The sequence below is a fragment of the Geomonas propionica genome, assembly GCF_016458235.1.
In the GTDB taxonomy this organism is placed as follows: Bacteria; Desulfobacterota; Desulfuromonadia; order Geobacterales; family Geobacteraceae; genus Geomonas; species Geomonas propionica.
Genome location: NZ_JAEMHK010000001.1, coordinates 56977 through 169541 on the forward strand (window position 1 = coordinate 56977; position 112565 = coordinate 169541).

The 112565-nt window shown below is 61.8% G+C and carries 106 protein-coding genes and 4 tRNA genes (1 of these 110 running past the window's edge); 48 read left to right on the forward strand and 62 right to left on the reverse strand.

What is annotated here, in order from left to right; genetic code table 11:
- The 7 genes from JFN90_RS00265 to JFN90_RS00295 form a co-directional block, all read right to left on the reverse strand.
- On the reverse strand, positions 1 to 1789 hold the 5' portion of the coding sequence (locus tag JFN90_RS00265) for an alpha-1,4-glucan--maltose-1-phosphate maltosyltransferase (protein ID WP_199393103.1). It extends 191 nt beyond the left edge of the window; 1789 of the gene's 1980 nt are visible here — the first part of the coding sequence; it begins with the start codon at positions 1787 to 1789; its stop codon lies beyond the left edge, outside the window.
- A gap of 64 nt (positions 1790 to 1853) precedes the next feature.
- Positions 1854 to 4808, reverse strand: a complete 2955-nt coding sequence (locus JFN90_RS00270) for a malto-oligosyltrehalose synthase (RefSeq protein ID WP_199393104.1) — start codon at positions 4806 to 4808, stop codon at positions 1854 to 1856.
- A 13-nt stretch (positions 4809 to 4821) separates the two neighbouring features.
- Positions 4822 to 7266, reverse strand: coding sequence for a DUF3536 domain-containing protein (locus JFN90_RS00275; RefSeq protein ID WP_199393105.1), 2445 nt, complete (start codon positions 7264 to 7266; stop codon positions 4822 to 4824).
- On the reverse strand, positions 7253 to 9148 hold the full coding sequence (gene treZ, locus JFN90_RS00280) for a malto-oligosyltrehalose trehalohydrolase (RefSeq protein WP_199393106.1): 1896 nt from the start codon (positions 9146 to 9148) through the stop codon (positions 7253 to 7255). The genes JFN90_RS00275 and treZ overlap by 14 nt, the downstream gene beginning before the upstream one ends.
- Positions 9149 to 9507: 359 nt before the next feature.
- Complete coding sequence (locus JFN90_RS00285; RefSeq protein ID WP_199393107.1) at positions 9508 to 9948, reverse strand: ferritin-like domain-containing protein; 441 nt, start codon at positions 9946 to 9948, stop codon at positions 9508 to 9510.
- A 106-nt stretch (positions 9949 to 10054) separates the two neighbouring features.
- The gene (locus JFN90_RS00290; protein WP_199393108.1) at positions 10055 to 10222 is read right to left on the reverse strand and encodes a hypothetical protein; all 168 of its coding nucleotides are present in this window, start codon (positions 10220 to 10222) and stop codon (positions 10055 to 10057) included.
- 25 nt (positions 10223 to 10247) lie between these two features.
- On the reverse strand, positions 10248 to 10427 hold the full coding sequence (locus JFN90_RS00295) for a YlxR family protein (RefSeq protein ID WP_199393109.1): 180 nt from the start codon (positions 10425 to 10427) through the stop codon (positions 10248 to 10250).
- 153 nt (positions 10428 to 10580) lie between these two features.
- On the opposite strand from JFN90_RS00295, the gene ligD reads away from it, so the two are divergent.
- Together ligD and JFN90_RS00305 are read left to right on the forward strand one after the other, a co-directional pair.
- Complete coding sequence (gene ligD, locus JFN90_RS00300) at positions 10581 to 13250, forward strand: DNA ligase D (protein WP_199393110.1); 2670 nt, start codon at positions 10581 to 10583, stop codon at positions 13248 to 13250.
- 118 nt (positions 13251 to 13368) lie between these two features.
- Positions 13369 to 13545: a DUF1328 family protein gene (locus tag JFN90_RS00305; protein WP_183344353.1), complete on the forward strand. Its 177-nt coding sequence runs from the start codon at positions 13369 to 13371 to the stop codon at positions 13543 to 13545.
- 63 nt (positions 13546 to 13608) lie between these two features.
- Here JFN90_RS00305 and JFN90_RS00310 read toward each other — a convergent pair whose 3' ends face one another.
- Positions 13609 to 14421: an ADP-polyphosphate phosphotransferase gene (locus JFN90_RS00310; protein ID WP_199393111.1), complete on the reverse strand. Its 813-nt coding sequence runs from the start codon at positions 14419 to 14421 to the stop codon at positions 13609 to 13611.
- Between the two features lie 266 nt (positions 14422 to 14687).
- On the opposite strand from JFN90_RS00310, the gene JFN90_RS00315 reads away from it, so the two are divergent.
- The 6 genes from JFN90_RS00315 to JFN90_RS00340 all read left to right on the forward strand — a co-directional run bounded on the left by JFN90_RS00315 (position 14688) and on the right by JFN90_RS00340 (position 19900).
- On the forward strand, positions 14688 to 17276 hold the full coding sequence (locus JFN90_RS00315; RefSeq protein WP_199393112.1) for a cbb3-type cytochrome c oxidase subunit I: 2589 nt from the start codon (positions 14688 to 14690) through the stop codon (positions 17274 to 17276).
- A complete protein-coding gene (locus JFN90_RS00320) occupies positions 17273 to 18262 on the forward strand; it encodes a cbb3-type cytochrome c oxidase subunit II (protein ID WP_199393113.1) in 990 nt (329 codons plus the stop codon). The genes JFN90_RS00315 and JFN90_RS00320 overlap by 4 nt, the downstream gene beginning before the upstream one ends.
- Before the next feature lie 192 nt (positions 18263 to 18454).
- Positions 18455 to 18712 carry a cbb3-type cytochrome oxidase assembly protein CcoS gene (gene ccoS, locus JFN90_RS00325; protein WP_199393114.1) on the forward strand — a complete coding sequence of 86 codons (258 nt, stop codon included), beginning with the start codon at positions 18455 to 18457 and terminating at the stop codon, positions 18710 to 18712.
- A gap of 114 nt (positions 18713 to 18826) precedes the next feature.
- Positions 18827 to 19108, forward strand: a complete 282-nt coding sequence (locus JFN90_RS00330) for a hypothetical protein (protein ID WP_236018782.1) — start codon at positions 18827 to 18829, stop codon at positions 19106 to 19108.
- Between the two features lie 7 nt (positions 19109 to 19115).
- Positions 19116 to 19403, forward strand: coding sequence for a hypothetical protein (locus JFN90_RS00335; protein ID WP_199393115.1), 288 nt, complete (start codon positions 19116 to 19118; stop codon positions 19401 to 19403).
- The gene (locus JFN90_RS00340) at positions 19400 to 19900 is read left to right on the forward strand and encodes a c-type cytochrome (protein WP_199393116.1); all 501 of its coding nucleotides are present in this window, start codon (positions 19400 to 19402) and stop codon (positions 19898 to 19900) included. The genes JFN90_RS00335 and JFN90_RS00340 overlap by 4 nt, the downstream gene beginning before the upstream one ends.
- A 5-nt stretch (positions 19901 to 19905) precedes the next feature.
- Here JFN90_RS00340 and JFN90_RS00345 read toward each other — a convergent pair whose 3' ends face one another.
- The 6 genes from JFN90_RS00345 to JFN90_RS00370 form a co-directional block, all read right to left on the reverse strand.
- Positions 19906 to 22155 carry a GspE/PulE family protein gene (locus JFN90_RS00345; protein ID WP_199393117.1) on the reverse strand — a complete coding sequence of 750 codons (2250 nt, stop codon included), beginning with the start codon at positions 22153 to 22155 and terminating at the stop codon, positions 19906 to 19908.
- 21 nt (positions 22156 to 22176) lie between these two features.
- Positions 22177 to 24351 (reverse strand): putative bifunctional diguanylate cyclase/phosphodiesterase, encoded by a 2175-nt coding sequence (locus JFN90_RS00350; protein WP_199393118.1) that lies wholly within the window; start codon positions 24349 to 24351, stop codon positions 22177 to 22179.
- Position 24352: 1 nt separating this feature from the next.
- Positions 24353 to 24919 (reverse strand): YfiR family protein, encoded by a 567-nt coding sequence (locus JFN90_RS00355; protein WP_236018784.1) that lies wholly within the window; start codon positions 24917 to 24919, stop codon positions 24353 to 24355.
- Positions 24920 to 24932: 13 nt separating this feature from the next.
- A complete protein-coding gene (locus JFN90_RS00360) occupies positions 24933 to 26987 on the reverse strand; it encodes a TonB-dependent receptor plug domain-containing protein (RefSeq protein ID WP_199393119.1) in 2055 nt (684 codons plus the stop codon).
- A 502-nt stretch (positions 26988 to 27489) separates the two neighbouring features.
- Positions 27490 to 28872 carry a sensor histidine kinase gene (locus tag JFN90_RS00365; protein ID WP_199393120.1) on the reverse strand — a complete coding sequence of 461 codons (1383 nt, stop codon included), beginning with the start codon at positions 28870 to 28872 and terminating at the stop codon, positions 27490 to 27492.
- Positions 28869 to 29567 carry a response regulator gene (locus JFN90_RS00370; RefSeq protein ID WP_199393121.1) on the reverse strand — a complete coding sequence of 233 codons (699 nt, stop codon included), beginning with the start codon at positions 29565 to 29567 and terminating at the stop codon, positions 28869 to 28871. Before JFN90_RS00370 ends, JFN90_RS00365 begins: the two co-directional genes overlap by 4 nt.
- 187 nt (positions 29568 to 29754) lie before the next feature.
- On the opposite strand from JFN90_RS00370, the gene JFN90_RS00375 reads away from it, so the two are divergent.
- On the forward strand, positions 29755 to 30162 hold the full coding sequence (locus JFN90_RS00375; RefSeq protein ID WP_199393122.1) for a hypothetical protein: 408 nt from the start codon (positions 29755 to 29757) through the stop codon (positions 30160 to 30162).
- A gap of 307 nt (positions 30163 to 30469) precedes the next feature.
- On the opposite strand, the gene JFN90_RS00380 is transcribed toward JFN90_RS00375, so the two are convergent.
- On the reverse strand, positions 30470 to 32767 hold the full coding sequence (locus JFN90_RS00380; protein ID WP_236018786.1) for a multicopper oxidase family protein: 2298 nt from the start codon (positions 32765 to 32767) through the stop codon (positions 30470 to 30472).
- A 341-nt stretch (positions 32768 to 33108) separates the two neighbouring features.
- Positions 33109 to 33468 carry a hypothetical protein gene (locus tag JFN90_RS00385; protein ID WP_199393124.1) on the reverse strand — a complete coding sequence of 120 codons (360 nt, stop codon included), beginning with the start codon at positions 33466 to 33468 and terminating at the stop codon, positions 33109 to 33111.
- A gap of 390 nt (positions 33469 to 33858) precedes the next feature.
- On the opposite strand from JFN90_RS00385, the gene fabG reads away from it, so the two are divergent.
- The 21 genes from fabG to JFN90_RS00490 all read left to right on the forward strand — a co-directional run bounded on the left by fabG (position 33859) and on the right by JFN90_RS00490 (position 54140).
- A complete protein-coding gene (fabG, locus tag JFN90_RS00390; protein ID WP_199393125.1) occupies positions 33859 to 34587 on the forward strand; it encodes a 3-oxoacyl-ACP reductase FabG in 729 nt (242 codons plus the stop codon).
- A gap of 33 nt (positions 34588 to 34620) precedes the next feature.
- Positions 34621 to 35841: a beta-ketoacyl-[acyl-carrier-protein] synthase family protein gene (locus JFN90_RS22465; protein ID WP_199393126.1), complete on the forward strand. Its 1221-nt coding sequence runs from the start codon at positions 34621 to 34623 to the stop codon at positions 35839 to 35841.
- Positions 35838 to 37322: a phytoene desaturase family protein gene (locus JFN90_RS00400; RefSeq protein WP_199393127.1), complete on the forward strand. Its 1485-nt coding sequence runs from the start codon at positions 35838 to 35840 to the stop codon at positions 37320 to 37322. Before JFN90_RS22465 ends, JFN90_RS00400 begins: the two co-directional genes overlap by 4 nt.
- A complete protein-coding gene (locus JFN90_RS00405) occupies positions 37313 to 38542 on the forward strand; it encodes a beta-ketoacyl-[acyl-carrier-protein] synthase family protein (protein WP_199393128.1) in 1230 nt (409 codons plus the stop codon). Before JFN90_RS00400 ends, JFN90_RS00405 begins: the two co-directional genes overlap by 10 nt.
- Before the next feature lies 1 nt (position 38543).
- The gene (locus JFN90_RS00410; protein WP_199393129.1) at positions 38544 to 38807 is read left to right on the forward strand and encodes an acyl carrier protein; all 264 of its coding nucleotides are present in this window, start codon (positions 38544 to 38546) and stop codon (positions 38805 to 38807) included.
- Positions 38808 to 39620, forward strand: coding sequence for a lysophospholipid acyltransferase family protein (locus JFN90_RS00415; protein WP_199393130.1), 813 nt, complete (start codon positions 38808 to 38810; stop codon positions 39618 to 39620).
- On the forward strand, positions 39617 to 40930 hold the full coding sequence (locus JFN90_RS00420; protein ID WP_199393131.1) for a phenylacetate--CoA ligase family protein: 1314 nt from the start codon (positions 39617 to 39619) through the stop codon (positions 40928 to 40930). Before JFN90_RS00415 ends, JFN90_RS00420 begins: the two co-directional genes overlap by 4 nt.
- A gap of 33 nt (positions 40931 to 40963) precedes the next feature.
- Positions 40964 to 42559: an HAL/PAL/TAL family ammonia-lyase gene (locus tag JFN90_RS00425; protein WP_199393132.1), complete on the forward strand. Its 1596-nt coding sequence runs from the start codon at positions 40964 to 40966 to the stop codon at positions 42557 to 42559.
- A gap of 2 nt (positions 42560 to 42561) precedes the next feature.
- Positions 42562 to 43029, forward strand: a complete 468-nt coding sequence (locus JFN90_RS00430) for a hypothetical protein (RefSeq protein WP_199393133.1) — start codon at positions 42562 to 42564, stop codon at positions 43027 to 43029.
- On the forward strand, positions 43026 to 43640 hold the full coding sequence (locus JFN90_RS00435) for a LolA family protein (protein ID WP_199393134.1): 615 nt from the start codon (positions 43026 to 43028) through the stop codon (positions 43638 to 43640). Before JFN90_RS00430 ends, JFN90_RS00435 begins: the two co-directional genes overlap by 4 nt.
- On the forward strand, positions 43641 to 46016 hold the full coding sequence (locus tag JFN90_RS00440) for an MMPL family transporter (RefSeq protein WP_199393135.1): 2376 nt from the start codon (positions 43641 to 43643) through the stop codon (positions 46014 to 46016).
- Entirely contained in the window at positions 46013 to 46690 is a 678-nt protein-coding gene (locus JFN90_RS00445) for a DUF3261 domain-containing protein (protein WP_199393136.1), read from the forward strand. The genes JFN90_RS00440 and JFN90_RS00445 overlap by 4 nt, the downstream gene beginning before the upstream one ends.
- Positions 46683 to 47066, forward strand: coding sequence for a hypothetical protein (locus tag JFN90_RS00450; protein ID WP_199393137.1), 384 nt, complete (start codon positions 46683 to 46685; stop codon positions 47064 to 47066). The genes JFN90_RS00445 and JFN90_RS00450 overlap by 8 nt, the downstream gene beginning before the upstream one ends.
- The gene (locus JFN90_RS00455) at positions 47063 to 47524 is read left to right on the forward strand and encodes an acyl-CoA thioesterase (protein WP_199393138.1); all 462 of its coding nucleotides are present in this window, start codon (positions 47063 to 47065) and stop codon (positions 47522 to 47524) included. Before JFN90_RS00450 ends, JFN90_RS00455 begins: the two co-directional genes overlap by 4 nt.
- The gene (locus JFN90_RS00460; protein WP_199393139.1) at positions 47521 to 48648 is read left to right on the forward strand and encodes a beta-ketoacyl-[acyl-carrier-protein] synthase family protein; all 1128 of its coding nucleotides are present in this window, start codon (positions 47521 to 47523) and stop codon (positions 48646 to 48648) included. The genes JFN90_RS00455 and JFN90_RS00460 overlap by 4 nt, the downstream gene beginning before the upstream one ends.
- Positions 48645 to 49394, forward strand: coding sequence for a beta-ketoacyl synthase N-terminal-like domain-containing protein (locus JFN90_RS00465; RefSeq protein ID WP_199393140.1), 750 nt, complete (start codon positions 48645 to 48647; stop codon positions 49392 to 49394). Before JFN90_RS00460 ends, JFN90_RS00465 begins: the two co-directional genes overlap by 4 nt.
- Positions 49388 to 50860 (forward strand): B12-binding domain-containing radical SAM protein, encoded by a 1473-nt coding sequence (locus JFN90_RS00470; RefSeq protein WP_199393141.1) that lies wholly within the window; start codon positions 49388 to 49390, stop codon positions 50858 to 50860. Before JFN90_RS00465 ends, JFN90_RS00470 begins: the two co-directional genes overlap by 7 nt.
- Before the next feature lie 25 nt (positions 50861 to 50885).
- Positions 50886 to 51140, forward strand: a complete 255-nt coding sequence (locus JFN90_RS00475) for a phosphopantetheine-binding protein (protein WP_199393142.1) — start codon at positions 50886 to 50888, stop codon at positions 51138 to 51140.
- The gene (locus JFN90_RS00480; protein WP_199393143.1) at positions 51137 to 52318 is read left to right on the forward strand and encodes a beta-ketoacyl-[acyl-carrier-protein] synthase family protein; all 1182 of its coding nucleotides are present in this window, start codon (positions 51137 to 51139) and stop codon (positions 52316 to 52318) included. The genes JFN90_RS00475 and JFN90_RS00480 overlap by 4 nt, the downstream gene beginning before the upstream one ends.
- Entirely contained in the window at positions 52318 to 53388 is a 1071-nt protein-coding gene (locus tag JFN90_RS00485; RefSeq protein WP_199393144.1) for a beta-ketoacyl synthase N-terminal-like domain-containing protein, read from the forward strand. Before JFN90_RS00480 ends, JFN90_RS00485 begins: the two co-directional genes overlap by 1 nt.
- A 62-nt stretch (positions 53389 to 53450) precedes the next feature.
- Complete coding sequence (locus tag JFN90_RS00490) at positions 53451 to 54140, forward strand: acyloxyacyl hydrolase (protein WP_199393145.1); 690 nt, start codon at positions 53451 to 53453, stop codon at positions 54138 to 54140.
- 241 nt (positions 54141 to 54381) lie between these two features.
- Here the strand turns inward: JFN90_RS00490 and JFN90_RS00495 are convergent, their stop codons facing one another.
- The 4 genes from JFN90_RS00495 to JFN90_RS00510 all read right to left on the reverse strand — a co-directional run bounded on the left by JFN90_RS00495 (position 54382) and on the right by JFN90_RS00510 (position 59107).
- The gene (locus JFN90_RS00495; protein WP_199393146.1) at positions 54382 to 55572 is read right to left on the reverse strand and encodes a DUF2062 domain-containing protein; all 1191 of its coding nucleotides are present in this window, start codon (positions 55570 to 55572) and stop codon (positions 54382 to 54384) included.
- Entirely contained in the window at positions 55569 to 57050 is a 1482-nt protein-coding gene (locus JFN90_RS00500; RefSeq protein ID WP_199393147.1) for a polysaccharide deacetylase family protein, read from the reverse strand. Before JFN90_RS00500 ends, JFN90_RS00495 begins: the two co-directional genes overlap by 4 nt.
- A gap of 76 nt (positions 57051 to 57126) precedes the next feature.
- Positions 57127 to 58038 carry an alpha/beta hydrolase gene (locus JFN90_RS00505; protein WP_199393148.1) on the reverse strand — a complete coding sequence of 304 codons (912 nt, stop codon included), beginning with the start codon at positions 58036 to 58038 and terminating at the stop codon, positions 57127 to 57129.
- Positions 58039 to 58168: 130 nt separating this feature from the next.
- Positions 58169 to 59107: an LpxL/LpxP family acyltransferase gene (locus tag JFN90_RS00510; RefSeq protein ID WP_199393149.1), complete on the reverse strand. Its 939-nt coding sequence runs from the start codon at positions 59105 to 59107 to the stop codon at positions 58169 to 58171.
- 246 nt (positions 59108 to 59353) lie between these two features.
- Between JFN90_RS00510 and JFN90_RS00515 the strand changes: the two genes are divergently transcribed.
- Both JFN90_RS00515 and JFN90_RS00520 read left to right on the forward strand, forming a co-directional pair.
- Positions 59354 to 59806, forward strand: coding sequence for an ankyrin repeat domain-containing protein (locus JFN90_RS00515; RefSeq protein WP_199393150.1), 453 nt, complete (start codon positions 59354 to 59356; stop codon positions 59804 to 59806).
- 94 nt (positions 59807 to 59900) lie between these two features.
- Complete coding sequence (locus JFN90_RS00520; RefSeq protein WP_199393151.1) at positions 59901 to 60542, forward strand: hypothetical protein; 642 nt, start codon at positions 59901 to 59903, stop codon at positions 60540 to 60542.
- A 179-nt stretch (positions 60543 to 60721) separates the two neighbouring features.
- Here the strand turns inward: JFN90_RS00520 and JFN90_RS00525 are convergent.
- From JFN90_RS00525 to serS, 6 genes are all read right to left on the reverse strand, one after another.
- A tRNA-Arg gene (locus JFN90_RS00525) sits at positions 60722 to 60798 on the reverse strand.
- Positions 60799 to 60847: 49 nt separating this feature from the next.
- Positions 60848 to 60924: transfer RNA gene (locus JFN90_RS00530), tRNA-Arg, on the reverse strand.
- An 8-nt stretch (positions 60925 to 60932) separates the two neighbouring features.
- Complete coding sequence (locus JFN90_RS00535; protein ID WP_199393152.1) at positions 60933 to 61406, reverse strand: DUF2155 domain-containing protein; 474 nt, start codon at positions 61404 to 61406, stop codon at positions 60933 to 60935.
- Positions 61407 to 61454: 48 nt separating this feature from the next.
- Positions 61455 to 61547 (reverse strand) — tRNA-Ser (locus tag JFN90_RS00540).
- Positions 61548 to 61595: 48 nt separating this feature from the next.
- A tRNA-Ser gene (locus JFN90_RS00545) sits at positions 61596 to 61681 on the reverse strand.
- A gap of 5 nt (positions 61682 to 61686) precedes the next feature.
- Positions 61687 to 62955, reverse strand: coding sequence for a serine--tRNA ligase (gene serS / locus JFN90_RS00550; protein ID WP_199393153.1), 1269 nt, complete (start codon positions 62953 to 62955; stop codon positions 61687 to 61689).
- A gap of 119 nt (positions 62956 to 63074) precedes the next feature.
- Between serS and thpR the strand changes: the two genes are divergently transcribed.
- Positions 63075 to 63611, forward strand: a complete 537-nt coding sequence (thpR, locus tag JFN90_RS00555; RefSeq protein WP_199393154.1) for an RNA 2',3'-cyclic phosphodiesterase — start codon at positions 63075 to 63077, stop codon at positions 63609 to 63611.
- 183 nt (positions 63612 to 63794) lie between these two features.
- Here the strand turns inward: thpR and JFN90_RS00560 are convergent, their stop codons facing one another.
- The 4 genes from JFN90_RS00560 to JFN90_RS00575 form a co-directional block, all read right to left on the reverse strand.
- Positions 63795 to 64613, reverse strand: coding sequence for a flagellin N-terminal helical domain-containing protein (locus tag JFN90_RS00560; protein ID WP_199393155.1), 819 nt, complete (start codon positions 64611 to 64613; stop codon positions 63795 to 63797).
- A gap of 395 nt (positions 64614 to 65008) precedes the next feature.
- Positions 65009 to 65713 carry a response regulator gene (locus JFN90_RS00565; RefSeq protein WP_199393156.1) on the reverse strand — a complete coding sequence of 235 codons (705 nt, stop codon included), beginning with the start codon at positions 65711 to 65713 and terminating at the stop codon, positions 65009 to 65011.
- Positions 65703 to 67274, reverse strand: coding sequence for a DUF4118 domain-containing protein (locus tag JFN90_RS00570; RefSeq protein ID WP_199393157.1), 1572 nt, complete (start codon positions 67272 to 67274; stop codon positions 65703 to 65705). Before JFN90_RS00570 ends, JFN90_RS00565 begins: the two co-directional genes overlap by 11 nt.
- Before the next feature lie 76 nt (positions 67275 to 67350).
- Positions 67351 to 69333: an APC family permease gene (locus tag JFN90_RS00575; RefSeq protein ID WP_199393158.1), complete on the reverse strand. Its 1983-nt coding sequence runs from the start codon at positions 69331 to 69333 to the stop codon at positions 67351 to 67353.
- 222 nt (positions 69334 to 69555) lie between these two features.
- Here JFN90_RS00575 and JFN90_RS00580 point away from each other — a divergent pair, with 222 nt between their 5' ends.
- A complete protein-coding gene (locus JFN90_RS00580) occupies positions 69556 to 69759 on the forward strand; it encodes a hypothetical protein (RefSeq protein ID WP_199393159.1) in 204 nt (67 codons plus the stop codon).
- A 340-nt stretch (positions 69760 to 70099) separates the two neighbouring features.
- On the opposite strand, the gene JFN90_RS00585 is transcribed toward JFN90_RS00580, so the two are convergent.
- The 3 genes from JFN90_RS00585 to JFN90_RS00595 all read right to left on the reverse strand — a co-directional run bounded on the left by JFN90_RS00585 (position 70100) and on the right by JFN90_RS00595 (position 72447).
- Positions 70100 to 71662: an SIR2 family protein gene (locus JFN90_RS00585; RefSeq protein WP_199393160.1), complete on the reverse strand. Its 1563-nt coding sequence runs from the start codon at positions 71660 to 71662 to the stop codon at positions 70100 to 70102.
- Positions 71663 to 71782: 120 nt separating this feature from the next.
- Complete coding sequence (locus JFN90_RS00590) at positions 71783 to 71977, reverse strand: helix-turn-helix transcriptional regulator (RefSeq protein WP_199393161.1); 195 nt, start codon at positions 71975 to 71977, stop codon at positions 71783 to 71785.
- The gene (locus tag JFN90_RS00595) at positions 71971 to 72447 is read right to left on the reverse strand and encodes a DUF6011 domain-containing protein (protein ID WP_199393162.1); all 477 of its coding nucleotides are present in this window, start codon (positions 72445 to 72447) and stop codon (positions 71971 to 71973) included. The genes JFN90_RS00590 and JFN90_RS00595 overlap by 7 nt, the downstream gene beginning before the upstream one ends.
- A 397-nt stretch (positions 72448 to 72844) precedes the next feature.
- Here JFN90_RS00595 and JFN90_RS00600 point away from each other — a divergent pair, with 397 nt between their 5' ends.
- Positions 72845 to 73075, forward strand: coding sequence for a hypothetical protein (locus tag JFN90_RS00600; protein ID WP_199393163.1), 231 nt, complete (start codon positions 72845 to 72847; stop codon positions 73073 to 73075).
- Between the two features lie 248 nt (positions 73076 to 73323).
- Here JFN90_RS00600 and JFN90_RS00605 read toward each other — a convergent pair whose 3' ends face one another.
- The 11 genes from JFN90_RS00605 to JFN90_RS00655 all read right to left on the reverse strand — a co-directional run bounded on the left by JFN90_RS00605 (position 73324) and on the right by JFN90_RS00655 (position 84521).
- Positions 73324 to 73653 carry a hypothetical protein gene (locus tag JFN90_RS00605; protein WP_199393164.1) on the reverse strand — a complete coding sequence of 110 codons (330 nt, stop codon included), beginning with the start codon at positions 73651 to 73653 and terminating at the stop codon, positions 73324 to 73326.
- 205 nt (positions 73654 to 73858) lie between these two features.
- Positions 73859 to 77305: a tape measure protein gene (locus tag JFN90_RS00610; protein WP_199393165.1), complete on the reverse strand. Its 3447-nt coding sequence runs from the start codon at positions 77303 to 77305 to the stop codon at positions 73859 to 73861.
- Between the two features lie 116 nt (positions 77306 to 77421).
- Complete coding sequence (locus JFN90_RS00615; RefSeq protein WP_199393166.1) at positions 77422 to 77811, reverse strand: hypothetical protein; 390 nt, start codon at positions 77809 to 77811, stop codon at positions 77422 to 77424.
- A gap of 34 nt (positions 77812 to 77845) precedes the next feature.
- A complete protein-coding gene (locus JFN90_RS22470) occupies positions 77846 to 78328 on the reverse strand; it encodes a helix-turn-helix domain-containing protein (protein ID WP_199393167.1) in 483 nt (160 codons plus the stop codon).
- A gap of 124 nt (positions 78329 to 78452) precedes the next feature.
- Positions 78453 to 79853, reverse strand: a complete 1401-nt coding sequence (locus tag JFN90_RS00625; protein WP_199393168.1) for a CHC2 zinc finger domain-containing protein — start codon at positions 79851 to 79853, stop codon at positions 78453 to 78455.
- A gap of 380 nt (positions 79854 to 80233) precedes the next feature.
- Entirely contained in the window at positions 80234 to 82030 is a 1797-nt protein-coding gene (locus tag JFN90_RS00630) for a phage/plasmid primase, P4 family (RefSeq protein WP_199393169.1), read from the reverse strand.
- Positions 82023 to 82427 (reverse strand): IS1 family transposase, encoded by a 405-nt coding sequence (locus tag JFN90_RS00635; RefSeq protein WP_199393170.1) that lies wholly within the window; start codon positions 82425 to 82427, stop codon positions 82023 to 82025. The genes JFN90_RS00630 and JFN90_RS00635 overlap by 8 nt, the downstream gene beginning before the upstream one ends.
- Before the next feature lie 352 nt (positions 82428 to 82779).
- The gene (locus JFN90_RS00640; RefSeq protein WP_199393171.1) at positions 82780 to 83004 is read right to left on the reverse strand and encodes a hypothetical protein; all 225 of its coding nucleotides are present in this window, start codon (positions 83002 to 83004) and stop codon (positions 82780 to 82782) included.
- Positions 83005 to 83205: 201 nt separating this feature from the next.
- A complete protein-coding gene (locus JFN90_RS00645; RefSeq protein WP_199393172.1) occupies positions 83206 to 83373 on the reverse strand; it encodes a hypothetical protein in 168 nt (55 codons plus the stop codon).
- Positions 83374 to 83420: 47 nt separating this feature from the next.
- Positions 83421 to 84002 (reverse strand): hypothetical protein, encoded by a 582-nt coding sequence (locus JFN90_RS00650; RefSeq protein ID WP_199393173.1) that lies wholly within the window; start codon positions 84000 to 84002, stop codon positions 83421 to 83423.
- 177 nt (positions 84003 to 84179) lie between these two features.
- Positions 84180 to 84521, reverse strand: coding sequence for a hypothetical protein (locus JFN90_RS00655; RefSeq protein WP_199393174.1), 342 nt, complete (start codon positions 84519 to 84521; stop codon positions 84180 to 84182).
- A 417-nt stretch (positions 84522 to 84938) separates the two neighbouring features.
- Between JFN90_RS00655 and JFN90_RS00660 the strand changes: the two genes are divergently transcribed.
- On the forward strand, positions 84939 to 85418 hold the full coding sequence (locus JFN90_RS00660; RefSeq protein WP_199393175.1) for a helix-turn-helix domain-containing protein: 480 nt from the start codon (positions 84939 to 84941) through the stop codon (positions 85416 to 85418).
- Positions 85419 to 85420: 2 nt separating this feature from the next.
- Here the strand turns inward: JFN90_RS00660 and JFN90_RS22475 are convergent, their stop codons facing one another.
- From JFN90_RS22475 to JFN90_RS00680, 4 genes are all read right to left on the reverse strand, one after another.
- A complete protein-coding gene (locus JFN90_RS22475; protein WP_199393176.1) occupies positions 85421 to 86683 on the reverse strand; it encodes a tyrosine-type recombinase/integrase in 1263 nt (420 codons plus the stop codon).
- 179 nt (positions 86684 to 86862) lie between these two features.
- Positions 86863 to 87585, reverse strand: a complete 723-nt coding sequence (locus tag JFN90_RS00670; RefSeq protein WP_199393177.1) for a DUF1847 domain-containing protein — start codon at positions 87583 to 87585, stop codon at positions 86863 to 86865.
- Positions 87586 to 87837: 252 nt separating this feature from the next.
- Positions 87838 to 88134 carry a DUF2288 domain-containing protein gene (locus JFN90_RS00675; RefSeq protein WP_199393178.1) on the reverse strand — a complete coding sequence of 99 codons (297 nt, stop codon included), beginning with the start codon at positions 88132 to 88134 and terminating at the stop codon, positions 87838 to 87840.
- Between the two features lie 10 nt (positions 88135 to 88144).
- Positions 88145 to 88792, reverse strand: coding sequence for a YceH family protein (locus JFN90_RS00680; RefSeq protein ID WP_199393179.1), 648 nt, complete (start codon positions 88790 to 88792; stop codon positions 88145 to 88147).
- Positions 88793 to 89020: 228 nt separating this feature from the next.
- Here JFN90_RS00680 and JFN90_RS00685 point away from each other — a divergent pair, with 228 nt between their 5' ends.
- The 3 genes from JFN90_RS00685 to JFN90_RS00695 all read left to right on the forward strand — a co-directional run bounded on the left by JFN90_RS00685 (position 89021) and on the right by JFN90_RS00695 (position 91306).
- Positions 89021 to 89485, forward strand: a complete 465-nt coding sequence (locus tag JFN90_RS00685) for a hypothetical protein (RefSeq protein ID WP_199393180.1) — start codon at positions 89021 to 89023, stop codon at positions 89483 to 89485.
- 164 nt (positions 89486 to 89649) lie between these two features.
- Entirely contained in the window at positions 89650 to 90162 is a 513-nt protein-coding gene (locus tag JFN90_RS00690) for an FKBP-type peptidyl-prolyl cis-trans isomerase (protein ID WP_199393181.1), read from the forward strand.
- A gap of 220 nt (positions 90163 to 90382) precedes the next feature.
- A complete protein-coding gene (locus JFN90_RS00695; RefSeq protein ID WP_236018787.1) occupies positions 90383 to 91306 on the forward strand; it encodes a tRNA dihydrouridine synthase in 924 nt (307 codons plus the stop codon).
- Positions 91307 to 91404: 98 nt separating this feature from the next.
- Here JFN90_RS00695 and JFN90_RS00700 read toward each other — a convergent pair whose 3' ends face one another.
- Positions 91405 to 92658 (reverse strand): MFS transporter, encoded by a 1254-nt coding sequence (locus JFN90_RS00700; protein ID WP_199393183.1) that lies wholly within the window; start codon positions 92656 to 92658, stop codon positions 91405 to 91407.
- A gap of 193 nt (positions 92659 to 92851) precedes the next feature.
- On the opposite strand from JFN90_RS00700, the gene JFN90_RS00705 reads away from it, so the two are divergent.
- Positions 92852 to 93895, forward strand: coding sequence for a GMP reductase (locus JFN90_RS00705; protein WP_199393184.1), 1044 nt, complete (start codon positions 92852 to 92854; stop codon positions 93893 to 93895).
- A 145-nt stretch (positions 93896 to 94040) separates the two neighbouring features.
- Here JFN90_RS00705 and JFN90_RS00710 read toward each other — a convergent pair whose 3' ends face one another.
- From JFN90_RS00710 to JFN90_RS00720, 3 genes are all read right to left on the reverse strand, one after another.
- Positions 94041 to 95198 carry a MalY/PatB family protein gene (locus JFN90_RS00710; protein ID WP_199393185.1) on the reverse strand — a complete coding sequence of 386 codons (1158 nt, stop codon included), beginning with the start codon at positions 95196 to 95198 and terminating at the stop codon, positions 94041 to 94043.
- Positions 95195 to 97300: a 5-histidylcysteine sulfoxide synthase gene (gene ovoA / locus JFN90_RS00715; protein WP_199393186.1), complete on the reverse strand. Its 2106-nt coding sequence runs from the start codon at positions 97298 to 97300 to the stop codon at positions 95195 to 95197. Before ovoA ends, JFN90_RS00710 begins: the two co-directional genes overlap by 4 nt.
- A gap of 261 nt (positions 97301 to 97561) precedes the next feature.
- Positions 97562 to 97741, reverse strand: a complete 180-nt coding sequence (locus tag JFN90_RS00720) for a hypothetical protein (protein WP_199393187.1) — start codon at positions 97739 to 97741, stop codon at positions 97562 to 97564.
- 152 nt (positions 97742 to 97893) lie between these two features.
- Here JFN90_RS00720 and JFN90_RS00725 point away from each other — a divergent pair, with 152 nt between their 5' ends.
- Complete coding sequence (locus JFN90_RS00725) at positions 97894 to 98271, forward strand: response regulator (RefSeq protein ID WP_199393188.1); 378 nt, start codon at positions 97894 to 97896, stop codon at positions 98269 to 98271.
- Positions 98272 to 98374: 103 nt separating this feature from the next.
- Complete coding sequence (locus tag JFN90_RS00730; RefSeq protein WP_199393189.1) at positions 98375 to 98542, forward strand: hypothetical protein; 168 nt, start codon at positions 98375 to 98377, stop codon at positions 98540 to 98542.
- A 576-nt stretch (positions 98543 to 99118) separates the two neighbouring features.
- Here JFN90_RS00730 and cmoB read toward each other — a convergent pair.
- Together cmoB and cmoA are read right to left on the reverse strand one after the other, a co-directional pair.
- Complete coding sequence (cmoB, locus tag JFN90_RS00735) at positions 99119 to 100087, reverse strand: tRNA 5-methoxyuridine(34)/uridine 5-oxyacetic acid(34) synthase CmoB (RefSeq protein WP_199393190.1); 969 nt, start codon at positions 100085 to 100087, stop codon at positions 99119 to 99121.
- On the reverse strand, positions 100084 to 100818 hold the full coding sequence (gene cmoA, locus JFN90_RS00740) for a carboxy-S-adenosyl-L-methionine synthase CmoA (protein WP_199393191.1): 735 nt from the start codon (positions 100816 to 100818) through the stop codon (positions 100084 to 100086). The genes cmoB and cmoA overlap by 4 nt, the downstream gene beginning before the upstream one ends.
- A 153-nt stretch (positions 100819 to 100971) precedes the next feature.
- Here cmoA and JFN90_RS00745 point away from each other — a divergent pair, with 153 nt between their 5' ends.
- Both JFN90_RS00745 and JFN90_RS00750 read left to right on the forward strand, forming a co-directional pair.
- Positions 100972 to 101253, forward strand: coding sequence for a type II toxin-antitoxin system RelE/ParE family toxin (locus JFN90_RS00745; RefSeq protein WP_199393192.1), 282 nt, complete (start codon positions 100972 to 100974; stop codon positions 101251 to 101253).
- A gap of 11 nt (positions 101254 to 101264) precedes the next feature.
- Positions 101265 to 101567 (forward strand): HigA family addiction module antitoxin, encoded by a 303-nt coding sequence (locus tag JFN90_RS00750; protein WP_199393193.1) that lies wholly within the window; start codon positions 101265 to 101267, stop codon positions 101565 to 101567.
- A 72-nt stretch (positions 101568 to 101639) separates the two neighbouring features.
- Here the strand turns inward: JFN90_RS00750 and JFN90_RS00755 are convergent, their stop codons facing one another.
- Entirely contained in the window at positions 101640 to 102422 is a 783-nt protein-coding gene (locus JFN90_RS00755) for a substrate-binding domain-containing protein (protein ID WP_199393194.1), read from the reverse strand.
- Positions 102423 to 102753: 331 nt separating this feature from the next.
- On the opposite strand from JFN90_RS00755, the gene tdh reads away from it, so the two are divergent.
- From tdh to JFN90_RS00775, 4 genes are all read left to right on the forward strand, one after another.
- Positions 102754 to 103797, forward strand: a complete 1044-nt coding sequence (gene tdh / locus JFN90_RS00760) for an L-threonine 3-dehydrogenase (protein WP_215906649.1) — start codon at positions 102754 to 102756, stop codon at positions 103795 to 103797.
- 64 nt (positions 103798 to 103861) lie between these two features.
- The gene (locus tag JFN90_RS00765) at positions 103862 to 105052 is read left to right on the forward strand and encodes a glycine C-acetyltransferase (protein WP_199393195.1); all 1191 of its coding nucleotides are present in this window, start codon (positions 103862 to 103864) and stop codon (positions 105050 to 105052) included.
- A gap of 248 nt (positions 105053 to 105300) precedes the next feature.
- Positions 105301 to 105747 (forward strand): type 2 periplasmic-binding domain-containing protein, encoded by a 447-nt coding sequence (locus tag JFN90_RS00770; RefSeq protein WP_199393196.1) that lies wholly within the window; start codon positions 105301 to 105303, stop codon positions 105745 to 105747.
- Positions 105748 to 105759: 12 nt separating this feature from the next.
- On the forward strand, positions 105760 to 106983 hold the full coding sequence (locus JFN90_RS00775; RefSeq protein ID WP_199393197.1) for a TonB-dependent receptor: 1224 nt from the start codon (positions 105760 to 105762) through the stop codon (positions 106981 to 106983).
- Between the two features lie 8 nt (positions 106984 to 106991).
- Here the strand turns inward: JFN90_RS00775 and JFN90_RS00780 are convergent, their stop codons facing one another.
- From JFN90_RS00780 to JFN90_RS00810, 7 genes are all read right to left on the reverse strand, one after another.
- On the reverse strand, positions 106992 to 107183 hold the full coding sequence (locus tag JFN90_RS00780) for a hypothetical protein (protein WP_199393198.1): 192 nt from the start codon (positions 107181 to 107183) through the stop codon (positions 106992 to 106994).
- 17 nt (positions 107184 to 107200) lie between these two features.
- The gene (locus JFN90_RS00785) at positions 107201 to 107968 is read right to left on the reverse strand and encodes a protoheme IX farnesyltransferase (RefSeq protein ID WP_199393538.1); all 768 of its coding nucleotides are present in this window, start codon (positions 107966 to 107968) and stop codon (positions 107201 to 107203) included.
- Between the two features lie 65 nt (positions 107969 to 108033).
- Positions 108034 to 108921 carry a cytochrome c oxidase subunit II gene (gene coxB / locus JFN90_RS00790; protein WP_199393199.1) on the reverse strand — a complete coding sequence of 296 codons (888 nt, stop codon included), beginning with the start codon at positions 108919 to 108921 and terminating at the stop codon, positions 108034 to 108036.
- A gap of 25 nt (positions 108922 to 108946) precedes the next feature.
- A complete protein-coding gene (locus JFN90_RS00795; RefSeq protein ID WP_183344182.1) occupies positions 108947 to 109234 on the reverse strand; it encodes a cytochrome C oxidase subunit IV family protein in 288 nt (95 codons plus the stop codon).
- 51 nt (positions 109235 to 109285) lie between these two features.
- Complete coding sequence (locus tag JFN90_RS00800; protein WP_199393200.1) at positions 109286 to 109885, reverse strand: cytochrome c oxidase subunit 3 family protein; 600 nt, start codon at positions 109883 to 109885, stop codon at positions 109286 to 109288.
- On the reverse strand, positions 109882 to 111501 hold the full coding sequence (gene ctaD, locus JFN90_RS00805) for a cytochrome c oxidase subunit I (RefSeq protein WP_199393201.1): 1620 nt from the start codon (positions 111499 to 111501) through the stop codon (positions 109882 to 109884). The genes JFN90_RS00800 and ctaD overlap by 4 nt, the downstream gene beginning before the upstream one ends.
- A gap of 27 nt (positions 111502 to 111528) precedes the next feature.
- Complete coding sequence (locus tag JFN90_RS00810; protein ID WP_199393202.1) at positions 111529 to 112392, reverse strand: SCO family protein; 864 nt, start codon at positions 112390 to 112392, stop codon at positions 111529 to 111531.
- Positions 112393 to 112565 lie beyond the last annotated feature (173 nt).

Genomic DNA, 112565 nt, shown 5'->3' on the forward strand with positions numbered 1-112565 from the left:
GAAGGCGCGCCGTGCGCACCCGGAATGGGTCGAGGTTCACCGCCACCAACAGCGACCCCTTCGTCTGCTTGGCGATCTTGGCGTAGAAGATGACGCTGTCGTCGTCGGACGGCAGGAAGGTGACGTTGTTAGTCTGCTGTAGCGCGACGTGATCGCGACGAATTCGGTTCAGGGTGATGATCAGTTCGCGGATGTTGCCGGACGCCTTCCGGTCCCAGTGGCGGATCTCGTACTTCTCCGCGTCCAGGTATTCCTCCGAACCGGGCTTTTCCGGCTTCCCCACGCAGAGTTCGTACACCGGGCCGTAAATACCGTAGTTGGAGGAAAGCGTCGCCGCGAGCGCGAGCCGGATCATGAAGGCGGGGCGCCCGCCGTACTGCAGGTACTCGGTCAGGATGTCCGGTGTGTTGGGCCAGAAGTTCGGGCGCATGAACTCCCTGGTGTCGCCGCGGGTCAGCTCAGTCAGGTACTCGGTCAACTCCCCCTTGCTGTTGCGCCAGGAAAAGTAGCTGTAGGACTGGGTGAAACCAGCCTTGGCTAGTCTCGCCATGATCTTCGGGCGAGTGAACGCCTCGGCCAGGAAGATGACGTCCTGGCACTTCCCTTTCGCTTGGTCTATCAGCCACTCCCACATCGGGAACGGTTTGGTGTGCGGGTTGTCCACCCGGAAGATGCGGACGCCGTGGTCCATCCAGAAGAAAACGATCGACTTCAGCTCCTCCCAGAGTTCCTCCCACTGCGGCGTCTCGAAGTTGATCGGCACGATGTCCTGGTACTTCTTGGGCGGGTTCTCGGCGTATTGCACGGTCCCATCCGGGCGCCACCTGAACCACTCCGGGTGCTCCTTCAGATAGGGATGGTCCGGTGAGCACTGGAAGGCGAGGTCGAGGGCGATCTCGATGACGTGTTTTTCCGCCTCGCGCACCAGGTCCCCGAAGTCCTCCAGGGTACCGAGATCCGGGTGCACCGCCTTGTGCCCACCATCCTCGGAGCCGATGGCCCAGGGGCTGCCGGGGTCGCCCGGCTGCGCTTCGACCGCGTTTGCCCTTCCCTTCCTTTTGCTGGTGCCGATAGGGTGGATCGGGGGAAGGTAGAGGACGTCGAAGCCGAGTTCGGAGACGTCGGGAAGGAGCGCAATGCAGTCGCGCAGCGTGCCGTGACGTCCATCGGCTCCCAGCGAGCGGGGGAACACCTCGTACCAGCTGCTGAAGAGCGCCTTCTTGCGGTCCACCCGGACCACCAGTTCCTTCGGGTAGCGTGTGGCGAGCCCGCGTGCGCAGCATGTGCTGACCAGGTCGGAGAGGCGGGTATCGAGCCCCAGCGCCACGGCCCCCTCCTGCTCCCTTTCCACCGTGAGCGCCGTCACCGCCTCGCGCAGCCGCGCCGCGTCCTCCTGGTTGGCCTCGCCGACGGCCTGCTCTAGGATCTTGGCGCCAATTTGTAGGTCCACCGCCACGTCCTGTCCCGCCTCGAACCTCTTTTGCAGATCCCTCTGCCAGGTCCGGAAGTGGTCCACCCACCCCATCAGGGTGTACTGGTAGAAGCCGGGCTCGCCCAGGACGAAGCTCCCCTCCCAGCGGTCGTTGTCCAGGCGGCGCATCTCCTTCTCCTGCCAGTCGTCTTCCCCCATCCTGCGGTAGAGGAGCAGCGCCACGACCTCGTCGTGACCGTCGCTGAAGACGTCCGCCTGCACCACCATCTCGTCGCCGGTCACCCGCTGCACGGGGAACCTGCCGCAGTCGATCTGCGGGTGCACGACCTCGATCGCTATCCGGGCTCTCCCTTCCATAGGCTCACCTCGGTCACTAACTCCCTCCCCCTGGAGGGGGAGGGCTGGGGAGGGGAGAATTCCCCTACAAAGGCTCCAACAGCGCCACGCTCACCTCGGAAAAGAGGGCGGCCAGAGGTATGGCCGGCCGCCCCTCGCGCCGCTCGGCCTCCACCTGCTGTCCGTTGACCACGTTGCGGAAGCGCTCTCCCGCCCCTTCCGGGAGCAGCAGCACCGTGTCCTGCCACGCGGCCTCGCCCAGCGGGTGGCTCCCCTCGTCGGGCATCAACTTCGCCACCAGCCGCGCCGCCGCCACGATCAACGTGCTCGTGCTCCCCTTCCTGGCAAAGGCGCAGACGTGCCGCTCCCGCGCCCCCTTGGCCTCGAGCGGCAGGTACTCTCCGAAGTCGAAGGGCTCCCGGTGCTCCCTGCGGTAGTTGAGCACCCGGTAGATGAGGAAGAGCTTGATCCAGCCGTTCTCCCCCTGCTCCAGAAGCTCGCGGCACAAAGCCTGCGCGCCGATCTCCGCCTCCCGCGCCCGCAGCTCCCGCAGCGCGTCAATCCGGACGCCGTAGTCGACCTGGCGGCGGTTGTCGGGATCGACCAAGGTGAACTCGATCAGCTCGGTTCCCTGGTAGAAATCGGGGACGCCGGGTGCAGTCATCTTCAAAAGGACCTGGGACAGCGAGGTGAACAGGCCGCAGCGGGCGAGCCGCCTCTGCAGCGGCTGGAACTCGCGCAGGAACGGGTTCCCCGGCGATTGCTCCATGATCCCGTCCACGAAACCGAGCACCGCATCCTCGTAAGCGGAGTTGGGGCTCACCCAGCTGCTGTGCACCTTGGCTTCCCTAAGCGCCTTGGTCAGGTACTCCTTAATCCTCACTTTGAAGGCGTCGTATCCGTCCTTGTCCATTACTCCTGCGGGCCAGGCGCCCAGCAGGGTCTGGTAGATCAGGTATTCCTCGTTGCGGTCCGGAACCCGCTGGTTTTCGATCAGGCTGCCGCGCCCCTTGTTGATGCGGCTCCAGCGCACGACCGACTTCTGCCACAGATCCGGAAGCTCCGAGATGGCGTCGATCCTGGTGCGCACGTCCTCGCCGCGCTTGGAGTCGTGGGTCGAGGTGGTGATCATGGCGTGGGGGAAGTTCTTGTTGCGCTCCAGGTTCTGACCGTGGAAGGCCTCCAGCGTGGTGCCGAACTTGCCCGGCATGCCGCCGACGTCGTTGAGCGAGATGAGCCGGTGGTAGACGTAGAAGGAGGTGTCCTCCAGCCCCTTGGCCATGACCGGCCCGGTAATCTGCTGGAAGCGCATGGCGAAATAGAGCCAGGCGCGGCGGCTTTCCTCGCTGGCCCGCTCGGGCGCCTTCAAGAGGAGCACGTCGCGCAGGAAATCGAAAACCGATCCGCTGATGGCGGGGTTCCAACGCTTGGCCTTCGATACCGCCGCCTCGATGTACTGCACGTCCTTGTCGCGCACCGAGGCTGAATTGGCGTAGGTGCGGTACACCGGGAAGCAGGCGATGACCTCGCTGATGGCGCGCACCAGGCTGTTCAGGGTGAAGTCCCGGGTGAGCCGGTCCTGCTCTGCGATGTTGTTCAACTGGTGCGCCAGCATGTTCACCTCGCCCGAGAGCGAGACCTGCATCACCAGCTTCTTCTTCTCGTAGACGATCTCGGTGAAGTCGGAGGCGCGCTTTGTGAAGCGGTCGTAGATGCGGTCGAACTGCTTGGCGGCCTCGGTGTCCACGAAGATGCCGTTCACGCTGTTCAGGAACTCGTACCCGGTGCTGCCGGCCACCGGCCACTGTTCGGGGAGCTGCTCCCCTTTCATCAGGATCTTCTCCACCACGGCGTAAAGGGGCTGGTAGGAGGGATCGCGCTCCAGCTCGCCGAAGTACTCCGCCTCGGCGCCGTTGCCCCCCTCTCCACGGCAACCACACAGCTGGACGTAGGCGCTCTTTTGCAGGTTCTGCAGGTAGGACACCGGGTCGTAGAGGCCGTCGACGTGGTCGATGCGTACCCCGGTCACCTTCCCTTCCCGGATCAGCTTGAAAAGGAGGGCATGGGTCAGGTCGTAAACCGCCTGGTCCTCCATGCGGATGGCGGCCAGCGCGTTGATGTCGAAGAAGCGCCGGTAATTGATCTCCTCGGTGGCAACCCGCCAGTAGGAGAGGCGGTACACCTGCTCCCTCAGCAGCTGGTCCAGGAGGTCGAAACTGCCGGGATCCCCCTTGGTGCCGTTGAAGATCCTGATGTTCTCCGCGATGAAATCCATCACCTCCGGCGCGTCCTGGCACAGCTGCCAGAGCCGCTTCTTGATGATTTCCTTCTCGCGGTGGCGCTCCCCCATCTGCTCCGGGTCGCGCTCTGTGTCCAGCGGCAGGTGCTGCAGGCCGGTCTCGATGCTCAGCAGTTCCTGGACCGGCCCGGCTTCGGGCGGGAACCTCTCTTTCAGGCTGTCCAGGCGGTGCTGCAGGATGCGGAGGTAGCTGCGCGGCTCGATCGGGATTTGCAGGGAGTAGCACTGCACGAAAAAGGCGCCATCGCGGAAGAGGAGTTGCAGTCCGCCCCCCTCCAGCACCTTGCCGTACTGGTCGCCCAAGAGCGGCAGGAGCACCTTGCCGGTCAGTTCCTTTTTCACCGGCTCCCAGTCGATGTCGAAGAAATGGGCGTAGGGGGAACTCATGCCGTTTTCCAGCACGTCCATCCACCAGATGTTGTCCCCGCTCTCGATGCACATGTGGTTCGGAACGAAATCGAGGATGTGCCCCATGCCGTGGCAGGTGAGCTCGTCGACCATGGCCTGGTGGCCTTGCTCGTCGCCGACCTCCTTGTTCAGGATGGTCTGGTTCACCACGTCGTAGCCGTGCACGCTCCCCTCCTTGGCGGCGAGGTAGGAGGAGGCGTACACGTCGCTGATGCCGAGATCGTGCAGGTAGCCGATAATTCTAGTGGCGTCGGCGAAGGTGAACCCGGCGTTGAACTGCAGCCGATAGGTGGCGCTGGGAATGCGTGCGTTGGGCAGGTTCGATGCTCCCATGCTTACCCCCGGTCTAGGCCTGCGGCAGCACCGCCCCCAGGTTGAAGCGCAGGGTCTCCCCCAGCCTCCTGAACGCGTCCAGCCAGATGCCGGCCCCTTCCTCGCCCGCGGCGGAGCGGGAGAGATACTCGGGATAGACGGTCTTGGCGAGCTGGTAGTAGTCGTTCTGCATCTGCCAGAGCACCACGTTGACGGGTATCTCGTTCAAGAGATCCATGTTCTTTTGCATCTTGGCGATCAGCTTGAGGTCGGAGGGGTCCTGCACCAGCTGGCCGGACATCTCCTCCATGCGGCGACGCATGAAGTACTCGGTTCCCGGCTCCTCTATGGCGACGCCCCAGGTCCGGATCTGGCTCACGATCCTGCGCACTTGGTCCGCGTCCACCTCGTCCTCACTCATGGCGTGCCTGAGCGCCTCGTTGAGCGCCGGTTGCGCCACGGCCATGAATATGTGCGGCACCGGGACCCGGGTCTCCTTGACGAACTCCATGAGCGGCCGGCTGCGCTCGTACATCTCCTGGTAGCTCGCGATCTCGTCCTCCATGTTCTGCCGGATGATCTGGTTGATGATCTTGCGCTGCTCGTCGCTGAAGAGGTTAATCAAGGAGAAGCTGTGGGTGCCGAAGTGGTTGTCCATCAGGGTGACCAGGTCGGTGTAGAGCCCCTTGTCGAAGGCTCCGCTCATCTCCTCGCGCAGGGTGGCATAGTCGCCGGCGTCGCACACCTCCTTGACGCCCCCCTTGAAGTCGTGGCTGCCGATGCGCATGACGCAGAAGGTGAGGCAGGTCTCCTCCTCGGCGATCTCGCTGGCGATGTGGATGCGCCCCATGGCCATGACCGCGTCCGGGGTGGAGAGCTTGGTGTACTCTTCCTTGGCGATGGCGTAGCAGTAGATCTGGGAGTGCTCCTCGTACTCCTCGTAAAGCGAGCTGAAAGCGTAGTGGGCGCCGACCTTGACTAAGTCGAGCCGGATCGGGAGCACGAAGTTCTGGTAGATCCAGAGCCCGTCGTGGTGGTCCGGGATGTTGCTCTTTGCCTCCTTGAGCCGGTCAAGGAAAGCCTTTTCCACGTTGCCTTCGGCGAGCCCTTCCGAGAGTTGCAGCGCGCGGCTCGCGTAGTCAATCACCTGCACCGTCTCCAGGCCGGAGAGTTCGTCAAAGAACCAGCCGCAGCTCGTGTACATGAGCATGGCGTGACGCTGCATCTCCAGCATCTTGAGCGCCATGATCTTCTCGTCCTTGGAAAGCTCGCGCGAGGCGTGCTGGGCCAGGAAGCGCTCCGCCTGCTCCATGCCACGGTCCAGGATCACCTCGATGTAGGCGTCGCGGGCCTGCCAGGGATCGTTGAAGAGCTCGCGCCCCTTTTGCTCGAAGGTCTTGGCGAGCCGGTCCCGCAGCCAGTCCAGCGAGGCGCGCAGCGGGGTGCGCCACTGCTGATTCCACCCCTGGATGCCGCCCGAGCAGCCGCAGTCGCTGTTCCAACGCTCCACGCCGTGGGCGCAGCTCCAGGAGGTGCGTTCGCGGATCATGACCTCCATGGCGGGGGGGCACAGTTCCAGGTATTCGCCGTAGTTGGTGAGGCGCGCCAGGTTGTTCCCCTCGATGTGGTTCAGGCAGGCGGCCAGTGCCATATCCCCGAACTTCTGGTGGTGGCCGTAGGTCTCGCCGTCTGTGGCGATGTGCATCAGTTGCGGCCAGTCCCGGTCCTCCGTGAAGCCGCCGACGAGCCGCCCGGCGAGGGCTTCGCCGCTGTCCAGCAGGTTCTCGAAGGCGACCGCCCGGGATATGGGGCCGTCGTAGAAAAACAGGGTGATGGAACGCCCGGAAGGGAGCTTGCAGAGGTAGGCCCGGGTCGGATCGATCTCGGCCTCGGTCCACTCCTCGGCCCCCAGCGCGCGGTAGGCCCCCGCCTGGTGCGGGGCGAGCACGGTGTACTTGACCCCCTGCTCGGCCAGTATCGCCAGGGTTTCCAGATCGACTGCGGTCTCCGCGAGCCACATCCCCTCGGGAAAGCGGCCGAAGCGTTTCTGGAAGTCGGCGATGCCCCACACCACTTGGGTGCGCTTGTCGCGCGCGTTGGCAAGCGGCATGATCATGTGGTTGTAGACCTGGGCGATGGCCGAGCCGTGGCCGGAGCGCCATTCCATGCTCTGCTTGTCCGCGGCCAGGATGGCGTTGTAGATGTTGGGGGCAGCCAGTTCCATCCAGGAAAGGACGGTGGGGCCGAAGTTGAAGCTGATCTTGGCGTAATTGCTGGTGATGTCCATGACGCGGCTGTCGCCGTCCAGGATGCGCGAGGCCGAGTTGGAGGCGTAGCACTCGGCCGTGATGCGCTCGTTCCAGTCATGGTAGGGGAAGGCGGAATCCTGTATCTCCACCGCCTCCAGCCACGGGTTTTCCCGGGGAGGCTGGTAAAAGTGTCCGTGAATGCAAACGAAACGCTCCTTAGCTGGCTCCATGGTCTCCTCCTGAAAGATTGGTGCTGTAGACCACCACGCTGAATGGGTTGATCCTGATCATGCTCCTTTGGTTGCCGTCCGTACCCCCGACTTCCACCAACTCCGGTGCCTCCTCTCCCGGCCCGCGCCACTGCTGGGCAGAGGAGTCGAGCACCCGCTGCCAGTTACCCGGCGGCAGGGCGAGGGGAACCTCCTGCTGGATGTTGCTGAAACTGAGCAGGCAGAGCACCGAGTTGTCCCCACTCCACCTCCTCAGGAAGAGGATCTTCTGTTCGGGGAGCCCCGAGACCGCCATGGCGTCTCGCTGGAACACCTGCAACGCCGGGAGGCTTTTGCGCAGCGCGAAGAGCTGCTTGTAGAAGGCGAGGATGACGGCCTGCTCCCCCTCCTTCGGGGTCGCCACGTCGATGATGGACTCCTCGAAGGTGGCCTCGGCCGCCGGGTCCGGGATATCCCCCTCGCAGATGCCCGAGGCGTGCTCCTCGTGCTTTCCCTTGCGCACCATGTCCACCAGCTCGGCGTCGGTGTGGTCGATGAAGTAGTGGAACGGGGCGCGCTCGCCGTATTCCTCTCCCATGAAGAGCAGCGGCAGGTAGGGGGACAAGATCACGGTCGCCGCCGCCAGGAGCAGCTGGTTCAGCGGGAGCGTCGCGCTCAGCCGGTCACCGCACTTGCGGTTGCCGACCTGGTCGTGGTTCTGCGAGAAGACCACGAACTGCGATCCCGGGTGGTTCTCGGTCGGTCCCCCGTGGCGCCGCCTGCGGTACCGGGAGTACTGGCCGGTATAGACGAAAGCCTCCTCGAAGGCCTTCTGCAACTGGCTGAACTGGCCGAAGTCTTCGTAGTAGCCGGTCACCTCGCCGGTGAGGAGGGCGCGCAGCGCGTGGTGGAAGTTGTCGCACCACTGGGCATCGAGACCGAAGCCGCACTTGTCTGGGGAATTAATGAGACGCACATCGTTGGTGTCGTTCTCGGCGAAGAGGTGGATCTGCCGCCCCAGCCGTTCCCGGTGCTGGTGTATCTCGTCGGCCAGACGGCGCAAGAGGGGCTTCGGGGTCTGGTCGAAGATCCAGTCCACCGCGTCCAGGCGCAGGGCATCGAAGCGGAACTCGGTGATCCAGTACGCGGCGTTGGTCAGAAAGTACTCCAGGACCGGGTCGCTGTCGGCGTCGTCCAGGTTGATGGCCCGTCCCCAAGGCGTGCGGTACTTGTTGGTGAAGTAGGGGCCGAAGTCGTCGAGATAGCAGCCTTCCGGGCCGAAGTGGTTGTAAACCACGTCCAGCACCACGGCGAGCCCCTTCCTGTGGCAGGCGTTCACCAGCCTCCTTAGCCCTTCCGGGCCGCCGTAGTTGCTCTGCGGCGCGAAGTGGTACACGCCGTCGTAGCCCCAGTTGCGCTTGCCCGGGCACTGTGATACCGGCATCAGCTCTAGAGCGGTGATGCCCAGGTCGACCAGGTAGTCGAGGTGCTGGATCACGGCCTCGAAGGTCCCTTCCCTCGTGAAGGTGCCGACGTGGATTTCGTAGATGCGGTACCGCTCCAGCGGGATCCCCTGCCACCCCTCTTCGGTCCACAGGAACTGCTCCGGGTCGACCACCTGGGAAGGTTCGTGAACGCCGTCCGGCTGGAAGCGGGAGACCGGGTCTGGAAAGGTCCTGCCTGAGTCGAGCTGGTAGAGATAGCGGTCGCCGTCCGCGACGCCGGGAACGGTTATTGAGTAATAGCCCTTCCCCTCCGGCTGCATGGCCACCGTTCCCGTCGCCTTACCGGAGAGAATCAGGACGTTCACCGCCTTGGACTTGGGGGCCCAGACCCGGAACTGCGTCCCCCCTTCCTTCAAGACCGTTGCCCCCAGTTCGACGCGCCAGCCACCCGCTACCATAAACCACCTCCGCCAGCCATAACCGCTCCCTTCATGAGCCCCTCACACCTAACATAAAAAAATACTAACCAAAGATACATTAGTGAGTGTTCATGTCAACGTGCCACGAGACGCTGCTTTGCAGAAGATGAGTACCGTCCGGCGCGTTGTTAATGAAAAAGAGCCCGGATCCGTCGGACCCGGGCTGCTAGTATCGAATCTGCTCAGGAACTCTTGGCTCCCCCTCCCGCAAGGGGCGGGGGCTGCAGCCGGCCCGGAGTTCCCCGAGGAAGGGGCAAAAAAAAGGCCGGCACCGCGGGGGCCGGCCTTCAGTGGTTTTCGTTGTCAATTGTCCACTGTCAATTGCCCATAGCCTTCCTCTACTTGCGTAGGGTGGGGATCGCCTCGCGGATGAAGGAGAGGTGACGTTGTTCATCCGCGAAGTTGGCGCGCACGATCGCCGAGATGTCCACGGGGAAGTCGAGCTGGGATGCCGCCTCGTAGCGGCTGGTGGTGAGGCGCTCGTTGCTTTCCATCGCCTCCAGCGCGCCTTTAGAGCCGGTCAGGCTGCGCAGGGCCGTGAAGCCGGAGATCAGGAACCCCTTGAAGTCCGAGGTCAGCTCCGGGGGGGTCCCGCCCAGCTCCAGCATCTTCGCGGAGAGGAGATCGATGTGCTTGCGGTGGTCCGCCTGGAATTGGATCAGCTTGTCCTTGATGACCACCTCGTTCACGTTTTTGATGGCCTGGTCATAGGCGTGAGTAGCATCCACGTCGAGCTGGATCAGTTTTTCCAAGTGGTCGAGAATGTCGTCTCTGTTCATGCGTTCCTCCAGATAAGCTTAGGTATTTGTTCGCACGCGGCGCATGGCCACGGGTAAACCTTCTCCCCTCCTTCAGTCAGCATGACGCGCCGATAACATGACGACCTTACTCCTCCCGCATCTTCTCGATCAGGCCCCAGTCATGGCCCGTCGACTTGTGGTGGTTCTCCCCCGCCTCGCGTGCCATCTCCCTGCTGCTCAACCAATCCGTTATAGCGCCACAGCCGTCCTTGCAGTCGGGCAGGTAGATGTACTTAGTGTAGTCGAAGTCCATGTAGCGCCTCCTCTCCGGCTGGTCGTTAGCTGCAGTCCTCCGCCCACAGGCAGCCACCTTGGCCGCACTGTGATGACTGCCCCGAATCGAAACACGCGATATTCCCTTCTTTGCTTTGGATCAGGCGAATCAGTTCGCCTTTTTTCAGCTTGCCGCAGGAGATGTCCATCCTCTGGGCTATTTCCTTAATGTCCTGGACCTTCATGCTTCTTCTCCTTTCTAGTGCCCGGTCGGGCTGGATAGGCCAAAATTGGCAACGCCTAATAATCTAGCCGCCGGTCTTCTTTTGTCAATCTCCCGGTGTCCCACCGCTGTGATAGACTCATGTACTCATGTGCAGCCAAAGGAGGTGTTCTTCATGGGGTTGGAAGAGTATCAGCGCAAGAGGGACCTGAGCAGGACGCCGGAGCCGCCGGGGAAAGGTGGCAGGTCCGTGAAGTCGCTGCGTTTCGTGGTCCACAAGCACGCCGCCTCACATCTGCATTACGATTTTCGGCTTGAGATGGACGGGGTACTGAAGAGTTGGGCGATACCCACGGGGCCGTCGCTCGATCCAGCAGTGAAGCGGCTGGCCATGATGGTAGAGGACCACCCTTATGAATACGGAGATTTCGAGGGAGTGATCCCGAAGGGGAATTACGGCGCCGGCGAAGTGATCATTTGGGATGCCGGTACCTTCCATGCCGCCGGTAGCGAGGAACCCGACCAGAGTCTCAAGCTTTTGCGCGAGGGGCTGCAAAAGGGGGATCTGAAGTTCATCCTGCATGGCGAGAAGCTCAACGGCGAGTTTGCCCTAGTGCGCATCAAAGGCGACAAGGGGAATTCGTGGCTGCTGATCAAGAAGAAGGACCAGTTTGCCGGCAGCGAGGATGTGACCCTCCAGGAGCGTTCCGTGGTGAGCAACGCCACCATAGAGGATGTCCGGGCCGGCAGGATGCCGCAGCGCAAGGCTATCCAGGCGCAGCAGGCTTCCCCCCACCCGGCCTCCCCCCTCCGGTGGGAGGAGCAACCCGCCCCCCCCACCCAGTCCACTGCTTCAAAAAGTTCCGCCCACTCCACCAGCTCTACAAACTCTCCCGGGTCCACGGTGCCCCCCAGCTCACCCATGCCGCGCCGAGTCCCGCCGATGCTGGCAACCTCCGCCGCCGAGGCCTTCGACGACCCGGACTGGCTTTTCGAAATTAAGCTGGACGGCTACCGCACCATCGCCGAGGTCGCCAGAGAGGACGTCGCGCTCTACTCGCGCAACAACCTCTCCTTCAGCAAGAAGTTCCCCACCGTGGTCGCTGCCCTGGCCTCGCTTGGCGTCGAAGCCGTCTTCGACGGCGAGGTGGTGGTTGTGGACGAAACCGGCCGGTCCTATTTCCAACTGCTGCAAAACTACCAGCGCACCGGCCGCGGCAACATCGCCTACTTCATCTTCGACCTCCTCTACCTCAACGGCGAGGACCTGCGCAACCGGCCGCTTTTGGCCCGCAAGGAGCGACTGCGCGCCCTGCTTCCCGACCTGCCCGACATCCGCTACAGCGACCACATCATGGAGTCCGGCAAAGACTTCTTCGAACTGGCGCGCCAGAACAACCTTGAGGGCATCCTGGCCAAACGCGCCGTGAGCCTGTACCAGGCGGGCAAGAGAAGCAAGGACTGGCTGAAAATTAAGGTACGGTTTCAGCAGGAGGCGGTCATCTGCGGCTTCACCCAGCCGCGCCGCAGCCGAAAGGGTCTCGGCGCGCTGGTGCTCGGGGTCTACGAGGACGACCGGCTGGTCTGCATCGGCTTTGCCGGAGGGGGCTTCGACGATGCGGGGCTCAAGGAGATGTACGACCTGCTGCAGCCGCTGTTACAGGAGAAGTCACCCTTCCAGCAGCCGGTGAAATCGGACATGCCGATCACGTGGGTGAGGCCGGAACTGGTCTGCGAGGTGGAGTTTTCCGAATGGACCGACGAAAACGTGATGCGCCAGCCCATCTACTTGGGACTCAGGGAGGACAAGGACCCGAACAGGGTGGTGCGCGAAATGATCGGTTCCGCTCCTCCGCCGCTCCCCGAGCCCGCGACGGAGCCCGAATCCTCACCCCGCCCGCGCCCGGCCGTGCGCCAGAAAGGGACGAACGGCAAGAAAGGACAGGAGGAAGTGCTGATCCTGAACGGCCACCGGCTCGAACTTTCCAACCTGGACAAGGTGTTCTGGCCGGTGCAGGGGTACACCAAGGGGGACGTCATCAACTACTACCGCACGGTCGCCCACGCCATGCTCCCCCACCTGGCCGATCGCCCGGAGTCCCTGTACCGCACTCCCAACGGGATTAACGAACCTGGCTTTTTCCAGAAAGAGGCGGGCGAACTGCCGCCGTCCTGGATCACCACCCGGGAGATCTACTCCAAGCACGTGGACAAGAACATCAAGTTCTTCGTGTGCCAGGACGAGGCGACCCTGATCTACATGGCCAACCTCGGCTGCATCGAGATCAACCCGTGGCTGTCACGCCTGCAGAACCTCGACAACCCGGACTACTTCGTGATCGACCTCGACCCGGAGGATATCCCGTTCGCCAAGGTGATCGAGACGGCGCTGGCGGTCCGGGAGGTGCTGGACCGTGCCGGCGCGGTCAGTTTTCCCAAGACCTCCGGCTCCACCGGGATCCACATCTATGTCCCGCTGGGCGCCAAGTACGACTACGACGCGGCGGGCAATTTCGCCCAAGTCATCGCCACCCTGGTACACCACAAGGTCCCCGAGTTCACCAGCATCCTGCGCAGCCCCAAGCTGCGCCAGAAAAAGGTCTATCTGGATTTCCTGCAAAACAAGCCGGGGCAAACGCTGGCTGCCCCCTACAGCATCCGCCCCAGGCCTGGAGCAACCGTGTCGGCGCCGCTCAAATGGGAGGAGGTGAAACCGGGCCTCGACCCGAGCCAGTTCACCATCACCACCATGCCGGGACGGCTTGAGCACCTGGGCGACCTGTTCGCTGGGGTATTGGGGCCGGGGATCGACCTGGAGCAGTGCATCGAGAACCTGGAGCGTTGATGAGAAGCGGGGGGACGCGAAGCTAAGAAATTAAAAAAATACAAGATGTAAATCTGCACCTTTCCCATGATACACTTTGTTTAAGGAAGTTAATGAGGGTGTGGGGAGGTGAAAGATCATGTTACGTTGGGCCATCATATTCTTCATTATCGCCGTAATTGCTGCCGTGTTCGGGTTCGGTGGTATTGCAACAGCGGCAGCCGGTATCGCCAAACTTCTCTTCTATCTGTTCTTGGTGGTCGCCGTGGTTATGCTGGTTGCAGGCCTTCTGGCAGGACGGAGCATTACACGATGACGTATCTAGCAAGAACTTCAATTGAGGCGGCGCAAGCCGCCTTTTTGTTTGTCCGTAACTCCCCTATTTCACCAACTCGTCCCTGATAGCAAGGAGTTCCCTGCGCTTTTCCTCCGAGGTTTCCGGGTAGCTCATCTTCAGTTCTTCAAGCAGGTTCACCACCACCTGGGCCACGATCAGCCTCGCGTTCTTCTTGTCGTCCGCAGGCACCACGTACCACGGGGCGTCCTTGCTGCTGGTGGCGCCCAGGCATTCCTCGTAGGCGTGCATGTACTGTTTCCAGAGCTTGCGCTCTACGATGTCGTCACGATTGAATTTCCAATTCTTTTCCAGGTTATCGATCCGCTCCAGGAATCGCTTGCGCTGTTCCTCCTTGGAGATGTGCAGGAAGAACTTGAGGATGCAGGTGCCGTTGCGGGTCAGGTGCCCTTCCAGGTCGTTCATGGAGCGTAAGCGGTCGCGCCAGATGTTCTTGTGGCTGGCCAACTTGTCCGGGAGATTCTCCGCCGCCAGGATCTCCGGGTGCACCCGGACGATGAGCACCTCCTCGTAGTAGGAGCGGTTGAAGATGCCGATGCGCCCCCGTTCCGGCAGGCGGCGCATGCTGCGCCAGAGAAAGTCGTGATCCAGTTCTTCCGGGCTCGGGTGCTTGAACGAGTACACCTCGCACCCCTGCGGGTTGATCCCCGAAAGGACGTGCTTGATCATGCTGTCCTTGCCGGCTGCGTCCATGGCCTGAAAGATGAGCAAGATCGACCAGCTGTTGTTGGCATAAAGAAGCCCTTGCAGCTTACTGAGCCGTTCGATCTGTTCGTTCAGCAGGTCCAGGTACTCTTCCTTGGGCTTAACCCGGAACTGCTCCGTCGAAATCTTCATCTGCGCCTCCTTTGTGACCACACCTGTTGAGGCTAGCGCAGATTCGTAGCTTTTCAATGAGAGCCTAAAGCCTCGGCCCTCATTGGTCCGCAGGAAGGGGAGAAAGAAAAGGGACCGCTTGTTGGACGGTCCCCCTTGATATTTGCATCTGCCGCTCCACCTTTGCCACACTTCTTCCTGCAATTACGACGCAATGGAACTGAAATTTCGAAGCGCAGCACATCGCCTCGCGTCCTCCCCTTTGCGAAAGGGGAGACAGAGGGGATTTGCCTTTCCCACAAAAGCAAATCCCCCTAAATCCCCCTTTTACATTTTACCTGGCCGTGGTGTCCCTGGCGGGGCTGGCCGGTCTCGGGGCGCTCTGCCTCATGTACCAGACCCAGGCCGGCATGGGCGTCACCGGCCTCAACCGACCCGTCGGCTGGGCGGTCTACATCACCAACTTCGTCTTCTGGGTCGGTATCGCGCACTCCGGGACCCTCATCTCCGCCATCCTCTACCTCTTGCGCGCCAAGTGGCGCGACGCGGTGTCGCGCTCGGCCGAGGCGATGACCATCTTCGCGGTCCTGACGGCCGGCCTGTTCCCGCTCATCCACCTGGGGCGGCTCTGGGCCGCCTACTACATCGTCCCCTACCCCTCACAGCGCCAGCTCTGGCCCAACTTCGTGAGCCCGCTGGTCTGGGACGTCCTCGCCGTTTCCACCTACCTGACAGTGAGCCTCATCTTCTGGTACATCGGCATGATCCCCGACCTTGCGGCGGCCCGGGACCGCTACCGCGGGCAGCTGGGGCCGATGCACCTGAAAAGCCGCATCTACCGCGCCCTCTCCTTGGGATGGTCCGGCTCGGGGAGCCAGTGGCACCACTACGGCCGCTCCTATCTTTTCTTCGCCGCCCTGGCCACGCCGCTCGTCGTCTCGGTGCATTCGGTGGTCTCGTGGGACTTCGCCATGAGCCTCCTGCCGGGGTGGCACAGCGCCATCTTCCCCCCCTACTTCGTGGCCGGCGCCATCCACTCCGGGCTCGCCATGGTGCTCACCCTGCTGATCCCGATGCGCAAGCTGCTGCACCTGGAGCGCCTGGTCGAGATGCACCACTTCGAGATGCTGGCCAAAACCATCATCCTCACCGCCACCATCGTCGGCTACGCCTATGGCGTGGAGGCCTTCATCGCCTGGTATTCGGGCGACCCCGTCGAGTGGCAAAACCACAAGTGGCGCGTATTCGGGCCGGTGGCCTGGATGTACTGGCTCTGTGTGATCTGCAACGTGCTGGTCCCCTGGCTCTTCCTCTTTAAGCGCCTGCGCACGCACTACCTGCCGCTCTTCGTCATCTCGCTCTTGGTCAACGTCGGCATGTGGTACGAGCGCTTGATGATCATCTACACCTCGCAGGCCCACGATTTTCTCCCCCACAACTTTGGGCGCTACCTCCCCACCTGGGTCGAGCTGATGATTACGGCGGGATCGTTCGGTTTCTTCTTCCACAAACCGCAAAGCGCGGCGCTCGCCTTCATGGTCGCGGGCGCGGTCTGGTTCGTGGTGGGTGCCGTCTACGGCATGTTCTCGGCCATCCATCTGGTGGCGCCGGAGTTCCTGCCCCACGTGGCCGCCCTGGTGTTCGGGCGGGAGCGCCCGGTGCACGTGAACACCATGCTCTACGGCTTCACCGGCACCATGCTGGTCGGCATCGGCCTCTACTACCTCCCGGCCCTGCTCAAGACCAGGCTCTGGTCCGAGCCGCTGGCCTGGGTCGCCTTCCTGTTCTGGAACCTCACCGTGCTGAGCGGCCCGCTCGGCTTCGCCTTCGGGTACACCCAGGGACGCGAGTACAACGAGTACGTCTGGCTCGCCGACGTGTCGCTGGTCATCGCCGTCGCCTGCCTCATCGTCAACACGATCATGACCATCGTGAACCGCCGCGAACCGCAGCTCTACGTCTCCATCTGGTATTTCATGGCCACCTTCCTCTGGACCGCCAGCAACTATCCGCTCGGCAACGTGATGTGGCACCCCGCCACTGGCGCCATGCCGGGACTGATCGATTCCCTCTTCCTCTGGTTCTGGGGGCACAACCTGCCGGGACTTTTGATCACGCCGCTCGCCACCGGGGCCGCCTACTTCGTCATCCCCCGGGTCACCCGCACCCCGCTCAACTCGCACACGCTGTCGCTTCTGGGCTTCTGGTTCCTGATCGCGCTCTACAGCCACATCGGCGGCCACCACGTGCTGCAGTCCCCCATCCCCAACTGGCTGAAGACGGTCTCCGTGGTCGACTCGATCTCCATGGTGCTCCCGGTCTCCATCGTGGTGATCAACCTCTGGCTGACGGCGCGCGGCTTCGGCGGAAGGATCTGGAACGACCCGCCGGCGCGGCTGGTGATGGGGGGAATCGTCTGGTACATCATCACCTGCATCCAGGGGCCCTTGCAGTCGCTCCCCTTCCTGCAGCGGGTCACCCATTTCAACAACTGGACCGTCGGCCACGCCCACATCGCCATGCTCGGCTTCGGCGGCTACATCGCCCTGGGCGCCATGTGGCACGTGCTGCCGCTGGTGAGCGGACGGCCGGTCTATTCCAACAAGCTGATCAACCTGCAGTTCGGCCTGATCACCTTCGGGCTGACCGGATTCTTTGTCGTCCTGACCATGGCCGGCCTGGTGCAGGGGACAGCGTGGCATAACGGCGAAACGGTGCTGCGGGTCCTGCCGCAGCTGTCTCCCTTCATGGTGATGCGGGCGGCACTGGGCGTCTTCATCCTGACCGCGTCGCTGGTGGGTCTCGCCAACCTGTACCTGACCCTGCGCCCGGCGCGGCATGAGCAGCCCTTGCTGCGCGGGGAGGAGGCGGCATGAAGATGACACCGGCCTTCCTCATCGTCGGCGCGCTGCTGGTCTTCTGGGCCTCCACCTTTATCATCGTCGGGCTTCCCTCGCTGACCATGAAAGACACCCCTTCCGATATCTGGCGACCGCTTTCCCCCCTGGAGCGGGAAGGACACCGGCTCTACGTGAAAAACGGCTGCAGCTACTGCCACTCGCTCTTCATCCGGGTCAACGACTGGGACATCGGGGCGGAGAGGATTGCCAAGGCGGGGGACTATGCCGGAATCGAACCCGCCATCCTCGGCAGCGAGCGGACCGGCCCGGACCTCTCCCAGGAAGGGGGTGAGCACAGCGACGACTGGAACATCGCCCACTTCAACAACCCGCGCTACACCACCCCCGTCTCGCTGATGCCGGCCTGGGACTTCCTGACCAAGCACGAGATCACGGCGCTGGCGGCGTACGTGCAGGCGCTCGGGGGGAAGGACGCGGACGTGCGGCAAAAGCGCCAGCGCGAATGGAAGCGCCAGGCGCAGGCCGCTTACGCGGGCGGGGTGGATCGCAACATCGAGTGGCTGCACGCCCAGGTCCCCGAGGTGTGGCGCCGGATGCCCAACCCCTACCCGGCCACCGAGGCGGCGCTGCAGCGCGGCAAGAGGATCTACCAGCAGCTCTGCATCAACTGCCACAGCCCGATCGGCGACGGCAACGGCCCGGCGCAGCCCTTCCTGGGGCCGCCCCCGCTGAACTTCACCATCCTCAGGCGCCACCTGGTGGAGAACAGGTACATCGGCGGGATCTTCTACTACCAGATCATGAACGGCATCACCGGCACCGCCATGCCTTATTTCAAGAAGCACCTGGAGAGCGAGAAGATCTGGGACCTGTCCAACTACCTGGCGGTCTCCTTCGTGGGATATACCGACGCCAACACCGACCCGCGCGGCATCGATGCCTCCTACGAGCCGGAGTGGCAGAACCGGTACCAGCCGCCGGCGGTGAACCAGTCGCCGTAGCTCCCCCACGTGTACCAGCCCTCACCCCTGCCCCTCTCCCGGAGGGCGAGGGGACTGAGGGGAGGGGGACTGGCTCCGCAAGGTGCCTGTCCCCTTTTGGGGAAAGCCGGCAGCTCGCAGAAATCCCCCCCCTTCCCAGCTCCCCCCTCCTGGGGAAGGAGCAGATGAGGAAGGGGTAACTGGAGGAGAGACATGAACAGCGCGTTGGATACACCTGCTTTCTTGTTCATCTGGATGTGCTTTCCGCTCTTGATGTGCGGGATGCTGATCGTGTTCTTCCTGTGGGGGGTACGGTCGGGACAGTTCGCGGACCAGGAAAGGGCGCGCTACCTGGCGCTGGATAGCGGCATCCCGGAGGATGGTAATAGCGCCAGCAACCTGAGCGAAGACGAAAGAGCCCCCCTCCCGACCTCCCCCCTCCGGGGGAAGGGGCCAAGCGCAATGCAGTGACAGCAGAGTTGGGGACTTCCGAAGCGCAGCTGGTGGATCATGGTGCAGGTCCATCGTCCCCTCCCCCGGAGGGGGAGAGCTAGGGAGGGGGAAGATTGTGGTTAGGGGGACGGCATGCTGATGCTCTACCTGTACGTGCTGCAGAACCAGTGGCTGGTGATCGCGCTCTGCGTCGGGGCGGCGCTGGTGCTGCTCACGGCGCTCACCTACCAGGCGCTCTGGCTGCCGCGCGGTGTCGAAAAGCAGAGTGAAACCATCAAGGTGCGCGGACCGGCGAGCTTCCTGCGCTGGCTGCGCAGCTTCATGCCCTGGGTGATCATCCTCCTCTTCGGGGTCTGCATCGCGTTCACCCTCTTCGCGGTCACGCAAAACCACGCCATACCCCCCAACTGGTGAGGCGACCATGGAACAAAAGCCGGACTACGACGAGCAACAGGAACTGCGTTCCCCCTGGGAGTGGGTGATTCTGATCGCCTTCAGCGGCGCCATCATGGGGTTCGGTTCGCTGGTGTACCTGCTGGTCCAGGACGCGCCCCGGCGCTGGGACTTCGGACAGCTCCCGGACGCGCCGGCGGAGTCGATCTACTCGAGCGAAGAGCCGCAAGGAAAGGCGCAGCGGCAGATCCGGCCGCTGCCGGAGGCGGTGCCGCTACCGCCGGTGCCGAGCGGGAAAGAGGGGGGGAATAGATGAAAAAGCTGGCGGTCTTGATGGTGCTGGCGCCCCCACTGCTCGGGGCGGTGCTATTCGGGTACATCCTGGTCCGGGGGCCGCGCATGACGGTGCAGCACCACGTGAGGGAGTTCCAAATGGTGCTCCCGACGCCGGCACCGGGGACGGTGGCGGTCGCCCCCGCGACCAGCCGCGCTCCCGGGGCGGCCGATGCCGCCGCACTCGCCAACCCGGTCCCGGCCACCCCGGCAACCTTGGCTCAAGGCGCGGCCTACTACGGCTACTACTGCGCGTTCTGCCACGGCGTTACCGGGGCCGGCGACGGCCCCGTCGGCAACAGCTACGTCCCCAGACCGGCCGACCTGCGCCTTCGCAGAATCGCTGCCTACCGCGACGGGCAACTGCTGCGCGCCATGCTGACCGGAGTCGGCCACGAGCCGGTCTTGGAACGGGTCGTCCCTCCCCGCCATCGCTGGCCGCTGGTCCACTACCTGCGCTCGCTCAGCTCCCCCAGCTGACCCGGCTACATGCAGACCTTCAGGATCTGCTCCAGGTCGGTCTCACCCTGCATCACCTTCAAGAGGCCGTCCATCTTCAGCGTCCACATCCCCTCATCCATGGCGATGGAGCGCAGCTCGTCCATCCCCACGCCGCGCCTGATGGCGGTCTTGACCCTGTCGGTCCCCACCATGAGCTCGTGCAGGGCGATGCGCCCCTTGTAGCCGGTGCCGCCGCACTCCTCGCACCCGACCGCCTTCATGAAGTTGGCTTCCTTGACGTCGGGCACCACCCCCTCCCGCTCGCCGTAAACCTGCTTCAGGGATGCCACCACATCGTCGTAGCGCTGGCGCTGGTCGCGCGCCGGCTTCTTGCAGGCCGGGCAGAGCTTTTTGGCCAGGCGCTGCGCCACGATGCCCAAAAGGGCGTCCGAGAAGTTGAAGGGGTCCATCCCCATCTCGATCAGGCGCACCGCCGCCTCTGGCGCGGAGTTGGTGTGCAGGGTGGAAAAGACCAGGTGCCCGGTGAGCGAGGCCTCGATGGCGATCTTGGAGGTCTCGGCGTCGCGCATCTCGCCGATCATGATCACGTCCGGGTCGGCGCGCAAAAAGGAGCGCAGCGCCTCGGCGAAGGTGAAGCCGATCTTCGCATTTACCTGCACCTGGCACAGGCCCACCTGGGTGATCTCGACGGGATCCTCCGCGGTCCAGATCTTGCGCTCCTGGGTGTTGATGTGCCCCAGCGCCGAATGCAACGTGGTGGTCTTGCCGGAGCCGGTAGGGCCGACGCAGAGGATGATGCCGTGCGGCTTCTCCAGGATGTCCACGAAACGCACCAGGTTGTGCGGCAAGAACCCCAGCCCCGGGAGGGGGAGCGGCTTGGACGCGGCTAAAAGCCGCAGTACCGCGCCTTCGCGCCCCCCGACCAGCGGGGTGATCTCGACGCGGTACTCGAGCATCTGCTGCCGGTAGCGGAGCAGGATCTTGCCGCTTTGCGGGCGTCGCCTTTCCGCTATGTTCAGGTCGGCCATGATCTTGATGCGTACCGTGATGGCACCCTTGTAGGAGGCGGCGACCTTGTGGGCATGGATGCACTCGCCGTCGATCCGGTAGCGGATGTTGAGCGGCTCACTGCCGGTGCCGGGCTCGAAATGGATGTCGGAGGCGCCGCGCCGGTAGGCGTCGATCAGGATCCGGTTCACCAGGGAGATGATCTTCGAGTCGGGCTCGAAGAGCAGGCGCGTGTCGTCCGCCTCCTCCTCGATGGTCACCGTCTCCGCCTCCCCTTTCATCGAGTTCAGCAGGGTGTCCACCGTCTCGATGCGGTTCCTATAGTACTTGTCGATGGCGACGGAGATCTGGCGCGACGAGGCGACCACCAGCTCGGGGGCGAAATTGGTGGAGAACCTCAGGTTGTCCCCGATGGTGAGGTCGGTGGGGGCGCAGGTGGCGACCACCAGCTTTCTCCCCTCCAGCGAGATCGGGAAGACCTTGAGCCTGGTGGCGAGCCCCTCGGAGATGGCGGCCAGGGCGGCGTCGGTGGGAATCACCGCCTCCAGGTTCACGAAGCGGAGCCGGAACTTGGTGGCGAGCGCCGACAGGAGCTGCTCCTCGGTGATGAGCCCCTTCATGATCAGGAGCTCCCCCACCTGCAGCTTCTTCCCCTTCTGGCTCTTGAAGGCCGCCTCGACCTGCTCCCTGGTGACCAGCCCCGACTCGACCAGGATGTCGCCTACCCGGGTGTGGTGCATCTCGTGCCTTTGTGCCTGTTCGTGCATTTCTCCCTCGTCCACCGCGTCAGCCAGCAAAATGGCCGCGTCCTCCCCTCCCCGCTGCGCCTGCTCCTGCTGCTTCAGCGCCGCCTCCAGCTTTTCGGTGGAGACATAGCCCTGGTCCTGGAGGATCTGGCCGGTGTAGCGGGCGTCCTGTCGGTAGCGCACCCCCGAATCGGTAAAGAACAGGGTCTGGCAGCTGTCCCCCTCCCCCGGCAACAGCCCCAGGAACCCTTTCAGGAACTTGCCGTTGGTGGGCACGTTGACCCGGAAGGTCTCACCGGCGATGGTCTGCACCTCCTCCAGGGTCTCGTTGCCGGCGCGCCCGATGCCGGCCGGCGGGCTCAGGAAGCGGATGTAGCAGATCTCGTCCAGGGAAAAGGTCAGCGTCTCGTTGCTCCCCTCGGTAAGCACCTCGACGTCGGTATCCTGATACTTGAAGGAACGGGTCAGGACCCCCTTGATCTCGTCCCCGGTCTTCAGTTTTATGGCAAGTTCGTTCATGTTACCTCCTCGGCTGGCGCGCTAGGCCTCGCCGCCGTTTACCAGGTGCCGCGCGATCCCACCCTCCAGGACCTCCGCGCCAGCGGTGTGCAACTGCAGGTGATCCTCGTCGGTGAAGAAGCGGGCGACGCGTTCCGCGTTCACCGGCCGCGACACCAGGAACCCCTGGATCTCGTGGCATCCCTGGTCCTTCAGCGTCTCCAGTTGCTCCACCGACTCCACTCCCTCGGCCACGATCTGCATCTTGAGGCTCTTGGCCATGGCGATGATGGCGGTCACGATGGCTTGATCCTCGGAGCTCTTCATCATGTTCAGGATGAAGGTCCGGTCGATCTTCAGGGTGTTGATGGGGAAACGGTGCAGGTAGGAAAGCGACGAGTACCCGGTGCCGAAATCGTCGACGGAGATGGTGATCCCCATGTCGCGCAACTCGCTCAGCACCCGGCAGGTGTACTCGTCGTTTTGCATCAGGGCGCTCTCGGTGATCTCTATCTCCAAAAGGGACGGGTCGAGCCCGGTGGCGCCCAGGACCGCGCAGATCGACTGCTTCACGTCCTGGCGCTGGAAATGGAAGGGGGAGAGGTTCACCGCCACCCGGACCGGCGCCAGGTTCGCCTCCTGCCACGCCACCGCCTGCAGGCACGCGGTGCGCATGACCCAGTCGGTCAGCTCCGCGATCATCCCCCCCTCTTCGGCGAGGCGGATGAACTTGTCCGGCGCCAGCATGCCCAGCTGCGGGTGCATCCAGCGCACCAGCGCCTCGACGCTGGTGACCTTGCCGGTCAAGAGGTCCACCTTGGGCTGGTAGTGCAGCACGAACTGCCCCAGCTCCACCGCCTGGCGCAGGTCGGCCAGCAGGGTGACCCGTTCGCTGGCGTGCTCGTTCATCTTCTTGTCGAAGAGCGCGTACACGTTCTTGCCGCACCCCTTGGCGTGGTACATGGCGATGTCCGCGTTCATGAGCAGCTCGTCCACGCTCCTGCCGTCGTGCGGGTAGAGGGTCACCCCGACGCTGGCGGTGACACGGATCTCGCTGGCGCCCAGCCGGAAGGGAGTGGCGAACAGGGCCACCAGCTTCTGGGCCACCACCGCCGCGTTCTCGGGGCTGCAGACGTTCTGGCAGAAGATGGTGAACTCGTCCCCGCCCAGGCGCGCCACCGTGTCGCAGCTGCGCACCACCGTGGCCAGCCGGCCCGCCACCTCGATGAGCAGCAGGTCGCCGGTGCGGTGCCCCAGGGTGTCGTTGATGTCCTTGAAGTGGTCCAGGTCGATGAAGATGACCGCGACCGACTCACGGGAACGTTCGGCGTGGAAGAGGGCCTGGGCCAGCCGGTCATAGAACAGGGTCCGGTTGGGGAGCCGGGTCAGCGGGTCGTAGTGGGCGAGCTGCTGCAGGTGCGCTTGGCGCTGCGTCAGGATCTGGTCCCGCTCCTCGATCTCCTGGAGCATGTTGTTGAAGCCGTCGTACAAAAGGCCGATCTCGTCGTCGCAGGGCTTGGTGACGCGCAGGGCGAAGTTCTTGCCGGCGGAGATCTCCTTCATGGCGGAGAGCAGCCCCAAAAGCGGCGCCGAGATCAACAGCTGCAGCCGGGCGGAGAACATGCAGAAGACCAGGAAGGTGACCGCCATGAACCCCAGCGCCACCAGAATGGTCCAACGCAGGCTGTGCAGGAATCCCCTGGCGTTGGCCTGAATGACCACCGTGCCGACCTGCTCGCCGTCCAGCCGGATCGGCTGCACCACGCTGGCGTAGCCGGACAGAAAGGAGCTCGTGTAGGCCTCCCCGGTCACCTGCTGCATCGCCCGCGCCACGTCGTCCGCCGAGGCCCAGCCGGGGAGGTATTCCAGCGGCAGCGCTGCGTGCTCCGCTTGGGCGGCGTGGTAGCGCACGAGCAGGCGCCCTTCCTGGTTAAGGATGTAGACCGCAAGGATGTTGCTTTTCTGGGTGAGGGGCCGGATGGTCTCCTGCACCGACTTCGGGTCGTTGAAGACCAGCGCCGTGGCGCTGTTTTTGCCTATGAGATCGGCGAGGGAGACCAGGTACTCCTGCTGGTCCCGGTACAGGACCTTGGCCTCGCGGGTCACGAAAAAGATGGAGGAAACGAAAAGGGTGGCCGTGCAGCAGCTCATGATGATCAGCATCAGTTTGCGCTGCAACGGCAGATTCCTGATGAACTTTTTGCCCCGTTGCCTCATGTCAATCACCCTCGCGTACGATTCTGGCCAGCTTCAAAAGCTGCGAACTGATCTTGAAGCGGGACTGCTGCGCCGCCCTGACGTTGATCTCAAAGCGCACCCTCCCCTCGATCTCCACGAGGCCGATGATCCCCCCGAGCCTCGCGAAGTCGGGTTGATCGCTCACCGTCAACAGCGACCTCCTGCGCGCCTGGTCCAATATGCCGGCCAGATAGCGCTTCTCCACCCCGCTCACCACCAACAGGTGACACTCCCCCAGTTCCTCGCCCGGCTGCACCCGCTTGACATGCAGGGGATGTCCCAGCACCGTCTTGCCCCGGTACTGCTCCAGCGCCGCCGTGAAGGGGCCGCGCCCGAGGCTGCAGACCATGAGCGGCGCTCCGCTCCCGGAGAAGGCGTCGGCGGGCCACTCGATGTACTTGGCCATGTTGAACACCATGGCCCCCTTCACCTGGTATTCCTGCGGCGCTTCCGCGCCCAGGCGCCCCGGGGTGGCGAGAAGCAGGCAGAGGAGGACCGGGAGCAAAAGCCCGGGACAGCGCCTCCATATGCGTGGCATTACTGGCATCGGCACCCTCTTCCTAGAACCGGTAGCTGAACAGGAGCCGATAGGTCCTGCCGTCCTGGGGGATCAGGCTCTGCACGTGATCGGTAGTGGCCGGGTCCTCGAGGCGCCGGTCCAGGAGGTTGTAAATCGAGAAGGATGCCTCCAGCCCCGGCAACAACCCCGTCGACGAGAGGGTGGCGTTGCTGACCAGGTATCCCGGGGAGGCGACCTGGGCGCCGTTGTGGGTGAATTCGCGCCGGCTCACCCCCTGCAGCTCGATGCCCGCGAAGACCTTCTTGAGGTACAGGGGGGCGGTCAGGTTCAGCTTCACCAGGTGGCGCGGGGAGTAATCGAGCCCCTGATCGGTCTGCTGGTCCCGGGCGGAGACGAAGCCGTAGCTGCCGCGCGCCGCGTAGCCGCTGTTCCACTGTCCCTCGATCTCGAACTCGCCCCCCACGGCCTTGACCCGCTCCACGTTGGCGAAGGCCACCTGGGTCGGCGACACGTCCTGATAGCTGATCAGGTTGTCGATCTTGTTGTAGAACAGGCTCGCGCTGGTGCGCACCACGTCGCCGTAGTACTGCTCGTAGATCGCCTCGTAGCTGCGCACCGTTTCCGGTTGGAGCGCCGGTCTGGTGGCGTAGCCGTTGAACACGTCGTTGTAGTAGAGCTCGTAGGCGTTGGGCGCCCGGAAGGCCTGGCCGTAGACCAGCTTGAACACGCTCCCCTCGACCGGGGTGTAGATGAGCGCCAGGCGCGGGCTGGTGGCCCCGCCGAAGGTCTCGTAGTGATCGTAGCGGATCCCCGCGTTCAGGATCAGCGTGTCCAGGATGCGCAACTCGGCCTGGCCGAACAGGGCGTAGAAGACGTCGCCGTGCCTGTTGTCCAGCGCGCGCCCCCCCGGCACCGCGTCGTAGTTGGGGATGTCCATCTGGAAGTCGTCACGGAACATCACCCCCCCGGTCAGTTGCAGGCGCGGCAGGAGCTGGCGGCTCGCCTGCACTTCGGTGCCCCACCAGCGCGCCAGGTGGTCGTCGCGGTTCACGTAGGTCGCGGGGTAAAAGGGAGGATCGTCGCCGGTCTTCTCGTAGGCGAAATTCCCGGTGAAGCGGAACTCGTCGTAGAAGAGCCGGGCGGTAACGCCGGTGCCGGCGATCGCCTTGTCGTAGCGGAGGTCGAGAAAGCTCCTGCGGTCGTTGGACTTGGTGCGCGGGTCGTTGAAGAGGGTGCCGAAGGAGGCGGTGGGGATCCTCTTGTCACGCGAAACCAGGGCGCCGGTCAGGGTGAGGTCCTGCAGGTGCCCGGAGAGGAACAGCGAGTAGTTGCGGTCCCGGTCCATATTGCCGGCGATGCCGTTGTTGGTGGCAGGATCGTTGAACGCGGGAAAGAAAAGGCGGTCGTTGCCCCGGCTGGAGTAGCCGGAACCGGAAAGGACGATCTCGCCGCCGTTGAAGAACTTGCCGTAGGTGATGCGACCGGAGCCGGTCTGCTGGCTGCCCCAGCCCCCGCCGACCTCGACTCCTTCCAGCTGCTTGGCGGTCTTGCTGATGACGTTGATGACGCCGAAGAAGGCGCCGGCGCCGTAGAGCGAGGAACTGGGCCCGCGGATGACCTCGATCCGGTCGATGAGCGCCATGTCGAGGATGAATTCGGTGCCGATGGAGGCCGACTCGTAGATGGCGTCGTTGATGCGGTGCCCGTCCACCAGGAGCAGCAGCCGGGTGTTGTAGTCGCCGGGGCGGTTGAAGCCGCGGGTCCCTATGTAGCTGTAGTTTCGATCGTAGGTGGTGAAGAAGCCGCGGGTCGCGTTGAGGACGTCGGCCAAGGTGCGCCAGCCGTAACGCCTGATCTCCTCCGAGGTGACCACGGTCACCGACGCGGGCGCCTCGGTCACCACCTGCTCGAACTTGGAGACCCCGTACACCTTCTCCACCTTGAGGTTGGTGAGCTGCTCCAGGTCCATCGACTCGAGGTCGGACGGCGCCGGCTGCTCAGCGCCTTCCTGGGCGAGCGCCGCCGTCGCGCACAGCAGCGACAGCAGCAGTGCGCCGGCCAGGGCCAGCCTCGGCCTGGAACGGTATCTTCTCATCGTCTTCCTCCAGCATTTCTGCTTCTTCAACACCTGTGCCGCTGGTTGGGACAACGAGCCTGTGGAAGAAGGCGCGGCAGTTACTCAAAGATTCCCGAGTAACGCGCTGACGGGTAATGGATCATTTAATATTTTATTATTATTGTCAACGATTAATACGTTTATCAATTGGGCATTTACGACAACAACAGGCAAAGAAAAAACAATAATCATTAAGTTATTGCAACTACGTTGTGCTAACTACGCATTATGACTTGTGGCGGCGTCGCGAGGAAGCGTTCACACTGTAGATGCAATGCAATTAAGGGACAAAGCCTGTTGCCAGTGTTCTTTCGCCGCAGCTGTCACATTCTTCTCATCGGTCGATGTGTCCTCAAACTTAGGGCCGGATCGTTTATTGTGGTTTTCGGGTGGGAAAGAGATGGGAGAAGTAGAACGGGCGAATGATTATTCGCCCCTACAGGTGCTCACTCCCCCTCCCGCAAGGGGAGGGGGGACCCGATCAACGGGGCAGGGTGACGCGAACCTGGAAAGCGCCGGGGACGTTGCGGGCCTCGATGCGCCCCTGGTGCAGCGCGACGATCTTGCGGGCGATGGCGAGCCCCAGGCCGCTCCCCTCCGCCGCTGCGCGTTTGCCGCGGTAAAAAGGCGCGAAGATGTCGGCGAGCTCCCGCTCGTCGAGCGACTCGTGGTCGTTAGTGACCCTGAGCTCTATGTCGTCCTCGCGCCGGTCCAGCTCCACCAGGACCTCGGCGCCAGGCTCCCCGTGCAGCACGGCGTTCTCCAAGAGGTTCTTGAAGGCGATGCGCAACAGCTCCTCGTTGCCGGCAACCGGCTCGGCAGCGGCTAGAGCCAGCCGGATCGAGATACCCCGGCTCTTCGCCAGGGGCCCCACCGTTCTCGCCAGAGCTGAGATCACGTCCGCGACATCGACCCGCTCCCCGGTCTGCAGGGGGGCCTGCAGATCGAGCCGCGCGTAACGCAGAATGTCACCCACCAAGCGGTCCGCCTCCTCGATGTCCTCCCAGATCGCCTCCAGCATCTCCTTGGCGTCTTCACGGTCGCCGCGCGCCAGGGCGCCGTCCAGGCACTCACCGGCCACTCTGATGCGCGCCAGGGGGCTGCGCAATTCGTGAGAGACGTTGGCGGTGAGTTCGCGGCCGCCGCGCACCATCCGCTCCGCCGTTTCCGCCATATGGTTGAAGGCGCGCGCCAGGCGCCCGATCTCGTCGCGCTCCGAGAGTTCCGCCCGCGCCGACAGATCGCCGGCCGCGATACGCAGGGCTGATTCCTCCAGGCGTTTCAGGGGGCGGGTGATGCGCAGGGTGAGCGGTACCGCCAGCAGCGCCACCAGGGCGCCTATCAGGGCCAGCCCGCCGGCAAAGCCCCCGATCGGGAAGGTCCCGCCGTGGCGCTGTGACAGCAGGTGCAGCAGCAGGGGGCGGTGCTCCGGCCCGATGGACACCGGCAGCGCCGCGTACCAGGGGAAGCCACCGCGCGGGTCGATGGTCACGCTCACGCCATCGTGCATCCCGGTCCTTTTGGGGATCCGCTCGATCTCCGGGGCGCGTCCCCCGGGAAAGGAGGCGGCGAGGATTTCGCCTGCGGCGCCGGTGACCCAGACCTTGGCGTTGCTGCTCGCCGCAAGCCTTGCCACCGCGTCGCGCAGCGCGGCATCCTCGCCGGAGCCCGTCGTGAGGGAAGCCTGCACCGACGCTGCCAGGAAATCGGCGGCGACGTGGCTGCTCTGGGCCACCGACTTCGCCACGTACTGCCGGTGGCTTTCCCCGACCACGAACAGGAAGAGGACGAAGATGAGCGCCTCGGTGACCGCGAGGGCCAGGCACCAGTGCAGCAGGATCTTGAGGTAGAGGCTCCTGATCACGGCTCATCCACCTCGAACATGTAGCCGGAGCCCCACACCGTCTTGATGCAGCGCTTGCCGCCGGAGAGCTGCTCGGTCTTGGTGCGCAGCTTGCTGATATGGACGTCGATACTGCGGTCGAAGGGGCCGAAATCCTTGCCGCGGGCGTAGTTCAAAAGCATCTCGCGGCTGAGCACCGTGCCGGGAAGGCTCATCAGGGCCTCGAGGAGACGGTGCTCGGTGGCGGAGAGTTCCACCTCCTGACCGTCGCGGGAAACGCTGCGCCGCTTGCGCAGCAGTACGAAGCCGCCCGCCTCGATGCGGTCCGTGGCGTCGGCGCGCGGGGCCTGGCTGCGCCTGAGCACCGCGTTGATGCGGGCCACCAGCTCGCGCGGGTTGAACGGTTTGGGAAGGTAGTCGTCGGCGCCCAGTTCGAGCCCCGAGATGCGGTCCTCGTCGTCCCCCTTGGCCGTCAGCATGATCACCGGCACCGCGCTCTGCTGCCGGACCCGTTTCAGGATCTCCAGGCCGCTTTCCCCCGGCAGCATGATATCGAGGATGATCACCGCCGGCTCCTGTTCGCGCAAGGCCTGCGCGACCTCAGTTCCGTCCGGGAATTCCCTGGTAACAAAGCCCTGGTCCCCGAGGAACTTGGCCACCAGGCGCCTCAGCTTGACGTCATCGTCGACCAGGAAAATGATTTTGCTCTCGTTCACACCCCGCCTCCGTTTATTCCTTGGCGGCATAGTAGCAGGGAACAGGGCGACTCTCGCGTTTTTTACGTTTTTTTTACATAGGTCACATACTTTTTTTACAACTTCGGGTTACCTTGTCGCTACCAACCAACCACCGGCAACCCGCGGTCGTGATCCGACGGCCAGACAAGGAAACAAAGGAGCAGCAATGAGCCAAATCGAAGTGAGCGAAGAGATCCTCCGTAACTTTCACCTTTTTTGGGAAAACTATCCCGCGCCCGTCATGCTGATCCACAAGGACAGAACCATCCTGGCTGTGAACCGCGCGGCGCAGACCGTCGGCTACCCGACCGGCCTCAGGTGTGTCGATCTGGGCGAGAAGAAGCATCACGCCGGTTGCCGCGCCAACGTCGCCCTGCGCGACAAGATCGGGGTGCGTGACACCGCCTGGTACGACTTCTGCTCCGCCGTCCTGGACGCCTATTGGATTCCGCTGGCCGGTGCCGAGGACTTCTACGTCCACTTCTCCAACGACATCACCGCGTTCGCCTCCGAGAGGATGATCCCCAAGGATGACTGCTCCGGCGGCTGCGCCAGCTGTGGCGGGCACGAGTAGCTTCGGGGCGCCAAAATCCCCCCTGTCCCCCCTTTCACAAGGGGGGGACGCGAGGGCACCTGCAGCACTTTGTAGCGCAGCTGAACCTTTGACCGGTGCAGAAGAACCGCCCGCGCCGCGAGCCGATCCGCCGTCTCCATCCACATAAAGAGAGGGACTATGCCGATGCATAGCCCCTCTCTTTGTTCGCCCCTAAATGGCGCCCCTCTTTTTGTTCGCCCGACTGGTGATGCACCAGCGTCCCCCCCCTTGTCAAAGGGGGGACAGGGGGGATTTGCCTTTCCCCCCGATCCCGGAAAAACCTATCTCAATAATCCGTCCCCATCACGTAGCTGCGCACCGCAGTCGCGAGCGGCACCATCTGGGTCGGCCGCATCATCTCGTTGTCCTCATGGTCGATGATGTGGCAATGCCATACGTAGCCGTTGCCACCGTTGGGATCGAAGGCGAAGGAGGCCGCGCCGGCCGCGGTCTGCGCAGGGAGATCGGTAGGAGCCCAACGCACCGCGATCCGGGTCACCTGACCGGGAAGAGCCTGGATGGTATCCTTCCACCCCGCTTCCTGCGGCAGCGCCGGGGTTGCCGGCCCTTGCAGATAGATCGGTTTGCCGTTTTTGCCAAGAAGAGCGACGTCGGGGTTGCCACCCACCGCCCTCGTGTTGGCCGGGTTGCCGTCGTAGCTCTGCGGCGGCCCGAAACCGGGGATGTAGACACCAGCTGGATAAGGCAGCCCTGTCATCGGGTCGTATCCTCCGCCGGGGAAGGCGGCCGCGTACACCGCGCCGTAGGCCTTGGTGTCGAGGCCCTGCCGGTTGATGAGCTGGAACTGCGCCAGGTGCAGGTGAATGGGATGCGCGTCGGCGGTGAGGTTGACGATCTCCCAAACCTCGGTCTCACCCTCTTTGGGCATCTCGGAGATGAAGTTCCCCGTGGCATCCGCACTGAAACCCGGGATCGGCGTGGACTGGTACATCCCGTTCATGACGCCGGTCACCCGCTTGCCGTTCCACTTGGTGTTGTTGACCAGGATCTCCAGCGGCCCGCCAGGGTAGGCGGTCAGGGCTCCCGTCACCGGGTCTATCGCGGTCTGAGGCATCCCCATCACCTCGTTCAGGGTAAGCTGGCGGGTCTTCTGGACCGTTACGCCAGCGGCCAGGGTCCCCGCCGTCGGGTTGGCCAGCCTGACCAGCGCCGGCCCCTGCCCCACCGCGCCGCGCAGGGTTGAGCCGACCTGGGCCGGGTTGAAGGAGGTGTCGGCAGCCGGCGCCGCGCCGACCTTGAACATCATGATGCGTCCCGTGGTGTTGCCGTTCGGGGTGCCGCCGGCCGGGTAGGGAGTCTTGGCCGTGTTGCGCAGCAGCCAGGTGCCCGAATAGACAAGACCGTTGGGGCCCTTCACCCCGGCCTGGTAGCCGGCGAAGTCGACGATGACCTGGTAGCGCTCACCCGGCATCATGACCAATTTCCCCCCAAGGGCGGGATCGAGCTTGGCGGGGCGATCGAGATACCCGCCGTCGGTCCCGATCACGTACAGCGGGGGGCCGAGGTTCTTGGAGACCGGGTCCACCAGCGCCATTTCGTAGGTCCTCGCGTTGGAGCCGTTCAGGAACAGGAAGGTGTAACGCTTGGCGTCCACGCTTTTGTAGGGCCAGGACTTGCCGTTGACGACGATGACATCCCCCACGAACTCCGGGTTCCAGTAGGGGTGGTCCGGGTTCAGTGCCCAGAGTACGCCGCCGGCGCTGGCTGCGGTGAAGAAGAGCTGCCCGTTGCTGTCGAACATGCGGTCCTGGACCACCAGCGGTACCAGTTCCGGCAGGTTGGCGGGATCCCGCGCGGGATCGCTGACCATGTAGGCGCCGGCGAGCCCGGCATAGACGTTCAGGCGGGTGGCGCCCAGGGTGTGGTCGTGGAACCAGATCGGCGCCCCTTCCTGGGTGTTCGGGTAACGGTAGATGGCGTAGTTCGACGCGGTCGCACCGTCCCTGCTGTAGAAGGACGCCCCTTTCATGGTGCCGTCGCTGGTAAACCAGGAATCGGGTCCGCCGTCCAGCTGCGGCGGCACTTCGCCCCCGTGCAGGTGGACCGCCGCCGGGATGGGCGCATCGAAGGTCTCCCCGTAGTTCGAGGCGCACTCGCTCCCCGGTGCCGGAGGCATCGCCATGTGGGCGCACATGCTTTCCCCGCCGTTGAGCGGGTCAGCCCAGTGCAGCGTCTGGTCGGTGCTGTAGCGATAGGCGAGCACGTTGGTGGTTTTCACCGTCGGGAGTTGGTTCACGAACTTCATCTCGGTGGGGATGCCGCGCGTGGCGACGACGACGGGGCCGATGAAGGATTGCCGCCCGGGGATCATCCCGTCGGCCGTCTGCGCCGCCACCTGTCCCGGCTGGAGATAGCCCCAGACCCAGGTCCCGGTGTAGCCCGGGACCGCGTTGGCGGGGAGGACCATGCTCTTGAACTCCTTCATGCGGAGCTCGACGGCGTTGGGTCCCGCCGGCACTACGTCAAGGTTCGGCAGAGCATCAACGAACTGTGGGATAGCCGATGCAGGTAATGGCAGCTGCGGTGTCACACCTCCCCAGGCACTGACAAGGTGTGAAGTCATGATAGCAACAGCACCTACAGTAACTACGAGAAGTCGCCCTTTCATAAAGTCCTCCCCCTACCCGAATTTCACAAACACAATATTAAAAGAGCAACATGCGTGCCTTCACTCAACAAAGTCGTTTTTCCTGACTTTAACGACCGACGTAAGATGACCTTGTCGTTTTTTGGTACAGTGTCAGTTGAGGGAAACTGTTAGATTGTCGTATTTTTTGCACCCTTTTACTCCAGTACGACAGCAGGCATTGCCAGTGCGCAGAGCGAAAAAAAAGGGGCCAGGTTTTCACCTGGCCCCTTTACTCAGTTAGTTGATGGATGCGCGATCGCGGCTCGCGGCCCGCCCTACTCCGGCAGGTACTCCGCCGCGCCGATCTCGGTAAGGTAGAGCCGGACCGTGATGGAGCAGGCGGCGCCGAGCCCGTTCACCAGTGCTACCATCTTGTCGAGGATGGCGGCGGCCAGCTTGTTCTCCCTCGCCGTGCGGGGTCCGAGGCTTTTGGCCAGCACGATCAGGCGAATGTCCGCGCCGGTGTCCCGGTTGCTGGCCTGGGAGAACTGCAGCGAGATCTGCTCCGGCTTGAGGATTGCCATCTTGCCGCCGCGAATCTCCAGCAACTCCGAAATGATGGAAGGGAGCTCTCTGGCCAGGCCGTCAAGCACCTCGTCATTCACATTTGCTTTGTGGACTATCGCGACATTCATGATCACTTCCTCCTTGTGCAGTGTAAGCGGTAAACAATCGGGCCAGTATAGAAGAAAACTGCACAGACATCAACACCGAGATGGCATCTGCTGCAATCTTTCCAGGAGTATCAAATAGAAAGGGATCAGACATAGTCCGGTTCGTTTGAGTGCTGCGGCTTTGCCGATAGTTCTGCGAGACTGATCATACGGTGCTCTTTGCCATCAATTTTCCGGTCGCCGCAACCTTACCGCTGCCATCGCACATGGCAGTCTTTAAACTGCCCGTCGCTGGTGCTCTTTCCGCCCGATCCGCCATGCCTTTTATATTGCCCAGAGGCGCAATCTCTTGTATAAATGGCTGCCTCTGCAACACCTTGAACTCCAACGCTGAAGGCGGTTTTACAGCATATGTCCTCTAGAAAGATCGCACTGGTGACCGGAGCGAGCAAAGGTATCGGAGCAGCCATCGCCCTGACCCTTGCGCGCGACGGCTTCGATATCTGGCTCAACTACCGGTCCGACCACGCCGCCGCCACGGAAGTGGCGCGCCAGGTAGAGGCGACCGGGGCCTCCTGCCGGCTGGTCTGCTGCGACGTCGCCGACGCGGGCGCCGTCAAGGAGACGCTGGGACCGCTGCTTGAAAAGGAGTCCCCGGAGGTGCTGGTCAACAACGCCGGCCACGCCAAGGACACCCTCATGGTCTGGATGGCGGAGGACGAGTGGAAGGACGTCCTGTCCGTGCACCTGGACGGCTTCTTCCTGGTGACCAAGCTGGTGCTGGTCGGCATGCTCAAGAGGCGCAGCGGCCGGGTGATCAACATCGCCTCGACCTCCGGGCAAAGCGGCGTGGCGGGCCAGGTGAACTACTCGGCCGCCAAGGCGGGGCTGATCGGCGCCACCAAGGCGCTCGCCCTGGAGACCGCCAAGCGCAAGATCCTGGTCAACGCGGTCTCCCCCGGCTTCATCGAGACCGACATGGTGGCCGGGCTCCCCAAGGAGAAGATTGTCCCGATGATTCCGCTCGGGCGTATCGGCACCCCCCAGGAAGTGGCCGAGGTGGTCTCCTTCCTCGCCTCGGACAAGGCATCCTACATCACCGGACAGGTGATCGCGGTCAACGGCGGCATTTACCTGTAAGCGTTCCACAGCAACAGAGCAGTTGAGGTAACCGTGCATAAAGTAGCCATTACCGGGATCGGGATCGTCTCCTGCCTGGGAAGCAGCATCCCGGAGGTCGCGCAGGCGCTGCGCTCCGGACGCTCCGGCATCGTGGTCGACGAGGAGCGCGCGCGGCTTGGCTTTCGCAGCCCGCTCACCGGTCGCATCGCGGCGTGGGAACAGCGTGCCCCCCTCTCCAGAAAGCAGGCGAAGACCATGCCCGACTTCGCGGTGCACGCCTTTTCCGCCGCCTGGGACGCGCTCACCATGGCGGGACTATCCGAGGAACTGGTGCAGAGCCCGGAGACGGGGCTCATCTTCGGCTGCGATTCCAGCTGCCTCACCGCGGTGGAACAGGTGGAGCTCCTGCGCGAGCGCGGCGAGACCCAGCTGATCGGCAGCGGACACGTCTTCCGCTCCATGACCTCCTGCATCACCATGAACCTCAACACCCTGCTCAAATGCCGCGGCGCCTGCTGGACCATCAGCTCGGCCTGCTCCAGCGGCGGCCACGCGGTGGGCCAGGCGGCGGACCTGATCGCCATGGGACGCCAGGAGCGGATCATCTGCGGCGGCGCCCAGGAGATCAACTGGCAGTCCATGTGCAGCTTCGACGGCCTGGGGGCATTCTCCCTGCGCCGGGACGACCCCGCCGCCGCCTCGCGCCCCTTCGACGCCGGCCGTGACGGCCTGGTGCCGAGCGGCGGCGCGGCGGCCCTGGTGCTGGAGCGCTGGGACTTGGCGGTGGCGCGCGGCGCCACCATCCTGGGCGAGGTCGCCAGCTACGCCTTCTCCTCCGACGGCAACCACATCTCGGTGCCGAGCAGCGACGGCCTGCAGCGCGCCATGCGCCAGTCGATCACTCTCGCCGGCCTTACCCCCGCCGACATCGACTACGTCTGCGCCCACGCCACCTCGACCCCGGCCGGCGACGCGGCCGAGGCGCGCAACATCTCCGCCGTCTTCGGCCCGTCCACCCCGCCGGTCTCCTCGGTGAAGGGGATGACCGGGCATGAGCTCTGGATGTCGGGCGCCTCCCAGGTGGTGTACAGCACCATCATGGCGCGCGAAGGGTTCATCGCCGCCAACCTCAATTTCGCCACCCCCGACGAGGACTCCGCCCGGCTCAACATCGTCACCGAGACCCTCAACGCCACCCCGGAACACGTCCTGTGCAACTCGGCCGGCTTCGGCGGCACCAACTCCTGCCTAGTACTGAGGTACGCCCGGTGAGCTACGACTACGCCGTCATCGGCGCCGGCGTCTCCGGCATCACCTGCGCCCTCACCCTGGCCCGCAGCGGCTATAAAGTTGCGCTCGTCGAGCGGGCGCCCCGCACCGCGCCGCTTTTGCGCGGCTTCTCGCGCCACGGCGTCCACTTCGACACCGGCTTTCACTACACCGGCGGGCTCGGGCCAGGCGAGCCGCTGGAACTGTTCCTGCGTTACTTGGGCGTCGCGGACCGCATCGAGAGTTTCTCCTTCGACGAGAAGGGATTCGACCTGTTCCGCTGCGACGACCCCGCCTTCGAGTTCGGCTTCCCCGTCGGTTTCGCCAACCTGCGCGAACAGCTTCTCGGCAGCTTCCCCGGCGAGCGCCAAGCCATCGACCAGTACCTGGACCAGGTGGGCGCGGCGTGCCGCGCCATGCCCTACCTGAACCTCGACGCCGAGTTGAGCCAGGAGTCGCTCTTGCAGCGGGTCATCGGCCCGAGCCTGCGCGAGGTACTGGACCGCCTCACCGGTAACGAGCTCTTAAAAAGCTTGCTTTCGGTGCACTCCCTTTTATATGGTGTCTCCAGCCGCGAGGTCCCCTTCGCCCTGCACGCCGCCATCGCCGGGAGCTACTATCAGTCGGTGCGCGGCATCCGCGGCGGCGGCTTGAGCCTCGCCCGCGCCTTCGACGCACGCCTCGCCGAGCTGGGGGTGCAGGTATTGTGTTCGCGGGAGGCGACCGCCATCGAGCTCGGCACGGGCGGCGCGGTGACCGGGGTGCGCCTGGCCGACGGGGAGTTGATCCCCTGCAGCACCGCCATCGCCACGGTCCACCCGCAGTTGCTGCTCGACCTGGTGCCGGAAGGCGCCTTCCGCCCTGTGTACCGCAAACGGCTCGCCTCCCTGGAGGAGACCGTCTCCGCTGTCCTCTGCTTCGCCACCTGCGATGCGCCGCTTCCCGCACTCTCGGGGAGCAACCGGTTCTACGTCCCCGACGCGGGCGCCGTCAACGAACTGGGGGGGCGTCCGGTGGGACAAGGCGCGCTCTACCTGAGTGCGGCCTACCGCAACGGCGACCCTGTCCCGGCCGGATTCATCGGCATCTGCCCCGCGCTCTTCAGCGACGCGGCGGCGTGGCAGTCGCGCCGGGGCGAGCGGCCGTCGGGATACGCAGGCTACAAAGAGGAGGCGCTGGAGCGCCTGACGGCGCAGATCACCCGCGCCTATCCCGAACTCTCCGGCCGCATCAGCAGCATCGAGGCGTCCACACCCCTTACCGTGCGCGACTACTGCGCCACCCCGCTGGGCGGGCTCTACGGCGTGAAGCACATGGTGGGACAGTACAACCCGCAACCGGCCACCAGGGTCCCCGGCCTGTTCCTGTCCGGGCAGGCTGTGGCCTCGCCCGGGGTCATGGGGGCGGTGCTCTCGGGGCTGGTCACCTGCGGCACCCTGCTCGGGCACGACCGCATCAGAAAGGAATTGAAGGAATGTTGTTGAGAAGAGTGGTCATCACCGGCGTAGGGACGATCTCCCCCTTCGGGCGCGGCGTGGCGAGCCTCATGGACGGGCTGTTGGCGGGCAAGAGCGGCGTGGTCGAGCTCCCGGCGCTCGCGGAAATAACCGGGATGCGCACTCGGGTCGCCGCACTCGCCACCGGGGTCGAGGCAATGGAGATCCCGCGCAAGTTCCGCCGCTCCATGTCCAACATGTCCATCTTCGCCACCCTGGCCGCCCAGGATGCCGTCGCCATGGCCGGCCTCGCCCCGGAACAACTCGGCAGCGGCAGGCTCGGGGTCTCCATCGGCTCCACCACCGGCAGCCCGCAGACCATGGAGGAGTTCTTCCGCGAGTTCAACGCAGACCACAGCCTGGAGCGGATGAAGTCGACGCTCTTCTTCCACATCATGAACCACAGCTGCGCCTCCAACGTGGCGCAGGCCCTGGGAGTGACCGGGAGGGTGCTCGCCCCCGCCGCCGCCTGCTCGACCTCGACCCACGCCATCGGCTACGGCGCCGAGATGATCGGCCTGGGCAAGCAGGATTTCATGCTCTGCGGCGGCGCCGACGAGTTTCACCCGCTCACCTCGGGCACCTTCGACATCATCAACGCCGCCTCGGCCGGCTTCAACGACACACCGCACCAGACGCCACGCCCCTTCGATCTTAGGCGCGACGGCATCGTCTGCGGCGAGGGGAGCGGCATCCTGCTCCTGGAATCGCTCGACTCGGCGCTGGCTCGCGGCGCCGAGATCCTGGCCGAGCTGACCGGATTCGCCACCAACTCGGACCCCGGCAGCATAGCCAACCCGGACGCAGCCTGCATCGCCCAGTGCATGCGCCTCGCCCTCGCCGACGCCGGCATTGAGGCCGGCGCGGTCGACTACGTGAACGCCCACGCCACCGCCACCGAGCAGGGTGACATCGCGGAGTGCGCCGCCATCGCGGAGGTGTTCGGCGCGGACACCCCGGTTAGCAGCCTCAAGGGGCACCTGGGTCACACCATGGCCGCCAGCGGGGCCTTGGAACTAGCCGCCTGCGTCGAAATGCTGCGCCGCGGGGTGCTGGTCCCGACCCTCAACCTGGACGAGGTCGATCCCGCCTGCGCCTGCGTGCTGCACCAAAGGGAGGTCGCCCAGCGCCGGATCGACACGCTGATCAAGAACAATTTCGCCTTGGGTGGCGTCAATTCATCCATAATTTTGAGGAGATATGTCTAGCATGACCGATCAGGAAATCGTAGCGAAGATCAACAGTTCCCTGGCAGAGGAGTTCGAGTACGACCTCGCCGCCATGACCCCGGAGACCACCCTGTTCGAGGACATGGGACTGGACAGCCTGGACGTGGTCGACCTGGTGATCGTCCTGGAAACCGCCTTCAGCATGAAAGTGCGCGAGGAGGAGGCCATCCGCAAAATCCGCACCCTGGGCGACATCCACGACTTCGTCATCGCCAAGAAACGCCAGTTGGAGGGTGACCGGTAGGTGACGCCGCAGGGACCCCCACGGCACCGGGAGAAAAGCGGCAGGTTCTGGCTGCTCCGGGCGCTGCTTCTCAACCTGACCTTCTACCCCCTGATGGCGCTCTGGACCGTCGCCGGCATCGTTGCGTCCCCGCTCTGCCTGGTCCTCTGGAAGCTGGTCACCGGCTGGGACCTGGGCCGGATCACCCGGCACCTGATCAGCATCCACGGCAACGGCATGGTCGTCATCACTGCCCCGTTCGTCCGCTTTTGCAGCGAAGGCACGGAGAGCATCGAGCGCCCCTGCATCCTGGTGCTGAACCACCTCTCCTTCTTCGACAGCTATTACATGTCCAGGCTCCCCTTCCACGACATCGTCTTCGCGGTGGGAGCCTGGCCTTTCAAGATGTACTGGTACACGCTCTTCATGCGTCTGGCCCGTTACCTCGACGTGGAAAGCGCCGATTGGGGCGACGTGGTGGCGACCTGCTCGGAGACCTTCGCCCAAAAGGGTGTGGTGATCTTTTACCCCGAGGGGCACCGCTCGCGGACCGGCCGGCTGCAGCCCTTTTATTCCGGCGCCTTCCGGCTCGCCAAGGAGACCGGCGTCCCCATCGTGCCCCTGGTCATCACCGGAACCGGCGACCTGCTGCCGCCGGGGCGCTTCGCGCTCTACCCGACCCGGGTGCGTCTCAAGGCGCTCCCCCCGGTCGATCCCGCTTTGTTCCCGGGGCATAACGGCCACCTGAGGCTGCGCCGCGAGGTGCGCGAGCGGATGACGCGGGCGCTGGCCGAGATGCAGGGGGAGACCGGCACGATGAGGGTAGAGAAATGATCTGGGATGCCCACAAGGGACTCGAGCTGGCCCGCCTGGACGCCGCGGCCATCGCCGCGCGCCACGAGGAACTGCTGCGCCGCCACGTGTGCTACTGCGCGGAGCACTCCCCTTTTTACCGCGCTATATTCCGACAGGCAGGCGTGGCACCCGGGGATATCGCGACTCTCGCGGACCTGGCCCGGCTCCCGCTGACAGAGAAACACCACCTGGAGGAGTGCCGCGACGACTTCCTCGCCGTGGGAGAGGACGAGATCACCGACGTCTGCCTCACCTCCGGCACCACCGGCAAGCCGATCGCCATGCTGCAGAGTAACGCCGACCTGGAGCGGCTCGCCTACAACGAGGAGATTTCCTTCCGGGGGGTGGGCATCACCAGCGCCGACCGGGTCCTGGTTGCCGCCGCCATCGACCGCTGTTTCATGGCCGGGCTCGCCTACTTCATGGGGCTCACCCGCATCGGCGCCACCGTCATCCGCGGCGGCTCCAGCAGCACCGCTCTTCTGGTCGAACTGATCAGGAACTGCCGCCCGAGCGCCATCATCGGGGTGCCGACCCTGCTGCTCGCCCTGGCCAAGAAGCTGGAGCAGGAAGGGCTCGCGCCGGACGCGGTCGGCGTCACCCGGCTCATCTGCATCGGCGAGCCGGTGCGCACCCCCGACTTTGCCCTCTCTCCCTTGGGGGAGCGCCTGTTGCAAGCCTGGGGCTGCCGGATCTTCGGCACCTACGCCAGCACCGAGATGGCCACCTCCTTCACCGACTGCGACGCCGGTTTGGGCGGCCACCTTCACCCGGATTTGATCGCGGTGGAGATCGTGAACGAGGACGGTCTCCCGGTCCCGGACGGGGAGCCAGGCGAGGTGATCGCCACGCCGCTCGGCGTCGGCGCCATGCCGCTTCTGCGTTTCCGCACCGGCGACATCGCGACGCTGCACCGCGATCCCTGCCCGTGCGGCCGTAACACGCCGCGCATCGGACCGGTCGTAGGCCGGAAGTCCCAGATGCTCAAGTACCGCGGCACCACCGTCTACCCCCCGGCCATCGCCACCGTGCTGCAGAGTATGCACGGGGTGCAGGGTTTCTACATCGAGGCGGAGAGCGAGTTCGCCCTGTCGGACCGGATCCGCGTGGTGGTGGGGAGCGCCGACCCGTCCCTCACCCCGGCCCAGGTGGCCAAGAAGATCGCCGCCGCCATCCGGGTTAGTCCCGAGGTGGTGCTGGTCCCCCCCGAGGAGGTCCTCAGGGTGACCGTGCAGGAGGACAAGAGAAAGCCGGTCCTCTTCTTCGACCGCCGCACCACGCCGGCCTGAGACGGGGCGCACCACGAACTGGAAAGGATAGCCATGTCCCACCGTCCCACAGTAACCCTCAACGGCGCCGACCTGACCGTCGCCGACATCGTCGCCATCGGCGTCGGCGACCGCGAACTGGTCCTCGAGCCGGCAGCCGTCGAGCGCTGCCGCGCCAGCCGCGCCTTCCTCGAGGAGGAGGTTGCCGCGCGCCGCATCATCTACGGCGTCAACACCTCCTTCGGGCCGATGTGCAACAAGATCGTCGAGGACGCCGAGATCGAGGCGCTCCAGGTGAACCTGATCCGCAGCCATGCGGCGGGTTTGGGCGACCCCCTGAAGCCCTACGTCGCCAACGCCGTCATGGCAGTGCGCCTGAACACCCTGGTCAAGGGATACTCCGGTGTGCGCGTCGAGCTCCTCGAGTTCATGAAAGATCTGGTGAACCGCGGCATCGCCCCCTACATCCCGGAGTGCGGCTCGGTGGGGGCCTCCGGCGACCTGATCCACCTGGCGCACCTGGCGCTGACCATCATCGGCGAAGGGAAGTCCTACTACCAGAACGAACTGCACGACACCGGCGCGCTCTTCGCCCGCCTCGGCATCACCCCCTTCTCGCTCAGCTTCAAGGAGGGGATCGCCCTCATGAACGGCACCTCCGCCATGACCGCGGTGGCCGCCTTCGCCCTCTTCGGCGCCAGAAAGCTCCTGCACCTCTCCCTGTTCACCGGCGCCTTCGCCCTGGAGATCTTCGGCGGCATCGACGACGCCTTCGACGAGGACCTGCACCTGGTCAAGCCGCACCCCGGCCAGCTCGAAGTGGCCCGCGCCATCCGCGCCCTCTACGCCGGCTCCGGCAACATCACCCTCAGAAAAGAGATGCACGAACGCATCCGCGGCCACGAGACCGACGGCCCGGTCTACGAGACCAGCGTCAACGTGCAGGACGTCTACTCCGTGCGCTGCACCCCGCAGGTGCTCGCCCCGGTGCTGGAGGCGATCGAGGCGGCGGAGCGCACCGTGACCATCGAGGCCAACTCCTCCAACGACAACCCGATCGTCATCCCGGAGCGCAAGAAGGTGATTCACGGCGGCAACTTCCACGGCCAGAGCATCGGCTTCGCCATGGACTCGCTGTGCATGGCCATGGCGACCATGTGCACCCTTTCCGAGCGCCGCATCAACAAGTTCCTGGACCGCAACATCAACGAGGGACTCCCGGAGTTCCTGATCCCGGGGACGCCCGGCCTCACCATGGGCTTCATGGGGAGCCAGTATCTCGCCACCTCGACCACGGCGGAGAACCGCCAGCTGGCCAACCCGGTCTCCACCAACTCCATCTCCTGCAACGCCTCCAACCAGGACGTGGTCAGCATGGGGACGGTGGCGGCGCGCAAGGCGTTCAAGTCGGTCAGCAACGCGAAGCACGTGCTCACCCTCGAGGTCCTCGCCGACCTGCAGGCCCTCTCCTTTAGAAACGCGGATCGCCTGGGCGCCGGGACCGGAAAGCTCTACGCCATCCTGAACCGGGACTTCGCCGTGTACGACAACCAGCGCGTCTTCCACGAGGACCTGGTCCGCTTCAGAAAGCTCCTCTTCTCGAGCCAGCTTCTGGACGACCTGACCCCGTACCTGGGACAAGAGAGGTGACCATGGGTGACAACGCCATGACTGTCGACCTGACCCTCCCCATGCCGGCGCGGCTCCTCATCCCGCACCGCCCCCCCATGCAGCTCGTCGAGCGGCTGTTGAGCTTCGGCGACCAGGCGGGGGAGGTCGAGGCGCTCTTCCCGGCGGAGAGCCTTCTGGCCGCCGCCGACGGCACCCTGGACGGGGTGGCCTTGGTCGAGCTCCTAGCGCAGGGATACGCGGTCATCAAGGGATACGACGACCTCTCGCAGGGTAAGGAAATCTCCAAGGGGTACCTGGTGGGGATCCGCAAGCTGCGCCTGACCGGGACCGCCCGCGTCGGTGAGCGGCTCCTGGTGCGCATCCGCACCGTGGGGAGCTTCGAAGGGTTCGCCGTCGCCGAGGGCGAGGTAGAGCGCGACGGCGCCGCTATCGCGAGCGGCACACTGAAGCTTTGGATCGTGGGCGACGCGGCCGGGGAGGCAGCATGAAAAGGCTTTTGCTCCTGTGCGCCCTGCTCCTTCCGGCGCTGCCGCTCCACGCTGAGAGCCAGCCTTCGCCGCAGCTTTTGGAGACGCTCGAGAAAAACGCCGGCTCGGTGCGCACCCTCTCCAGTGATTTCGTTCAGGAAAAGCACCTGAGCATGTTCAAGAACCCGATGACGTCCAAAGGGCGCCTCTACTTCGCCCGCCCGGACCAGTTGCGCTGGGAACTGACCGCGCCGGTCGCGTCGGGCTTCGTGCTCAAGGGGGATCGGGGCAGGCGCTGGCACGAGCGGACCGGCCGCACCGAGAGCTTCCAGATCAACCAGGAGCCTATCATGAAGCTGGTTTCCGAGCAGCTCTTCGCGTGGGCCCGCTCCGACTTCGCCTGGATCAAAAAGGAGTACCGCGTCACCGTGCTGCAGGAGTCCCCGGCCCTGTTGCGGCTCGAGCCGCGCTCCGCTGCCACCGCGGGCTTTCTGCACCACCTCCTGGTCGGCTTCAGCGCCGACGGGCGCTACGTGAAGAGCGTGGAACTGCACGAAAAAGATGGGGACTTCACCAGGATCCGTTTCCAGAACACGGTGGTGAACAAGGCGCTGCCGGCGGACATTTTCTAGATGAACGAGCCCTCCGTGAACCTCTTCGGCCGGCTGTACCGCTACTTCGCCGGCCGTCGCCGCGTCCTCTACGGGGCGACGCTGCTCTTGGTGGCGCTCTCCCTGTTCGCCTCGTCGCGGCTGAAGCTTCAGGAAGACATCGTCGCCATGCTCCCCGACGACGGCTCCAGCGCGGCCACCGACTTTCGCCTCTTGCAGCTCGCCCCCTTCACCCGGAAGCTCGTGGTGAGTCTGAAGACGCAGAGCCCGGGGGACAGCGCAGGCCTGGTCGCCGCCGCGGACAGCCTGGCCCAAGGGCTGCGCGAGGCGAAGGTGGGCACAGTGAGCACGGGGCCCGCCGCGCTGGGGGCGGAGTTCTTCGGCTTTTTGGGCTCGGCACTACCGAGCCTGTGCGGCGAGGCCGACCTGAAGCGGTTGGAGGCGGCGACCGCGCCGGAAAAGGTGCGCGAGCGCCTGCGCGAAGGGTACGAGCAGCTCCTGGCCCCAGAGGGTTGGGCGCTCAAAGGGAAGCTGCAGAGCGACCCGCTCTCCTTCTCCGACCTGGTCCTGGAGCGCCTCCGCTTTCTGAACCTGGTCCCCAACATGCGCCTGGTGCAGAACCATTTCGTCTCCGCGGACGGCAGTTCCGCGCTGATCACGGTGGGTACCACCGTCCCCATGACAGATTCGGCCGCCTCGCACCAGCTCATGGACCGGGTTGACGCCGCGGTCAAGAAGACGGTACCTGCCGGCTTCAGCGCCACCGTCCTCTCCGGGCACCGCTACACGCTCGCCAACGCCGATGCGGTCAAGCGCGACCTGTACCTGGTGCTGACGCTCAGCGTGGTGGCGATCTTCGCCATCTACCTGATCTTCTTACGGAGCATGAGCGCCCTGTTCGTGTTCCTGGTGCCGTCGTCGGTGCTCGCCATCGCCTCCGGCGCCATGGCGCTCTGGGCCCCCAGGGTCTTCGCCGTCACCTTGGGCTTCGGCGGTGTGCTTCTGGGCATGGTTGACGAGTACGCCACCATGATCTACTTCGCCTGCCGCAAGGGGGGCAAGGACCCGGCCCTGATCACCGCCGAAGTGGCGCGGCCTGTTCTCTCGGGAGCCCTGGCGACGCTCCTTTCCTTCGGGGTGATGCTTCTCTCGGTGCTCCCGGGGCAGCGCCAGCTCGCCGTGTACAGCATGACCGGCATCGCGGCCGCACTCCTCTTCTCGCTGGTGGTGCTGCCGCACCTGGTGCGCCCGGCCCCGGGCGGGAGCCTCCCGTTCGGCGGCATGAAGACGCTGCGCCCGCCGCGCCGGCTGGTGCTGGTCGTCTGGTGCGCGATCTTGGCCGTTTGTGCCTTCGGCGCCACCCGGGTCCGCTTCAACGGCAGCCTGCAGGCGGTGAACCTGGTCCCCCCCGAGCTGAAGCGGGCCGAGGCCGAGCTGAACCGGACCTGGGGCGACCTGCAGGGGAAGGCGCTCATCTTCGCCGAGGGAAAGGACCTGGAGAGCGCGCTGGAGCTGAACCGCCGCGTCTTCGAGCGGCTCGCCCCGACCCTCCCCCCCGGAGAGCTGGTCTCTCTGGCGCCGCTCTTGCCCAGCGAGGCGCGCCAGCGCGAGAACCGGGACCGCTGGATCGCTTTCTGGCAGAACGGCCGTGCCGCGCGCCTGGAGCATGACCTCGCGCGCGAGGGTGCCTCCTTCGGCTTTACCGGCGCCGCCTTCGCCCCCTTCCTGGCTACGCTCAAGGCGCCCGCCGCTCCCCTGAATCTTGATGGGTTGCGCGCGGCAGGTCTTGGCGAGTTGGTGGACGCACTGGTGCTGCCAGCCCCCGGCTCGTTCCGGGTGCTCACGCTGGTGCCCGACCGCCCGGAACTGGTCCAGCGCCTGTCCCGGGAACTGGCCCCGCTGCCCGGTGTGCGCATGGTCTCGGAGAGCCGCTTCGGCGCCGTCATGGGGGGGAGCATCATCGGCGACTTCACCCGGTACCTCGCCATCACCGGGGTGCTGGTGTTCCTGCTGGTCGCCGCCGTGTTCCGCGCCCCGTCGCGCATCGCGCTGGTGCTGGTGCCGGTAGTGACCGGCGTGGTCTGCATGCTGGGCATCATGGGGCTCTTGGGGCTCGCGTTCAACATCTTCAACATCGCGGCCACCATCCTGATCATTGGCCTCTGCGTCGACTACGGCATCTTCATGGTAAGCCGGCTCGAAGACGGCGGCGACGAGACCTCGCGCCTCGCCGTACTGGTCTCCGGGCTAACCACCCTGGCCGGTCTCGGGGCGCTCGCCCTGGCGCGCCACCCCTCGATGCAGTCCATCGGGGTTTCCGTCCTGCTCGGGGTCGGCACCGGAATACCCGCGGCGCTGTTCGTGATACCGGCGCTGCACAGAAAGGACGCGCCATGAGGCGGATCGCCCTTTTCCTGTCGGCTGCGCTCTTGCTCCTTCTGGCCGGCTGCGCCCGGGTCCCCTTCGAGGCGACCGAACTGGTGCCGACCGTCCCCCGCTCGGCGGCACAATTAGCCGACGGCCTCTGGAGCAGCCAGCGGAGCCCACTCGTTGTGCGCCACAGCGCCCTGTTCGAGTTGCGCGGCATGCGCGTCCCGGTGGAGGCGATGCTGATGCTCGACACTCGCGCCGGCGAGGCCCGCCTGGTCGGGATGAACGAGATGGGGGTGAAGCTGTACGACATCACCGTTCTCCCCGACGGCAGCCGGGCCAACTTCGTCATGCCGGAACTGGCGCGCTACCCCGGCTTCGCCGAGGCGGTGGCGCTCTCGGTGCGCCGCATCTTCCTGGCGCCGGCGCCCGCGGCAACAGACCGGCTCACCGTCGCCAGGAACAGCTACCAGGCCAGCCGCGAGGAGGGGGGCGCGACGCTCCGCTTCACTTTCGGCGGCGCCGACGCCCAACTCCTGGAGAAGTCCTGCCGCGGCGCGGACCAGTCCTGGCGGGTGCGCTACTACCGCTACCAGCGGCGCGACGGGCTCCTTTTTCCCGGCGGCATCGTGCTCGACGACGATCGGGCCGGCTACCGCCTCACCCTTTGGATCGACAGCGTGGAGCCAAGCAATGAATAGCATCATCGCCAAGGAAATAACCGCGAGCCGCCTCAGGGCGGAAAGCGACAGCGAGGGGGGCTGCCTCGGGCGCTACCGTTTCGACACCGGCTTCGCCGGTTTCGACGGGCACTTCCCCGGCTTCCCGATCCTGCCGGCCATCGTCGAGATCCACGCCGTGGTCTCCCTGGTTGGCGCAGTGCGCCAGTCTCCCCAGCGCCTAGTCGCCGTGCAGGACGCCAAGTTTCTGAACCCGGTTCGCCCGGGCCAGGAGCTGCAGGTCGCCTGCCGCCCGCGCACCGTGCAGGGGAAAGAACTCTGCGACGCGCGCCTCACCGTGGGCGAGGTGACCGTGGCCACCATGCTCCTGGAACTGGCAGCGGAGGAATCGCCGTGACCCGCCCCTACTTCACGCCGACGCCGGGGGCACCCCCGCCGCTGCGCATCACGGTCGAGCGCCAGGTTCGTTTCGAGGAGGTCGATCCCCTCAACATCGTCTGGCACGGCCGTTACCCGAGCTACTTCGAGGACGCGCGCGTCGCCTTCGGGGAAAAGTACGGCCTGGGCTACCTGGAGTGCTATGAACGTGGCATCGTCACCCCTATCAAGAAGATGCACGTCGACTACTTCCGCCCGCTCGCCTTCCCGGATCGCTTCACCGTTGAGGGGATCCTGCACTTCACCACCGCGGCGCGGCTGAATTTCGAGTTCGTGATCAGGAACCAGGCAGGCGAGGTGACCTGCACCGGCTACACAGTGCAGATGATGCTGGACAAGAACCAGGAGATCATGCTGGTCCCGCCCCCCTTCATTGAGGAGTTCCTGGAGCGCTGGCGGCAAGGAGCGTTGTCGTGAACGAGGTCTGCATCACCGCCGCGCAGACGGTGACCGGTCTCGGCACCGGGGTCCAAGCGCTTTTCGATGGGATGATGGCGGGTAACAGCGCCGTGGCTCCGGTGCAGCGCTTCGGGACCGCCCGCTATATCTCGCCCAACGCCTGCTGCGTGCCGGGCCTTACGGCAGATGAAGATTCGCTCCTCTACCCCCTGCTGGAGCGACTGTTGGACGGCTTTCCCGCCGTCCCGGCCGACTGCCGGCTCCTTCTCGCCAGCACCAAGGGTCCGGTGGATCTGATGGAGCGGCTGCAGCGGGGCGAGGCTGTCGATCCGGCCCAACTGACTATGGAGCGCGTGCTGTCCTGGGTAGGAGAGCGCTGCGGCACCAGCGGACCGGCGCTCAACGTGAACGCCGCCTGTGCCTCCTCCACCCTGGCGCTGGCGCGCGCCGCGCAGATGATCGCCTTGGGGCGCTGCGAAGCGGCGCTGGTGGTCTGCCTCGACCTGGTCAGCGAGTTCGTCTTTTCCGGCTTCTCCGCGCTGCAGGCCCTCTCCCCGACCCGCTGCCGCCCCTTCGACAAGAACCGGGACGGGCTTACCCTGGGCGAGGGGGGGGCGGCGCTGCTCCTGATGAGCCGCGAGCGCGCCCGACGCGAGGGACGCCCGGTGCTCGGCGTCGTGGCCGGCTGGGGCGCCGCCAACGACGCGACCCACATCACGGCCCCGGCCCGCGACGCCTGTGGCCTGATCCAGACTGTGCGCCAGGCCCTCTCCCGCGCCGCACTCACCACCGACGCCATCGCCGCGGTGAGCGCGCACGGCACGGCAACGCAGTACAACGACCAGATGGAACTGACCGCCCTGCGCGCCCTCTTCCCCGGCCGCACCCTGCCGGTGCACTCGGTGAAGGGGGCCATCGGCCACACCTTGGGCGCTGCCGGCGGCATCGAGGCCGCCCTCGGGCTCAAGTGCCTGGAGGCCGGGGTGCTCCCCCCGACCGTCGGGCTCATCGAGCCGGACCCGGAAGGGGTGGGGTTCGTGAGCGACGCGGCGCAGGACATCAGGGGAGATTACCTCTTGAGCACCAACTCCGGGTTCGGCGGCGTGAACGCCGCCGTCATCCTCAGCCGGGGGGACGCATGAAGGCGTACCTGAACGGCATCGGCTGGGTCACCGGCACCGGCTGCGGCATGGGGTCGCATGGGGGCGATCAGGTCTTCGCCAACCGCCCCCTCCCCGCGCTGGCGCGCCGTGACGTCTTCGCCGAGCCCAATCAGCGCTTCGGGCGTATGTCCGACTACGCCAAGCTCGGCTTGGCCGCCCTGGCCTTCGCCCTGCGCGACGCGGGACTGGAAGCGTGGAGCGAGAAGCGTCCCTTCGGCGTCGTCGCTGGGACCAGGCTCGGCTGCCTCGCCACCGATCTCGATTACCAGCGCACCGTGCTGCTGGAAGGTGGAGGGCTCGCGAGCCCCAATCTGTTCGCCTACACCCTCGCCAACTGCTTCCTCGGGGACGCCGCCATCCAGTTCGGCCTCACCGGGTCGCTGCTGGCGGTGAACGAGACAGGAAGCGCCGGGCTGGGCGCGATCGCCATGGCCTTGGACCAGCTCGCCCTAAAGGAGGAGCCGGTGGTGCTTGCCGGCGTCTGCGACCTGGCTCCCCCGGAGCCCTTGGCTAGCGTCGCTGAGTTTCTCCCCGGCGCCGCCTTCCTGGTGCTGGCTGAGGCTCCGGGCCCGCGCTGCTACGGCAGCGTCACGGTAGCCGCTGACGGCGGCATCGCCTGCAACGGCACCTCCGTCGGCAGCATGGCGCAGCTGATCGATGCAGCCCTGAAGCATAATGGGATCTCGCAACAGGCCGAGAACACCGAAGAAGGAACCACATGCTAGACCGCCGAAAAATACTCCTGGTGCATCCCCTGGGCTACCGGGCCGACGCGGCCGCGCGCGACATCTCCCGCGTCGCCAACATCATGCCTCCCCTGGGGCTCGCCAGCATCGCCGCCTACCTTGAGCAGCGCGGCATGCGCGCCGACATCGTGGACTGCTACGCCCGCCCCGACTCGGACCGGGTCATCCGCGATTACCTGCTGGCGGAGCGCCCCGCCATGATCGGCCTGAGCTGCACCACCTCCAGCTTCCTGGACGGCATCCGCATCGCGGAGATGGCGCGTCGGGTGCTCCCCGGCATCCGCACCGTCTTCGGCGGCCCCCACGTCTCCGCGTTGAAGTCCGGGCTATTCCCCGACTACCCCGCCATGGACTACGCGGTCGTGGGCGAGGGGGAGGAGACCATGGCGGAGCTTCTCCTGAAGGGGTGGGACGACCCCGCCTCCGTGGGCGGCATCATCTACCGCGACGGCGCCGACGCCGTCTGGACCGGGTACCGCGAGCGTCCCCTGGTGCTGGACGAGCTCCCCTTCCCGGCCTACGAGAAGCTGGCGGGGTTCCCGGCGTCGTACCGGCTCCCCATCTTCAACTACCCGAAGACGCCCAACACGAGCTGCATCTCCAGCCGCGGCTGCCCCTACGCCTGCAGCTACTGCGACCGCTCCGTGTTCCGGCGCAGCTTCCGCTACAACTCTGCCGAGTACCTCTACGAGCACCTGCGCTACCTGAAAGACCGCTTCGGCATCCGCCACATCAACTTCTACGACGACCAGTTCACCTTCAACCGGGAACGGGTCGAAAAGTTCACCACGCTGATGACTGACCGCCCCCTGGGCATGACCTTCAACTGCGCGGTGCGCGCCGAGCACATCGACCCGGAGCTGCTCACCCGCATGAAAGGGGCCGGCTGCTGGATGATGAGCCTGGGGATCGAAACCGGCGACGAGGATCTCCTGGCCCAGCACCGCCAGAATGCCGACCTGGACCACCTGGCGCAGAAGATCCGCATGATCAAGGATGCCGGGATGCGCACCAAGGGGCTCCTGATGATCGGGCTTCCCGGCGAGACCGAGCAGAGCATCCGCAAGAGCATGGACTACGTCTTCTCCCTCCCCATCGACGACTTCAACCTGGCCAAGTTCACCCCGTTCCCCGGTTCGCCGGTGTACGAGAAGATCCACGAACTGGGCGAGTTCCAGGAGGATTGGGAGAAGATGGACTGCATGAACTTCCTCTTCGTCACCAAGGGGATGACCCGGGAGCGCCTGGAAGAGCTGTTCCAGGAGTTCTACCGCAACCACTTCAAGCGCCACAAGGTACTCTGGGGCTACGTCACCATGCTCTGGCGCTCGCCGGACAGCTGGCTGCGCTTTTTGGGGAACCTCTCCAGCTTCCTGAAATTCACCAGGAAGACCGAGCGTTTCGAGGCGGAGCCGTCGGCCCCGGTTGCGCCGGACGCAAAATAACCACGACATCACAAGGAGCCGTGCCATGGATACCAAGGAAAAACTGAAGCAGATACTAGTGAAAGACCTGAACCTCGAGGAGGTCACCCCGGAAGAGATCAGCGACAGCGCGCCGCTTTTCGGCGAGGGGCTGGGACTGGACTCGCTGGACGCGGTCGAGCTGGTGGTCATCGTGCAGAAGCATTTTGGCGTGGAGATCAAGGACATGGAGGAAGGGCGCAAGGCCTTCCAGTCGGTGGACTCCCTGGCCGCCTACATCGAGGAGCGCAAGGGCGCATGATCCACTGGCCCGTCGCCATAACCGGCTTGGGCTGCATCTGCGCCGCCGGCGGGACCGTCCCCGACTGCCTGGACTCCCTCTACGCCGGGCGTCGGGCGCCCGTCCCCCCGACCCGCTTCTCGACCAGTCATCCGACTGCGTTCCCCGTCTTTGAGGTGCGCGACTTCCGCGAGCCGCCTGAGCTATTGCGCACCAGCGCCCTTGGCGTCCAGGCTGCCGCCGAGGCGCTCGCCGACGCCGACTTGTCGCCGGAAGAGCTGCGCGGGCTGCGGGTCGGCGTCTGCGTCGGCACCACCGTCGGGAGCGCCTTGAACGACGAAGGATTCTGCCGTGCCCACCGCGCCGGTGAGGAGCCCGACCTGTTCCCCATGGAACGCATCCTGAACAGCAACCCCGCCGCCGCCATCGCGCGCGCCTTCGGCTGCACTGGCCCCTGTCAGACCGTGGTCAACGCCTGCGCCTCCGGGACCGACGCGGTCGGGCTCGCCGCGTCGTGGATCCGCGGCGGGATCTGCGACGTCGCCATCGCCGGGGGCGCGGATGAACTCGGGCGCATCACCTACCACGGCTTCATCTCCCTCATGATCACCGACGACTCCCCCTGCAAGCCGTTCGACCGCGACCGCAAGGGGCTCAACCTCGGCGAAGGCGCCGGCATGCTGGTGCTGGAATCGGAACAGGTCCGGGCACGTCGTGGCGCGCGCGCCCGCTCCTTCGTCATGGGCTACGGCTCCGCCTGCGACGCCCATCACCTGACCGCACCGCACCCGGACGGGGCAGGACTGCGCCAGGCCGTGGCCGAGGCCCTCGCCTGCTGCGCCGTTGCCGCCGAACGGGTCGCCTTCGTCAACGCGCACGGCACCGGCACCCCCGACAACGACCGAGTCGAGAGCCGGGTGCTGGCCGAGCTTTTCCCCGGCGTCCCGTACCACTCCACCAAGGGGCACACCGGCCACACCCTCGGCGCCGCCGGCGGCATCGAGGCCGTCTTCACCGTCGCCTGCCTGGAGCGCGGCGTCGTCCCGGCCAGCGCCGGCTTCGAGAACGTCGATCCTGAGCTCGCCGGGGAGCCGCTGCGTGGCAACCGGGAGGTCGCGGGAGACTTTGCTCTGTCCCAGTCTTTGGCCTTTGGAGGGAGCAATTCGGTGCTCCTGTTCGGGAAGGGGGATGCAGAGTGATGCGCCTTTCGGTCAGGGGAATAGGGATCGTCGGCGCATTCGGCACCGGCGTTGAGTCCTTTGAAAAGGCACTCGTGGAAGGGCAGGTAACCGTGGGCTCCATCGAGGTTGCTACCGGTGAGGGAGTGCAGGCGGTGCCCGCGTACCGCGCCGACACGGCTGGGCTGGAGGAGTTCGTCCCCAAGCGTTCCCTGCGCAGGGTCGACCACTACTCGAAGCTCGCCCTCCTGGGAAGCTTCCTGGCGCTCAAGGATGCGGGGATGCTGGATTCCGGCCTAAGCCGCGTTGGCCTCGTCATCGCCAGCGGCTACGGCGCCACCGCCACCACCTACGCCTTTTTGGACTCGCTCATCTCCGGGGGCGACACCTGCGCGTCACCTACCCATTTCGCCAACTCGGTGCACAACGCCGCCGCGGCCAACGTCGCCATCACCCTCGGCATCAGGGGGCCAAGCCTCACGGTGAGCCAGTTTGACATGTCCGTCCCGTCCGCCCTGGTGAGCGCCCGGCAGTGGCTTGCCGAAGGGAGGGTGGACACCGTCCTCTTCGGCGCCATCGACGAGGTTTCCGAGCTGGTCGCCTACCTGCAGCACCGCCGGCGCGGCCCGCGGCACGCCCCCGCCATGGCGCCATTGGACGCAGGTGCCGAGAGCTCCATCATCGGCGAAGGCGCCTCCTTCCTGCTTCTCACCCGCGACGAGGGCGCCCCCGCCTACTGCGGCATCGACAGCGTCGAGACCGGCAACCTTTTCGGGACTCAGCTCTCCCTGCCGAGTGACGCCCTGCTGCTCCTTGGCGCCGACGGGCGCAGCGAGCTGGGCCGGCGCTATCAGGACGCGGTGCCGGAGGGGGCACAGGCAGCCTGCTACACGCCGATCTACGGCTCCATGCCCGCGGCTGCCGGGTTCGACCTCGCCGCAGCCGCACTGGCGCTAAAAGCCGGGCGTGCTTTTGCAAGTCCCGCAGGGCCGGGCCCCTTCGTCCCCGCCCCTGCCGCCGTCTCCCGCATCTGCTCGTTGCGCCTAGCCGGCCCCAGCGAGTACGCCACCATCGTAATGTCGAAACTGTAGGGGCGAATAATCATTCGCCCAGCACCCTTGCCATACCGCGAGACAACCCGAAGGGAGCAAACATGAAACCTGCCGCGCCGAAGCCGCTTCTGAAACTCGCCGTCCTGCCCCTGGCCTGCATCCTCCTGGCGGCTTTGCCGTCCTGGGGCTCCGATGCCGCGCCGGCTGTCTCCCAACCGGCGGCCGCCCAACCCGTAGTCTCCCAATCGGCAGCCCCGGCACAGCCTGAAGCGGCACCCACCTGGAAGGTACTTGGCGACGACGAACGGCTCCCCAACCAGCACGGCGTCGCACTTGATTACGGCTACGTCTACGACCCCGGCCCCTCCCGGACCTTCGCCATGGCGCGCGGTTTCGCCATCTACGATTACGGCTCCGCCTGGCGCATGGACAACTGCCCCAACACCCTGCGCTTCAAGGTGGAAGCGGCCATCGGCAGCACCCTCACCCCCAAGAACGACATCATGGCGTCGGTCAACATGCTGGCCGTTAAGTACCCTTTCGGCCTGACCGGCAAGGTGCTCCCCTACGGTGAAGCCGGCATCGGCATCATCTATACCCAGTTCCGGGTCGAAGGACAGGGTCTCCATTTCAACTTCAACCCGCTGCTCGGCCTCGGCCTCGAACTTCCGCAGCAGGACGGCAAGAACGTCTTCGGCGCCATCCGCCTGCACCATCTCTCCAACGGAGAGCTCTACCACGAGAACCGTGGCGTCAACTCCGTGGTGCTGCAAGTAGGCCGCATGTTCTAATTCATGCCCCTCTCCTTCTGGGAGAGGGTGGCCGAAGGCCGGGTGAGGGGTTCTTTAGCCTGCCAACATCTTCCCAACTGGCATCGCCCTCACCCCGCCCCTCTCCCGGAGGGGGAGGGAGTGTAGGCGTCGTCTGTGATTCTTCGCGTCTTGATGTCCGCTTGTGCACCGCCCTGACGCAAAAAGGCCACACCCATGGGGTGTGGCCTTTTTCATTCTGATCCTGCTCCCCTGCCCCTAATCACCCCTCCGGCGCCAAGCGCCCGCGCAGCGCCCGGACCAGCAGGTAGGTGGCCACCGCGCCGACGGCACCGAGCAGCGGCCCGACCAGCAGCGAGCCGAGCAGCCACTCCCAGAGCCGATAATGGACCTGCTCCAACAGGGTGTGCCGGTTGAAGTCGTACCAGAAACCGCCGTAGCTGAGGTAATGCCCGACCTCGATGCAGACGAAGGGGACAAAGGGGGCGATGCAGAGGTTCCCCGCCCCGACTGCGGCCAGCTTGTTCAGGTGCAGCCGGTGCGCGGCGTACACCGTGGCGGCGATGCCGAAGGGGATGATGGGGAGGGAACCGACGAAGATGCCGAGCCAGACGGCGGCGGCAAGCTCGATGCTGCTGGTGTGCTCTCGGCACAGCGCCCTGAAGAATTGCGTCGGCCTCAGAATGCTGGGCAGGCTTTGCTCCTCGCTTTCTCTCTTGAACAGCCTGCGGTGCGGCCACGGTATCAGCGAGCGGGTCACCAGGAAGGTGTGCAGGCAGGTGAGCCTGAAGTTGTCCTTGAACTTGTGGAAGTGCGACACCCGCTCGTCCCCCGGCGGGTAGTACACCGAGACCGGCGCGGACAAAAGCGGCAGCCCCGCCCAGCAGCCCCGCACCAGCACCTCGATCTCGAAGGTATAGCGCCGGGTGATGAAGCGGGCCCCTTCGAGGAACTGAACGGGGTAGACGCGGTAGCCGCTCTGGGTGTCGGGGAGGGTCCGCCCGCATTCCAGCCGCACCCAGAAGTTGGAGAAACTGCGGCCGAACACGCTCGAGCGCGGCACGTTGTCTGTATCCATCTCCCGTGCCCCCATCACGATGCAGGGCCACGCGGCTGCCGCCACATCCAGGATGCCGGGGGCGTCGGCAGGATCGTGCTGCCCATCGGCATCGATAGTAAGCAGCGCCCCGTAGCCGGCCGCGCGCGCCAGTTCCGCACCAGCCAGGATGGCGCCTCCTTTGCCCTGGTTGCTCGGGAGCCGGTGCCTGAGGATAGGGAGATCGGCGACCCGGTCCAGGCTTCCGTCAATGCTCCCGTCATCCACCACCAGTACTTCCAGCCCCTGGTCGAGCGTCTTCTGCACCACGCCGCGCAGGGTGGCCGCATGATTGTAGACCGGCACCAGCACCAGGGTCTTGGGCCATTTTTCCCGGGCCGCCCTCACCTCGTTCATGCCGCGCCCTCGGCGGCTGCCGCCACCGCTGCACCTGAGGTCTCCGGCTTGCGCGCCACCACCTCCAGCAGCATGCCGCCGTTGATGACGCACTTCAAAAGGTGGGAGGTGACGCTAACCGGCTCGAAACCGGCATCCCTGAGCATCCGCTCCATCCGGGCGCGGCTACGCGATTGGAGCCACATTCCCTGGCGCATGGCGTTGCCGATCTGGGTGAACAGCCTGAAAAACGAGGTGCGGGCGGTGATGAAGTAGATGGTCCCGCCCGGTTCAACCTCGGCGGAGAGCCGTTTGAGGAGCCCCGGCAGGTCCGTCAGGTATTCCAGCGCGGAGAAGGCGCACACCACGGAATAGGGGCCGGTCAAAGAAAGTTCCTCGACGTTCCCCTTCACTATTCGTACGTTTCCGATCCCCTGTGCCCTGGCCTTGTGTTCAAGAAGCTGCAGCATCTTGCCGGAGATGTCCACCGCCACCACTTCTGCGCAGTTGCGCGCGATTTCGAGGGTGAAGATCCCGGTCCCGGCGCCGATCTCGAGCACGCGGCCGCGGCCGCTGAAGAGGGTGGGCACGCGGGCCCCGAAGAGCTGCTGCTCCATGGTGCGCGACATGGAGACGTTGGAGTGGAACTGCTCGTCGTCGTACCCTGCCGCCAACCCGTCGTAGAAGAGTTCCGCTGGGTCCGGCGACGCACCTTCCCGCTGCATGACCTCCCTGCCGATCAGGCGCGCCAGCGGCACGATCTCCAGTCCCCTGCTCTTCATCCCCTCGATCAGCTGGGAGAACTCCCCGAGAAGCTGCGCCAGATCCCCTTTTGGGGGAGCCACGTCGTGCAGCAGGACGATGTCCCCCGGCTTGACCCTCGCGAGGATCTTCCCGGCAAGACCACCTATCCTCCGGTTCCCCATGTCCCCCGCACGGCAACTGAAATTGACGCAGAACATCCCGTTTTCCAGGAGGACGCGCCAAAGGCGCGAGTTGGTGATCCCAACCGGCGGCCGGAAGGCGAGCGGCTGGATGCCGAAACGACGCAGCACCTGCTGCGCCCCCGCCACCTCGTGACGCAGGGTCCCGGTTCCCTTTAGCATCAGGAAGGGGTCGTGGTTCAAGCTGTGATTTGCCACGGAGTGCCCTGCCGCCAGGATCGCCTCGATCAACTCCGGGTAGAGTTCGGCGCGCCGGCCGGTGACGAAGAAGGTCGCGCTGATGCCGTGCTGCCGCAACAGCTCAAGCACCTTCGGGGTGACCAGTGGATCGGGGCCATCGTCAAAGGTGAGCGCCACGCCGCGGGTCCCCTTGGGGCCACGGCTTACGATGGGGAGGAAAAAGCTCAGGCGGGGGAAAAACGGCGTCAACAGGCAAAGCAGGATAAAAAGGGCCAGCGGCAACGCGGCCCAGACGGGATCGATGAAGAGTAGCACTGCGGCGATCTGGAAGGCGGTCAGCGCCACCAGGTGCGCAGGGGACAGCGGGCATATCATGGAACGGATCCTTGGCCTGGATGGGGTCGAATCGGCAAGGCATGATGACGGAAAAGCGCGGCAAAGTCAAACGCAGTCAGGAGCGATCTGAGGACGCCGCGGCGGTCCCGACGGCCGGGATGGCGAGCAGGTAGCTCTGCCAGACGGCGAGGTAGGAGGCGGGGGCGACTTCGTAGGCGTCGCAGTGGCCACCACCGGCAATGATATGAATCATTTTGGGCGATCCTGCGCGAAGAAACAGGCGCCGAGACATCTCCACCGGGGTCACCGGGTCGCGGTCGCCGTGGATCAACAGCAGCGGCACCCCGGCGCGGGCGATCTTGTGGAAGTTGTCGAAGGAAAGACTGATTCCCCACCAGCCGACCGTGAAGTAGGCGAGCCGGGAGACGTGCTTCACCATGTCTTCCATCGAGGTGAAAGAGCCTTCCATCACCAGCCCCGCCGGCTTCCCCTCCAAGGCCATTTGCAGCGCCACCGCGGCGCCCAGCGACTGGCCGAAGAAGATGATCCGGTCACGGCTCCACCCCTGCTGCCCCAGGTAGGCCAGCGCACCGCGCGCGTCCCGGTAGAAGTCCTTTTCCTTGAACGCCTCGCCGTTGCTTCTACCGAAACCGCGATAGTCGAAGATGAACAGGGAAAGCCCGCTGCCGCGCAAAAGCCTCAGGTAACCGAGGTTGTCGGAGAGGTTGCCGGCGTTGCCATGGAACAGGAGCACGAGCGGCCGTCCCGGCTCCCCCGGCAGGAACCAGCCGTTCAGCTCGACCCCGTCCCGCGTCTTGAACCATACTTCCTGATAAGGGATGCCATATCGGGCGGGGGTGACGGTCAGGTTCTGCTTGGGCACCAGGATGTAGCGGTTCAGCATGGCGCACCCGACGATGAAGAGCAGGGCGCAGCAGGTGAGGAGGTACAGGGGACGGATGCGGTGGCAGCGCGGCCGGAAAGGGGGGGAAGGTGTCGGGGGGCGTGGTGTCGCGGCAACCGGCATGCGCGTGACCTTTTCGGATCCGGCCGCTCGGGCAGCCGTGGCGGCGTCGAGCAACCGGAGCAGTGGAATTTACGGCAGCTACTATGTTTCCACGTCGCCCGGTTCTGTCAACGTCGCGCGCCCGGATCCGCTACCACTTTGCCGTTGTCTCTCCGCGGTCGTCCCACATGTCGAAGAAGTTGAAAAACTGGTAGGGATGCTCCCCGGTGAAGCGCTCCAACTGCGCAACGTACTCCTTTACAAAGGGGCGGTACGGCTCTCCGGAGCGCCCGCCGAGGTGCGGCACGTTCAGCACCTTGGCGAGATTGAGGGCGTAGCTGGTGGCGCTGGTCTTGGTGGGGAAGATGAAGGCGATGGGCGCGCCGGTCGCCGCGGCGAGCTTGTAGGGGCTGTAGGGGAAGGCGACATCCCCGCCCAGGAAGCGCTCCTTGATGGTCCCGCTTTCGCTCCCCATGGCCCGGTCTCCCATGATGCAGACGATCTCCCCTTTCTTGAGGGCCCCCATCATCTCCAATGTCCCCCCGAGGTATCCCGCCGGATCGATGATGCGAAACGGGTTCTCGCCGCCGTGCTCGAAGAAGTGGCGGTCCAGGTCCCCCTCCTGGCGATGAATAAGGAGATTGACCGGCGTCGCCAGGAACTTGAGCACCGCCATCGCCCCCTGCCAGGAGCCGACGTGCGAGGTGACCAGGATCAGCCCCTGCCCTTGCGCGACCAGTTCCTCGAGGCGCGCCCGCTCCGCCTGGTCGACGGTGATGCCGCCGGTGCCGAGGATGCCGAGCGCGGCACGGTCCACCAGTACCTCGCCGATGCCGAAGCTCAGGCGGTAGCAATCGATGAGGCGGGCCAGCCCTTGCCGCTGCGGGAACCGGCGGGAGAGGTAGGGGAAGCAGCGGCGGCGCACGGCAGAGGAAAAGAGGACGTAGTAAAAGACCACGCAGCGCAAGAGCAGGTAGGCGGCGCCACGTCCCCCAAGCCGGATCAGGGTGTAGAAGACCCAGTGCTGGAAGCGGGAGCCGATGCTCTTGCTGCTCCACATTTTCACGGTCTGTGAGGTGTCTTGCTTCATCTGTCGGTCTCTGGAGAGGTTGTCCCGGAAAATCCGCCGCACGGACGGTGTGATCCTGCTTCAGAACAAAGCGGGCGCCTTTCTATAGCACATCCGTGGGCGGTTGGGAAACCGTTGATGTGCGGCACCGCCACCCGCCTCAGGATTCGCCGCATGGTTAACCCGTACGGGTTAAGTTTTTCATTGATTTGGACGGGCCAAATGTTAATATCCTCGTTTTGAAACACTTAAGACCGAGGAGGGCGTATGAAACAGCTGGTGATTTTGGCAATTTTGATCATGGCGGCGCTGTTCCAGTCCGGCTGCGCCGGGGGCGGCATGTCGCGCGCTGCGGTGGACGGCGACCTGCAGGCGGTAAAGGAGTTCGCTCGTAAGGGGCAGGATGTCAACGCCACGGACAAGTGGGGCTGGACCCCGCTGCTGTGGGCGGTTTACTACGGCAACTTCCCTGTCACCGAGTGGCTTCTGGCCAATGGTGCCGACCCCAACGTAAAGACCAAGGAGACCTACGGCAACTACCTGCCGGGGACCACCCCTCTGATACTGGCGGCTGCCTACGGCCGCGACGACGCCGTGAAGGCGCTGCTTGCCAAGAAGGCGGACCCGTCGGTGATGGACCGAAGAGGCAAGAAGGCGATCGATTATGCCCAGGAATACCAATTCGACAAGGTCACGGCTCTTTTGAAGCACAGGAAATAACCCTTTCGCGGCGGGCCATGTCCGCCAGCCGGTTGCTGGACCATGGCTCCGTCCTCACCGGCAACTTCCCTGGAGCTCAGATAAGGAGAGAAGCATGACCAAGAAGGTGCTGGGCAAAGTTTCCTTGCTGGCGTTGTCGATTGCACTGAGCGGCTGCGCGGTCGGGCAGAGCTACCGTTACCACGACACCAACCTCCACGTGGACGCTTCCGGGAGCAAGTCGGTAGCCATCGCGGCGGTGGACAGGCGCCCGTACGTCGTCTCGGCGGAAAAAGATCCCAACTACGTCGGCAACCTGCGCGGCGGATTCGGTAACCCGTTCAACGTGACCACCGAAAGCGGCAAGCCGCTGGCGGAGGACATGTCGTTGGTGCTCTGCGGCTCCCTCAAAAAGAAAGGGTTCTCGTGCACCCCGGTTACCGTAGCACCCAACGAGGCAGATGCGCAGGTGAAGGGCAAGCTGCAGGGTGCCAACGCCGACCGGCTCATGCTGCTCGTCATCCGCGAGTGGATGTCCAGCACCTACACCAACACCGGTCTCAGCTACGACGTCCAACTCACCGAGATGGATCGGCAAGGCGCGGTTCTGGCTGAGAAGCAGCTGAAAGGCGAGGACGACCTCGGTGGCAGCTTCCTGAACCCGCCAGCGCATGCCAAGGAAGCCGTCCCGGCAGCCTATAAGAAGAAACTCGAGCTGCTGCTCAACGACGCCGCGGTGGCGAAAGAGCTGCAGTAAAAGGAAAAGGAATCCGTTTCCAGCTCTCCCCCTCCCTTGCTGGGCTGCGCGCCTTAGCGCTTCGGTCCGCGTAGGCGGGAGGGGGGACTGGGGATGGATCTTGGTGGGATGGATCTTGGTGGGACGTCCCTGAAGAAACAAAAAAAGACCGAGGCAGAAAGCCTCGGTCTTTTTTTTGATGGCGCGCCCGGAGCGATTCGAACGCCCGGCCCCAAGATTCGTAGTCTTGTGCTCTATCCAGCTGAGCTACGGGCGCAAACTTTGTGAAACGTAAGGGGCCAGCAAGAGCCTGACCCCTCTTTTAATGGCGCGCTCGGAGAGATTCGAACTCCCGACCTACGGATTCGTAGTCCGTTGCTCTATCCAGCTGAGCTACGAGCGCATGCTATATCAACTGGCCTTGTAGTCGACCAGTGTGAAACCATACTGCGGATGCTGAAACGCATGTGTGCTTGGGTAGAGCGAAAACAACCACCCCTTGTAGATCTCCTTCCCCTGCTCCCGGATCACCAATTGCGCGGCGGGATTGACCAAGTCATTGGACTGGGAAGTAAGGGTGGTCCCTTCCATCACGAAATGCGGTAAAAACGTTTCCACCTTGAGCGTCAGGTCCGAATTGGGCAGCTTGAAGTCGGAGCCTATGTTCAGGGTGTACACCTTCTTCAGGTGGGCATTCTTGTCGGCGACCTCGATCTGCACCGCCTTCCACTTGCCCTTCACCTGGTCCGGTACCACTACCGTCGAGAGAGCCTCGGCCACCCGAGGTTGGGCTACCGTTTGCTCCTTCTTTTCCTTCTCGTTGCACCCTGCTGCGAACCCGACAGCGATAAGAGACAAAGCCGTCAGTTTCATCAACCGCTTCACCACAACCTCCGGCGCTCAAGAAGCCTTCTACTGCGTGGTGCAGTAAAGTGGCGGAGAGCGAGGGATTCGAACCCTCGATACCGGTTTCCCAGTATACACGCTTAGCAGGCGTGCGCCTTCGACCTACTCGGCCAGCTCTCCGTTTCAACCTCTACTGCGTTTGGTGCTGCTGGTACTGCGATAAATCAATGGCGGAGGAAGTAGGATTCGAACCCACGGAACTTTCGTTCAACGGTTTTCAAGACCGCCGCCTTCAACCACTCGGCCATTCCTCCAAAGCCTAGCTGATGCGCTCCGCTCCGCCCATGTAGGGCCTGAGCACCTCGGGGATCAGCACCGAACCGTCCGCTTGCTGGTAGTTTTCCAGCACCGCAACGACGGTTCTTCCGACTGCGAGGCCCGAGCCGTTCAGCGTGTGGACAAATTCCGGCTTTGCCTTCTCGTCCGGGCGGAAGCGAATACCGGCCCGACGCGCCTGAAAATCTTCAAAACAGCTGCAGGAGGAAATCTCCCGGTAGCAGTTCTGACCCGGCAACCAGACCTCGATGTCAAAGGTCTTGGCGGCCGAAAAACCGATGTCACCGGTGCAAAGCTCAACGACCCGGTAAGGTATCTGCAGCCTGCGCAGCACCTCCTCGGCGTTACCGAGTAGCTTCTGCAACTCCTGGTAGGATTGCTCGGGGGTGGTGAACTTGACCAGCTCGACCTTGTTGAACTGGTGCTGCCTGATCAGGCCGCGCGTGTCCTTGCCGTAAGAACCCGCCTCCTTACGGAAGCAGGGGGTGTAGGCACAGTACGAAATCGGCAGGTCCGATCCTTTAAGGATCTCGCCGCGATGTATGTTGGTTACCGGCACTTCCGCTGTCGGGATGAGAAAAAAATCGACCCCTTCCAGATGGAAGAGATCATCCTCGAACTTGGGCAGCTGGCCCGTCCCGGTCATGCTGTCCCTGTTTACCATAAAGGGCGGCAGCATTTCAATATATTTATGCTCGTCGGTGTGGAGGTCGAGCATGAAGTTGATCAGCGCCCTTTCCAGCCTCGCGCCGAGCCCCTTGTACAGTGTAAAACGTGCTCCAGTCAGCTTCGCGCCGCGCTCGAAGTCAAGGATGCCCAGGTTCTCGCCGATCTCCCAGTGCGGTTTCGGCTCGAATGAGTAAGTGGGGATCTCGCCGTCCAGACGCACCACGACGTTGTCCGCTTCGGACTTGCCCACGGGGGTGGTCTCGTTCGGGATGTTGGGAACGGTTAGGAGGAATGCCTGCAGCTCCTCTTCCACGCCCTTCAGTTGCTCGTCGATCCCCTTGACCTGCTGGGAGACCTCGCGCATCTGCGCCTTCTTGTCATCCGCCTGGCTTTTGTCCTGAAGACGGGCGATCTCTTCGGTGACCTTGTTGCGCAACGCTTTCAGCGTCTCGCTCTGCTGGAGCAGCTCGCGGCGGCTGCCGTCAAGCTCCTTGAAGCGGGCGATATTGACTCCCTCACCCCTGGTCTTCAACCGAGCTTCTACAGTCTCCAGGTTTTCGCGTAAGTATCTAGCGTCGAGCATGAGTGCGCCTTTACTTTCAGATCACCAAAGCTATACTGTCTAACATTCATATTTGGCTTAGTCAACTCTTTTTTTTGAGCGCACGCAATACCGGTACCGGCGCTGACAGGAGTTTAACCATGGCCAGACTGTTCATAGCCATCGAATTACCTGAGGACATCAAGGCCACTCTGTCATCGTTCAACGCAGAAATTCCCGCGCTGCGCTGGGTCCCATCGGACCAGGTCCACCTGACCCTGCGCTTTTTGGGGGACGTCCTGCCCCAGACCGTTGCCGTGCTCAAGAAGAATCTTGCCGCCGTCAGCTTTACCGCCTTTCCGCTCACGCTGCGCGGAGTGGGACACTTCCCAACGCACGGGCACCCGAGGGTGCTCTGGGTCGGGCTGGAAGGGTCCCGGCCGCTGCTCGCCCTGCAACAGCAGATAGAATCCGCCGTCACCGGCACCGGCATCCCCCCCGAGGAGCGCGGCTTCTCGCCCCACATCACCCTGGCCCGCATCAAGGAGAACGCCACCGCCGAGGTGACGCACTTTGAGGCCTCCCACCGCATGCTTAGTTTTCCCGCTTTCAGCGCGGAGGGGTTCATCCTCTTCTCCAGCGTCCTGACCCCAAAGGGGGCCATCCACCGCAAGGAAGCAATCTACCGCTGCAGCTAAGTCGGGTGCCCGCTTCGCGCACGCTCGCTGAAGCACGTGGTCGCTGCACCACGGACGGGATTCGGTCAAATTTTTGTCGGAGTGATTTTTACCGGATGCCGGTGCGCCGGGTCAACCGGTCACCTGCGCGGGAAGGGATAAGCGTCGGCCCGGAGGGAAGGTCCCCCCGGGCCGGGTTGAGGTTTAGAAGAGTTTGAGGACGGACTGTGCTGCCTGCGAAGACATCGAGAGCGAGGTGGTACCCAAGCTCTGACGGGTCTGCAGCATCAGCATGTTGGCGCCTTCCTGGTTCATATCGGCCAGTGTCAGGTTGTCGGCGCCGGTTTGCAGCGTGTTCACCATAGCATCGGTGAAGCTCTGGCGAGTGGTGATGATGTTCAGGTTTGCCGCCAGGGTCTGGGTGTTGGACCTCAAGGTCGAGATCGCGGTGTCCATCTTCGCCGTGTCGGTGGTGATGTCGGAGTTGGTAGCCCAAGCGCCGCTTGCGCCGGAGAGGCTCAGGCCGCTTGCGTTGCCCAGGAAGCCGACGACGTCGAGGCTGGAGCTTGCGTCTTCGTTGAAGTTAACGGTCAGCGTGTTGGTGGAGCTCAGCAGGTTCAGGCCGCGGTACCCCGAGTCGGAGGAGATGTTGTCGATCTGGCTCCGGATGGTGTCGTACTGGGTAGCCAGTTTCGACCTGGTCCCGGTGTCGCTGGTGGAAAGTGCGGACTGGGCGATACCTTTGGCGGCGTTGATCAGGCCGGTGATGGCCGTGATGCCCGCGTTGGTGGCGCCAACCGTCTGCACCGCCTCCGACATACCGTCCTTGCGGTCGGACAGGTCGCTGGCGCGCTGGTTCGCGTTCTGAGCTGCGAAGTAGTTGGTCGGGTTATCAAGTGCACTGTTCACCTGCTTGCCCGAGGACAGCCTCTCCTGCGTTCTGTTCAGAAGCTTGCTGGTCCCTTGGAGGTTGAGGAGGTTAGTCCTCATTCCTGCTGTTAAAGAAATATCGCTGGTTGACATGGTGTTTCCCCCTTCTGGTTTTTGGTTCCGGCTTTCTTGCCGTTTTTTTTTACTGCGGCCGATAAGGGAGACCCTGTTTTCACCATGTGTGCCGTTTTTGAGTCGCAGGCGAGGCCATAAGCTTTCCTCGCCCCCCTCCTGCTCCGGGCAGTCAACTGCAGGCGCGGCAACAACACGCGTTATTCCGATGTCTTATTAGGTTGGAGCGTGGGAAGGCGACTGGGGGGAAGGGGGTGGGAAAAAAATTTACCTTTGGGAGCCGTGCGTTCGCCAGTGTAACGGCCGGACAGGGAATTCGGGGGTGAAGTCAAAAAACCGTCGCCACGCACCCCTGCATCAGCGGCCGCGCTGTCAAAAATAATGAAGACGCCGCGGCATCAGCATAAATGAGGAAGCTACTCCGACTTGAGTCGGTACCCCACCCCCGCCTCGGTCAGGATATGACGCGGACGGGATGCGTCGGACTCGATCTTGCGCCTGAGGTTACTGATGTTGACCCGGAGGACGTGGGGCTGCTCCAGGTAGGCCACCCCCCAGATCTGCCTGAGGATCTGGCTGTGGGTCAGCACCTTTCCCGCATGGGTCACCAGCATCCGCAGCAGTTCATACTCCGTCGGGGTGAGTTGCACCTCTTCCCCCCGCACGGTCACCCGGCGGTGGGGCAGGTCGACCCGGAGCTCGCCCGCCTCGAACACAGGCTCCGGGGCCTGCTGCAGCGAGCGCCGTAAGACGACCTTGATCCGGGCCAGCAGTTCGCCGATGCCAAACGGCTTGGTGAGGTAGTCGTCGGCTCCGGCATCGAGCGCCTGCACCTTCTCGTCTTCGCGCTCGCGTACCGAGATGACGATGATGGGGACCTGGGACCACTCGCGCACGCGCCGGATCACCTCGACGCCGTCCAGGTCGGGGAGCCCCAAGTCCAGGAGGATGACGTCGGGACGCACCCCCACCGCCGCGGCCAGTCCGGCATGCGCGCTGTCGGCGAGGTGCACCGAGTAGTCACCGGTATCGAGTGCCGTCTTCAGGAAACGCTGGATGGCGACCTCGTCATCGATCACCAGCACCCGCGGCAGGTTGGTCTTTTGTTCCTCACCCTTCATCGGCTATCCCTTCTGCCGCGATACCAAGCGGCACCTCCACCACGATTCTCAATCCCTTCCCCTCCCGGCGCTCGGCCCGGATCGAGCCGCCGTGCGCCTCGACGATGCCCCGGCAGATGGAGAGCCCGAGCCCCGTCCCCCCAACTACCTCGGGAACCGGGGTCCGGTAGAACTTCTCGAAGATACGCGCCAGGTCCGCCTCGGGGACTCCCGGCCCGCGGTCGGCCACGCCGATTTCCAGCCGTTCTCCCACCACCCTGGCCGCGATCTCCAGTTCCCCGCCGGCCACGGCGTGCTTCAGGGCGTTGTCCAGCAGGTTCACCAGGACCTGGAGCATCAGCACGAAGTCCAGAGAGACCAGGGGGAGTTCAGGGGCCAGTCGCACCGAAACCGCTATCCCCGCGAGGCGCGGCTCCACCGTCGCCAGTGCCGTCCCGATCAGGTCCTGCACGTCGCACGGCTCCTTCTTCAATTGCAGCACGCCGGCTTGCAGACGGGTCATGTCCAGCAGGTTGCCGACGAAGCGGTTCAGACGGGCCGCCTCCTCGCGTGCGGTCTGCAGTAGCTCGTCGCGCGAGGCCGTGTTGAGTTTATCCCCCTCTTCGAGCACCGCGCTCAGTGCGCCGGTGATGGCGGTGAGCGGGGTGCGCAGGTCGTGGGAAATCGAGTTGAGCAGGGCGCGCTCGAGGTTTTCCCGCTCCTTGAGGATGCGCGTCTCCTGGGCCTGTCGCAAAAGACGCAGCCGCTCCAAGGCCATGGCGATCTGGGTAGCGTAGGTATTCAGCAGCCGCTGCAGTTCCACATCGAGCCCCACGTCGTGCTCTTCCAGCCCCAGCGCCAGCACCCCGTGGGTCTCCGCCAAGGCCTTGAGCGGGACGTAGGTCAACCGGTCGCTGCCATAGGAATCGGTCCCGGCTCCGGCCAGTCGGCGGGAGCGCAGGCACCACTGGGCCACCAGCAGCGTCTCCGGGACCATGGTGAACCCTTGGCTCGCCGCGGCCAGCGCCAACTCCTCTTCCGGCCCAAGGATCAGCGCCACCTGGCCCCCCAGCGAGTCCTCCAGATTGGCAACCGCCGCCTTGGCAAGGGAAGCCGTGTCGGTCGCGGCGGCAAGGTCGCGGCTTAGCCGGTACAGGCTCGCGGTCTGCCGTTCACGCACCCTGAGCGCGTCGAGGCTTTCCCGCGCCTTGGCCACCAAGGAACTGATCACGAGCCCAACCGTGAACAGGGCGAGGAAGGTGACCAGGTATTCCTTGTCGGCGATCTGAAAGGAGAGGCGGGGCGGCACGAAAAAGAAGTCGAAGGCCAACACACCCAGCAGGGCACTCAACAGCGCCGGTCGGCGCCCGAGAAAAAGCGCCGCCAGTACCACGACCAGCAGGTAGCCCATTACCATGTTGACCGGGGAGAGGTATGGCCGGGCCTGGTCGCACAAAAGCGTGGCCAGCGCCACCAGTGCCGACGAGGCTGCATAGCCAACCGCTCCACCGTACCATGCGGAGTGAGGCCTGCTACGCAGTACGGCCGTCTCTAATGTGGATGTCCCATCACTCTTACTCATATTTCGAATCTAACAGAACTACCCGGCCATACAAGCGGTCTTGCCACCTTTTCGGGAACCGTTACCATGCCCGGCCTCAGATGCTCACCCGTATCGGCAGGATCACCGTGGTGAGGCCGTCCCACTGCAGGCGGCGCTGGATGGCGAAGGCGGTCTCGTTGTGCAGCATCCGGTGGTAAAACTTTTCCAGCCGGAAGGTCAGCTGCCCGGTGAATACGGTGCAGCGTGGGTATTCCTCGCCGAGCTCCCTGCAGATCGCGACCACGCTCTCCACCACGTCGGTTGCCACCGCCAGCCGGTAGTCGGCGGCAAAGCCGAGCCTTCGTGCCAGCGTCACGTACTTCACCAGCCCCTGCTGCACCGACCTCTCCAGCGCCTCCAGTTCCTCCGCCCCCTTGAAGGAGCCCGAGTCGATGACCGCGACCGAGACGAAGATCACGTTCTTGTAGGTCTTGGGAAAGGTGGTGAGGATTGACAGCAGCGTGTGCACCCCGAAACCAGAATACGCAGAGACGAGCTGTATCGCGGTGGGTTCGTTACGCGCAGGGGCCGCTTCGTTGACCGGGCCAGTAGTCGGGAAATCGAGCAGCGCCTCGTCCAGTTGCTCCATCCCCTTGCGTACCGACTGATAGTGCCCCCTGATCAGGTAGCAGATGCCGATCACCACCGACGTGATCAGTAGCGTAAGCCATCCTCCTTCGGTGAACTTCTCTACCGTGGTCACCGCGAGGATGGTAGCGCAGAGGACGAGTCCCACCAGGTGTACCGAGAGGTGGCGCAGCCACTGCGGGTCCTCCTGGCGCCGCTTGATGTAGAAGCGCGACATACCGAGCTGTGACAGCGAGAAGGTGAGAAAGACGTTGATAGAGTACATGACCACCAAGGCCGAGACGCTGCCGCCGGTGTAGATGAGCAGCAGGATCGAAGCCACGCCCATGAGAACGATACCGTTACGCATGGTGAGACGCACCGAAAGAGCCGCGAAGCGGTGCGGCAGCCAGGAATCGACCGCCATGTTGGACATCACCCGCGGGCCGTCGACGAAGCCGGTCTGGGCTGCGACCAGCAGCAGGGCCCCTTCCGAAAAGATCGTGATGAAGGCGAGGGTTCCGCCCAGCGGCCAGTCGGCAAAGAGCGCGTCCGCCAGCACCGAGTTGAGCGTTTTCCCCTCCACCGGCCTGATACCGATCAGGGTGTAGCAAAGAAAGAGCAGCCCCGCGGTAAAGGCCAGGGAGCCGGCCATGTACATCATGGTCCTTTTGCCGGTCTGCACCCGTGGCTCGCGCATGATCTGCAGGCCGTTGGAGACCGCCTCGATCCCCGTGTAGGTGCCGCCCCCCAGGGAATAGGCGCGTAAGAAGAGCATCATGATGCCGAAGGCCCCGATGCTCGACAGGTCGTGGGAAAGCCCCGCGTGGAAGTCGGCGGCCAGCGGCACGAAGCGGTCGGTATGGGTGAAGATGCCGTCCAGCAAAAGGAGCACATGCGTCCCAACGAACACCATGAAAATGGGAGCCATCACGGCGATGGATTCCTTCACTCCCCTGATGTTGAGGACAATCAGCAGCACGGCAAGGAGGCAGGCCACCTCGACCTTGTAAGCGTGGTACGGCTTGGGGATGTAGCTGAACAGCGCATCGACGCAGGAGGCGATGGATACGGTGATGGTCAGGACGTAATCCACCAGGAGAGCGCTGCCGGATACTACGCCGGCGTTTTCGCCCAGCATGTGCGTCGCCACGATGTACCCGCCGCCGCCGTGCGGGAAGTGCTCGATGATGCGAGAGTAGGCGTAGGAGATGATGAAGACGGTGAGCGCCGTGAAGGCGCCGAGCGTGATGGCGAGGTAGGTGTGGCTGCCCAGCGCGCGAAAGGCCTCTTCGGGGCCATAGGAGGACGAGGAGAGCCCGTCCGCGCCCAAGCCGACCCACGCGAGCACCGGTATCAGGGACATCTTGTGGAAAAGACCGGGATCCTTCAGATATTTCGGGGCTCCGAAGACCGCCGTCGCCAGGCGTCTGACCAGGTTTTGCCTTGCCGCGGGCTGTTCCTGTCCCATGGTGTTTCCTCCCTTGCCGTTGTGCTGCTTTCCGGCTCTGGGACCATGCTATCCCTTACCGCATCAAGGGCGTATCAAGATGCGGGCACCCTTATCAAGAAAGTATCAAGATGGCGGTTTTGCCATCTTGATAACTTCGTGACCTCTTCGGGCTCCATTTTGATCCTGCCTTTATGGTCAACGCGCTATGGTGAAATCAGGAAAACAGGGGGGGAGGTCAACATGAAAGTCTATCTTTTCAATACCGAAGACGGCCTTTATCTCGGCGAGGATTTTGCCGACGACGCCATGACCGGCGCGTGGAGTCTCCCGGCGGGCACGACCGCAATAGCACCTCCCACCTGCGGACGGAGGGAGGTGCCGGTGTTCGTGGTTGAAGAAAACAGGTGGGTGCTGCGCCCCTTCCCTGCTATTCGACGACCATAGGCCCTTTTTGCAGGAAAGAGGAGTTTCTGCCTAACTGTTTGATTGTATTGATAATTATACTGGCTTTTACTTGGTGGGTAGGATATGGGGAGGAGCAGAGCAGGTTTATTTTGGACAAATACGACCTACCGCACATGATAGTAATCTTGTAAACAACTTTACAATTCCCTTGTAATCAACCTATTCCTTAGGTAAGATGTACGCACAGGAGGGCGCCATGTCGTGTTCGGGGTGAGCAGTTGCTGCTTGCAGGGCGACATGTGTGTCTGTATGGAGCGAAGTTAAAAGGGTTCCAGCGAGGTGAGCAGTTACTGCTTGCTGCAGCTGGAGCTCTTTTGTTTTAATGGTACTTTAACCAGTCATAGATCCTAATCGCTCTTTTTAACCCCGTCTTGAACCCTGTATCTCCCTTCGACAGTGACTGCGGATGATCCTTTAAAGTTTGGCGCAGGAAGTCGCCCAGCTCGTCGGCGTCGATGTTCTCTTGTTTCAAGTTGGGTAGTTCTTGCAGACACTTCCACGCAGGGTGATTTTTCCTGAGAGAGCCGATGGTCTCGTCTCTGAACTTACTCTTTGCCCTATTTTTGATAGCCGTGCTAGAGAGAAGATCGTCAAACTTGTTTTTCTTTGCTTGCCCTACCCGTTCAGGCACCTGGCCTTGGTATCCATTCAGGTACTTATGTACTGGCAAATTGTTACTATTGTGAGCTAGCAAAGTCGGGAGTGCGAGGTTGACGACATCGACAGCATTGAAGTCCCTATCATTAAATACGACGTCCTTATATATTTCTTCGGCAGTGAGCCCGCCGTAACCAGTTTTGCCGAATTCAGCCAAAACCCCTACCCCTACCACAATCTCGACATCCTCTAATTTTTCATCCTCAAGGTTTACAGTCCGGATCTTACCGCTAGGCTTGTTTGTCAGCACCAACTCATAGATATCCTGCTTTAAACGGCGGAGCACCGGTGCGTTGTATTTAGCTTGGTTCTCCAGCATAGCCTGGTACAACGGCTCGTATGTCTTCAACCGGATCTTCGTCATGTCGATCGACTTGCCACCCTCAAAAGCCTTCGTGTACGTCGAGATTTCTTCTGCCTCCTCGCCCTTTGCCCTCACAATAAAGAAGAGACGTTCCTTTATCTTCTCCAAGTTTTCCTTCGACAAGCATCTCACGATGGACTTCAAGATCCTTTCGATATTCGTATCGCTGATTGAGTAGCCCAGGAAAATGATAGGGTGCTCGATGAAGAATGTGAGAAGTTTGGCAGCAAGATACGCATTAGTGTCCGAGAAATCTACATAGTCCGTCTCGTTGATCACGATGGTACCAGGCTTCGTACAGCATCCGTGGATTTTGTAAATTTCAGATATTCCATGCAGAGGTGAGAAAAATAGTTCTTCCTGGCCAATGTATGGGGTGTAACTTGGGAAGCAGTCCTCAATAAAGGAGTCATAGTTAGTCGTGACAACACCGCTGATACTGCGTTTTTCGAGCTTTTTGAAAAGTTCTATCTCGGTTGCATACGCTGCAAGAGGGTTTTGTGACTTTTCTTTCATAGAACTCGCAATTTCTATTTTAAAGGGGGATATCCCTTCTTTCACCAAGTCCGCATGAAGCTTGCGGTTAGCCTCATATTCGGCAGATGTGAACCACTTTTTATTGAAGTCGTGTTCAATAAGTTCTGCGACTTTTGGGAACAAGCCTTCCTTGCACTCCATGCTTTTAGCTGCCTGAACATACATCTCATAGGCGAGTGCGTTGTCGGTGGCTTGGTTGGCAAACCTCCTGAGAAGGCCTTCCCAGTTTTCTAGGCCGATATAGCGGATCGAGAGGCCTGACCCCACGAACAGTAGCGGCTGATGATCATTTTTGATGAGGCGTTTGAGGATAGCTGCCTTCACTGGGGCCCTCCTTAAGTAGCGGACGTTTCCATAGGCCAAGGCCATAACCTTGCTGACATTTTGCTAAGACGCTTCTATCATGAAGGTGCATAAAACGCAATCGTTACCCCCTCAGGGAGATTACCCGCTCGTCGACCGCCGCACCCTCACCTGCATAAACTCCTCAACCGCTCCCTGTTCATACCGCACAGCGCCCTTACCATCCGAGAGCTTGATGAAGGGGATCCCCCCGCCGGTAACTCTCTTCCTCCTCAACCAGTGGACGGACACCCCTATCTGCTCGGCGACCTCTTTCTCGTTTAGCAGCCTCAGCATGGGGCACCTCCCTCTAGGGAGATCACAATGACCAGGGAGGGCTGCTGGTTCGGCCAGGTGATTGTCACCTGTACTTTCATGGTGCACTTCGGCGTAGCACGGGAATCGCCCAGGCACTGCTCCTCCCCAGGTCCGGATGTGGGCTCGATGGCGCCTTCAGTGTGCTCCTGCAGGAGGTCGCTGAGGCCCGGTTGCGTGGCACCGAACAGGCCAAGCTGGTTCGGGTCTACCGGAACCGCCCTCCCTTTTCGCTGAGGCAGGGGCTCCTCCAGGATCGTCTTCAACTTCTTAGCGCAGACCGGCCCGATCCCGGCAGCAATGGATGCTTCTGTTGTGAGGGGGGTATTGCAGACTCTGCAGCGGGCATCCTGGGGCGCTACGCTCGGCTCCCTTGTGCCCGCCTCCTTCCCTTTGGGGGGGTGGCTGTAGGCAGGGGTGGGGCTTGTCGTTGTGAGATTCGTGAGTGCCATTTTGGACCTCCTAGTGGGTATTTGAGGAGGAATGCCAAACGTGGCAGACAAAATACCGCCATGCAGGGGACACCAATCGGAACTACACCGATAAACGAAACCGGAAACGGCACCTGGGAACGAACACGAAAACAGCACTGTTTTGGCAAGGCGTAAATACGTATTTCATATAGATTGCAGTATTACACACAATTTACCCCTCCCGGAAAGGCCACTTTTTGCTCCGTAAATCCAAGAGTTATCCGCCCCATAGGGGCACACGAAAAAGGCCGTTCTTTTATTGGCGGAGCGACCAGTCGGGAGAGGTACCGCAACTGCCCGCCTGTACCGCTTTGCAACTATGGTGGGCTCGTCTATCATGGGGAGAAAGTCTTTCGTGGGCGGAAGGAGGAAGGGTATGGCACTCTGTGCAGAGGACCTCGAGAGGATCCGCCAAATCATCAGCGAAGAGCGCAACGCTTTAGCGCGTGAGATCGCCCGAGAGGTTGTCTCCGGGCAGCGGCGCCAAGAGTTTGCGGCTTACGACGTCACTCTTGACTTCGACCAGGTGGCAAAAATCCAACGGGCAAAACTGCGCGAACGCCAGCGAGCCAAGCGTGCAACAAAGGCGGCAGCAAAAGGGGTCTAGTAGCAGATAAAAGCGAGGGACTATGCTCTCAACAGAAGATTTGAAGGCTATCGAAGTTGTGGTACGCCGCGTTGTTCGTGAGGAATTGGCAAGCGCAAGGCGCGGCGAAGACCTCGCAGACGATGAGGAATATCTTGTCGCCACGACTACCCCGCAAGAGCGCAAGGCCATGGCGCGACTAGAGACGAGCGGCCCAGGTTGCAGCGCAGAAAGCAGCCGCAAAAGAAAAGGACCGCACGCTAAGTCATTTAATCATTGTCCTCCCGAAGTATGCGCAGCAAAGACTTGCGTCTAGGCTTTTTAATATTGGTCTCGGCCATTACGAAAGCGGTTATGTCTTTCGGGAAAACTCGCCACGGTGCGGCAGGTCCGCTGCGGTACGCCGGGATATTCTTCCACGCTACCCGCTCACGGAGCCAGTTCAGTTCTACGTGGCAAATCTCCGCAGCATCCCGCAGCAGCAATGGCGTCTTCGTACTGTAATTCACCTCCGCAGTTAAAGCGGTTACTTTACGGTCAAGATCTTCAAGTTTGGCCAATATCTTCGTGAGAACCTCACCGTTGTCCAGATTCCCCATATCCACCTCCAAGCAAAGGCAGGGGCTTTAAAAGCCCCTCCCAAACACAGAATGGTATCATATCAGAGCTAGAATCTGCCGCTACGAGGTGGCTGCCACCTTCTCTCCGCGTTCGGGTTCGCCCGCGTAACGACAAGCGCTATCCTCAGCGCAGAACGCCACCCTCCACATCTATCTACCATAAAGCCTTTGCTGGTCAGGAGGTTCATGTTGTCCTCAGGCCAACTTCCTGCAGGATGTCCAGCATGGCTCGCGCGTCCCGCTTCGAGAACTCTCCGGCGGCCACTTGGCCGGAGGGGGCCACCAGCTCAATCCGCGTCGTCGACTTCTCGGCGGGCTCGGGCACGGACACCCTGCCTCCGGTGGAAAAGGCAACCCCAGGCATGGGGATGTCGGGCATGACAGGAGCATTAAACCCCGCCAACCGCTGCTGAATTTCCTGCCCGGCCTGCGTCCACGGCTCATTGACCGCGGCCATGAAGCTATCGCCCCAGAAATCCGCCGCCTCATTTTGCACAAACCATTCTCCCGGTCTCGCCCACACCTGCAGGGTGTCGTAGAGGGAATTCCCAGGGAAGCGCCCCCCGCGGTTGAAGCCGACCTTTCTGCCGGCTCCGGAATCGGTAGTGGCGGAGTCGGTGTTCTTAGCTGCAGCCGCCTCTTCCGCCAGGTTCTTCATCTTGATTTCGTGGATCGTCTTCGCGTTCGCTATGGCTTTATTGAGGGAGTCGGCGGACTGCTGATCGTTCAACTCGACGGCCTGACGCAGCTTCTGGTTCAGGTCCTGGATCTGCTGCTCGTAGTGCTTTGTTTCCAGGGCGGACTTCGACAGGGTGAGGTCATCGAGTTCGCCCTGCAGGCTCGCGACGGTGTATTTGATGGCGTCGCGGAATGACTCCACGATACCCTTCAAGCGCTCGATCTGCCCCTTGACTTTATCCAAGGTGGCATTGTCCAGAAGCTTGAAATTACGAATGGCCTCTTCAGCCGCCCTTATCGTCCCCGGCGTTGCGCCGGTCAGTTTTTCCATAGCTTCGCCTAGTGTCATTGCAGAAACCTTCTGTTTCAGGAAATCCGCCTCAACCTGCTTGGCGTTCACCGAAATCATCTGCAGGTTCTTGATAGTCGGGCCCCAGACCGCACCGGATAGCATACCGGCCTGTTCGGCAGCCTTGCCCATCTCGAAGGCTTCTTTCTCTGCTTGCTTGGCGGCAGCCGCAACCGACTTGATCGAATCTTCGAGAACCAGGGGTAGCTTGTTCATCCCGGCAAACGCGTTGTAGGCCGCGTTGGACAACTGCTTCAGCGAGGCGGCTCCGTTGTTGTAGGCGTTGTCCCACAGAGCGAACCAGCTGGCGGCATAGGCTCGCTGCTGCTGGAGAGACTCATGGTCCGCCTTATTGCGTTTTTCAAGCTCCGCCCGGTGTAAGTCGGTTATTGCTGCCTCGTTCTCTTTGACTAGATTTCCGCGGGCGATAAGCAACTGGTTGTAGCTCGTCTCGTACTGCCGGTCAGCCTCAGTTTTAGTAGCCAGGGCCTTTTGGTATTCCAGAGCCTGCGTTTGCGGGTTGATATCCGCGAGTTGCTGGGCTCGAATCGTTTTAACCTTTTCGAGGTAATCCGTTTCGGCTGCCAGCCGCAAAACGGCGGCCTCTTTTACCGAAACAGTTCCGTTGGCGCAGTATTTTTGAATGTCAAGCAACTCCCTGTCCCTAACATTCTTATATTCGGTGGCTGTCTTAGCGTACTCTTTAGCCTTTGTCTCCTCAGCTAGCTTGTTTTCCTGGACGATGAGTTTGTTGCTTTCTTTCTGTGCCGCTATCTGAGCCGCTAATGCCTTCTTGTACTCCTCGGTCCCCTTGAGTCCAGCAACCGTCAGTGCATTTACCCTTTGCTCGGCGGCTTTCAATTCTTCAGATGCTTGAGCTTTTTGCAGTGCAAGGATCTGGCTTGCCCCTTGCTGTTCGGAAATAAGTCGTTGCGCTATTTTATTTTCAATCATTGCAATTTCAGCTTGCATCTGTGTATTTGCTACTTGCAGCGCAGTTTCCTTGATCTTATTAGCTACCAAGGCGCTGCTTGCCATTTTTTCAAGCTCAAGTTGCTCAAGTTCAACCTTCTCTTGTTGCTTCAATTTGACCCATTCGACGCTGCCCTCTTTCACCGTTTTAAGCTGGTTCGCAAAATGCGTAGTAATGATCTTTTTCTTTTCTTCGTACTCTTCCTTGTATTTAGCAGTAAGTCGAGTTTCTTCATTCGCGATAGTCTTAATATAGTCCTCTTGCGCTTTCTTGTTAGCATTCAGCGCGTCTTCTGACTCTTTCTGCCGGCGGGCATCGTTACGGGCCTTCTCGTCAGCCAGTTCCCTATCCGTCTTATAGAAGTGCTGGTTTGAGCCTACTAAGCCATCCAATGTTTCAATGAATGTCTGTTTAATCCCAGCGAGGTTGGCGGATAGTCGAGCCCTGCCCTCAGCGCTGAATATGCTCCCGCTCAATATAGCCTTGCCAACTTCTACCAAGGCGAAGGCAAAGCCGAAGACCGCGCTAGTCCCAGCCTTGTATAGATTTACCAGGTAAGATACATACTCGATCATTCCCCCTAATACTGACAAAACCACATTGACGGCCGGGCCAAGATCCTTTCCAAATGCAGCAGCGTTAAGAAATACCTCATTTTTCAGTCGAGCCATTTCTCCAGCTGTCCCTTTCGCCGCTTCGGCTGCTTCTGCGCCAAAAGCTTTCCGGCCGACCTCCGCGACCTTGGGCCACACCTCATTTGCCAGCAATTCCCCATTACTGATCATCTGCATTATTTCGGGACGTGTTTTCCCCATAGACTCCGCAAGCATCTCAAATATGGGAACACCAGCCTCGGCTATGATCTTTACGTCTTCGAGCTCTACTTTGCCCTTATTGATGCTTTGGGTTATTTGTGTCCATGCCCCGCTGGTGCGGTCTGCAGACAATTTCAACCCGGCAAACATTTCACTGAATCCAGTGAACATTCTCCGTGCGGCTTCGCCTTCCATTGACGTGTTACGTGTGGCTACCGCCAACTGGCTGAATGAGTCAGCTGATGTTTTGACGTCCAGGCTTAACCGATTGGACTCCGCTGCTACGAATTTGAAAGCATACCCGGCTTCCTCCGCAGACCCCGTTGAGGCTTTAAGCGTAGCGGACAGGCTTTGCACCTTCATGGAGGCATCAACCGACTGTCGTACCAGATCCGCGAAGCTCAAGGCCCCAAAACTCGCGAAGAGGCCGCCAAGTACGTCCTTCAGGCTCCCGAATGTACCGCCAAGCTTCTTATGACCCGCATCGGCTTCTTCAGCAGAGTGACGCACCACCTTTAGCTGCTGGTCCAGGTTATCCAGCTCTTTATGGTAGGCGACCTGTGCGCGCTTGATGTCATCGGCAGAGGCTACGCCAGAGGTCTTGATCTGGTTGAAGGCGTCCAGCATTTTTGCCTTCTCGGTCTCGATATTCAGGGCGCTCTTTAGGTTCAGCGTCTGGAACGCTCCCTGGATATTGGCGAGGTCCGCCAAGGCTTCCTTCCCGAGGAGCGCGAAGGCCTGTACGGCCTTTTCCATGGTGGCAGAAAAGGCGTCTTCGGCTGCAATCCTCAATGTAATTGTATTTTCGGCGGTCATGTCACTCTCCTATCCATTTCTCAAATATCGACCAGCAGAGTGCTGTGCGATGTAGCAGCCCTGGACCGACTCCTTCAACCGGTCCAAGGCTGTGTGGCGCAAAACGTAGTCAGGCGCTAAGAAGCTGTATCCATGCTCCCACGATCGACTTGAGGCAATGATGCCACAAACACCTCCATGAAGTTCGTCAGAGTCGACTGGAGTATTCTTTCCACAATGCTGTCCAGCTTGAGCGCCTTTGCGGTCGTGAAAAAAACTGGATTGGTGCGCTTGAACGCCTTGAACAACTCCTCGAGATCGCCGGAATAGATGTCTGTGGTGAGCAGCTGGTCGAGGTCCACACCCAGCACCAGGGGGACCAGGCCCTTTAACTTGTTCATCACCTCGGAAAGGGGAAGGTCCATGATGGACGTTTCGCCCTGCAGCAGGCGGTAAACCTGACCCGCGCTGATTTCCGAGATGGTCAAATTCATTCCGCCAATAGTGATTGTTTCCTGTTTTCGCATTTGTTTCTCCTTTGTAATTTTGTTATTTTTTTGTTCACACGCAAGGATCGTACTCTGAGCCCTGCATAAAGACTTCGACCACCGATCTTGGCACTCTCAACCCGCGGCGTCCGCCAAACCGAAATGCCGGCTTTAGGTCGCCCTGGTCGATAAGGTTGTAGATGTGTTGCCGAGAGACTCTCATATGGGCTGCAATTTCCGAGACCCTGAGCATGTCCTCTTTTCTGTAGATCTGCGTTGGCACCTCCCCCTCCTTCTTCAATGGCGTGTGATAACCTCTGCTTCTGTAACTGCTGTTTCCAGCCCAGACCTTTCCAATTGCCCAGTCATACCAGCTAAAATGTTCCGTTACTTCGTCACCTTCGCCCATATGTGCAACAGCCGACATCCACCAGAATGCGCCCCCGCTCAATACGGTAATAGTCAGAACACCAAAGTGGGCACCCATCTGCCAGGCAGCGCTTCCCCTTACCACTACCTTGCCGGGTAATAGGACATATTTTTTCCCGGGCTTCACGCGCAGACAACAAGCTCCCGACCCTAAACCTTCTCCCAACCATACGACCTCTCCCTCATTGCATCTAAGCCAATGAGCAGGGGCACCCTGCCCCCCATTGGCTATGTTCACAGGTTTGGAATGCTCAGCATCCGCCTCCCGCTCTTTTATACAATTCCCATGCTGCAAGGTGTCGCGCCCGCCACACCTCCAACGTCTCCAAAAGGGCGGCTTCGTCCTCTGCAGCATAAGCATCGTCTAGCTGCTTACCGACCTCCACCAACTCTTTTACCAGCAGTGGGTGCTTTTGATTCAGCCACGCTTCGGCGCCGATCGGACGGGCCACGACCACTCCTTTTACTGTGCTGCTGAGAAGCACCTGAAGCCTTTCCCTATCGAAGGCTGGCACAGGAGCTGTTCCCTCTTCCTGCCCCCAGAAGCTAACTGTCATCGCCGGCGGCAGCCCTGCAAGTACCCACGCTCTTAGATTGACGCCTGCCGCATACGCCTCCCCCGGGTCTTTCCCCTTGGGGACGGGCCATCGCCGAGCTGTGAAGGGGAAGGTGTCCTCCCACCATCGTGAGGCCTTTGCTCCTGGAGCATGAACTTTGCCGCCCCGCACCTCACCGTCAAAATCCATGGCCACCAAAATGCGCAGGCTCCTGCTGAGCAATTCGTAAACCGATGCCTTCGGGTGTATCGAGCAGGAGCCCAACGGTACCGCTCCCACCAGGTCGCCAGCTACACAATCAACCAGCAGCCCGTCTAGATCGCTTTCCACTACGCAATGTGCCCTGGCTTCTGAGTTGAGACAGAGGATGTCGGTGCCGCTGCCGTCGACCCACATATAGCGTGGGTCTTTCGGGCCGGTGACCTTCGCCTTGCGGTACCGCAGCCTGTGCACCCTGCCATCGATGAACCAGGGGATCAGGATTCCCTGCTGGAATGCCATTGTCTTGATCCAGCGCTGCTCCTCGTTGTGCCACTTGTCCGGCAGCCCCCAAGCCCGCCGGCTTTTGAACTCCATTTCTGGAATCCACCCGAGGCGGTACTTTTTGACGGCATTCTGCGGGAGCCCCCTCCCAGCAAGGTATGCTAGCTGCTCCACGTTCCCCAGGAGGCGCTGGTGGCACAGGGCAACATATTCCTGTGCTCGGTCTTGCCACTTTGCGTCCGGATCCTCCGCCATGGTCGGCGTGTATCCCTTAACCTCTCGAGGAGGGGCAGGCGTTGAGCGATCATCCCGCCGTAGCCTCGCCTTTCCTTCCCCCCTAGAGCACTTTGACCATGCAGGGCATTCCGGAGTTTCACAGCGGATCCCCGCTTCGCGGTGGGCCTCGGGGCAGCTGAGGTTTTCCATTTCTCGAAGCAGCCTGATCACGTCGGCATTGAAGCCACAGGAGTAGCAGTGCCCAAAGCCCTTAGCCGTATTGACCACGAACCGGTCGCTGTCCGCAGCGCCTCCACACTTGGGACAGGGGCCCACCATATTTTTCCCGGACTTCCGCAGATGAACGTATTCCTGGACCAGATCAAGAAAGGTCATGGCTTATTCCCAAAACTCAGTTTTTACGGATGGGAATAATGGGAATAAAAAAGGGCATAAGCATTAACGTTCTGTTTTTGCTACTTTATTTTGCTCTATGCTTTGTTTTATTCTCTTTATTCCTAAAGTCACATAAGTTGAAAACTTTTTTAGGATGAATAGATAAACAAGCTTCAAGTTGGATGCTGCACATAGATTCCGCGCACGCGTGCGAGATTGCGAGACTTTCGGAATAATGGGCATAAATCAGGAATAGCCCTTATATTTACCTGAGTTAGGAGTATTCCTTAAATTATGCCCATATTCCCTTTTTTCTCGGATGGGCATAATCTGTACCCTCTCCCCCTCTCGGCCAGCCCGTCAGATGGAATCAGCGGAGCCTAAGGCACCACCAGCTTGAGGCCGTACACACGCTTCGTTCCCCCTGTAGACCTCTTGTCAGGGCTTTCATACCCCTTGCTCTTGAGGTCCGCAGAAACCTTTTTGCTCGAGGGTATGAACTTGGCATCCTTGCCGTCCTTATCGATGCACTCTTCCTCGCAGTACCAGCGCACGAACGCCCCGTAGAGCAGGCTGTAGACCTCCCATTGCTCCGGCCCTGCTTGTTCGCAGCAGTCGGCAATAAACCTGCCAACGTAGTCCTCCGCGTTCCGGAGTTCCTCAACGGCGTTACGGATCGACTCCGGCGGATTCAGCTTGCCGTCTGCCTGCCACTGCGCGCACCCCCTCACCAACCAGGCCAAAATTCCCGGAAGCTCTTTCACCAGCCGATCCTTCAGGCCCCGGTCCTTGAGGCGGTAGAACTCCGCGTTCGGTGGGTCCTCTTGCGCCTTGGCCTCCGGATCGTCCACGAACCGGTAAGGGAAGGTGATATACAACAGGCGCTCCCGCAGCGCGAAATCCTTGGTGAGCCCTTCGGGGACGCTGTTGGTACGGAGAAAGAGCTTGTGCGTCGGGCGGAAGTTGGTGTCGTGCTTATCGTACAGAAGGCGAGCGTTGAGGGTGTCGCTGCCGGTGAGCTCCTTCACGCGGGCACAGCTAATGCGGCGCCCTTGATCGGTCTCTGAAGCGGCACAGATTCGGCGCCCCTTTAGGGCGACGATGTCGGGCGACGCTCCGGCGCTGGAGCGTGCGTTCTTGCTCTCCAGTAGAAGTTCTGCCTGGATGGTCCAGTACAGCGGCCCAATGATCATCTCCAGGATCTCAAACAGGACCCCCTTACCATTGCGGCCGGGCCCCATGAACACGGCAATGAACTGTTCGATAGAGTGACCAGTAATCCCGTAACCGAAGAGGGTCGGCAAGAAACTGAGGATCTCGGGATCCGGCTGGATCGATGCAAGAAACTTTTCCCATTCTGGGCAGGGCTCGTCGAAACCTCGGTACTCCACCGGGCATGCCTTTGTGAGCCAATCACCAGGGACGCCCGGTCGCAGCTCGCCCGTCCGAAGATCGATGATCCCGTTCTTACATGGCAGTAACCAGGGCTGCTGGTCCAGCTCATCGCCGCTGATCGCCAGGGGATGTTCTACGATGTGGGCCCACTCGGCACACTTTGAAGCACCGTTGATGGCCCGCAGCCGGTCGATACGGCGGTGGTATGCCTTCTGCTCAGTGATCAGCGCACCGAGCTCAGCAGCTGCTGCCTTTAACATGTTGTCGAGCTCGGCAGATGCCAGCTTGGCAGATTCATACTGCTGCTCAGCCTCGGGAAACCCTTCCCCCTTCTTGACGGCCTCCTTAATCGCCTTCTCTGCGTCGGCCACCAAGCTGGCAGCGACTTTTGCACGAGCTTTCAGCTCACGCAGATCGCCCCCATGCTGATCAATGGTGGGCTGTAAGGCATCGCCGGCTTCCTTGTAGGCCAGAGCGACCTTTTCGACGGCCCGAAGGTATTCCTGGTACACGTCCTGCTCCCAGAAGTGGCCTGAAAACTTCAGCCATTCCTGGCTCTTCTTGACGTACACAAACGTTCCCCGGTGGATCCTGCTGTAGAGGATTCCATCGCCGCGCTCGTTGTTGGCGAGACACTGGCGCACCAGGTCGCGATCCACTGGGCTTTCTTTCGAAGGGGTATCTGCAGGAAAGGGCAGGAGCTCCCTTTCCTCTTGAACTCGGGATTGGACTTCTGCGGTAATTTCTGTAAGGGTCTGCGGCAAAGAGGAGACTTCAGGCATCGACGCCCCCCCTCATGGGTTTTGCCTTCTTCGCCCATAGGTACGCAGCGCTTACAGATATCCCGAGTTGAGGAGCTATGCGATTAACGTTGACGCCACATCCAGCCATGAAAAGGAGGAGGTACAGTGCGCGGAACTCGATGCCTAGCCCGCTGAGAACGGTTCCGGTGAGGGCGGAAAAGGTTTTGTTGCAGGATTCATCTGAGCATTTCACCCTGCCAAGCCCCCAGAACGTAGCAAGCTTTCTCTCGCTCACCACTTCGCGGCCACATTCGGGGCAATGTGCGCCATGCAGGTGCAGCTTCCGTAGGAACCAAGCCCTGCAGGCATCCTCGTCTAAGACGTCCACAGTGAACTCGCTTTTGAGTTCCAATACTATGTCACCAACTGTCTTCACGTAGAAACTCCTCCAGGATCTAAAACAGCAGGAACTAGGCGCGGAATTACATTTTTCCGCCAACTTCATAAAATCTATGTGGACTCAGACATTGAGGGTACAATTACCCGCAAGCCAAGGGGTCCCGGGAAGGACCCGCGCTGTTCATATTTTGCACATTTGCCGTTTCACTACAGGTATAGGCGCAGGCGATGCTGCCGCACACAAGCCAATTCCATCTTGTAAACCGACACGTGTCCAATAATGTCCCCGAACAATTGGCGCGTGATTCTATCCTGCTGATCGGGACTCACTGTCAGGGGGCGTGGGGGATTGCCCTTGACGTACTCGACAGGCAGCCAAAGGCCAACTGTCAGTCGAAGCGCACCCTGTCGAGGTCGTCATTCAGGTCTGCCATTTTCTCCACTGCATCTGTCATGGCCAGGACAAACCCATCGAGGTTGATACCGACCGATCCGATGTTGTCTACCATCGCCTTGAACGACTGAGTGAGAAACTCAACCTTAGCCAACTCTTGCACGTACCGCTGATGGATTTCCTGAATTGCCTCTCTGACAGCTACCTTCTCCTTTGCCATCTTGGTCTCCTCCTTAAGTAGTGCTCAAGCCGAGCATGTAACTGAACTGGTCAGATTAGCGGCACATAGCCGGGGTCTCTCTGACCTTGCCCCTGGTAGGCCATGAAGGAGTCCGCCCCACCCTGAGAGATGTCGAGGGCGGAAGACCTCCCCCCACCTATGACCTCCTGTGCTCGGTTGGGGGAGGGATGAACGCCGGGACTAAACCGAACCCTGGGCGCGCTTCAACTTATCTTCTCGCTTTTGTGCTGCAGCTTGCTCCAAACGCTGGATGTGTGCCTGAATAGACGCTATTTCTCTTCGAAGCCTATCAACTTCCCACCCCAGACGGTCCTCATCCCATGCATCATCAAAGTAAAGTACAGACATTTGAAACCTCCCCTTGCTAGGATTTGCGATTTTGGTTGCTGCCGCGATCAACTGAGATGCTGGTTTTCCAAATCAGCGGCCAAGTCATTCCATGCTCCGTCGAACAAACCTACTCCTTTGTAGAACTCATCCCTCACTTTGCCGTTTAAGAAATGAGTATCTGCATCCTGTGCGCCTCCAAACGCCACCAGCCCGCTCATCTTGTAAGCCGTATATGCTCGCCGTAAAGCAGGAACGGCTTGGGCCAGTTCAGCTGCCATTACCGCTTGACAGGTTGCTTCTCTCGCCGTCTTAACTTGGCCCTTGTAGGAGTCCACTTTTTTTTGACCTGCTGTGATGTCTTTTTCTACGACTTCCAGGGACGCGGCAAACAGCTTCACTCGCCCCTCCGTCCGGTCTACTTTAGCCTCCGAGGCTTCTATGTCCGCCTCGGTGCATTTGCCCCCGGCGAACTTGATCACCAAGCGCGTTTGCGCTTCTTTTTCTGCGGACAGCGCCTCTTCGGCTTCTTGCTTCAACCGCAACAGCTCGGCTTGCTTGCCCTGGAGGGATGCCAGCTGCTGTTCCGCCTGCGACAGCTCCTCTTTCTTCTCTTTCAGGTTTTTCTTGATGTTCTCCATCGTTTCCATCGGAACGTCCTCCAGTGTTATTTTGTGAGCCAGGTTAGCGGCACGTGGCCGGGGTCTCCCTGGTCAAGCCCCTGATAGACCATTTGAGGTGAACGTAAATTCATCGCCTGCCTATGCGATGAACACCTCCCAACCCCTATGGTCTACCTATCTCGGGGTCAAGAGGCCGAACAACCCTCAGGCGGCCTTCCTCGCCTTGTAATCTGCAAAAACTACCTTGGCCTCTGCCGGGAATGCGATGCGCATGCAGCACAGAACAAAAAAGGAGGCTCCGCTCTTCCTTTGAGCGACCTCCTTCATCAATGCCAACTTTTGGGCCGCATTGGCTGCAGCCAGCTCAACAGCAATATGATCGACCGGCATGCCAGCGCCGTGAACTGCCACACCATTCAGCACCTTAAGTATCAAGTGGGCGCAGTGCACCGGAGCCATTCCTTTGTCCAAGATCTGCTCGATCTGGGAAAGCTTCACCTCTGCTGCTTGCTTGGTTGTTGTCGAACGATATGTACGGTTGCGCATTTTGCTCTCCTGTTGAGTCGCCTGGATGATAGGCACTGGAAACCTGCCAGGTACAGGCTTGTCGGGCTGCAGACCCTATCCAGCGCCTTGCGGCCTCACTGCCGCGCCCTGCTTACTCGCTAGTAGAACGCCTGATTCTGTTTTGCATGAAGTCCTCAACCGCTCGCGGGTCATACCGGACCCCAGAGCGGAGTTCATTTCCCATTTTCAAGTAGGGTATACCGCCGCCCGTAAGCCTCTTACGACGAAGCCATGCCAGGGACATTCCGATTTGCTCGGCAACCTCTTTTTCATTCAGCAGTTTGCTGACCATAGGGCACCCCCCTTCGTTTTCCGTTGAATACGATTACAATCGTATGTACGATAGTAATCGTAGTTAGCAAAGGTTGTCAACGATTAAAATCGTAGGGGTGAAAAATGTGTGCACGCTTGGCCGGTGGAGGGGAAACACCTGAGAGGGTTATACAGTTGTTGAAGGATGAAGTAGCTAGAACCAGCCAGGCGGCAACGGCTCGCGCGACCGGTTTAACTCTAAGGGGAGTACAAAATTATTTGAAGGGAATCGGCGAGCCCACAACCGCCACTCTGGAAAAGCTCGCTCATTATTTTGGAACTTCAGTTACTTGGTTACGGGGAAACACTGACGATTGCGGACCGGTATCCGACGAACGCATTGATACACTTTCAGATGTCATGTTAGAGCGCATGAAGGAAATGCTTGAACTTTACGAGGTTGTGCCTGAGAAATTCAGAAACTTGTATCATCTCCTTGTACATCGTGAAATGCGTGCAATACAAGGAACGTATCGTATCTTTGGGATGCGTAACCGCGATAAGCCCAAAGTTAAAGAGATGGCGGAATACATAGACAAAATATCTAGAACTATAGTGATGTGAAGCTACAACGACCGAATGCCAATAGAAGGCAGAACCAGCACGTTGCCACCCAACCTGCACCCCATTAACCGCTCGATTTCGTTAGCAATGGCCTGCAGAGGGGCCCTCAGATCATCTACGTCTGTGCAATCGTAATGTTTCCCCGTCACAGTTCCATCTGAATGGTTCGTCAGTTTGTCGATGTCTTGCCGGCGCAGCTTCAGCCGTTCCCCCACAGTTGTGAAGGACCTACGCAATCCGTGCACTGTAAGCTTAAGCCCGGTCTTGAACTGGAGGAGGTCGGCTTTCAGGGCAATGTGGCCAGTTTTGCTGGCGTGGTTGGCATTGAGCGAAGGGAACACAAAGGGGTTGCCTTCTGGATTCTCTGCCCGTCTCCGCTTCAAGATCCCCAGGGACTGCCGAGAAAGAGGAACCTTTAACGACTGATTATTTTTCGTGTCTGGAAGAACAAGATTTGCCTCCACCAGGTCAACATGCTCCCACCTGAGCCCCGCCGCCTCCCGGTTCCGCAAGCCGTGGTATAGACAGAACACGTAACAGTCCTGCGTGATCTCATTGAAAGACCTGAGACCTTCCCTGAAGACCTTAAAGTCATTTCCCCTCAAGCAGTCATCCCGGCTGGCGGTCTTTGGCCATAAGCCAGCGATACCGATCACGGAGCAGGGATTCACCGGCATCGCCGCCGGGTACTTCACCTTTGCGTAATTTAGTATCGCCTGGAGCTTACCAAAGTTGTTCTTCGCCGACATTCTCCCATGGGTCTTTTCGATCTGCTTGAACCGGTCTATGATCACATCGGCGGGGATCTTGCTAACCTCGGTGAGCGGCAAGTCCATCCAAGTGGAAAACTTGACCGGAATCTCTGACCGGTACGCGTGCTCAGATCGCGGCTTAAGCGTTTTATCCGCCAAATGTATGTCCATCATTTTGGCCAGTGTCGGCACGTTGGAAGGAACTACAGGCCGCCCATCCCGGAGCTGCTGCAGGAGCAACCGCGCCTTCCCACGGGCCTCATCAGGAGTCAATTCGCCAAAGGCCCCTACCTTGGCCTTACGGGTGACGTATTTTCCCTTTGCTGGGTCCATTACGTCCGCCTGGACGTAGAAGACGCGGGCCCCTTTCTGCTTCACTCCCCCCTTGTCCAGGAAGTCGGCGGACACTCTCAGCAAGAAGCCCCTCAACTCGGTATCGAAATAATCCACCCTCCCCGATCCCGGCGGCACAATCTGCCTTATCTCGCGCAATGTCAGGTTGATCTTCGGCACGACACCCTCTCCTTTTCCTACCCATGATCAGGTACCCGCAACGCGGGTAGGATATGGGGAGGTCGAGAAATAAAAAAACCGCTAAAGCTGTACTAAACCTTAGCGGTCATTCGGGCGGAATGTCAACCTTAAATTCCTGATAATACAAATGTTTATCAACCCATATCAATATGGATAAATCATTTTATGACCATAGGTCCTTTTTGCAGGCGCTTGTAGTAGAAGTTTTGGCCGTAGAGGACGGCGGCGGGGTTGTGGCCGGTGACGCGGTCCTTCACCACCAGGGTGGTCACCGGGGCCTTGGAGTACTTGTTGAAGAGCATGTCGTGCCCGACACACAGGCCGACGATCATGTTCATGTCGGTGTCAAGATCGTTGCAGATCTGGGCCTGCGCGACCGGATTACAGGCGGGTTCGAAGGTTCCCGGACGCACCTTGTCGCTCTCGGCGAGCCCCAATTCCTTCTTGTCAATGCTGCCCGCTTTGCAGCAGACGCTCAATGGAGTAAACCCCTGGGCCTTCAGTATCGCGACCAACCGCTCGGATTCTTCGAGGAGCCCGATGCAGGTGGCGATGCCGATTCGTTGGTATCCCATGAGTTTCGCGAAAGCGATGGTGTCTTCGACGCGGGTCCAGCGCGCATTCACGGCGTCACTGCCGGGAATGGGCTGGTAGCAAAGCCCTTCCACGCGGGCCGCCACGAACGCCATCTTGGCGTCCTCGCTCTCCCCCTTCAGCAGCTCCGCCGACTCCTGCACCACCTCGGCATGACGATCGGCAGGGCAGTTACCCGGTCGGGGCGGTGCCGTGGCGGGATCCCCGCTCCAGCAATTGGTGGTCCCTTTCTTCTGCCAGACCGCGCTGCAACTCGCGCAGGTGACTTCAGCGTACTCCTTTTCCATGTCGCCCTCCTTTTAGGCTCCAACCAAAGATCACTAACGCAAAGGCGCCAAGCGGCGAAGGCGCAAGGCAGACAAATAGTTAGTTCGATCTCCTGCTCCCCCCTTTCGCAAATGGGGCCAGGGGGGGATTCCGCGAGGCAGCCAAACATCCCCGCCTGCAACGGAGTCAAATCCCCCTAAAGTCCCCCTTTGCGAAAGGGGGACTTTTACCCACGAAAGTTCTTTGCGTCCTGGCGCCTCTGCGCCTTTGCGTTAAGGGTTTACCGGCTCCTGAATCAACACGTACGGGGAGATGATCAGGCAATTGAAGATCTTCCCCTGCTCGGCGTCCCACGTCTGTATCTGCTCGATACTGGGCTTGGCCAGCAGGGACGAGGAGAGCCAGCGCTGCACCTTCTGCACCTCATCCGCGGCGAGCGCCGCACCTACCTCGGCCAAGTCCAGCAGCGGGTCCACCAAGATCACTCCGCCGCGCTCCAAGTGCGCCCTGAGCGAAAGCCAATCGGTGATATCAATCTTGGTGGCCAGTTCCTCCCTGGTATCCGTCATCATAAAACTCCTATTCGAAAGATTTCCTAAAGTCGGCGATGGTTTGGCGCAGGGCCGCCACCTCCTCGCGCAGGGTGGCCACTTCCTGCTCCAGCTCCGCGATCCTCTCTCCGGACGCGCCACCCCTTGCGCCTTCCGACGCGGCCGCCAATTCGGCAAGGTCCGGCTCGCCGGCGAAGAGCTGGCAGTAGCGCGGCTCCTTGCGTCCCGGCTGGACCGGCAGGCGCGTTACCAGCGGAGGTGTCCTCTCCATCAGGTCCTGCAGCACCGCCTCCACCTCGGCCAGGTCGGCGAAGGCGTGCATGCGCTCCCCGCGCGTCCGCAGCTCGCCGACGGTCTGCGGGCCGCGCACCATCAACTCACACAGAAGGGCGAGCTCGGCGGGGGTGAAGCGGAACTTTTCAACCAGCGCGTGGCGGTACTTGGAGACCCTGCCGCCGGCACCGGAAAGCAGAGCGAACTGTTTGAAGCGCAGGCTGTCGAGGGCGCCGGTCACCTGCGATTCATCCAGGTTCGTGACCGGGTCCCGGTTCGATTTCTGATTGCAGGCGTTCACCAGCGCGTTCAGGGAAAGGGGGTAGTACTCGGGAGTGGTCAGTTCCTTCTCGATCAGGGAACCGAGCACTCTCAGTTCGACAGCGTTGAGGGTCACATCCATGGAAAGGCTCCTTTACCCGGAACTTCTGGTCATCAATAAAACAACAAGCGGGGGACTTAATGCCATCCCCGAGGGTGAAGTCGCTCCAACTTACTAGATTCCCCGCCACGGTTCAATGCAAAAAGCGGGATCAGCACCGCCAGACTCTATTGTTGTATAACATCATTTTATTTGTTATGGTATTGCGCAGTTGACGCTGCAGCAAGGCGACCTACCCAAGGAGAATACATGGCGGCTTTTCTGGACCTGAAGAAGATCAACAAGACCATCAAGATTTTTGCCGTGGCGCAGTTCGGGCTGATCGCCATCCTGATTTATACCGCAATCAACTTCCAGCAGCGGCTGCAGGCGGTGGGCAGGGGATACCGCTTCATGAACGGCGTGATCTATGCCTTCGTGATCCAGTTGCTGTTCTTCTACCCGATCTTCAAGTTCGCCGGCAAGGAAGCCGACCGTGATTTCACCCTGGTCGGGAAAATACCCACCCCGGAAGAGGGCAAGGCGTTCGCCAAGAAAAAGAGGTGGGCGGACATCATCAAGATCTCGGTCATGAGCTTCTACTTCATCTTCGCAGTGGCCGCTCCGGCGGATCCTTTCATCCTCAGCGTCATCATCTACAGCTTCCTGCTCACGGTCCTTACCTACCTGCAGTGCTACAGCGCCGCGATGAAGAAACTGTCCAGAACGGCCTGAAGTACAGGAACGCTCGTGCCGGTCAAAGCGAAGCCCCGCGGCGAAGGCGGACAAGAAAAAAAGAGCCGTAGTCAGATTTTGCTGGACTAGCGGGCGCTGTCCCACGTACCATCCCGACATAGCTACGCGCTAGAAATCAACCCCATAGAAGGAACAAAGTTAACATGGCAATTGCAAAGCAAGGCGACAAAGTAAGCATTAACTACACCGGAGCCCTGGAAGACGGCACCATCTTCGACACCACCCTCAAACATGCCGGTGGTTGCGAAGACGACGGTTGCGGCTGCGGCTGCGATGACGACGGCTGCGATGATGACGACTGCGGCTGCGGCGAGACCGGCCCGATGGAAATCACCATCGGCAACGAGGACTTCTTCCCGCAGATCGAAGAGGCCCTGGTCGGCATGGCCCCGGGCGAGAAGAAGACGGTCGTGATCCCGGCCGAGGACGCCTTCGGCGAGTACGACGAGGACGAGGTGTTCGCCATCAGCCGCGAGCAGCTCACCGGCGACATCGTTCCGGAAGTCGGCATGGAGCTCGAGCTGACCGGCGACGATGACGAGCCGGTCGACGTGGTCGTGGTCGAAGTAAATGACACCGCCATCGTCGTTGACGCCAACCACCCGCTGGCTGGCGAAGACATCACCTACGAGATCGAGCTGGTCGAGATTCTCTAGATAAGTACCGCCCCCGTTCCGGGGGCATACCCTACGGATAGAAGCGTGGGGGCGAATGATTATTCGCCCCCACAGTTTTCAAAGCAGTATCCAAGGACCCCGAACCTTCCCGCACGCAGGGCGCGTCATCCTGAACAACATGCAGAATACTGAAGCAAATCCCGCTACCAATCCCTCGACAACAAACGTGCTTCCCTGGAACTCCGGGGAAAAGCCGTTCATGCTCGCGCCCATGCAGGGGCTTACCAACCTTGCGCTGCGGGAGCTGTTCACGACCTGGGTGCGCCCGGACGTGGTCTGGACCGAGTTCATGCGCGTCAACTCCCAGTCGGAGAAGAAGCTCCTGATGCCGGGAGACGTGCGCGAATGTGCGGCGGAGGAGAACGGGGTGCCGCTGGTGGTCCAGCTTATCGGACACGGCAGGGATGCACTGGTCGCCGCGGCGAGGACGGCGCAGAAGGCGGGCGCGGTACACATCAACCTCAACATGGGCTGCCCCTACGGCCGCATGACCAGTGGCCTTACCGGCGGCGGAATGCTGAAGCGCCCGGAACTTTTGGAAGAGATTATCCCGGCGCTGCGCGATGAGATCCGGGGCTCGTTCTCGGTCAAGATCCGCGCCGGCTACGAGGATCCGCAGCAGATCTTCACTCTCCTGCCGCTCTTCGAGAGGGCACGGGTCGACTTCCTGGTACTGCACCCGCGCACGGTGCGCCAGGCCTATGAGGGGCTTGCCGACCACGCGATCACCTCTGAGGTGATCAAGCAGACCGCGATTCCTGTCATCGCCAACGGCGATATCAGGAGCGCCGCCTTCGGGCTGGAGCTGCTGGAGAAGACCGGTGCTGCTGGACTCATGCTCGGTCGCGGCGGCATCGGCGAGCCGATGCTTTTCGAGCGGCTGCGCGGCCGCGCCACCGCCGATCCGGACGCCGCCGAAAGGCGCGCCATGCTGCACCGTTACCTGAGCGACCTGCTCCCCCTCTACGGCAAGCTCTTTTGCGGCGACATGCAGGTGCTGGGCAAGATCAAGGGAGTCGTTTCCAACGTGGAGGACCACGAACTGGAGCGCGAGCTGAAACACCTCAAACGCGCCAAGAACCTCTCCGCTTTCCGCACCGCCGTTGCGGAACTAGCCGCCTAATCCCTTAAAACTCAATGCACGTTTCACGAGCCACGAATCACGCTCTCTGACTCGCGTCTTTAGTCTAGCCCCTAGCCCCCAGTCCCTAGCCCCTGCCTTTACGCGCTTTTCTCCCAGTAGTCCCTTGCAAAGAAGAACAGAGCCGCCGCGACCGCCTGAACGCCCACCGGTACCAGGAAGGCCGTGTGGAAGGCCTGCACCGTCGCTTCCGGCGTGGTCTTGCCCACGGCGTCGAGGACGATGCCCATGATCTGCTGCACGGAAGCCGCCCCCAGCAACACGAAGAGGTTGATGGAGGTGAGCGCGGTGCCGACGATGGAAACCGGGAACATGGAGCGGTTGATGGGATAGATCATGACGCCGCTCGACACGGCGAGCCCCAGGCAGAAGAAATAGAATCCCAGAAGCAGCGGGGGGAGATGATCGATCGGCCCCTGGAAGCCAATCATCAGGATCAGCAGTAGTATCTGGCCCCAGAGAAAGGTCTTCTTGTAGGAGTGCGCGACCTTGCGGGCAATGGAATCGATGACCAGGCTGCCGCATATGAAACCGATCGAGGTGAACATCAGCATGCGGCCGGTCTCCTCGCGGGTCAGCTTGAGCACCTCCATCAGGTACGGCCCGCCCCAAAGCCCCTGCACCGCCAGGTAGCATCCGTACCAGGCGAAGGCCAGCCCGGCCAGCAACCAGAAGTCACGGTTGGTGGTGATGCGCTTCCAGGCCTCCAGCATCCCCATCTTGGCCGGTGCCGGCTCACCGGCACCTTCCACTGCAACCGCCGGACGATCCCGCACCAGCAAGAAAACGAGCACCGTGGCCAGCGCCTGCATGATCCCGATGGTGAGGAACGAGTTGCGCCACCCGATCCAGGCTACCGCCAACGCGAGCGGCGCGGTACCGGCCAGGTTCCCCATGTTTCCCACCGCGACCATGAGACCCGACACCTTGCCGAATTCCTGCTTGGTGAACCAGTGACTGAAGAGGCTGAAGGTCGCCATCAACACCGACGCAGTCCCGATGCCGATCAGGACGCGGGCGACGAGAGCCTGCCCCATGTTCCCGGCCTGCGAGAAAAGGATGCCGCCGATAGCGGTCAGCACGCCGCAGCCGCTGATCACGATGCGGCTCCCGAGCCGGTCGATCATCGGTCCCAACGGGATTTGCGCGGCGGCATAAACGTAGAAAAGGATGCTGGAGAGCGACCCCAGTTGCGCCGGGGTGAGGTTCAGGTCGCGAGAGACGTCCTTGGCGACGACGGCCAGCGATACGCGGTAGAAGTAAACCAGGATGTAGATCAGGGACAGTATGAAAAAGATTAACCAGCGCTGACGGCGCTGACGTTCGTCGATCATGTATACACTCCTCCGCAGCGCACTCTAGCACAGGGCTTGCTCAAACTCAACAAGCTGGCGGAATCACATCACAACTTGTGGACAAACCGTTTTCGGGTACTCTCATAGACTGTTCCGAACGAACCGCCCAGAAAGAATCTCCCTCACCCCAGCCCTCACCCAAAGGAGAGGGAGTTGCAACGGAGGATGCAAAATGTTCCTGGAAAGCGACATAAAACTCGGATTCAGCGACGTGCTGATCCGGCCCAAACGATCCAACCTGAAAAGCAGGGCCCAGGTTGACCTGCAGCGGCACTTCAGGTTCCTGCACAGCAAGTACGACTGGAGCGGCATCCCGGTGATCGCAGCCAACATGGACACCACCGGCACCTTCGAGGTGGCGGACCGGCTTGCCGAACACGGCATGCTTACCGCGCTGCACAAGCACTACACCGTGGCCCAGTGGGACGCCTGGCTGGAGAACCACAACCACGGTGACGACATCTACAACCGGATCATGGTCAGCACCGGCACCTCGGACAGCGACTTCGAGAAATTCTCCGCCATCATCACCAACCACCCTAAACTTCAGTTTATTTGCATCGACGTCGCCAACGGCTACGCCGAGAGCTTTGTCGAGTTCGTGCAGAAGGTGCGGGACGGCTACCCCGACAAAACAATCGTCGCGGGCAACGTGGTCACCGGCGAGATGGTTGAGGAACTGCTCCTGTCCGGTGCGGACATCGTCAAGGTTGGGATCGGCCCCGGTTCGGTCTGCACCACCCGGGTCAAGGCCGGGGTCGGGTATCCGCAACTTTCAGCGGTGATCGAGTGCGCCGACGCCGCGCACGGCCTGGGAGGCAGGATCGTTTCCGACGGTGGCTGCACCTGTCCGGGTGATGTCGCCAAGGCTTTCGGCGGCGGGGCTGATTTCGTCATGTTGGGGGGGATGTTGGCCGGCCACGACGAGAGCGGCGGCCAGATCGTGGAGCGTAGCGGGCGGCAGTTCAAGCTCTTTTACGGGATGAGCTCAACTACCGCGATGGACAAGCATTCCGGCGGGGTCGCGCACTATCGCGCATCGGAAGGAAAGACGGTGGAAGTCCCCTACCGCGGCCCCATCGACGAGACGGTGCGGGACATACTGGGCGGTGTCCGTTCCGCCTGCACTTACGTGGGGGCTTCCGCGCTCAAGGAGTTGACCAAGCGCACCACCTTCATCCGGGTGCAGGAACAGGAGAATAGGATTTTCGGATAACGGCTTGTCGCCGCTGTGCCTTTCACCCTCGCCCTTCGGGAGAGGGCCGGGGTGAGGGCGCTTAAACCAGGCAGGATCTTTCCTCCTGGCACCGCCCTCACCCGCCCTGCGGGCACCCTCTCCCATGGGGAGAGGGGATGGAGTTTCATCTTCCAGGTAATCCATCCAGTGCCACCTTCATGCGCCTGAGCGCTTCCTTCAGCAGTTCCCTGCGGCAGCCGAAGTTGAGCCTCACGTAACCGGCTAGACCGAAGTCGCTCCCGCCGGAAAGACCGACGCCGGCATCTTCGAAGAAGCGCACCGGATCCTCGATCCCCGTCTGGCGCAGATCTATCCAGGAAAGATAGGTCGCTTCCACCTTGGCCACAGGGAGCCCCAGTGCGGTCAATTCCTTTTCCACCAGGTCCCTATTGCCGCGCAAATACTCCAGCAGTTCCTGGCGCCACTCCTCCCCATCCCGATAGGCCGCCTCGGCGGCGGTATATCCCAACAGGTTCACGTGAGGCACGATGCGCCCCATCGCCTTCCTGAAGGCGCGGCGCAGGGTGTCATCCGAGATGACGGCGAAGGAGCAGCCCAGCCCCGGCACGTTGTAGGTCTTGCTGGGCGCCATCAGGGTGATGGTGCGCCGACTGGCTTCCGGGGAGAGTGTGGCGATCGGGATGTGTCGCACGCCCGGCTCCAGGACCAGGCCGGCGTGGATCTCGTCGCTGCAGATCACCAGATCATGACGCGCCGCGAAATCGTCCAAGGCCACCAGTTCCTCACGGGTCCAAACCCGCCCCACCGGGTTGTGCGGACTGCAGAGCAGAAGCTGCTTCGTTCTCGGCGTGACCGCGGCCTCCAGCGCCGCTAGGTCCAGCCCCCAGCGCCCCGCCTCGCAGACAAGCGGGACGTTGATCACGTTGCGGTCCGAGAGAGGGGGAGCGGACATGAAGGGGGGATAGACGGGCGTGAAGGTGACGACATCGTCCCCCGCCTCGCCCACGGCCCTGCAGCTCACGTTGAGCCCGGTGACCAGCCCCGGCAGCCAGGTAATCCACTCCTTGCGCACCTGCCAACCGAACTCCGCCTGCAACGAGTCGATCACCGCCTGCGCCAGCCCCTGCGGCGGCGCGGTGTAGCCGAAGACGCCATGCTCCACCCGTTCATGCAGCGCCTTCACGATAGCCGGGGGCGACTTAAAATCCATGTCCGCTACCCAAAGGGGGATGATGTCGCGGTCGCCGTACTTGTCCCACTTTTCGCTCGCGGTGCCGCGCCGGTCGATGATCTCGTCGAAATCGAACTTCTTCTGCGTCATTTAAGCTCCCATACGGTCAATTCGGAAATGCCATGCTGGAACTTGCGGCGCGTCTCCCGTATCACGAAGGGAACGTCGCGCGGCTCGCCCAGCATCCGGAAATGAGGCGCCAGTTCTGCCTTGAGCGCGTCCAGAGTCCACACCGGCTCGCCCGCCTCCCGGTATCCTCCCAGCCACTCTTCTTTCTTGGTGTACTCCTCGAGCCAGGTGTAGGGGGAAACCAGCACCAGGAGCCCGCCGGGGTTGATCCGCCCCTGGATGCCTGCCAGGAAGCGACGCGGCGAGTAGAGCCGGTCCAGTATGTTCGCGGCGAGCACCAGATCGTAACCGGAAAACTTATCGGGCAGGTTGCAGGCGTCCCCCTGGTAGAACTGCACCCGGTCGCGCATCGCGGCAAGGCCCAGTTCCTCCAGGCTTAGCTCGTGGTAGGAGACGATCTCCCCTTCCTCGGGGAGGGCGTAGCGCAGGTATCCTTCCTCCTGCATCCGCGCCGCCAGACGGAAGAACCTGCTGGAGAAGTCGATCCCCGTCACCCTGTCGAAGCCCCTGGCCAGTTCGAAGCTGGCACGTCCCACGGCGCAACCGAGGTCGAGGACATGCCCCCTGGCGCGCCCGGATGTTACCTCCAAACAAATGTCGGCGCAAGCCTTGGCGAAGTTGGGAACCCCGAAGTGCTCGGGACCGTAGTGGGCGTCGCAGTACTGCGCGGTCAGCGCGTCGGTTTCGTAGGGATCCTCGTGCAGTTGCACCGGGTTGTCGCTCTCCACGTACCGGAAGCCGGCGTGCTGGAAGAAATGGCGCCGGAAAGCGTAGCGCGACTCGCGGGTCGCCTCATTGCCGGTGGAGATCCAGGACCCGCCCTTGATCAGGTTATGGCGCGTGTCGAAGGTCGGCGTCGAGAAGTCGTCGTACCAGGGATGGATGCGGAACCCATGGAAGGCGTAGATGGGGGTCTCGGTCCACTGCCAGACGTTGCCCACCACGTCGAAAAGCTGCCCGAAACGGAAGCGATCGACCGGGCAAGACGAGGCCCAGTAAGCGAGGTTGATGTTGCCGGGGGCCTCGCGCCACTCCTGCGGGTCGCGCACACCCGCCAGGTCGTAGATCCGGTACCACTCGTCCTCGCTGGGAAGGCGTATCCGCTTCCCGGTCTTGTCGGCAAGCCAGTTGCAGAAGGCCTTTGCCTCGAGATAATTCACTTCCACCGGCCAGTTCCAGGGGAGATCGATCACCTCGACCATGGTGCGCAGTCCCCAGCCGTGCGGGCGCTCCACCCAGAACAGCGGGTGATCGGCCTGCTTGAAGTTGCGCCAGTGCCACCCTTCCTCGCTCCACCAGCGCTCCTCCCGGTAGCCGCCCGACTCCACGAAGGCGAGATACTCCCGATTGGAGACCAGGTATTTGGATGCGGCGAAAGGCTGCAACTGCGCCTCGTGGTGGCCGTACTCGTTGTCCCAACCGTAGAGCGGGTGCCCCTCGTCCTTGCCAAGCACCACCTGCCCTCCCGCAACCGGGACCAGCTCGTTGTCCGGCGCCAGCCCCGCATCGCGGCAGATCTGCCAGAACTCGTGGCGCTGCACCCGGTCGATCGGAAGCTGCCGGATCAGCACCGAGGAGGTCTCCAGGTGGATCCGCTCGTGCTCGATCCCCATTACGATGGCCCAAAAGGGGCTCTCCCAGGTGATGGGGAGGGTGAGCGGCAGGGTCTTGATCAGCCCGGTAACCAGCTCGCGCACCTGGTCGCGGTACGCCTTCACCTCGGCCCGGGTGGGCCAGTCGTAGTGGGTCTCGTCCAGGTCGTCCCAGGACATCTCGTCCACTCCGACCGCGAACATCGCCTCCAGGCGCGGGTTGATGCGCTTCTCGATGACCCGGGCGATCAGCAGCTTGTTGACGAAGAAAGACGCGGTGTGCCCGAAGTAGAAGATAAGCGGGTGGCGCAGCCGGTCGGCCCTCAGGTAGAAGGCGCCGCCGTCTTTCAGCGTGTCATAGAGCAGTTCGTCTATGGTAAAGGTGGCTTCGAAATACTGCAGTATCTCGGCCCGTTTCTGTTCAGGATCACCCTCGTTCAGTACCACGCTATGAGTCTTTTTCAGATCCATGTTTACCCTCACATTATCTCTGTCATAGTTTCTCATCCGGTTGATTTAGTCGATGGGTCTAATGATACCAGATCTTTTCCTGCAGTCGTGATGCTTGGTCTTGGGCATTTCCCCATACTGGCAGACTGAGCCGTGTAGTGACAAGCCGTTAGCTTCTAGAAACTAAAAGGCGCCCCCTGGCTGGCAGGGGGCGCCTTCTTTGACTTTAAAGCGGCTGTGGTCGGCGATGCTGTTCGCAGCCAAGTTCTACTCCATACGGAACTACAGCGGTCGCGGGTTGCAGAGGTAATCCTCGGAATCGGCCTTGGCGCCGCACCGGTTACAGACGAATTTCGGATCGGCCGAATGCTTGTCGATCTCCTCGATCCTACCTTCATGTTTCAACTGGCACATGTGTGCCGGGTGTTGTTTCGGGCTCGGGCAGCTTTCCTTTTCGCTCATGACGTTCTCCTTTTTTCTGAAGCACACTCTCCTATTATAACAGGTCTGGCTTCCTTTTGGCATTACGGACTTCATATATTTTAATTGACCAGAAAGAATGAAAGTTTTATATAGGTTTGAAAGAGTGGCCAAGCTTTGTTAGAGGAGGAACAATGGCGCTGAAGGACGTACGGATACTGATAGTTGACGACGAAAAGTTTTATCGGGACTCGTTGCGCGACATCCTTGGCAGGATCGGCTTCACCGTTGTCGCCGAAGCGGCAGACGGGATCGAGGGGGTACGGATGTTCCTCACGCATCGTCCTCATATCGTGATCATGGACGTCTACATGCCGGTCAAAAACGGTATCGACGCTACCAGGGAGATGATCGCGCTCAACAAGAGCGCCAACGTGCTGACCAGCAGCGCCTCAGATTGCCCCAGCGACACCAACGCCGTGCTGAAGGTCGGGGCCAAGGCGATACTGAAGAAGCCTTTTGAGCCCCGGGAGATTTACGACACCATCAAAAGCGTCCTTGGCGGCAGCTGACCCGTAACAAGCTCTTTCTTTTCTTCTTTGCTCCATATTTCATCCTCAATTCCCTTCTACTCTGAAGACAATGGCGATGTGTCCGGGAGAAAGGAGAATGGAGATGAAAAAGAAAATCCGGTATCTGATTGCACTCGTTGTGTTACCGTCACTTTTGTCGGCCTGCGTTGTCGTGCCTATGGATGATTACTACCGCGGCCACCATCGTGGAGGCTATTCCGGCGACTATGATGGCCGTTATGACCGCGGCCCGTATGGTTACCGCAGGTAATTGTCCTCAAGCTACCGACGGCGGCCCCTGTACCTGGGGCCGCCGTCGTGGTTTTCGTATCGCCGCAGCAGCTTCAACGCCGTGTTTTTCTAATGTAAGGGTCGATTTAAAAAAAATAAGGTCCACTTTATGTTAAATGAGGTCTGCTTTTTCTAATATGCGACCTTGTTTAAAATATGTGAGACCTGATTTTTTAATAATGCGACGAAACAAACCCGACCCCTCCTCGTTGTTCTGACCAGGAAGGTGTTTTTCCAGCCGAAGTCGCCTTGACTATCGTAATTGCACCCTAGCTTTTTACGAATCCCCCCCCTTTTTATTCCCGAACTGGCTCGTTTCGCTAATGAAAAACCTGATTTAACTTAAACATGACCATGTTTTTCTTATTCATGGTCTTGTTTATTTTAAACACGACCCCATTTATTTTAACTACGACCATGTTTCAATTAATCACGGTCTCATTTCGCTTGGACGTGAGGCGCCTTTGTTTATCAAGGACCTGCTGACGCTTATCTACGACCACCTTCCATTTACTGCGCGGTGCAAATTAGTTACCGCACCTTGCACATCAAAACTTTACGGCCTCTTCGCCGTAAAAATCGCCCGCAGCGGAGCCGGGTGTCCCTCAATGGTTTTCTCCGCATCCTCTGGATCAAGAAAATCCGCCAGCGACTCGAACTGCATCCACGGCGTCGAGCGCTGCTCATCGCGGCTCGTGCGGTTGGTGTCGACGCAAGCGATCTGCGTGAAGCCGCAACGCTGCAGCCACAACGTCATAGCACTGATGGACGGGAGGAACCAGACATTGCGCATCTTCGCGTAACGTCCCGGCGGCATGAACACGGTATCCCGGTCCCCTTCCACGATCAGCGTTTCCAACACCAATTCACCACCCGGGCGTAGGCACCCCTTGAGCTCGTAAAGATGGTCGAGGGGGGAGCGGCGGTGGTAAAGGACCCCCATGGAAAAGACCGTGTCGAAACAGGCGAGATCGGGGGGGACATCCTCGATACCGATAGGGATGACGTGGTGCTGCGGATCGCGCAGGTAGCGCTGCATCACCTGGAACTGCTGCACCGAAAGCAGGAACGGCTCGATGCCGAGCACGAGCTCCGCGCCGGCGCCGCGCATGCGCCAGCCGTGATAGCCGTTGCCGCAGCCGACGTCGAGCACCTTACGTCCCTCCAGGGACTCGATGTGCGGTGCAACGCGGTCCCACTTCCAATCGGAGCGCCACTCGGTGTCGATGTCGATCCCGAAGAAATGGTAAGGGCCTTTCCTCCAGGGATGAAAAGCCTGCAATGTGGCGGTGACCTCTTGGGGGTCAATCGCGCCGAGGTCGGCGCCGCAGCCGATGGTGACATTGTCTTTAAGCTCGATCCGGGAGGGCGTTGTCTCCGGCAGCGACTGCAGGGCGTTCTGCCACCCTGCCAGCTTGCCATGGCTTTCCAGTAGCAGTCTCTCCGGCAGGGTCGCTCGCAACTGCTCCGCCCAACGCTCCTGCCCCATGGCGGCGAGTTGTGAATACAAGGAGTCGTAGTTCATTTGGTAGCGACCAGCGAGGCGAAGTTGAAGCACTGGAACCAGAGCTCGGAGGAGGAAAAGCCCGCGGACCGCAGCCGCTCATGGTGACAGTCGAGCGTTTCCGGGATCATCACGTTCTCCAGCGCGGACCGCTTCTGGCTGATCTCGAGATCGCTGTAGCCGTTGGCCCGTTTGAAGTCATGATGCAGTTCCACATGGAACTGCTGCCGTTGCGGCTCGCTGAAGGCGATCTTTTCAGAGAGGATAAGGATGCCGCCGGGGTTGAGTCCCGCGTAGATCCGCTGAATCAGCGCCAGGCGCTGCGCCGGGGGGATGAACTGCAGGGTGAAGTTGAGGACGACGACAGACGCATTCTCTATGGTGACATCCTGGAGATCGGCGCAAGTCATGGTCACCGGGACGGCCGAAGCGGTATCGCGGGCGAGGAGCTCCCGGCCGCGCTCGATCATGGCGGGGGAGTTGTCGACGGCGATGATGTCGCAGTCCGGCTGGTTGATGCGCTGACGCATGGAGAGGGTGGCCGCCCCGAGGGAGCAGCCGAGATCATAGCAGTGGCTTCCGGGCTGGGCGTATTTGCCGGCCAGGATGCCGATGTTGGAGATGATCATGCCGTAGCCCGGCACGGAGCGTTGGATCATGTCGGGAAAGACGGCGACGACGCGCTCGTCAAACTTGAAATCGATCATTTCCTGCAGCGGCGCCGCGTAGATAGCATCCTTCGTCTTTGTCACTGTCTTTTCGTCCTTCTTACTCAGTTATCCGTAAAAAAGTCGAAGATAGCGGGTTTGGCGCGGAACATCAACACCTTGTTAGATGTGCAGCCCAGAAAGGAGGGAAAGACGGAAGTCTCTTGACACGTATAAACAATTTGTTTACATTTTTGCATGATTGTATCTTTTGCGGACAAGGAAACCGAGAAGCTCTTCGCAACGGGGAAGTCGAAAAAGCTTCCTCCGGAAATAATACCTCGTGCGATCATGCGGTTGACACAGTTGGAGAACGCGCGCGAGGTTACGGACTTGCAGATGCCGCCTTCAAACCGGCTGGAAGCACTATCGGGCAAGAGGGCTGGACTGTGGAGTATCAGGATCAATAACCAGTGGCGCATTTGCTTTCGGTTTGCAAATGGCGAAGCTACAGATGTCGAAATAACGGATTACCACTGAGGGGCAAAGTGATGGAAATACCAAATGCTCTCCCACCGATTCATCCCGGGGTGTTCCTGAAGGAGATTCTGGATGAACTGAGAATCTCCCAAAATGCTTTTGCTAAAGCAATCGGAATTTCTCCGATGCGGGTCTCCCATGTCATCAAAGGGACACGGCCTGTCACTGCAGAGTTGGCGCTGCTGTTCGGGAAAGCGTTCAACCAAACCCCCGCGTACTGGATGAATCTCCAAACGAGCTATGACCTCAAAACGGCGGAAAAAGAATTGGCGTTAAAGGTACGTCAAGTTCAGCCCTTGTCACAGGCCGCATAGCGGATGCTGTTCTACTTGCTGCTCCTTGCTCGGCCGCGAAAAACGTACCCTGTAGGAAGGGAATTGGGCTTATCAGTTCAGGAAAGCGACGTCCTTGATGAGGGCGAGCAGTTTCTGCACGTGCGGCGACGGCTCTCCCTTGGTGATCAGCACCACCGAGGAGGCAACCTCCAGGCTGCCGGGGACCCGCACACCGCGGGAGACCATCACGCTGGGACCGATGCCGACGGCGCCCGGTATCTCCAGCACTTTCGCTCTCATTTCCTCGACGTTTGCGACTGAGACGAATTTCGGTACGACCTCTTCACCCTCCAGCACTTTTTCAATGAAGGCTTCGTTTTCCCCATCGTCGGCTGGGGACCACACCACCACGATGCGCCGGTTGGGGCCGCCCACCTTCTTCCAGTTGGTGATCTTGCCGGTGAAGATCCCCTTTAACTGCTTCTTGGTCAGCTTCTTGATTTTCACGCCCTGGTTGAGAAAGACCACGGTTTCGTTGGTACCGACCGGCACCTCCCGGAACATTTTACGATCCCATACCGTACCGCTTTCCGCGGCCCGCTCCAAGAAACTGTCCAGACTGATGGTGGAGACGACGGCACCGAGGGAACCACTGGCAAGACTCGCCAGTTCCGTTCCGGGCTGGCTTTGTACCGTGACCAGGCGCACCGGGTTTTCCTCCTCGAAGGTTTCCTTTACCGGTATGATCACCTCGGTCAAGGCAGCGTCACCCCCGCCGATCGTAACCACCTCCGGGGCCGCAGGCTGCGTTGCCACGTCCTTTTGCAAACCCGCACAACCCGCAATGACGCAGATAGCGGAAACCATGATGGCGAGTAAAAATGGTTGCTTCACAACATTCCTCCTGCCCATGTTCTTCTGTTACTTCGCCAGTACCGTGTGATTAAACTGGTACCAACAGCGACTTCACCCGTAAACTTCCCGCCCAATATCGTCTAACTATATTTAATAATCAACAAAGTATTTTTTAAAACCAGTTATCATAATCACTTTTAACTTGCACAATTGGTCTTACAAGCGCAGCAACTTGCAGATAATCTTCTGTAAGTCACTTCGTCTGCCCCTGAACCGGAGTTGCCGTCTTCACCCTGTCGCTATTTACATGTGAGGCGTTGTTGGTAACATTAATGAGCCAAAACGGCCATTACAGTAGAGGAGTTGCATCATGCAAAAGACCATGCGCGCGCTGGTTAAGAAATACCCGAAGCCGGGGCTATGGCTGGACGAGGTGCCGGTGCCGGATGTCGGCATCAACGATGTCCTGATCAAGGTGCACAAGACCGCGGTCTGCGGCACCGATCTGCACATCTGGGACTGGAACGCCTGGGCGCAGAAGACGATCCCGGTGCCGATGGTGATCGGGCATGAATTCGTGGGGCGGGTGGTGGCGATGGGGAGCAACGTCGCCGACCTCAACATCGGGGACATCGTGTCGGGCGAGGGGCACATCGTCTGCGGCCGGTGCCGCAACTGCCTGGCGGGAAGACGCCACTTGTGCAAGGACACCAACGGCGTCGGCGTGAACCGCACCGGCGCCTTCGCGGAGTACATCTGCATCCCGGTGACCAACGTCTGGCACGCGGACCCCTCCATTTCGATGGAGATCCTCAGCATCTTCGACCCCTTCGGCAACGCGACCCACACCACCCTCGCCTTTCCGGTCCTGGGCGAGGACGTCTTGATTACGGGAGCGGGGCCGATCGGCATCATGGCCACCGCCATCGCCCGGCACGCCGGAGCGCGCTACATCGTCACCACGGACATGAACCCGTACCGCCTCGACCTGGCCAAAAAGATGGGGGCGACGGTGGCGCTCAATGTGAAGGAGCGGACCCTCGCGGACGTGCGCAAGGAACTGGGAATGAGGGAGGGGTTCGACGTGGGTCTCGAGATGTCGGGCAACGGCGACGCCTTCAAGGAGATGCTCGCCAACATGTGCCACGGAGGCAAGATCGCCATGCTCGGCATCCCGTCGGGGGACTTGGCCATCGACTGGAACCAGGTCATCTTCAACATGCTGACCATAAAGGGGATCTACGGCCGCGAGATGTACGAGACCTGGTACCTGATGCAGTCGCTGATCAAGATCGGGCTCGACCTCACCCCGGTGATTACACACCGCATGCACTACACGCAGTTCGAGGAGGCCTTCGAGGTGATGAGCAGCGGCAACGCCGGCAAGGTCATCCTCAACTGGGTGGAGGAGTAAGCACCCAGGAACGAAAAGAGAGAATCGGGCGAATGATTATTCGCCCCTACAGGAGTCAGAACAGATGAGCGACAAATTCGCCTGGATTACTGAAGAGATGACCGCCCTGGAAGGGCAGGGACTGAGGACCGGCATCCGCACCATAGGGTCGGCCTGCGGCCCCTGGATGGTGGTGGACGGCAAGAGAGTGCTCAACTTCTGCACCAACAATTACCTGGGCCTCGCCAACCACCCGCGCCTCAAGAAGGCGGCGCAGGACGCGGTGGAGCAGTGGGGGGTGGGCCCCGCGGCGGTGCGCAGCATCGCCGGCACGTTGGAATTGCACCGCCAACTGGAACAGCGCCTGGCAGCATTCAAGGGGGTGGAGGACGCGCTCTACGTTCAGTCGGGGTTCTGCGCCAACCAGGCCGCCATCCCCCCGATGGTCGGCAAGGGGGACGTCATCTTCACCGACCGGCTGAACCACGCCAGCATCATCGACGGCTGCCGGCTCTCGTCCGCTAAGGTGTTTGTCTACGAACATTGCGACCTCGCCGACTGCGAGCGGGTGATCATGGAGAACATCGGCCAGTACCGCCGGGCGCTCCTCATCACCGACGGGGTCTTTTCCATGGACGGGGACGTGGCTCCCTTGGACAAGCTCTTCGAACTGTGCGAGCGCCACGGCATCATCACCATGGTGGACGACGCCCACGGCGAAGGGGTGCTGGGCCACGGCGGGCGCGGCATCGTGGACCATTTTCAACTCAATGGCAAGTTCGACCTGGAGATCGGCACGCTCTCCAAGGCCTTCGGCGTCATGGGCGGAGTGATCGCGGGGAAGAAGGTGGTCATCGACTGGATCCGCCAGAAGGCGCGCCCCTTCCTCTTCTCCAGCGCCGTCACCGCCGCCGACACCGCCGCATGCCTTGCCGCCGTCGACCTTCTTGAGGAGAGCACGGCTCTGGTGGAAAAACTCTGGGACAACACGCGCTACTTCAAGGAAGGAATGCGGCAGGCCGGGTTCGACATGGGCGCCAGCGTCACTCCCATCACCCCGGTCATACTCGGGGAAGCGACCATGGCGCAGGAATTCTCGCGCCGGCTCTTCGCCTCTGAGCCGGGCATCTTCGCCATGCCCATCGGCTTTCCGACGGTGCCGCAGGGTAAGGCGCGCATCCGCGTCATGATCAGCGCGGCGCATACCCAGGACGACCTGGAAACCGGCCTGAACACCTTCACCCGCATCGGCCGCGAGCTAGGTGTGATCGGCTGATCTAGTTAACTCTCTCCCTCCCCCTTTCAATCGGGGGAGGGATTGTCATACCTTCATTCCCAATTCTCTCCTTACTCAGCAACATCCTCTCATTCAATCCCACTGGTTGTGCTCACACAATCACCTTTTATTTCATCTTTCAAACTTTTTATTAAAGATGTATGATGCGCCGTCCGATATTGGACCAAAGTAACCTCTGTGCCAATAACAGATGCTTTTGTGAGTATAGAAACCTCTGGAGGTGCTGCATGTTCCACCCCAAACGGTTCTGCATCATGGGGACAAAGATTCTTTTTCTGATGTGTCTGATCGTGTTTGGTCACTCGGGTGCCCATGCGGCCAGTTTCACGATCATCGCCAACAAGAGCGTCGTCGAAAGCGCCCTCACCCGCGCCGAGTTGCAGGGCATCTACCTCGGCGAAAAGGTCAAGTGGGGCAACAGGAAACATATCAAGATATCGGTCCTGGAAGACGATCGGACGCTCAAGGAGTTCCTGCAGGTGGTGCTCGGCAAGACGCCTTCCCAGTTCGACCAGCACTGGGTCAGGATGGTGACCACCGGGAAGGCGTCCATGCCTCCTGCGTTCCCCGACGCACAGCAGTTGATCGATTACGTCGCCAAGACCCCCAATGCGATCGGGTTCGTGCCCTCGGGGCAGCCGGGCGACGCCGTTAAAACCATTGCCATCAAGTAGGGGGATTTCGATATGAAGAAAGCGTTGACTGCGATGATGCTGCTCGCCTTTGCCGGGCCGGCCCACGCCGTGGATCTGGCCGGCGTCGAGATTCACGGTTTCGCCTCGCAAGGGTACATAAAGACCTCCCCGGACAACAATTTCCCCGTCTCCAACAGCGGTGAGGGCTCCTTCAACTTCAACGACTTCGCCGTGAACTTCTCCAAAGAGGTCAACCCCGACCTGCGCGTCGGCCTGCAGCTTCTGGCCATGGACCGCGGCAGCTACGGCAAGGACAAGATCACCCTGGACTGGGCCTTCGGCGACTACCGCCTCACCGACTGGCTCGGCTTCCGCGCCGGCAAGATCAAGATCCCCCTAGGGTTGTACAACGAATCGCGCGACAACGACGCCGCGCGCACCTTCATCTTCCTTCCCCAGAACGAGTACTACGACTACGAGCGCGACTCGGTGAACGCCATCACCGGCGCGAGCGTCTACGGATCGATCCCTGCCGGATCCGCGGGCACGGTCAACTACCAGTTCCAGATCGGGACCACGCCGATCCCGTTGGACGGCGCTTCCGCCAGGAACTACTCCGCCTACATCTCCACAGTCGATGCGCCTCTGACCACCACCGACGTGAACTCCAGCACCGCGTTCATACACCACCTGGAATGGAGAACGCCGGTCGGTGTGCGCGCCACCTTCAGCGGTCTGCACACCTCCTTCGACGGCACCGCCACCGGCATTTATACCGATCCGGCCACCTCCGCCACCACCCCGGTCACCGCCAAGTGGAAGTTCGATTCGTGGCACCGCTACATCCTGGGTGTCGAGTACCTCTGGAACGACCTGACGCTGGCCACCGAGTACCAGCGGGACGACTACACCGTGTCGGCCGACTACCAGAACCCGGCCCTGGAGAACTTCACCTCCAAGCAGGCTTCCGACGGCTGGTACGTGAGCGCCGCCTACCGCTTCACCGACTGGTTCGAGTTGGGGGGGTACTACACGGCGATCTACGCGGACCGAAATCACCGCGACGGATCAACCTTTGAGGAGCTGGGCGTGGGGGCTCCCTGGCAGACCTGGCAAAAGGAAAAGGTCCTGACCCTTCGCTTCGACCCGGTGCGCAACCTGGTGCTCAAGTTGGAGGGGCACCTGATCGACGGGACCTGGAACATGTCGGAATACACCGACGCTTCCAAGCGGAACTGGTACCTGGTCGCCACCAAGGCGACGGTGTTCTTCTAGGCGGGTAGTTAGCGGGTGACCTTGAGGCTCCTGGGGTTGCAGACGACCAACGGGTCATCCGCCTGCACCTTGCATTTGTTGCAGTAGACGATCGGCTTTGCGCCGTGCCGTTCGAACTCTTCCATCCTGCCGTCCTTCTTCAGCTTGCACATGTGCGTCTTGTGCCGTGCCGGCTGCTCGCACTTCTCGTTTTCTCCCATCAAATAATCTCCTGTAATCAAAGGCCGTACAGCGCGAGGGTGAGTAGCGCCGGAAAGATGTTCACACCGGCGAAGGCCGCGCCTTCCCAACGCTCGAACGGATACAGCACGAGCGGCAGGCAAAAGGCAAGGCACCACAGGGGAGCATGCTGCCCGGCGATCAGTCCGAAGACCGGGAGCATCAGCGTCGCCGCGATCATGGCCACCAGCCAGAGCACCAGGAACGGCGCCGGTCCGCTGAAGCTGCGGGGAACGAAGAGCGGCACCCCCGCCCGGCGGTAGTCCTCGGCGTGCCTTTTCTGCAGCATCCAGAAGTGCGGCACCTGCCACAGGTACAGGATGCCGCAGAGCAGGACGATCCTGAAATCGGTGACGACGCCCCCGGCTGCGCTCCAGCCAATCAACGGCGGCAACGCGCCGCAGACGGCACCGACCAGCAGGGCGAACGGGGTGCGGCGCTTGAGCGGGGTGTAGACCAGGAGGTACCAGAGGAGAGTCGCCAAGGCGAGGCCAAGCGGCAGCAAACCGATGATGTTGAGAAGCAGCGCCCCTACTGCGAGGGTCAGGAGGGCGATCAACATCCCCCCGAGGATTCCCAGTTCCCCGGCGGGGAGCGGACGCCGCCTGGTGCGATCCATGAGGGCATCGAGGTCGCGCTCCAACACCTGGTTGAAGGCGGAGGCGGCACACGCCATCAGGGCCACCCCGGCAAAAAGAGCCAGCGCATCGAGCCGCGGCTGGGCCCGGCACAGCAGGTACCCCCCCAGCGCGGCCGTTGCGTTCATCAAGGCGAGCGGGAGCCGGAACAGGCGGTACAACCCTTTGCTTCTTTTCCACACTGCAGTTACGATCACTTTTCCCCTTCCAGGAATTCCACTATCGCCTTCAGCTCCGCCTCCGGCATCTCGGTCTTGGGCATGATCGGAGGGAACCCTTCCACGACGGCCGCCCCGGGATCGACGATGGATTCACGCAGGTACTTCTCGTCCGCCTTTACCGTCTCGGCCTTGCCACCTCGGGTCACCTTTACCTGGCTGTCGTAGAGCCCCTTGAAGGTCGGTCCCACCTTCGGGGTGCCGTCCAGGGAATGGCAGCCCAGGCAGCCGTATTTCTGCAGCAGCTCCTGCCCCTGCGCCCCCACGCTGGCGGGCTTTTGGCCCAGCCACGCCGTGAACTGCTCCGGCGGTAGCGCCTCGACGCTACTGATCATCGCGGAGTGCCCGGTGCCGCAGTACTGCGAGCAGAAGAGATCATAACTGCCGGGAGTAGTCGCCACGAACCAGACATGGTTCTTCATTCCCGGCACCACGTCGCGCTTGACCCGGAACGCGGGGAGGTAGAAGCCGTGCACCACGTCCTTGGACACCAGGTTCACCTGGACCGGCCGCCCCACCGGGACGTAGAGCTTCGGGCTCGTCTTGCCGTTGTCATAGATGAAGTTCCAGGACCACATGCGCGCCTCGGCCGTCACCTGCATCGCCCCTTTGGGCACGGTCCGCAGCGACAGGTAGCTGGTCCAGCCGTAGTAGAACATGCCCATCACCAGCAAGGTGGGGAGCAGGGTCCAGACCACTTCCAGAAGCGGGCTCCCCGCCACCTGCGACGTCGGCTCAGGGTTTTTCGATCGGCGGTAGCGCACCACGAAGTAGATCATGGTGATGGTGATCCCCAAGAGGAGCACGGTGCAGGCACCGAAGAGGAACTTGAAGACCGGGTCGACGGCTTGCGTCGTTGTCATGAGCTGATTTTCCACGTTGGCCCCTTTAACGGTAGAGTACGTCGAAGAAGGTTCCCCCGATGAAGCCCGCCAGGGTGAAGAGCGCCACGAACAGGATGATCCGGAACAGCCGCGGCTCATACTTCATGTGCATGAAGAAGGCGATGACCAGGCCGGACTTGACACTGGCGATGGCGAGCGCCGCCCACACCTTCCAGACCCCCAGCTCGACCCGGGTCACCATGATGGTTGCCGCCGTCAGGACCAGGAGCGCCACCCAGACGGTGGTCAGTTTTCCGTAACTCAGGATATGTTCTGCGTGTTCTTCAGTCATACCGTTCTCCACAAGCGTTTGAACTGCACTCGGCTCGACCTTTCCGGCTGATCACAGGATCAGGTAGTAGAGCGGGAAAATGAAGATCCAGACCAGGTCGACCAGGTGCCAGTACAGGGTGACGTTTTCCAGCGTCACGTTGTCGGTCGCGTTCAGCCTCTCTTTTTGCACCATGACTGCGGTCCAGCTCATCAGCACCGCGCCCACGATGACGTGGATGCCATGCAGGCCGGTGGTGAGGTAGTAGAGGCTGAAGAATATGGACTCGCCCGGAGGCCCCGCGATCAGTTTCGGGGAGTTCGGGTAGATGCCGTGGTGGAACTTGGCGCTCCACTCCAGGTACTTGATGCCCAGGAAGATCAACGCGCAGCCGATGGTCCCGGAAAGAAGGCCGAGGGTGAGCTTTTTCGCCCCCGTCTTGATGGCGGTGACCGACATGGCCGCGAACAGGGAACTGGTCAGCAGCACCGCGGTGTTGGTCGCGCCGTAGACCAGGTCCAACTGGTGCCCGCCCAGGCCGAATTCCTTGGGATAGCGCGTCAGGTAGACCGAGTAGAGGATGAAGACCCCGCCAAACAGGAGCATCTCGGTGAACAGGAACAACCACATGCCGAGCTTGGCGCCGAAACTGTCCTTTTCCAGGTGACTCATGGAACCCCCGCTCCTTTGAAATCGTACGGCCCGTGGGTCACCACCGGATCCTCCTCGAAGTTCTCAGTGGGTGGAGGGGTCGCGATGCTCCACTCAAGGCTCGCCCCGCCCCAGGGGTTGCCGGTAAACGGTTCCCCCTTTAAAAGTCCGCGCCAGAGATTCCAGACCACGATGGCCACCCCGGCCAGCATGATCCAGCTTCCCACCGTCGCCACGAAGTTCAGCCGTGCGAATTCCGGGAGGTAATCGTAGTAACGCCGCGGCATACCCTCCATCCCCAGCACCTGCATGGTGAAGTAGAGGATGTTGAAGCCGATGAACATGAGCACCCAGCCGACGATGGCGGGCTTCTCCCGGTACCGGCGCCCGAAGTACTTGGGAAGCCAGTAATGGGCCGCAGCGAAAAAGGCGAAGCCGGTGCCGCCGAACATGACGTAGTGGAAGTGCCCGACCACGAAGTGGGTGTCGTGCACGTGGATGTCGGTGGCGGCCGCGCCCAGGATCAGGCCGGAGAGCCCGCCGATGGAGAAGAGCAGGATGAAGGAGAGCGCGAAGAGCATGGGTGCTTCCAGCGAGATGGACCCCTTGTACATGGTGGAGACCCAGTTGAACACCTTGATGGCCGAGGGGATCGCCACGATGAAGGTCAGGAAGGAGAAGATCAGGACGCCCATGTCGCTCATCCCCGAAGTGTACATGTGGTGCCCCCACACCGCCGATCCGGCCGCAGCGATGGCGAGGCTCGAAAAGGCGATCATCTTGTAGCCGAAGATCGGCTTCCTGGAGAAGACCGGGATGATGTCGGAGATGACCCCCATGCCCGGCAGGATCATGATGTACACCGCCGGGTGCGAATAGATCCAGAACATGTGCTGAAACATGACCGGGTCGCCGCCGCGGGTGGGGTCGAAGAGCCCGAGCCCCAGGATCCTTTCGGTCACCACGAGCAGGAGAGTGATGGCGATGATCGGGGTGGCGAGCACCTGCACCCACGCCGTCGCGTAGAGGCTCCAGGTGAAGAGCGGGATGCGGGTCCAGGTCATCCCGGGGGCGCGCATCCTGTGGATGGTGGTGATGAAGTTGATCCCGGTGAGGATGGAGGAGAAGCCGAGCACGAAGACGCCGAAGACCGCGAGCGAAACGTTGGTCGTGGTCCGGGCGCTGAAGGGTACGTAGAAGGTCCAGCCGGTGTCCGGGGCACCGCCCCCCGTAAAAAGCGAGGTGAGCACGATGACGGCGCCGATGGCGTAAAGCCACCATGAGAAGAGGTTCACCCGCGGGAAGGCGACGTCCCGCGCGCCGAGCTGTATGGGGAGCACCAGGTTGCCGAAGGAGGCCGGGATGCCCGGGATGATGAAGAGAAAGATCATCACGACGCCGTGCACCGTGAACACCGCGTTGTAGGTCTGCGCGGTCATGATGGTCGGTCCCGGCGCCATCAACTCCAGCCGGATCAAGAGCCCGAGGAAGGCGCCGACCAGGAAGAAGCCGGACACGCAGTACAGGTACATCAACCCGATCCGCTTGTGGTCGGTCGAGAATATCCAGGCTCCAATTCCGGTCCTGCCGGTATCCCGCCAGAAGCCGCCTTCCGCCATTGCCGTTTCGTGACTCATTTTACCCCCGAACCCTGCAACGCCTTCTTAGGAGGCGTTGTTGCCATTGCGCTTGTTGTTGCCGTTGTTGTTTTTCCCGCCCACGATCAGGAAGATGATGAAGCCCACCACGCAGACGATGATCGCCGTCGCGCTCACCCTGAGGATGTTGAACTCGTAGCTCTTGCTGTTGGGATCGAAGCTGAAGCAGTAGCTGACCATCTTGCTTATGGTGGTGCCGACGCGGCCCTGGCGGGCTTCCATGAGGGCCAGCGTGACATCCTTGGGAAGGAACTGGGTGCCGTACAGGTAGCGCACGATCATGCCGTCCCGCGCCACGATGAAGCTGACCACCGGGTGTACGAAGTCGTTGCCCTTACGCTGGAAATGGAACCCGGCCGCGTCGGTGAGCCTGCGAATGTTGGCCGCGTCGCCGGTGAGGAAGGTCCAGTTTCCCTCCGGGAACTTCCCTTTCATCACCGTCTGGTACATGTGCTTGGACTTCAGCGCCCGCTGCGGGTTCTCACGCTCGTCGAAGCTGACCGAGATGACCCGGTATTCCTTCCCCGGTTCCAGCTTGATCTCCGGCAGCGCCCTGGCCAACCCTTCCTGCAGGTAGTTGCAGACGTTGGTACAGGAGTAATACACCGGGAGGATGATGGTCGGGCCGGTCACCAGTTCCCGCAGGCGGCGCTGGCGGCCATTCTCGTCGGTGAACACCAGGTCGAGCGGGATCTTCGCTCCCAGCCGCTCATCGAGCCCCACGTTGGCATCCGCTTGTGCGGCGCCCTCATGGTGAGCGGAGGCGTCCTCCTCGCTATGGGCACGCACCGCAGCCGGGAAAAGCAGCAGGACCACCACTCCCAACAACACCGCACGCCTGATAACACTAATAATACTCGTCGCTTCCATTACACCTCTCAGGGGAAAAACAAGTGCTCATTATAAATCAATCTTTCTCGCTGTCCACATGAGGCGCAATTATTTCCCATGAGACATCCTGCTCCCCATCTTTTCCCCTGTGTTGCTGCTAAGATGCCCTAAACCAGAAGATTAAGCTTGACTTAATCTTCTCATACATTATA

Bases quoted from the DNA above. Each gene is read 5' to 3' on its own strand.
- JFN90_RS00485 (WP_199393144.1), top strand. From the start codon at position 52,318: ATGCGCCTTTCGGTCAGGGGAATAGGGATCGTCGGCGCATTCGGCACC.
- JFN90_RS00350 (WP_199393118.1), bottom strand. From the start codon at position 24,351: ATGAGGCAACGGGGCAAAAAGTTCATCAGGAATCTGCCGTTGCAGCGC.
- JFN90_RS00675 (WP_199393178.1), bottom strand. From the start codon at position 88,134: ATGACGGATACCAGGGAGGAACTGGCCACCAAGATTGATATCACCGAT.
- JFN90_RS00745 (WP_199393192.1), top strand. From the start codon at position 100,972: ATGATTGTATCTTTTGCGGACAAGGAAACCGAGAAGCTCTTCGCAACG.
- JFN90_RS00685 (WP_199393180.1), top strand. From the start codon at position 89,021: ATGGCGGCTTTTCTGGACCTGAAGAAGATCAACAAGACCATCAAGATT.
- JFN90_RS00515 (WP_199393150.1), top strand. From the start codon at position 59,354: ATGAAACAGCTGGTGATTTTGGCAATTTTGATCATGGCGGCGCTGTTC.
- JFN90_RS00565 (WP_199393156.1), bottom strand. From the start codon at position 65,713: ATGAAGGGTGAGGAACAAAAGACCAACCTGCCGCGGGTGCTGGTGATC.
- JFN90_RS00785 (WP_199393538.1), bottom strand. From the start codon at position 107,968: ATGAACGCAACGGCCGCGCTGGGGGGGTACCTGCTGTGCCGGGCCCAG.
- JFN90_RS00500 (WP_199393147.1), bottom strand. From the start codon at position 57,050: ATGATATGCCCGCTGTCCCCTGCGCACCTGGTGGCGCTGACCGCCTTC.
- JFN90_RS00345 (WP_199393117.1), bottom strand. From the start codon at position 22,155: ATGAACGAACTTGCCATAAAACTGAAGACCGGGGACGAGATCAAGGGG.
- JFN90_RS00340 (WP_199393116.1), top strand. From the start codon at position 19,400: ATGAAAAAGCTGGCGGTCTTGATGGTGCTGGCGCCCCCACTGCTCGGG.
- JFN90_RS00615 (WP_199393166.1), bottom strand. From the start codon at position 77,811: ATGCGAAAACAGGAAACAATCACTATTGGCGGAATGAATTTGACCATC.
- JFN90_RS00725 (WP_199393188.1), top strand. From the start codon at position 97,894: ATGGCGCTGAAGGACGTACGGATACTGATAGTTGACGACGAAAAGTTT.
- JFN90_RS00285 (WP_199393107.1), bottom strand. From the start codon at position 9,948: ATGAACAGAGACGACATTCTCGACCACTTGGAAAAACTGATCCAGCTC.
- JFN90_RS00385 (WP_199393124.1), bottom strand. From the start codon at position 33,468: ATGAATGTCGCGATAGTCCACAAAGCAAATGTGAATGACGAGGTGCTT.
- JFN90_RS00650 (WP_199393173.1), bottom strand. From the start codon at position 84,002: ATGGAAACGATGGAGAACATCAAGAAAAACCTGAAAGAGAAGAAAGAG.
- JFN90_RS00655 (WP_199393174.1), bottom strand. From the start codon at position 84,521: ATGCGCAACCGTACATATCGTTCGACAACAACCAAGCAAGCAGCAGAG.
- ctaD (WP_199393201.1), bottom strand. From the start codon at position 111,501: ATGAGTCACGAAACGGCAATGGCGGAAGGCGGCTTCTGGCGGGATACC.
- JFN90_RS00330 (WP_236018782.1), top strand. From the start codon at position 18,827: ATGCTGATGCTCTACCTGTACGTGCTGCAGAACCAGTGGCTGGTGATC.
- JFN90_RS00590 (WP_199393161.1), bottom strand. From the start codon at position 71,977: ATGCTGAGGCTGCTAAACGAGAAAGAGGTCGCCGAGCAGATAGGGGTG.
- JFN90_RS00640 (WP_199393171.1), bottom strand. From the start codon at position 83,004: ATGGCAAAGGAGAAGGTAGCTGTCAGAGAGGCAATTCAGGAAATCCAT.
- JFN90_RS00520 (WP_199393151.1), top strand. From the start codon at position 59,901: ATGACCAAGAAGGTGCTGGGCAAAGTTTCCTTGCTGGCGTTGTCGATT.
- JFN90_RS00420 (WP_199393131.1), top strand. From the start codon at position 39,617: ATGATCTGGGATGCCCACAAGGGACTCGAGCTGGCCCGCCTGGACGCC.
- serS (WP_199393153.1), bottom strand. From the start codon at position 62,955: ATGCTCGACGCTAGATACTTACGCGAAAACCTGGAGACTGTAGAAGCT.
- JFN90_RS00730 (WP_199393189.1), top strand. From the start codon at position 98,375: ATGAAAAAGAAAATCCGGTATCTGATTGCACTCGTTGTGTTACCGTCA.
- JFN90_RS00795 (WP_183344182.1), bottom strand. From the start codon at position 109,234: ATGACTGAAGAACACGCAGAACATATCCTGAGTTACGGAAAACTGACC.
- JFN90_RS00480 (WP_199393143.1), top strand. From the start codon at position 51,137: ATGATCCACTGGCCCGTCGCCATAACCGGCTTGGGCTGCATCTGCGCC.
- tdh (WP_215906649.1), top strand. From the start codon at position 102,754: ATGCAAAAGACCATGCGCGCGCTGGTTAAGAAATACCCGAAGCCGGGG.
- JFN90_RS00320 (WP_199393113.1), top strand. From the start codon at position 17,273: ATGAAGATGACACCGGCCTTCCTCATCGTCGGCGCGCTGCTGGTCTTC.
- ovoA (WP_199393186.1), bottom strand. From the start codon at position 97,300: ATGGATCTGAAAAAGACTCATAGCGTGGTACTGAACGAGGGTGATCCT.
- JFN90_RS00355 (WP_236018784.1), bottom strand. From the start codon at position 24,919: ATGCCAGTAATGCCACGCATATGGAGGCGCTGTCCCGGGCTTTTGCTC.
- JFN90_RS00775 (WP_199393197.1), top strand. From the start codon at position 105,760: ATGAAGAAAGCGTTGACTGCGATGATGCTGCTCGCCTTTGCCGGGCCG.
- treZ (WP_199393106.1), bottom strand. From the start codon at position 9,148: ATGGTAGCGGGTGGCTGGCGCGTCGAACTGGGGGCAACGGTCTTGAAG.
- JFN90_RS00335 (WP_199393115.1), top strand. From the start codon at position 19,116: ATGGAACAAAAGCCGGACTACGACGAGCAACAGGAACTGCGTTCCCCC.
- JFN90_RS00645 (WP_199393172.1), bottom strand. From the start codon at position 83,373: ATGTCTGTACTTTACTTTGATGATGCATGGGATGAGGACCGTCTGGGG.
- JFN90_RS00495 (WP_199393146.1), bottom strand. From the start codon at position 55,572: ATGAACGAGGTGAGGGCGGCCCGGGAAAAATGGCCCAAGACCCTGGTG.
- JFN90_RS00800 (WP_199393200.1), bottom strand. From the start codon at position 109,885: ATGAGTCACCTGGAAAAGGACAGTTTCGGCGCCAAGCTCGGCATGTGG.
- ccoS (WP_199393114.1), top strand. From the start codon at position 18,455: ATGAACAGCGCGTTGGATACACCTGCTTTCTTGTTCATCTGGATGTGC.
- JFN90_RS00575 (WP_199393158.1), bottom strand. From the start codon at position 69,333: ATGGGACAGGAACAGCCCGCGGCAAGGCAAAACCTGGTCAGACGCCTG.
- JFN90_RS00510 (WP_199393149.1), bottom strand. From the start codon at position 59,107: ATGAAGCAAGACACCTCACAGACCGTGAAAATGTGGAGCAGCAAGAGC.
- JFN90_RS00810 (WP_199393202.1), bottom strand. From the start codon at position 112,392: ATGGAAGCGACGAGTATTATTAGTGTTATCAGGCGTGCGGTGTTGTTG.
- JFN90_RS00360 (WP_199393119.1), bottom strand. From the start codon at position 26,987: ATGAGAAGATACCGTTCCAGGCCGAGGCTGGCCCTGGCCGGCGCACTG.
- JFN90_RS00660 (WP_199393175.1), top strand. From the start codon at position 84,939: ATGTGTGCACGCTTGGCCGGTGGAGGGGAAACACCTGAGAGGGTTATA.
- JFN90_RS00710 (WP_199393185.1), bottom strand. From the start codon at position 95,198: ATGACGCAGAAGAAGTTCGATTTCGACGAGATCATCGACCGGCGCGGC.
- JFN90_RS00695 (WP_236018787.1), top strand. From the start codon at position 90,383: ATGCTCGCGCCCATGCAGGGGCTTACCAACCTTGCGCTGCGGGAGCTG.
- JFN90_RS00680 (WP_199393179.1), bottom strand. From the start codon at position 88,792: ATGGATGTGACCCTCAACGCTGTCGAACTGAGAGTGCTCGGTTCCCTG.
- JFN90_RS00780 (WP_199393198.1), bottom strand. From the start codon at position 107,183: ATGGGAGAAAACGAGAAGTGCGAGCAGCCGGCACGGCACAAGACGCAC.
- JFN90_RS00425 (WP_199393132.1), top strand. From the start codon at position 40,964: ATGTCCCACCGTCCCACAGTAACCCTCAACGGCGCCGACCTGACCGTC.
- JFN90_RS00490 (WP_199393145.1), top strand. From the start codon at position 53,451: ATGAAACCTGCCGCGCCGAAGCCGCTTCTGAAACTCGCCGTCCTGCCC.
- JFN90_RS00450 (WP_199393137.1), top strand. From the start codon at position 46,683: ATGAATAGCATCATCGCCAAGGAAATAACCGCGAGCCGCCTCAGGGCG.
- JFN90_RS00670 (WP_199393177.1), bottom strand. From the start codon at position 87,585: ATGGAAAAGGAGTACGCTGAAGTCACCTGCGCGAGTTGCAGCGCGGTC.
- JFN90_RS00625 (WP_199393168.1), bottom strand. From the start codon at position 79,853: ATGACCTTTCTTGATCTGGTCCAGGAATACGTTCATCTGCGGAAGTCC.
- JFN90_RS00705 (WP_199393184.1), top strand. From the start codon at position 92,852: ATGTTCCTGGAAAGCGACATAAAACTCGGATTCAGCGACGTGCTGATC.
- JFN90_RS00290 (WP_199393108.1), bottom strand. From the start codon at position 10,222: ATGGACTTCGACTACACTAAGTACATCTACCTGCCCGACTGCAAGGAC.
- cmoB (WP_199393190.1), bottom strand. From the start codon at position 100,087: ATGAACTACGACTCCTTGTATTCACAACTCGCCGCCATGGGGCAGGAG.
- JFN90_RS00270 (WP_199393104.1), bottom strand. From the start codon at position 4,808: ATGGGAGCATCGAACCTGCCCAACGCACGCATTCCCAGCGCCACCTAT.
- coxB (WP_199393199.1), bottom strand. From the start codon at position 108,921: ATGACAACGACGCAAGCCGTCGACCCGGTCTTCAAGTTCCTCTTCGGT.
- JFN90_RS00720 (WP_199393187.1), bottom strand. From the start codon at position 97,741: ATGAGCGAAAAGGAAAGCTGCCCGAGCCCGAAACAACACCCGGCACAC.
- JFN90_RS00405 (WP_199393128.1), top strand. From the start codon at position 37,313: ATGTTGTTGAGAAGAGTGGTCATCACCGGCGTAGGGACGATCTCCCCC.
- JFN90_RS00580 (WP_199393159.1), top strand. From the start codon at position 69,556: ATGAAAGTCTATCTTTTCAATACCGAAGACGGCCTTTATCTCGGCGAG.
- thpR (WP_199393154.1), top strand. From the start codon at position 63,075: ATGGCCAGACTGTTCATAGCCATCGAATTACCTGAGGACATCAAGGCC.
- JFN90_RS00560 (WP_199393155.1), bottom strand. From the start codon at position 64,613: ATGTCAACCAGCGATATTTCTTTAACAGCAGGAATGAGGACTAACCTC.
- JFN90_RS00700 (WP_199393183.1), bottom strand. From the start codon at position 92,658: ATGATCGACGAACGTCAGCGCCGTCAGCGCTGGTTAATCTTTTTCATA.
- JFN90_RS00435 (WP_199393134.1), top strand. From the start codon at position 43,026: ATGAAAAGGCTTTTGCTCCTGTGCGCCCTGCTCCTTCCGGCGCTGCCG.
- JFN90_RS00595 (WP_199393162.1), bottom strand. From the start codon at position 72,447: ATGGCACTCACGAATCTCACAACGACAAGCCCCACCCCTGCCTACAGC.
- JFN90_RS00445 (WP_199393136.1), top strand. From the start codon at position 46,013: ATGAGGCGGATCGCCCTTTTCCTGTCGGCTGCGCTCTTGCTCCTTCTG.
- JFN90_RS00750 (WP_199393193.1), top strand. From the start codon at position 101,265: ATGGAAATACCAAATGCTCTCCCACCGATTCATCCCGGGGTGTTCCTG.
- JFN90_RS00380 (WP_236018786.1), bottom strand. From the start codon at position 32,767: ATGACTTCACACCTTGTCAGTGCCTGGGGAGGTGTGACACCGCAGCTG.
- JFN90_RS00770 (WP_199393196.1), top strand. From the start codon at position 105,301: ATGTTCCACCCCAAACGGTTCTGCATCATGGGGACAAAGATTCTTTTT.
- JFN90_RS00410 (WP_199393129.1), top strand. From the start codon at position 38,544: ATGACCGATCAGGAAATCGTAGCGAAGATCAACAGTTCCCTGGCAGAG.
- JFN90_RS00475 (WP_199393142.1), top strand. From the start codon at position 50,886: ATGGATACCAAGGAAAAACTGAAGCAGATACTAGTGAAAGACCTGAAC.
- JFN90_RS00605 (WP_199393164.1), bottom strand. From the start codon at position 73,653: ATGGGGAATCTGGACAACGGTGAGGTTCTCACGAAGATATTGGCCAAA.
- JFN90_RS00690 (WP_199393181.1), top strand. From the start codon at position 89,650: ATGGCAATTGCAAAGCAAGGCGACAAAGTAAGCATTAACTACACCGGA.
- JFN90_RS00600 (WP_199393163.1), top strand. From the start codon at position 72,845: ATGGCACTCTGTGCAGAGGACCTCGAGAGGATCCGCCAAATCATCAGC.
- JFN90_RS00470 (WP_199393141.1), top strand. From the start codon at position 49,388: ATGCTAGACCGCCGAAAAATACTCCTGGTGCATCCCCTGGGCTACCGG.
- JFN90_RS00570 (WP_199393157.1), bottom strand. From the start codon at position 67,274: ATGAGTAAGAGTGATGGGACATCCACATTAGAGACGGCCGTACTGCGT.
- JFN90_RS00430 (WP_199393133.1), top strand. From the start codon at position 42,562: ATGGGTGACAACGCCATGACTGTCGACCTGACCCTCCCCATGCCGGCG.
- JFN90_RS00610 (WP_199393165.1), bottom strand. From the start codon at position 77,305: ATGACCGCCGAAAATACAATTACATTGAGGATTGCAGCCGAAGACGCC.
- JFN90_RS00765 (WP_199393195.1), top strand. From the start codon at position 103,862: ATGAGCGACAAATTCGCCTGGATTACTGAAGAGATGACCGCCCTGGAA.
- JFN90_RS00465 (WP_199393140.1), top strand. From the start codon at position 48,645: ATGAAGGCGTACCTGAACGGCATCGGCTGGGTCACCGGCACCGGCTGC.
- JFN90_RS00630 (WP_199393169.1), bottom strand. From the start codon at position 82,030: ATGCCTGAAGTCTCCTCTTTGCCGCAGACCCTTACAGAAATTACCGCA.
- JFN90_RS00310 (WP_199393111.1), bottom strand. From the start codon at position 14,421: ATGAAGATTTCGACGGAGCAGTTCCGGGTTAAGCCCAAGGAAGAGTAC.
- JFN90_RS00375 (WP_199393122.1), top strand. From the start codon at position 29,755: ATGAGCCAAATCGAAGTGAGCGAAGAGATCCTCCGTAACTTTCACCTT.
- ligD (WP_199393110.1), top strand. From the start codon at position 10,581: ATGGGGTTGGAAGAGTATCAGCGCAAGAGGGACCTGAGCAGGACGCCG.
- JFN90_RS00275 (WP_199393105.1), bottom strand. From the start codon at position 7,266: ATGGAGCCAGCTAAGGAGCGTTTCGTTTGCATTCACGGACACTTTTAC.
- JFN90_RS00505 (WP_199393148.1), bottom strand. From the start codon at position 58,038: ATGCCGGTTGCCGCGACACCACGCCCCCCGACACCTTCCCCCCCTTTC.
- JFN90_RS00440 (WP_199393135.1), top strand. From the start codon at position 43,641: ATGAACGAGCCCTCCGTGAACCTCTTCGGCCGGCTGTACCGCTACTTC.
- JFN90_RS00305 (WP_183344353.1), top strand. From the start codon at position 13,369: ATGTTACGTTGGGCCATCATATTCTTCATTATCGCCGTAATTGCTGCC.
- fabG (WP_199393125.1), top strand. From the start codon at position 33,859: ATGTCCTCTAGAAAGATCGCACTGGTGACCGGAGCGAGCAAAGGTATC.
- JFN90_RS00295 (WP_199393109.1), bottom strand. From the start codon at position 10,427: ATGAAGGTCCAGGACATTAAGGAAATAGCCCAGAGGATGGACATCTCC.